Genomic DNA, 113,737 nt, shown 5'->3' with positions numbered 1-113,737 from the left:
CCGCGCCGACGGCAGCTCCACGATCAGCCGCGACGGCGAGACGCTGGGCGGCCACTTCTTCGGCCAGTCTTCCTTCGCCGAACGGGCGTTGGTGGACGAGCGCAGCCTCGTCAAGGTCGACCCCGAGGTGCCGCTGGCGTCGATCGCCCCGCTGGGCTGCGGGGTGCAGACCGGCGTCGGCGCCGTCTGGAACGTGCTCAAGCCCGGGACCGGCAGCACGATCGTCGTCCTCGGCGCCGGAGCCGTCGGCCTGTCCGCGGTCATGGCCGCCGCCCTCACCCCGGCCACCACGATCGTCGCCGTCGACCGGGTCGGCGAACGCCTCTCCCTGGCACGGGAGTTGGGCGCCACCCACACCGTCAACGCCGGCGAGGAGGACCTCGGCGAGGCCCTCGCCGCGATCACCGGCGGGCGGGGCGCGGACGGTGTCGTGGAGACCACCGGCAATGTCACCGTCCTGCGCCAGGGCGTCGACGCGCTCGGCGCCCGCGGCACCCTGGTCGTCGTCGGCGCCCCGCCGTTCGGCACCGAGGTCTCCCTCGACGTCAACGGACTGCTCGGCGGCAAGCGGATCGTCGGCCTCACCCTCGGCGACGCCGAGACCCAGGCCTTCATCCCCGCCCTGGTCGACCTGGTGAAGGCGGGACGGCTCCCGCTGCACCGCCTGATCAGCACCTATCCGTTCGCGGACATCGACCAGGCGGTGCGGGACATGGGCGCGGGCAAGGCGATCAAGCCCGTGCTGACCTTCTGAGCGCTGACGCTCCGGATCAGTCCATCGTCAGGACCAGCTTCCCCGCGGTCCGGCCGGTGTCGCCGAGCGCGTGTGCCTCGGCGGCATCGGCCAGCGGGAAGGTGCCGGCGATCGTGGCGCTCAGCTTCCCCGCCTCCACCAGCGCCGCGATCGCCGCCAGCCCGGAGTCGGAGGCGTCCACGAGCATGCGCAGCGCCCGCACACCGAGCCGCTCGGCCTCCTCGTAGAAGTCGTCCGAGCCCACCGGCAGGATCGAGACCACGATGCCGCCGGGCCGCAGCACGCGCAGCGAGCGCGTCGAGGTGTCGCCGCCGATCGTGTCCAGGACCACGTCCACGTCCTTCACGGCCTCCGCGAAGTCCGTCTCCCGGTAGTCGATCGCCTCGTCGACCCCGAGCTCGCGCAGGAAGCCGTGCTTGCCCGCACTCGCCGTGCCGATCACATACGCGCCGCGCGCCTTCGCGATCTGTACGGCCACATGCCCGACCCCGCCCGCCGCCGCGTGGATCAGTACCCGCTGTCCCGGCCGCACGTCGGCGTACTCCGTCAGGGCCTGCCAGGCGGTCAGCGAGACCAGCGGCAGCGCGCCCGCCTGCGTGTGGTCGAGCGCGGCCGGCTTGTGCGCGAACCAGCGTGCCGGGGCGGCGACGTACTCGGCGTGCGAGCCGTGCCCGTACGGGTACGACAGCATGCCGAAGACCTCGTCGCCGGGACGGAAGCGGACCACGCCGATGCCGACCGCCTCGACCACGCCGGAGACGTCCCACCCGAGGACGAAGGGCGGCCGGCCCAGGAGACCGCCGGTCGCGCGGTGCTTCCAGTCGGTCGGGTTGATGCCGGCGGCGCGGACCCGGATCAGGACCTCGTTCGTACGGGGCTCGGGGCGCGGCAGTTCGACGACCTTCAGGACCTCGGGACCGCCGAGGACGTCCTGGCTGATGGCGCGCATCGTGTTCACAGTGCTCATGGTGAACCAGCCTGCCGGGGGTCGCCCGGCAGGAAAATGGCACGATTGCCAAGCTTCGATAGGATCGTGCCATGAACGGTGAGCGGCATGTGGAACGGGTCGTGGTGCTGGCCCTCGACGGCGTCTACCCCTTCGAGCTGGGCATGCCCAGCCGGATCCTCGGCGCCGCCGACGGCCGCTACGAGGTGCTGACCTGCACGGTCGACGGCCGTCCGGTGCGCAGCAACGCCGACTTCGCGATCACCGTCGAGCACGGCCCGGAACTCCTCGCGACGGCGGACACCGTCGTGATCCCGCCCGTCGGCACCGACCGGATCAACGCCGAGCTGCCCGCCGAGGTCACCGCCGCGCTGGCGCTGATCCCGTCCGGCGCCCGGATCGTCTCCATCTGCACCGGCGCGTTCGTCCTCGCGTCGGCCGGATTCCTCGACGGCCGTACGGCGACCACCCACTGGCACCTCGCCGACCGGTTCCGGGCCCTGTTCCCGCACATCACCCTCGACCCGGACGTGCTCTTCGTCGACGACGGCACCGTGCTGACCTCGGCCGGCGCCGCCTCGGGCGTCGACGTGTGCCTGCACCTCGTGCGCAAGGACCACGGCAGCGAACTGGCCAACAAGGTGGCGCGCCGCTGTGTCGTACCGCCGTTCCGCGACGGCGGCCAGGCGCAGTACATCGAACAGCCGGTGCCGGTGCAGGGCGCCGCGAGCACGGCGGCGACCCGCGCCTGGGCCCTCGAACGCCTCGACGAGCCCCTCGCCCTGGCCGACCTCGCCGGCCACGCCCGGATGAGCCTGCGCACCTTCGCCCGCCGCTTCCACGGCGAGGTCGGCCTCAGCCCCGGCCGCTGGCTGATCCAGCAGCGCGTGGCCCGCGCCCGGCATCTGCTGGAGTCCAGCGACCTGTCGGTGGACCAGATCGCCGGCCGCGTCGGCTTCGCCACCGGCGCCTCCCTGCGCCAGCATCTGCACGCGGCGATCGGGGTGTCACCGCAGGCGTACCGGAAGACGTTCCAGACGTCCGCGCGCTGACCGAACGTTTCCCGTCCCTGCCGCGTCGGAGGATCGGGACACGGTCGGGGAGCAGGGGGCGGGGATGCGCGGAAGCGTCGTGGCACGGACAGCACTGACGGCACTCGTGGCGGTGGCCGCCGTCGGGTGCGGGAGCGAGATCCCGGGGGACCTGGTGGTCGAGGGCACAGCCCCGCCCACCCCCTACAGCGGCCCGCTCCACATCGCCGGCAAGCCCTGGGACGAGGAGAAGGACGACCGGTCTGAGCTCATCGACAGCGGCGCGGCAGCCCGTGCCCTGGAGTGCGACGGGGAGATCTACTCGGCCGGCGGCAGCGAACCGTGGAGCGAGGGCGACGGGGGAGAGACACCGGAGGAGGGGCTGAACGCGTACTTCGAGATCGAGCAGCCCGACGTACCGCACGAGGGCTACCGGGTGGAGCGCGAGGAGGGCGGCCGGGTCCTGTACTCCTACGACGTCGGCGGCCGGACCAAGGTGGCGGTGATCGTCGCCGAGAACGGCAAGAACCGGCCCGGTTGGGGCCCGGAGACCAGCGCCTCCTGCGACCCGGCCGAACTCCCGGCGAGCTTCACCGACGCCAAGGAGTACGAGATCTGGACCGACCGGAACGGCAAGCGGGTCTCGGTCAACGTCATCAGCAGCTCGGTCGGACCCGCCCACTGCGACTGGCAGGAGGCGCACTTCCTGGAGCTCGGCGAGGGCAAGGACCGCAGGCTCTACGCCCGCGATCCGCACGACGTGCTCGGCGAGGACATGCTCGAAGCCCCGTACCGCGAGGACGTCACCCCGCCGGCCGACGCCGAGGACACCGGATACCGCCTGGGGGACTGGCGGTTGTGGCTCACGGACGCCAAGGACACGGCGTACGTCCGCACGCCCGACGGCGTGGAGGCATGGCCGCGCGTGAAGCAGGGCATGGCCTGCGCGTGAGCCGTCACCGGCTGGCGTGCAGGGCGACCAGCAACTGCCAGACCTGGTCGGCGATGTCCGCCGGTCCGCCCTCCAGCAGGCCGTGCAGCCAGTCGGCCAGCACCCCCGCGAACGTGGCGGCGACCGCCGAGGCCACCAGCGGGGCGTCGGCGGCGCCCGCGAGTTCGCGCTCACGCAGGCTGTAGGCGCGCAGGTCCCGGTGCAGCACCCGGCCGAGCGGCCCGCCGCCGCCCGGGCTCAACAGCGCCCGGTACAGCGCGGCGTGCGGGGCGAGCGAGGCGAAGAACGCCGGCAGCGCGGGCGGCGCGTGCACCGGGTCGGGCCGTCCACGCCACGCGTGCAGCGCGTCCACGGCCTCGCGTACGACATCGGCGCAGGCGTCGACCGCCAGCGCCTCCAGGCCGTCGTAGTGGACGTAGAACGTGGCCCGTCCGACCCCCGCCCGCCGCGCCAGCGCGGCCACGCCGACCTCGGTGAGCGGGCGTTCGGCGCACTCCGCGAGCAGGGCCTCGCGCAGCCGTGCACGCGTGCGTGCCGCGCGCGGGTCCTCGGCCTCGGCGCGGGTCACCGCGCCAGCAGGACCGCGCCCAGGGCGAGCGCACCGGGCAGGGCCTGCGCGGCCAGGATGCGGATGTTGGCGGTGACCGCGCCGTACACGCCCGCGACGATCACGCAGGACAGGAAGAACACCTGGGCGCGGAAGCCGGTCGGGTCGGCGGCGATCAGACCCCACACCAGGCCCGCCGCGAGGAAGCCGTTGTAGAGCCCCTGGTTGGCGGCCATCGGGGCGGTGGCCTTCGCCATCTCGCGGTCGAAGCCGTGGAAGGACATCCCCGGCTTCTTCTGCCACAGGAACATCTCCATCACCAGGATGTACGCGTGCAGCACGGCCACCAGGGCCACCAGCACATTCGCCACGGCTTCCATGATTTTCCTCGGTCTCTGGTTTCTTGGACGGGTGTCCACTATAGCTGGACAGGTGTCCAGGATGTCACTGCCTCCCGCTAGCCTTCGGGCATGACTGATGAGGACGTGATCGTGCGGCGGGCCCGGGCCGAGGACATACCGGGGCTCGTCGACTCCAGTGCGGGGCTCTTCGCGGAGGACGGCGGGACGCGGGACGCGAGCATCAACGTGGACTGGCCGCGCGAGCACGGGGCGGAGTCGTTCGCGGTGGCACTGGAGGACCCCGCGCGGCTCGTGCTCGCCGTCGAGCACCAGGGGCGGGTCGTCGGGCATCTGATGGGATCCGTGACGGAGCCCACGGCCATGCGCCTGGTGAAGTCCGCGACGCTCGTCAGCATCTACGTCCGCCCCGAGCACCGGCGGGCCCGCGCCGGTGCCGACCTGGTGGCGGAGTTCTTCGCCTGGGCGCGCGAACAGGGCGCCGAACAGACGGAGGTGACCGCCTACGCCGCCAACACCGACGCCATCCGCTTCTACGAACGGGCCGGTTTCACGCCGCACACGCTCACTCTGCGCCGAGCCCTCTGACCCCGCCGCGCAGCGCGAGCGCCCGCAGCGCCAGCTGCATCTCGAACTGGGCCGCGGGGTCGTGGAGCCGGCCGCCGAACAGCTCGTCCAGCTGACGCATGCGGTAGCGGACCGTCTGCGGGTGCACCGCGAGCCGTACGGCGACCTCGCTCGCGTTGTGCCCGCAGCTCAGCCAGCTCAGCAACGTCTCCGCGAGCCGCTCGCGCTGCGGCGGCCGCACCTGCTCCAGCGGCCGCAGCCACCGCTCGGCGAGGGCGTCGACCAAGGCGTCGTCGCGCAGCAGCAGAAGCGTGGCCAAGTGGTCCTGACAGCGGACCAGCTCGCCGTCCGGGAGCACTCCCCGGCGCATCAGCTCCAACGCCTCACCCGCCCACCGCAACGACCGCGCCCCCTCGCGCAGTTCGACGGTCGGTCCCATGGCCGCCCGCAGCCCCTGCAACGCCGTGGCCACGGCCCGCCCCCGCCCGGGCCCTTCAGGATCGGGCACGACCAGCACCGCGGGCCGCACATCGAACCGGGCGAGAAACTCGGGCGGCACGATGGGCGCGCGCCCCGGCGGCCGGCTCCCCGACGGGGGTCCGACGTCCACCGCCACCACCGCCATGGCGCGCGGCACCGCCCAGCGGGCGCTGTGGGCCAGTTCGGCGATCGCCTCGGGTGAGGCCGGGGGGTCGGCCGTCAGGAGGTCGATCAGTCGGGTCCGGCGCTGCTGGATCTCGCCGGCGGCGTGCAGACGGGCCTCGGTGTAGCCGGCCGTCGTCGCCGCGGCCATCTCGTCCAGGTGGAGGAAGAGCGCCTCGCCGAACGCGCCGAGGACAGTGCGCGGCAGCAGGCCCGCGTCGACGAGGGCGTTCACCCGGCGCCATGTCACGCGCGCACCGAGTCTGAGCGCCGACTGGAAGGAGTCGAGGCTGCGCCCCTCCTCCGCCTCCCCGCGCCCGATGCGCTGATAGGTCGCCTGCACCGGCTCCCAGTCGGTGTCCGGCTGGGCCATGCGCTCCAGGAACCCCCGCAGCGCGTGGTCCACGCCCCGGTGCACGGCCTGCATGTAGGTGTCGTCGGCGGGACGGGCGTACTCGGGGATCTCGGTTCTGATCGCCCGTACGACCTCCTCGGTGAGGTCGGTGAAGAACGGTCTGAGGTCGTGGTGCAGACCCGGGGGCAAGGCCTGGAACGGACCGGCCCCGTCGTCGGTCACTATCGCGGCTCTCTTCGACACGGCCGCGACGATACCCGCCAGTAACACATCAGGGCTTATCAATCACGGACAGGGGCGGAAGGCCGGTTTGTCATCCGCTGACAACGTCCGTTTTCACAACTGTGCTGGTCAGTATGGGCATTTGTCGATTTACGTGTCCTGGCGGAGCGTGACGGAACCCTCACCTCCGTACCACCCCGATGTTGATCCTTTCGGGTTCAAACCCGATAAGCTCCCCTCCGGCGCTGCGAGTTGACTCGATCGCAATCGGTCGTTTCGCGATGCGCCCTGCTCAGTGCACTTCCCCCTTGCACACCCCCCTGTTCGATTGTGTTGCTTTCGAAGGATGCAGATGGAACTCGCCACTCCGCCGCCGGCGGCGCGGGCCCCTGTCGCCTGGTACAGCTGGTGGTTGATGCCACTGGCCTTAGGAGGCGGGACGGTTGCCGCCACGTTCATGAGCTCGGAGCGAATAACCACGGCCGTCGCCGGGGCCGCCGCGACGGCGGCGAGTTCCGTGTGCGTCCGGCTCCTGGTCCGTACGCGCAAGCAGTTGCAGCAGGCCGAGAGCGGCTTCCGCGCCTCGCAGGCCGAGCACTCCCAGCAGTGGCAGCAGCATGTGACGGTCCTGGAGCGGAAGTTCGCCGCCGAACACGCCGCCCAGGACGCGCGACTCGCCGAGCTGTCCGCCGGCTACGAGGACCGACTGGCCGAGCAGACCGCCGGCTACGAGGACCGCATCGCCGAGCAGGCCCGGGCCTACGAGGAGCGGCTGACCGACCAGGCCGCCTCCTACGAGGCCCAGCTCGCCGACCGTGCCGCGATCTGGGAGGAGCAGCTGACCCATCAGCTGTCCGCGGTCGCGCGCCTCGCCGACGAGCAACTCCCGGAGGCGCTGGAGCAGTTGCGCGCCGGTGACCCCATCGACGACCTGCTGCCGGCCGCCAACCAGTGCGCCAAGGTCAGCTCCGAACTCCAGGGTGAGCTGCGCAAGGTCCTCAGGACCTCGCTGATCGCCGTCGAGGAGGAGTTCGACCGGTCCACCTCGGCCGAACAGGCCGTCATCAGCATCGGCAACCGCATCCACGTGCTGACCAGCAAGCTCCGTGGCCGGCTCCACGAGATGCAGGGCGAGCACGGCCGGCTGCCGGCGGTGGCGCGCGGACTGATGGAGCTCGACCAGGAGATCGGCCCCGCCGACTGTCTCGCCGCCAGCATCGGCGTGCTGGGCGGCTCGGACCGGCCCGGCCGGCAGTGGCAGGAGCCGCAGCGACTGCTCAGCGTGGTCCGCGGCGGCATCGGCCGGATCAAGGACTTCCACCGGGTCGACGTACGCCATCTGCCCGAACTCGGCGTCGACGGCGGTCTGGTGGACCACCTCACGCTGATCTTCGCGCACCTCCTGGACAACGCGGCACGCTACTCGCCGCCCACCGAGCCGGTGGTCGTCTCCGGCAAGGAGGTGCCCAACGGCGTCGGCATCGAGATCCAGGACTCCGGCAAGGGCCTGAGCGAGGAGAAGAAGCGCGAGGCCGAGCTGGCGCTCACCGGCACCGGAGACGGACCGGGACTCGGCGGCATCACCGAGGACGCCACGATCGGACTCAGGGTCGTCGGAATCCTCGCCCGCCGCTACGGCATCCGCGTCACCTTCGCGGACTCGCCCTGGCTCGGTACCTCGGTGGTCGTCGTGGTCCCCCACAAGTACTTCAGCCCGCTGCCCACGGCCGCACCGGTGGTGCTGGACTCCGCCCCGGCTCCCGTCAGGGAGGAGACCCCGGCGGCACCGGCCGAGCCGGCCGAAGCGACCGAGACGACGGAGGCCGAGGACACCACGCCCGGCGGACTGCCCCGGCGCCGCAGCAGACGGCACGAGGAGGTCCGGCACACCACGGAGCGGACCGAGCCGGACGAGCGGGCGTCAGCCGTCGCCGCCGTCCCGCCGGACGCGTCCTTCGCCGGTCTGGCGGCCTTCGCCACGGCCGGCCGGGAGACCGGCGAGGAGTCCACCGAGGAGGAGACCGCACCTGCCGGACGCGGATCCACCGAGCACCACACTGAAGAGAGCGACTAGTCCCATGACGCAACAGGGAACCGACGTGAGCTGGGCGCTCCGTGATCTCGTGGAGTCCATCCCGGAGATCCGATTCGCCCTCGTGGCCTCCAGCGACGGCAAGGCCATCACCGCCTTCGGCGCCGAGGACCCCGACGACGTCGACCGGTTCGCGGCCGTGGTGGCCGGACTGCAGGCGCTGGCCCAGCCGGTCGCCGAGCAGTTCCCCAAGTACGCGGGGCAGCTCAGGCTGGCGATGATCGAGGTCGACGGCGGGCACCTCTTCGTCGTACGGGCCGGTGTGGAGACGTATCTCGGTGTGCTCGCCCGGGAAGGCCTCGACCAGGGGCTGCTCGGACACCAGATGAGGGATCTGGCCCGGAGGATGGGCGAGCTCCTCGGCACCACTCCGCGCCTGGAGGAGCACTCTGGATGAGTGCTCCCCGCCGGCCCACGGACCCGTCCGGTCTCGAGCGCTACTACGTCCTCACCGGGGGGCGCAGCGGACCGGGCGGTTCGGCGTCGAGTCTCGACGTGGCGACCCTCATCGTCTCCCTGGCCGCTCCCGTACCGGGCATGCAGCACGAGCACGAGGACATCCTCCGGCGCTGCCGCGATCCGCTGTCGGTGGCCGAACTCGGCGCCCATCTCGGATTGCCCTTCAACATTCTCGCGGTGCTGCTCACGGATCTGCTCGAGGCAGGCCGCGTCGAAGCCCGTGACCCCATCCCGGCGCACGGCGCCGGTCGCGGGCCCGACCTCGCGCTCCTTGAGGAGGTACTCAGTGGACTTCAAAGGCTTTGACCATCCGGGCCGGCCGGGTGGGTCCGGTCCCCGCTCGGTGAAGGTGATGATCGCCGGCGGCTTCGGCACCGGGAAGACCACCATGGTCCGCTCGGTCAGCGACATCAAGCCGCTGACCACCGAGGAGACGCTCACCCAGGCCAGTGCCGACGTCGACAAGCTCATCGGCGTCGCCGACAAGACGGAGACCACCGTCAGCCTGGACTTCGGCAAGATCAGCCTCAACGAGAGCCTGATGCTGTACCTGTTCGGCACGCCCGGGCAGGAGCGGTTCTGGTTCCTGTGGAACGGCCTGTTCAAGGGCGCGCTCGGCGCGATCGTCCTGGTGGACACCCGGAGGCTCGCCTCCAGCTTCCGGGCCATCGAGGAGATGGAGCGCCAGGACGTCCCGTTCGTCGTCGCGCTGAACGTCTTCCCCGACTCCAAGGACTATCCGGTCGAGGAGATCCGCGATGCCCTCGACATCCCCGAGCACATCCCGGTCGTGGCCTGCGACGCCCGCGACCGGGCCTCCAGCCGTGATGTGCTCGTCGCGCTGATACGTCACTTGCAGGACCGCTCCGCCGTCGCACTGGAGTCCCGATGAACGACCAGCCCTTAAACGGTCCCGACGCCCCGCGCGGCTGCCCCGTCGCGCACGGGGCCGACCTCACCCGGCTGTTCGGGCCGGAGGCGTCGACCGACCCGTACGGCATCTACGAGCGGCTGCGCAAGGAGCACGGGTCGGTGGCGCCGGTGCTGCTTGAGGGCGACGTGCCGGCCTGGCTGGTCCTCGGGTACCGCGACAACCGCCGGGTGCTGGACAATCCGCGCCAGTTCAGCCGGGACGCGCGGATCTGGCGGGACTGGCGGGAGGGGCACATCCCGGAGACGCACCCGCTGATCCCGATGGTCGGCTGGCGGCCCGACTGCATCTCCCAGGACGGCGAACCGCACCGCCGGCTGCGCGGCGCGGTCACCGACGGGCTGCTCGCGGCGTCCAGCCGTGGGGTGCGGCGGCATGCCACGTTCTTCGCGAACAAGCAGATCGACGCGTTCGCGGACACCGGGCGCGCCGATCTGGTGGCCGACTACGCCGAGTACCTGCCGATGCTCGTGCTCACTCGGATCCTGGGCCTGCCCACGGCGGAAGGGCGGCGCCTGGTCGAGTCGTGCGCCCAGGTCCTCAAGGGCGGTGAGGGCGCTCTGGAGCACAACGACCGGATCATGCAGATCCTCTCGGAGCTCACCGACCGCAAGCGGGCCGAGCCGGGCTCCGACTTCACCACGGCCCTGCTGGCGCACCCGGCCGGCCTCGACCACGACGAGGTCGTCAGCCATCTGCGTCTGGTGCTGATCGCCGCGCACACCACCACCAGCAACCTGCTGGCCCGGGTCCTGCAACTGGTCCTCACCGACGCCGCCCGGCTGTCCGGTCTGGTCAGTGGCCAGCTGAACGTCTCCTCCGTGGTGGAGGAGGTCATGTGGGACACCCCGCCGCTGTCCGTGCTGCCGGGCCGGTTCGCCGCCTCCGACCTGGAGCTGGGCGGCCATCACATCCAGGAGGGCGAAATGCTCATCCTGGGGCTAGCCGCCGGCAACCTCGACCCGGAGGTACGGCCCGACTCGGGCGTCGACGTGCAGGGCAACCAGTCGCATCTGGCGTTCAGCGCCGGACCGCACGAATGCCCGGGACAGAACATCGGCCAGTCCATCATCGAGATCGGCGTGGACGTGCTGCTGCACCGGCTGCCGGGCCTGCGCCTGGCCGTGCCCTCGGAGGAGCTCTCCTCGACGGCCTCCACGTGGGAGTTCCGGCTCGACACCCTGCCGGTCGAGTTCGCTGTGTGACGGCACCTCATCCACACCACCGCTGCCCGGCCGGAATTCCGGCCGGGCAGCGACGTTTCTTCACGGGATCTCCGTCACCGGACCGAGGCGTCAGCCGTCGAGCCAGTCGCCTTCGACGCGCGTAGCCCGGTAGCCCGTGGCGTTCCAGAGGAAGTGCGGGTGGGCGCCGGCGAACATGTAGGCGAGCAGCGCCGTGTCCTCCCGACCGGTCCGCGAGTCGTGCAGGGTGTGGAACTTCTCGGACCCGACCACGCCGGCGTCCTGCTGGATCTCACGCGCGCGGGCCGAGGGCGCCGAAACCCTGGACGCCTCCACGGCGGCGATGTAGGTGCGGCGCAGGATCTCCCAGGCGCTGTCGACGTTGCCCTGCCAGGGGCCGTGCAGCGCCTCGAAGGCGTGCAGTTCGGCGTCGAAGAGCGGCCAGGTCTCCGGGTGCCGGTCACGGCAGCGCGCGGACAGCTCGGCGGCCCGGGGGCTCAGTGCCGGGACGGTGGGCCGCTGGGCGAGGGTGAGCGTGGTGCCGTCGGTGAGGATGCCGGAGCACGAGTTGGGCTGGAGGTCGCACAAGGGGCAGTCGTCGGTCGGCGGGAGCCCCTGGGTGATGCCGTCGAACCACAGGGCGTGCCGGCCCGTGAGCCCCATCCAGGTGATCGTGGTCGTCATCAGCCAGGTGTTCCACATCGGGTCGTGCGCCTCGGGCATGCAGCCGTACTTCACGATGGCTATCGCGCACGCGGCGTAGAGGGCCTTGGTGTGGGTGGGCATCTCGGCGAGCCAGAAGTTGCTGATCTCGCCGGTGAGGGCGTCGGCCCGGACGTCGGTCATGTCGTCGATGGCCCGGCACAGCAGCAGGGAGGCGAGGTTCTCCTCCTGCCAGAGTTCGCCGTCGGGCGCGACGTGCCAGAACAGACAGTCCAGCATCTGAAGGATCGAGTAGGTGCTCTGGTTGAGCGGGTTGCTCTGGGGGAGCGTGACGGCGCCCGAGGCGTGCTGCCGGAGCCAGTACTCGTCGACGGCTCGCTTGTGGGCGGCGAAGAGTCCGCTGACCAGGGCGCGTGCGCTGTTGGTGCTGAAGTTCTCGGCCAGGCGGCCTTCGGCGACCTGGGTGAGGCGCGTGGTGTCGATGGTGTCGATCACGCGTTTGTACTCGTGGAAGACGAGTATGTCGTCCTCGAACCGGTGGCGGTGGCCTATGTCCCGCTCCAGGTCGTTCATCTGCCGGGTCCAGGACCAGCCACCGGTCAGGACGCTGTCGAGCTCCCGGCGGTAGGGCCAGGTCTTGACGGTGAGGGGACGGCCGGCGCTCTGCCGCCAGCCGTAGTCCGCCGGTGTCCGTGCGGGAGGCGTGGGCAGCCGACGGCACAACGGGCAGGCGCAGACGCCCGTCTGCGCCTCCTCGCGCGGCGGGGTCAGGGCCCGGCTCCGCCAAGCCCCTTCCAGCATCAGGCAGGTCAGCCGGCAGAGCTCGACATCGGTGCGGACCTCGGGGAAGGACGCCTCGATCAGGCTCAGGCTGGCGTCGAGGTGCCGCAGCCTTTCCCGGCCCTCCTCGTCGGGCGGCAGGTAAGCGGGCTGCGCCAGCCGCAGCGCCCCCTCCACCCGCAGCGTGGTGCCGACGGGGCGGGGTCCGAGCGCGTCCAGTCGCTGCCGGGCGGTGTTCTGGCTATTTCGGTACTCCTCGGTGCTCCCCTTGACGCGTTCCAGGAAGAGGCGGGCCAGGGCCTCTCCCGGCTCCGTCGGCTGGGGTCGATCGCTTGGCTGTACCGGGATGAAGGAGTTGGAGGACGCCGCCGGAACGGTGTGAGGCATGTGGTTCCTTTCGGGAAACGGTGCGCAGAAACCCCCCACCCCTGCGCGTGGGCGGTCCAGGGGAAAACCGCCCACGCACTCGAACTCGGCTTCGTGGTCCGAAAGTTGAACCTAGAAGCGGAACGAGGCTTCCCAGAGCGTAAATGATCTACACCGTGACCCGACCGTGATCTCCGTTACTGCTCAACCCCGTTGAGCTGCGTACACTCGCGCGCCTCCCACGTACGTGAGCGCCACCCGGGTCTCCGCGATCTCCGTAAGCGGACGATCGAACGGATCGCGGTCCAGCACCACCAGATCCGCCAGCGCCCCCGCCCGCACCACGCCGGCGTCGTCGAGGTGGTTCACATACGCCGAACCCGCCGTGTACGCCGTCAACGCCTCGGCGAGTCCGATGCGTTCGGCGGGCAGGAACACCGGCGCGTCGTGGCCGTCGGGCGTCACCCGGTTGACCGCGACATGGATCCCCTCCAGCGGATCGGGGCTGCTCACCGGCCAGTCGCTGCCCGCGGCGAGCCGGGCGCCGGACCGCAGCAGCGCGCCGAACGGGTACTGCCACGCGGCTCGTTCGGGACCCAGGAAGGGGATGGTGAGCTCGTCCATCTGGGGTTCGTGCGCGGCCCACAGCGGCTGGATGTTGGCGGTGGCGCCGAGCCGCGCGAAACGCGGTACGTCGTCGGGGTGCACGACCTGAAGATGTGCCAGGTGGGGCCGCGTGTCGCTTCGCCCGTTGGCGCCCCGCGCGGCCTCGATCGCGTCCAGCGCGTCGCGTACGGCCCGGTCGCCGAGGGCGTGGAAGTGGCACTGGAAGCCGAGCGCGTCCAACTCGGTGACGTACTTGGGGAGTTGGCCCGGGTCGATGAAGCTCGTGCCCCGATTGGCGGTGGCGCAGCCGCACTTGTCCAGATACGGGTCGAGCAGCGCGGCCGTCCCCGTCTCGGCGACCCCGTCCAGCATCAGCTTGACGGTCCCCGCCCGGAACCGTCCGTGGCTCAACGCGGCCCGCTTCTCCACGAGTTCGGGGATCTGCTCGGCCTCGCGCTCCCGGTCCCACCACAGCGAACCGACGACACGCGCGGTGAGCGAGCCGCCCCGGGCGGCCGTCAGATACGCCTCGGACGGGTCGTCCATGCCGAGGAAGGTCCCGACCAGAGCGTCCTGCCAGGCCGTGATGCCGAGCGAGTGCAGATGGCGCTGGGCGTGCAGCAGGGCGGCGAGCCGGTCGGCGGGCGTGGCCGGGGGAGTGAGCCGGCCGACGAGCTGCATCGCCCCTTCCTGGAGCGTGCCGCTCGGCACGCCCGCGCCGTCGCGGTCGATCCGTCCGTCGGCCGGGTCGGGCGTGTCGCGGGTGATGCCGGCGAGTTCGAGGGCGCGGCTGTTGACCCAGGCGCCGTGGTGGTCGCGGTTGGGCAGATAGACCGGCCGGTCGGGGACGACGGCGTCCAGCAGCTCCTTCGTCGGCGTGCCGCCCGCGAAGGCCTCCATCGACCAGCCGCCGCCGGTGATCCACTCCCGCTCCGGGTGCGCCTCCGCGTAGGCGCGCACGGCGGCGACGGTCTCGTCCGCCGTCCTCGTGCCGGTCAGATCGCACTGGGTGAGTTCGAGACCGGCCGGCACCGGGTGGATGTGCGCGTCCTGGAAGCCGGGGAGCAGCAACCGCCCCGCCAGGTCGACCACTTCGGTGCGCGGTCCCTTGAGGTCGAGGACCTCGTCGTGTCCCACCGCGGTGACGCGTTCGCCGGTGACGGCGACCGCGGTGGCGGTACGGCCCTCGGGGGTGAGGACGGGGCCGCCGGTGAAGAGGAGATCTGCGTACATGGTCCGTTTCCTTGCGGGGTCATCGGGAAGGGGCGAGGAGCTGGGGCGCGTCGGCGTCCGTGCCCTCGCCGGTGCGGAAGTACGGCGACCTGCGCACCCACCGGGCCCACGCGGCGGCCGCGAAGCCCGACGCGATCATCGCCAGGGGCGTGCTGAGCAGGAACCAGCCGTTGCCCGCGCTGAGTTCGAAGTGGTCGGTGGAGGTGTAGAAGGACCAGCCGAGATAGCCGCCGAGGCCGAGCAGGGCCAGCGCGCTCACCGTCGGCAGCACCACGGCCCGCACGCCCTGCCGCCAGTCCTCCCGCAGCAGCGACCGGAAGCGCACCGCCGCCGCGAGCGCCGTCAGCGCGTACGACAGGGCGACCACGATGCCGACCGCGCTCACCGTCGCCATGATCATGTCCGCCAGGCGCGGGATGACCAGGGCGAGCGCCGCGACCCCCGCCGCCAGCGCGCCGATCAGCACGGTGCCGGCGGCCGGAGTCCCGTACCGGGGGCTGACCTTGGACCACACCGGCCCGAGCGTACGGTCCCGGCTCATCGCGAACATCGACCGGGCCGTCGGGATCACCCCGGCCTGGAGCGAGGCGACCGCCGAGAACATCAGCGCGACGAGGGGGAGCGCGGCCAGCGGCTGCGAGGCGAGCCGGTCGCCGAAGTACGCCAGGCCCTCGGCCCCGTGCCCCGCCAATTCCCCCTCCGACAGCACACGTTGGAAGGCGACCGAACCGATGAGGAACAGCACCAGCATGGTGACCAGGGTCGTGAGCCCGGCCCGGGACGCGTCCCGGGGGTCGCGCACCTCCTCCGAGACGCTGAACGCGCTCTCGAAGCCCCAGTAACAGAAGACCGACAGCAGCATGCCCTGCGCCAGCGCGGTCGCCGACGGGATCGCGAACGGGTCGAACCAGCTCAGGCTGAAGGAGTGCGGGCCGGTGACGATGCCGTATCCGCAGAAGCCCAGCAGGACGACGTACTCGAAGACCAGCAGCCCGCCCTGGAGCCGGGCCGCGGTCCTCACCCCGGTGACGGCGGTGAGGGTGACCGCGACCAGGACGAAGATGCCGAGCGCCGTCGTCTGGGCCGTCGATCCCGGGTCCAGGGCGAGTCCGCCGAGCCGGTGCAGGCCCGCGTCCCCGGCCAGCTGGATCAGGGCGGAGCCGGTGACGGCCGTGGTGTAGGCGAGGAAGGCTACCGTCGCCACGATGTTCACCCAGCCGGTCATGAAACCGAGCCAGGGGCTGAGCGAACGGCCCACCCACACATAGCCGTTGCCCGCGTTCGGCTCCACGCGGTTGAGCCGGGAGTAGGCGCCGGCGATGCCCAGGACCGGCAGGAACGCCAGCAGCATGATCGCCGGCAGATGCAGGCCCACGACCCCGGCCGTGACACCGAGGCCGATGCCGATGCTGGTGGTCGCCGCCGTGCTCGACGCGGCGATGGCCACGCCGTCGAGGACACCGAGGGACTTGCGCAGGGTGGGCCCTGCGGAGGGGGCGTGGTCGGACATGGGCGGTTCTCCGCTCGCACCGGGGGGCCTGGTCGGCCCCGGTGAGGCGACATGAAACTGTCCCGGGGGTTAACAGGTCAACGGTGTTGTCATAAGGTGCGTCCACCGGCCCCAGGAGGCAGTCATGAGCGACCGCGTCGTACCGCCCGCAGACCGGCGGCGCAGACGCCCCACCAAACAGGGCGTCGTGCTGTCCGAGGAGCTGATCGTCGAGACGGCCCTCAGGCTGATCGAGGAGCACGGCGCCGACGCCCTCTCGGTGCGCCGGCTTGGCCGCGCCCTCGGCGCCGACCCCAGCTCGCTGTACCGCTACTTCCGGCACACCGACGACCTGATGCTGGCCGTCGCCGACGAACTCATCGGCCGCACCCTGCGGATCTGGCGGCCCACCGGCGACTGGCGCGCCGACCTGCGCGACCTCGGTCTGCGCATGCACGCGAGCGCCCTCGCCCATCCCCGGGCGGCGGTGCTCAGCTCGCACCGCGTCACCGGCCGCGGGCACGAGATCCAGGCCGTGGAGACCATCATCGGCGTGCTGCGCGACGCGGGCTTCCCCGACGCCGAGGCGGTGCGGATCTACCACGCCTTCGTCGACCAGGCCCTCGCCTTCGCCGCCCTCGACTCGGCGAGCACCGCGCTGCCCAAGTCCGCCCGGGACGCGGAACTGGGGGTGTGGCGGGCGACGTACGCCCGGCTGCCCGCCGACACCCACCCCCACATCGCCGCGACCGCCCGCCACCTCGTCACCGACATGCCGCGCAGCTCCTACCCGGCCGCCCTGGACATGCTGCTCAGCGCGGCCGCGGCACGACTTGCGGAGATCACTGCCTAGCCGGGCCGCCGGGGGCCAGACTGGGGGCGACCGTCGCACATCGCCCGGCGAGGAGGCCGTTCACCGATGACCCCAGCACCCGCACGCCCCGCCAAGCAGCGCAAGCAGGACACCCTGAACCGCCTGGAGCACGACGAGGACGTGTGGGTCGCCACCGCGAACGCCGACGGGGGAGTGCCCTTCCTCGTGCCGCTGTCCTTCTTCTGGGACGGCGCGACCCTGCTCCTGGCCACCCCCGCCGCCAGCCCCACCGGCCGCAACCTCAAGGAGACCGGCAGGACCCGGCTCGGCCTCGGACCCACCCGGGACGTCGTGATGATCGAGGGCACGGTCGACACGTACACCCCCGCCGAGCTGGGCACCGAGGAAGCCGACCGCTTCGCCGCCGCCACCGGCTTCGAGCCGCGGGAACTCGCCACGCCCTACCTGTACTTCAGGGTCCGGCCGACCCGGGTGCAGGCGTGGCGGGAGGCCAACGAGCTGGCCGGGCGGGAGCTGATGCGGGACGGGGAGTGGCTGATCGCGGACTGAAGCGGGCGGTTCGGGATATCCGGCAGGTACAGGGCGCGGGACAGCAACGTCCCGCGCCCCGGACCGTTCGGAGGAGACATGGCACTGGTGAAAGCGGGCCTCGTGGTGCTCGACTGCGCCGAGCCGGAGAAGCTCGCCGCGTTCTACAAGGAACTGCTGGAGGCGCAGGAGACCGGCGCGAGCGCCAACCGCGTCGAGATCCAGGGCGCCGGCGGGACCCGGCTGGCCTTCCGCCGGGACGTCAACGCCACCCCGCCCAGCTGGCCACGCCCCGAGAACTCCCTCCAGGCCCACCTCGACTTCGTCGTCGAGGACCTCGACGAGGCCGAGCGGCGCATCGTCGGACTCGGCGGGCGCCCGCTGGAGACCAAGGACGCCTCGGGCCCGTTCGAGGAACGCGGCTACGCCGACCCTGCGGGACACTCCTTCACCCTGCGGCGCGTCCCGCCGACGGCACCCAAACAAGGCTGAGGCGCCGGGAAACGCGCCGGCGCGTCAGTCCCGGCCGCCCTTGTCGTCGGTCGGCCAGACCCCGGTGGACCGCTCGATGGCCTTCGCGCCCGTGCGGTCCACCGCACTGCGCACGACCGCGAAGATGGCGCCCTGGACCGCCGCGGCCAGCAGGATCTCACCCCAGCCGCGGTCCCGGTCCAGCGCGTCGGGCGCATCGTCCTCGTGCCGGATCGCCTTCCACGTCTTCTGGAAGGCGAGCCCCGACAGCCACCCGCTGGACCAGCCCAGCACGAACCCGACGGGCTTGTACGCGAGGGGCAGCTTGAGCCTCTTCTTCTGCTTCTTGGCCATGTACGTCTCCTGCGTCCGTGTCGGTCAGAGCTGTTCCGGTGCCGGCCGCGGCGGTGTCCCGTCGCCGAACGGCCTGCCGCCCAGCTCCTCGCGGTGATGCGCGGTCAGCCAGCCGGACAGGTCGGGGCCGACCGGCACGACGCCGGTCGGGTTGATGCCGGAATGCACCTGGTAGTAGTGCCGCTTGATGTGGTCGAAGTCGACGGTGTCACCGAAGCCCGGCGTCTGGTAGAGGTCGCGGACATAAGCCCACAGCACCTGGTTCTCCGTCAGCTTCCAGCGGTTGCACTTGAAGTGGCCGTGGTAGACGGCGTCGAAGCGGACCAGCGTGGTGAACAGCCGGATGTCCGCCTCGGTGATCGTGTCGCCGACGAGATACCGCTGCCGGGCCAGCCGCGGGGTCAGCAGCTCCAGTCGTCGGAACACACCCGCGCACGCCTCCTCGTACTCCTGCTGCCCGGTCGCGAAGCCCGCCCGGTACACCCCGTTGTTGACGTCCTCGTAGACGTCCGCCATCACCGAGTCGATCTCGTCGCGCAGCGCCCTCGGGTACAGGTCGGGGGCGCCCTCCCGGTGCAGGGCCGTCCACTCGGTGGCGAGGTCCAGGGTGAGCTGCTGGTAGTCGTTGGTGACCAGCTTCCCGCTCGGCACGTCCACGATCGCGGGCACGCTCACCCCGCCCGGGTGACCGGGCTCGCGCCGGTCGTAGGCCTCGGCGAGGTAGCGGATGCCGAGGACCGGGTCACGGCCGCCCGGGTCGAGGGTGAAGCGCCAGCTGCGGTCGTCCTGGATGGGATCCGCGACGGCCAGCGACAGGGCCTCCTCCAGGCCGAGCAGCCGCCGGGACACCAGCGCCCGGCTCGCCCACGGACAGGCCCGGCTGACGACCAGCCGGTAGCGGCCGGACTCCACCGGCCAGCCGTCGCGGCCGTCCGCGGTGATCCGGTCCGTGAAATGGGCCTTGGACCGCTTGAACGTCTCGTTGCCGTACGCGCGATTGCCGGGCATGCCGCCTCCTTGCCACTCGGGGCCACTCGGAACCAGCCCCTGGACCGGGTTCCCTGATTTCGGCGTGTGAGCCGCCCCCGCCGGGGCAGTCGGCGTAGGTGAGCGGCACGCGGAAGGGTGAGCGGGCGGACCGGCGCACACGCGTCACGGTCCTGGTGGCGCTGGCGGCCAATCTGGTGATCGCCGTCGCCAAGGCGGTCGGGGGTCTCGTCGCGCACTCGCCGGCGCTGCTGTCGGAGGCCGCGCACTCCGTGGCCGACAGCCTCAACGAGGTCTTCCTCCTCGCCGCGCTGCGCCGCAGCCGCCGCCCCGCCGACCGGCGCCACCCCTTCGGCTACGGCAAGGAACGCTACTTCTGGTCGCTCCTCGCCGCGGTCGGCATCTTCGTCATGGGCGGCTGCTTCTCCTTCTTCCAGGGCTTCGAGGCGCTCCGCAACGGCGCCGAGGAGGAGCTCAGCGGATATGTCGCGGGTCTCGTCGTGCTGGGGGTCGCCTTCCTCGCCGAGGGCGCGTCCCTGGTGCGGGCGCTCCATCAGATGCACCGGCAGGGCGGCACCGACGGCGGCCTGCGCGACCCGGCCCTGCGCACGGTGGTCGCCGAGGACGGCACGGCGGTGCTCGGTGTCACCCTCGCCATGGCGGGCATGGCCCTGCACATGGTCACCGGGCAGGTCGTGTGGGAGGCGTCCGCCTCGCTGGCGATCGGGGCGCTGCTCGTCTACGTCGCCTACCGGCTGGGCCGCGACGCCCGCGACCAGCTGATCGGCGAGGCCGCCGACCCCGAGACCAGCGGCCGGATGCGGGAACTGCTGGAGGAACAGCCCGAGATCGACAGCGTGGAGGCGCTGTTCACGATGAAGACGGGACTGGAGACATGCCTGGTGGCCGCCCGGGTGGACCTGGTGCCCGGCATCGACAGCGAACGGGTCGAGGAGGTCGCCGTCCGCATCAAGCGGTCCCTCGCCGAGACCTTCGCCGAGGCCGACCAGATCTTCCTCGACATCACCGACCGGCCGGCGCGCGAGGCAGCGGAGAGCCCCGCCGCGACGGGGGAACGCGGCGGGGCCTGAGCCTCAGGTGCCCGGGGGACAGGGCTTCATGCGTCCTCGTACAAGATTTTTTGTTCGAGGCCGGGACACCCGCCCGGAAGGGCCCTTATCAGTCCTTGTCGGCCGGTTCGAGCACGAAGACGGGGATCTCCCGGTCCGTCTTCTCCTGGTAGTCGGCGTACGGCGGATAAGCCGCGACCGCGCGCTCCCACCACTCGGCCTTCTCCGCCCCCGTCACCTCACGGGCGGTCATGTCCTGCTTCTGGGGCCCGTCCTGGAGCTCCACCCGGGGATCGGCCTTGACGTTGTGGTACCAGACCGGATGCTTGGGCGCCCCGCCCAGGGAGGCGACCGCGGCGTACCGGCCGTCGTGCTCGACGCGCATCAGTGGCGTCTTGCGGATCTTGCCGCTCCTGACCCCCACGGTGGTCAGAAGGATGACGGGCATCCCCGTGCCCCGCAGCGTGGTCCCCTCGGTGCCGCCGGAGCGCTCGTACAGCTCCACCTGCTCCCGCACCCACCCCGTCGGACTCGGCTCGTACTCGCCCTCAAGAGGCATGACATCCGTCCCATCGTCGTCGTGTGTCCTACGGCTGACTGACACCGACCTTCAACACCGGACCCCTCAGGATTCATCCGTACCGCGAGCCCGGCCCCATGACCTCGGAGGTAATCGGGCGTCCGTATCGCGCCAGGTTCGCCCTGCGGCTGACCGTCGAGAACGGACTGATCGTCCGCCATCACGCGTACGAGGACAGCCTCGCCGTGGCCCGGGCTTTCCCGCCTCTCACCCCGGCAGCATCATCCGCACCGCCAGCCCCGTGATCACACCGCTCGACACCACCGCCGTCACCAGCCGTCCCCGGCGTCCGGTGAGCACCCTGCCGAGCAGCGCGCCTCCCCCGGCCAGCAGCAGCTGCCAGCTCGCGGAGGCGACGAAGGCCGCCAGGACGAACACGCCCTGTTCCAGCGGGCCGACGGTGTCCGTGGCGCGGGTGCCGAGGACCAGGGCGACGAAGTAGATGACGGTGGTGGGGTTGAGCAGGGTGATCCCGAGCAGCGCCAGAAAGGCCCGCGCGGGGCTCGGGGGAGGGGGGTCGGTGCGCAGGGCGGGCCGGCAGCCCCGGTACTGGCGTACGGCGGTGACCGCGCCGCGCGCCGCCAAGGCGAGCAGCAGCAGCGCGGAGGCCCAGCGCAGCGGACCGAGCACCGGACGCAGCGCATCGGCCAGGGCGGTGCCGCCGAGTGTGGCGAGGAGGGCGTAGAGCCCGTCCGCGAGGGCGACGCCCAGCGCGGCGCCGACGCCGATGCGGAGGGAGGTGCGGGCGGTGAGGGAGACGAGATAGGTCGCGACCGCGCCGACGGGCACGGCGATGCCGTACCCCGCGAGCAGTCCCGCGACGAGCGCGGCGATCACGACACGGGAAGTGTCGGCCCCCACGGTCGGCCGGACTGCTGCTGGAACCGCACCGGACGAACGGCGGCGGTCAGCGGCAGCGGGGCATCGAAGGTAGGCATGCCGGGATTCTGCGGGCGGGCCCGGGCGGACGACAACCGAATTACCGGGCACCGCTGCACGGGGAGATCTCCGTCAGGATCGCGCCAGATTGCGCATCCGGGGGATCTGGCCGAACTTGCTGTCCCGCAACTAGATGCCCGGGGCATCGAATGAGGTGCAAGCACGAGGCACCCTTCGTCTGCGAGGTCTTCCATGACGGAAACGGAACCCGTCGCCTTCCCCCAGGACCGGACCTGCCCCTACCACCCGCCCACCGGCTACGACCCCCTGCGCACCGCCCGCCCGCTGACCCGGATCCGGCTCTACGACGGCCGTCCCGCCTGGCTGGTGACCGGACACGCCCTCGCCCGCGAACTCCTCGCCGACCAGCGGCTGTCCACCGACCGCACCCGCCCCGGCTTCCCGGCCCCCACCGAGCGCTTCGCCGCGGTGCGGAACCGGAAGGTGGCGCTGCTCGGCGTCGACGAGCCGGAGCACCGCGTCCAGCGCCGGATGATGATCCCCAGCTTCACCCTCAAACGCGCCGCGGAACTGCGGCCGAGGATCCAGCGGATCGTGGACGAGCGCATCGACGCGATGATCGAGCAGGGCCCGCCCGCCGAGCTGGTGAGCGCCTTCGCGCTGCCGGTGCCCTCGATGGTGATCTGCGCCCTCCTCGGCGTCCCGTACGCCGACCACGACTTCTTCGAGGAGCAGTCCCGGCGGCTGCTGCGCGGGCCGAAGGCCGCCGACACCCAGGACGCCCGGGACCGGCTGGAGGCGTACTTCGAGGAGCTGATCACCCGCAAGCGCGAGGACCGCGAGCCCGGCGACGGCGTACTGGACGAACTCGTCCACGGGGCCGCCGACTTGGACCGGCAGGAGCTGATCTCCCTGGCGATCATCCTGCTGGTCGCCGGTCATGAGACCACCGCCAACATGATCTCCCTCGGCACCTACACCCTGCTGCAACACCCCGACCGGCTGGCCGAGTTGCGCGCCGACCCGGCCCTGCTGCCCGCCGCCGTCGAGGAGTTGATGAGGCTGCTGTCGATCGCGGAGGGGCTGCTGCGGCTGGCGGTCGAGGACATCGAGCTCGACGGGACGACGATCAGGGCGGGGGAGGGCGTCCTCTTCTCCACCTCGGTCATCAACCGCGACGAGAGCGTCTACCCCGCCCCCGACACCCTCGACTGGCACCGGTCCGCCCGCCACCACGTGGGATTCGGCTTCGGCATCCACCAGTGCCTCGGCCAGAACCTGGCCCGCGCCGAGATGGAGATCGCCCTGCGCACCCTCCTGGACCGGCTGCCCACGCTGCGCCTGGCGGCCCCGCCGGACGAGATCCCCTTCAAGCCGGGCGACACCATCCAGGGGATGCTGGAACTCCCCGTGACCTGGTAAGAGGCTGACGGTCATGCGCATCGACATCGACAAGGACATCTGCATCGGCGCCGGCCAGTGCGCCCTCGCGGCGCCCGGCGTGTTCACCCAGGACGACGACGGGTTCAGCGAGCTGCTGCCGGGCCGGGAGGACGGCGGCGGCGACCCGATGGTGCGCGAGGCGGCCCGGGCCTGCCCCGTCGGCGCCATCACGGCCTCGGACTGATCGTGTCCGGCGCGGGACCGGCGCGTCGTCGGGCGGGAAGGCGCGCCCCCTCAATGATGGGGGCGCGCCGACCGGCTACGGAGTGTCGCTCTCGTCGAACGTCCACACGGCGCGGCTGCCGGGCCCGACAGTGAGCGTCGAGTTGCCGATCCGCTCCACGTGCCGGTCCTTGACGGGCCGGTTGAGCGACATCGTGACCTGCTGATATCCCGCCTGTTCGCGCGGAACGACGTCGAACCGGATCTCGGTGCCGCCGCCGTCCGCGACGACCCCGCCGGGCACGGTCCGCACGCTGAACCCGCCCGCGCGCAGCAGCGGCACGGTGTCGGCGAGGTCGCCCTCGGTCACCGCGAGGCGGACGTAGGTCACGTCACGCATGAGGTGGGTGCGGTAGCCGTCGGAGAGGTAGCGCTCCCGGCCGACGTCCCCGGGGTAGCTCGCCGGCTCGGTGTTGCCGCGGGGATCGGCGAAGTACTCCGGCCGGTACTCCATCGCCCAGGCGCCGAAGGCGTCGTACTCGGTGGTGGTGAGGATCGCGTCGAACCACGGCACCGGCACCCCGTCACCGAAGTCCCGGGTCTGGAGGAACTCGACGGGTTCGGGGACCCCCTCGCTCTTGAGCCGCTCGGTGACCGTGGCCAGGTCTCCGTCCCGCTCGGTCGACAGGCCGAGCCCGGCGGAACCGAGGGTGCCGTCCTGGCCGGGGAGGTCGCCGACGCCGAACAGTTCCAGGTAGGTCTCGCGGCCCATCAGATAGCGGCCGGTCCAGGTCTGCCCGCCGGAACCGGTCGTGGTGCGGACCTGGAAGTCGGCGAACTCCCGCAGATAGTCGGAGTGTTCGATGGCGTCGGCGGTCTCCCGGTCGAGGACTCCGTAGGAGTGGTTGTAGAACAGCAGTTGCCGGTCGTACGAGGATCCGTTCCCCTCGGCCTGTGCCGTTCCCAGGCCACCCCCGATCCCTCCGGCGAGGGCCATCGCGAGCACGACGAACATGCGTAATGTGCGACGAATCAGCATGCGAGCGATAGTAGGCCGGGGTGGTTGGGGCCGCTGTTCCTCATGAGCGAGATCGAGACGCCCGGCTGGGGCGGTTTCAGGGCCGTCCGGCCGCCAGCAGTGCCCGGGCCGCCTCCCGTGCCTCCACCGCCGGCCGGGTGCTCCCGGTGATCCCCGCCGTCACCATCGCCCCCTCCGCGAGCAGGAACAACTGCCCGGCCAGCGCGCCCGGTAGCCCCGCCTCCGCCACCAGCCCGGCGAGGTAGTCCCTGAACGCCTGCTTGTGGGCCCGGACTTGGGCCGTGACGCGGGAAGAGGTCGCGCCGAGTTCGCCGTAGGAGTTGATCCACGCGCACCCCCGGAAGCCGTCCTCGCCGAACCACCCCTCCAGCCAGTCGAAGACGGCGAGGATCCGCTCCTCGGGGTCCGTGCCGCGCTCCACGTGCGCGGCCAGCCGCCCGCGCCAGCGCACGTCCCGGCGTTCCAGATATGCCTCCACCAACTGCTCCTTGGCGGGGAAGAGTTGGTACAGCCGCTTGAGTGAGACGCCGGACGCGCCGCGGATGTCGTCCATGCCGACGGACTGGATGCCCCGGCCGTAGAACAGCTCCTCCGCGGCGTCCAGGGCCTGCTCGCGGGCGGTCGCGCTGTCGATTCCGGCCACTCCCCGGCTCTCCCTCTGTCTCGCCTTGACGTGAGAACGTGCGTTCTCCTACGGTAGCAAAGCAGCCGGAGAACGCACGTTCTCCCTCGCCGGCCAAGGAGGACGAGATGACCGACCGCCCGCCCCTGCCCCCGTTCACCCGCGAGACCGCGGCCCGGAAGGTGCAGGCCGCCGAGGACGCCTGGAACACCCGCGACCCGTACAGGGTGGCGCTCGCCTACTCGGAGGACTCGGTGTGGCGCAACCGCGACACCTTCGTCACCGGCCGGGCCGGGATCGTCGAGTTCCTCACCGCGAAGTGGGTGCGCGAGCGGGAGTACGCGCTGCGCAAGGACCTGTGGGCCTTCGACGGCAACCGCATCGCCGTCCGCTTCCAGTACGAGTGCCAGGACGCCGACGGCCAGTGGTGGCGTGCGTAAGGCAACGAACTGTGGGAGTTCGACGAGCACGGCCTGATGACCCGGCGCGAGGCCAGCATCAACGACGTACCGATCGAGGAGAAGGAGCGCCGCATCCACGGCCCGCGGCCCGAGGCCGAACACGGGCGGACCTTCCCGCTTCAGTAGGGTCGCCGGATGACCGAACAGGCCGCGAAACCCTTCCTCTACGTCGTCGTCTGCGCCGCCGGGATCGCCGCCGACGTCGGTGAACTCGTCGACGCCGCCCAGGAACAGGGCTGGGAGGTCGGGGTCATCGCCACCCCGGTCGCGATGAACGGCTTCTTCGACACCGCCGCCGTCGAGGCCCGCACCGGCCGCCCCATCCGCTCCGCCTGGCGCACCCCCGGCGATCCGCGGCCCTTCCCGCCGCCGGACGCCGTGGTGGTCGCCCCCGCGACCTTCAACACCGTCAACAAATGGGCGGCCGGACTCGCCGACACCCTCGCCGTGGCCACCCTGTGCGAGGCGTTCGGCCTCGGCGTCCCGATCGCCGTACTCCCGTGTGTCGCCGACGCGTTGGCCGCCCACCCGGCGTACCAGGACAGTCTGATACGCCTGCGCGGGATGGGCGTCCGGTTCGGGCCGCCGTACGCGGGGGAGCCGGGGGAGGAGTTCGGGTGGAGGAGGGCGCTGGAGCTGCTCAGACGGTGAGCTGCCGCGGGGTGCCGAGGGGCAGCCACTCGACCCGGCCTGCCAGCGGCTTCTCGGCGGCCTCCCGGCCCTCCTGGAAGTGCGACCAGCCTTCGTAGTGGACGGGCAGCACGGTGTGCGGGCGCAGCAGCTCGCACAGTTCCACCGCCCGGGCCGCGGTCATGGTGTACCGGACCGGGCCGGTCACCGGGAACCGCACACCGCCCAGGTGCAGCAGGGCCGTTCCCACGTCCACCCGGCGCGCGACCTCGCGCACCCCGTCGTACAGGACCGTGTCGCCCGAGATCCACAGCGCGCCGTGCGCCTGCCCCTCCCAGCTCAGCGCGAACCCCGTCACCTCGCCGACGATCGGCCGGGAGAAGCGCGGGCCGTGCCGGGCCGGGGTGGCCGTGACCTCGATCGTCGGGCGGTCCGGGGCCCGCAGGCGCCAGGTCGTCCAGGGGGCGAGACCGCGGGCGTTGCCGCCCAGCCTGCGCGCGCCGGACGGTGTCGTCAGGACCACCTCGGCTCGCGGCAGCAGGGCGCGGCCGGCTGTGTCGAGGTTGTCGGCGTGATGGTCGTGGGTCAGCAACACCGCGTCCAGTGGCGGGAGTTCGGCCGCCGGGACGGCCGGGCCCGCGGTCTTGCGGGACGAGGTGCCCCAGCCGAAGGAGTAGCGGCGGCCGGGCGGATCGAACGTGGGGTCCGTCAGCAGCCGCCAGCCGGCGGCCTCGATGAGCGTGGTCGGACCGCCGATGTGCGTGATGCGGATCCCGGTCATACGACGGTCCCTTCCGGAAGTCCGGGGCGGCGGCGCGGCAACCGCCCCGGACGGTGGGCTACTTGGCGTGCGAGACGGCCCAGTCGAGGGCGACGTCCGCGACCTCCTCCCAGCCGGGCGCGGCGGGCAGCAGATGCGGCCGGCCCGCGAACTCCTTGACCTCGGTGACGGTGTCCGACTTGTAGTGCCGGGCGTTGGACTGCTGCACCTTGGGCGGCATCAGATGGTCCTGCTCACCCGAGACGAACAACAGGGGCGCGCGGTCGTCGTTGTGGTAGTTCACGTACGTGCTCTGGTGGCCGGGCCGCAGGGTCGCCAGGGCGCTGTCCCAGAAGATGCTCCCGGACGCGGGGACCGCGTACCGCTGGTACAGCGCGCGGGACTCCTCCTCCGGGAACGTGTTGGTGAAGGCGTAGTGCCACTGCTCGAAGGTCAGCCCGACCGCCCGGTGCCGGTTGGCCGGGTTCTTCAGCACCGGGAACGCCGCCTTGATCTGGGTCAGCGGCACCACCGCGACGCCTTCCGTGGGCGCCGAGTTGAGGGCGACCCCCGCCGCCCCGAGCCCCCGGTCGAGCAGGAGCTGGACGAAGACACCGCCCGCGGAGTGGCCGATGAGCAGGGGCGGCCGGTCCAGACCGCGCACCAGGGTCTCCAGGCTGTCGAGGATCTGCGGGACGGTGACCTTCTCGATCGGCGCCGGATCGGCGTTGAGCGACTCGACCTCCACCTCGAAACCGGGGTAGGCCGGGGTGAGGACGCGATAGCCGCGCTTCTCGTAGTGGGCGGTCCACTGCTCCCAACTCCGTGGGGTGACCCAGAAGCCGTGGATGAGGACGATGGTGTCCGGAGCGCTCATGGCCCCTCCTTCGGAGGTCAACGGGTGGCGCGGTGCGCGGCCTCGATCTGCCGGACGACCGCGCCCGGGTGCGACATCATCACGACGTGCGAGGCCCCCTTGACCTCGACGGCCCTGCTCCCGGCCCGCCCGGCCATGAACCGCTGCGCCGCGGGCGGGATGACCCGGTCGGCGCCGGCGACCACGTACCACGACGGCAGCGACTTCCAGGCCGGTACGCCGCTGGGAGAGCCCAACCCACCGAGGCTGCCCGGGCGTTGGGCCACCGCCATCACCCGGGTCAGCGAGCGGGGCAGGTCCTGGGCGAACACGTCGTGGAACTTCGCCGGGTCGATGTAGCCGTCGATGCCGGGGTCGGTGCTGCCGGGGACCGGATACGGCTTGGTCACCAGTGCGCCCGGCAACTGGCTGCCGGGGTACTTCCCGGCGAGGTCCAGCGCGGTCTCGCCCTGGTCGGGCGCGAACGCGGCTACGTACACCAGCGCCTTGACGTTCGGGTTGGCGAGCGCCGCGTTGGTGATGACCTCGCCGCCGTAGGAATGGCCGACCAGGATGACCGGGCCGGGGAACGTGGCGACGACACTGGAGACGTACGCCGCGTCCCCGGCGAGGTCGCGCAGCGGGTTGGCCGGGGCGATGACGTCGTAACCCGCCTTCAGAAGGCGGGAGTTGACCTCGTTCCAGCCGGACGCGTCCGCGAACACGCCGTGCACGAGGACGATCGTCGGTCTGGCGCCGGAGACGGCCGCGGCGGGCGTCGGCGTCGTGCCGAGGGCGAGCGCGCCGCCCGCCGCGGCGAGACCGCCCAGCACACGGCGGCGGGACTGGCTTTCGGAGACCATGCTCGAGGAGTTCCTTCCGGGGTCAGGAGTTGAGGAAGTCCAGCAGGTCGGCGTTCAGCTGGTCCTTGTGCGTGTCGGTGATGCCGTGCGGGGCGCCCGCGTAGACCTTCAGCGTGGCGTTCTTGACCCGCGCCGCCGACGCCTTGCCGCCCACATCGAAGGGCACCACCTGGTCGTCGTCGCCGTGGATCACCAGCGTCGGTACGTCGAAGGCGTCCAGGTCGGGGCGGAAGTCGGTGGCCGAGAAGGCCGCGACGCACTCGTAGGCGTTGCGGTGTCCGGCCTGGAGCCCCTGCCTCCAGAAGGCGTCCCGAGCGCCCTGGGAGACCTCGGCACCGGGCCGGTTGTTGCCGAAGAACGGCCCGTCGGCCAGATCCCGGTACAGCTGCGACCGGTCGGCGAGCGAACCCGCGCGGATCCCGTCGAACACCTCGATCGGCACACCGCCCGGGTTGTCCTCGGTCCTGAGCATGAACGGCGGCACGGCGGAGACCAGGACCAGCTGGGCGATCCGGCCGGTGCCGTGCCGGCCCACATAGCGGGCCACCTCGCCGCCGCCCGTGGAGAAGCCGATGAGGGTGACGTCCCGCAGGTCGAGCGTGTCGATCAGGGTGGCGAGGTCATCGGCGTAGGTGTTCATCTCGTTGCCGTGCCAGGTCTGGGTGGACCGGCCGTGGCCGCGCCGGTCGTGCGCGATGACACGGAAGCCGTGGGTGGCGAGGTACAGCTGCTGGGCCTCCCAGCTGTCGGAGCTCAGCGGCCAGCCGTGACTGAGCACGACCGGGCGGCCCTGGCCCCAGTCCTTGTAGAAGATCTCGGCTCCGTCGGCTGCGGTGACGTACGGCATGGAGCGCTCCCGTCTGCGAGACGTTGTCCGACCCGCCGATCCTCGTCCGGGGCGCCCGGCGCCCGAATCCCGTGGAACGCGTAGTCGTGACCGGGCTCAGAGTCCGGGCATCTCTCTGAGCTGCCGCCGGGACCGTACGTCGAGCTTCCGGAAGATCTTCCGGAGGTGGTAGTCGACGGTGCTCGCGCTGATGAACAGCTGCGCGGCGATCTCGGCGTTGGTCGCGCCGCCCCGGGCGAGCCGGGCGATGGCGAGCTCCTGCGGGGTGAGCGCGCTCGGCTCCCCGCCCGTCGTCCGGGCCGGGCTCTCCCCGGTCGCGGCCAGCTCCTGGGCCGCCCGGGCCGCGTACGCCGTGGCCCGCATCCCGTCGAACAACTCCCAGGCGCTGCGCAGCTGTTCGCGGGCGTCCTTGCGGCGTTTGCGGCGGCGCAGCCACTCGCCGTAGTGGAGATGGGCGACGGCGAGGTCGGCGCGGGCGCGGGTGCCGGAGAGCAGGGCGATCGCCTTGCGGTACAGGGGTTCCGCGTCGGCGGCGGTGGCGAGCAGGGCCTCGCAGCGCGCCAGCAGACCGAGGCTCCAAGGGGTGCCGGTGGCCGTGGCGCGGGAGCTGAGGGTGCGCAGGGTCGCCGTCGCCAGGACACGGTCGCCGCAGCGGACGGCCGCCTCGATCAGCGCGGGGAGCAGCCGGGAGTGCACGCCGAGCACGTCGTGCCCGGTGAGCTCGTGGGTGAGGGTGCGGGCCCGGGCGTAGTCGCTCCGCCCCAGGGCGAGGATCGCCATCCCGATCCGGGCGATCGACTCGACCGCGCCGATACCCAGCCAGGTACTGGCCTCCATCGACCCGTGCAGCACCGCCTCCAGGTCCTGGGCGTCGGCGTGCCAGCCGAGAAGCTCCGGATGCCGGTACAGCGCCCACATGTCGTCGGTGGCGCCGATCGCCGCGCGGATCTGGGTGCCCTGGGCGAGCGTGTCGTCCGCCACCGCGAGCTGGCCCAGGTTGGTCTCGTGCATGACCGTGCAGTACAGGGCGCTGTCCAGTTCGAACAGGGCGCCGGTGCGGCGGGCGATGTCCGTGGCGCGCGCCATGACCGCGCTCTGCGCCTGTTCGTCCCAGAGCATCATCGTCAGCGTGATGGTCGGCTGGTAGGTGCGCAGCACCTCCTCGTCAGGGACCCCGGGGTCGAGCACGTACGCGTGCGCGCGGCGCATGTGGGGCACGGCCGCCGTGTAACCGTCGGTGACCAGCACGGCGAACGCCCGCAGCACCAGGTCGCCGCCGGTGGCGGGACTCGCGCGGGGCAGCAGGTCGTCGATGGCCCGGGCGATCTCGGCCACGGTGGTGTCGCGGATCAGGTGCTCCGCGGTGACGGCCCGGTCGGCGGCCCGCAGCAGCGCCTCCCGGGCGAGCTCCGGTTCCCGCGCGGCGAGATACCGTGCGGCCCGCAGACACAGGGCCGGAGCCAGCGCGAACGAACCGGCGTCGCCCAGCGCGTACGTCGCGTGGGCGCGCACGAGCAGGGCCCGTCCGCGCTGGGTGTCGTCGAGGAAGGCGATGTCGATCGCGTCGAGGAGCGCCTCGGACTGAAGCGCCGCTCCCGCGGCCAGTGCGGCCTCGGCCGCCGCGAGCAGTCGCTCGGCGCGCGGGGCGCCCTCGGGGGTGAGTTCGGCCGCCCTGGTCAGAAAGGTGGCGCGGGCCGCGAAACCGCCCCGGGCGCCCGCCCGGTCGGCGGCGCGCTCCACCTCCGCGGCCACGGCGGCCGTCGGACCGATCGCGGCCGCGGCGAGGTGCCAGGCCCGCCGGTCGGAGTCCACCGGGCGGTCGGTGACAGCGGCCAGTGCCTCGTGCGCCCGCCCGCGCTCGACGCTGGTGGCCCCGCCGTACACCGCGGACCGCACCAGCGGATGCCGGAACTCCGCGGCGGAGCGCACCACCACGAGCCGGGCGGCCTCGGCGGGACCGGAGGCCGCGGGGCCGACACCGAGCCGGCGCGCGGCGGCCGTGACGTATCCGAGGTCGCCGCCCGGCTCGGCGGCGGCGAGCAGCAGCCAGGTCCGGGTATCGACCGGCAGCGCACGCACCTGACGCAGATAGTGCTCCTCCAACCGACCGCCCACGGGCAGCGGTTCGGGCAGCGCGAGCGAGCCGGAGAGCTGGTCGGCGGTCAGCTCCTGGCCGAGGTCGGCGAGGGCGAGCGGGTTGCCCGCGGTCGCCGCCACGATGCGTGCCGCGACCCGGGAGTCGAGCGGTCCCTCCACCGTCTCCCGGAGCAGCTCCAGCGCGAACGGCTCCTCCAGACCGGCGACTTCGGTGACCGGCAGACCCGCGGGCGCCTCGAACCCGGTCCGCGCCGCGAACAGCAGCCCGACGCCCTCCGCGTGCACCCGGCGGCCCACGAACGCGAGCACGGCGAGGGACTCCTCGTCGAGCCACTGCGCGTCGTCCACGCAGGCCAGCACGGGCCGCCGTTTCGCCGCCTCCGCGAGGAGGGTGAGGGTCGCGAGCCCCACCAGGAAGCGGTCAGGCGCCGGACCGTCGGCCAGCCCGCACGCCACCCGCAGCGCCGCGTGCTGGGCGTCGGGCAGCGCGCCCGGTTCCTTGAGCCCGTCCAGCACCGGCACCAGCAGCCGGTGCAGCGCGGCGAACGGGAAACCGGACTCCGACTCCACCCCCGCGACCCTGAGCACCCGCAGATCCGCTCCCTCCGCGGCCGCGTGGTCGAGCAGCGCCGTCTTCCCGATCCCGGCGTCACCGCGCACCATGACCACCCTGCTCAGCCCCTCCCGCAGGGCCGACACCAGGCCTTCGAGCTCTTTCCGTTCCCTGACCCGCCCCTTGAGGATCACGCGAACGCCCTTCAGGAAGGCCCGGATGTGCGGGCGGTCTGGAGTTTTGGTGAAGTCCGGTCATTCAACCAATTAGGGGCGAGTCGTGTCCCTGGAACGGCTCAGGCGTTCACAGCCGGGCAACAGAAAGCCCCGAGCGGTGGGAAGGTCGTACGCTCCCCTTCTGACCACCCGGAAAGGCAGGAGCAGCAACGATGCAGTACGTGAAGCTCGGTTCGACCGGCCTGGACGTGTCGCGGATCTGTCTGGGGTGCATGACCTACGGCCTGCCCGACCGCGGCGTGCACGAGTGGACCCTCGACGAGGAGGCGTCACGTCCGCTGATCCGGCAGGCGCTGGAGGCCGGCGTCAACTTCTTCGACACGGCGAACGTGTACTCCGACGGCACCAGCGAGGAGATCGTCGGCAGAGCGCTGCGGGAGTTCGCCCACCGCGACGAGATCGTCCTCGCGACCAAGGTGAACGGCCGGATGCGGACCGGACAGAACGCCGCCGGGCTCTCCCGCAAGGCGATCATGCAGGAGATCGACCACAGTCTGAGCCGGCTCGGCACCGACTACGTCGACCTCTACCAGATCCACCGCTACGACCCGCACACCCCCGTCGAGGAGACGATGGAGGCGCTGCACGACCTGGTGAAGGCGGGCAAGGTCCGCTATCTCGGGGCCAGTTCGATGTACGCCTGGCAGTTCTCCAAGATGCAGTACACGGCCGAGCGGCACGGCTGGACCAAGTTCGTCTCCATGCAGAACCACTACAACCTCCTCTACCGCGAGGAGGAGCGCGAGATGCTGCCCCTGTGCGCGGACCAGGGCGTGAGCGCGCTGCCCTGGAGCCCGCTGGCCCGTGGCCGCCTCACCCGCGACTGGGGCACCGTCACCGAGCGCAGCGCCAACGACAACTTCGGCGGCCGCCTCTACCTGGAGAGCGACCGCACCATCGTCGAGGCCGTCACGCGTATCGCCGACGACCGAGGCGTACCCCGTGCTCAGGTCGCCCTCGCCTGGCTGCTGCACCAGGACACGGTGGCGGCCCCGATCGTGGGCGCCGCCAAGCCGCATCACATCGAGGACGCGGTGGCGGCGGTGGAACTGGAGCTCAGCGAGAAGGAGATCGAGGAACTGGAGCAGCCCTATACGGCACACCCGATCGTGGGGCATTGATCGTTTCCAGTGCGGTCCGTTTCCAGTGCGGTCCGTTTCTAGTGGGGGTCCGTTTCTAGTGGGGTCCGTGCGGTGCGAACTCCGTACCGCACGGACCCGCGCCTTCGCTCTCCGCCAACGGAACGCGTTCCCCGCGCATGGTGAGCGTCCGGTAGTACTCCCCGATCCGCTCGGTGGAACTCCCCACGTAGTGGCCGATGAACGACCGCCGGAACCGCCCCGCGCTCGCGTTCGGCTGCGACCCGTGCACCAGACTCCCGTTGAAGAACAGAACGTCCCCCGGCGCCATGTCGACCGGCACCGTCGCGAGCCCCGCCGGCGGCGGCACGTACTCCCGCGCGAACGACACCCCTTCGTCCGCCTCCTCGGGGCAGAACAGGTCCATCCGATGCGTCCCGGGTACGACCTCCAGGCCGCCGTTCTCCCGGTCGATCGCCTCGCACGCCACCCACGCCGCCACACACGTGCCCGGCTCGACCCGCAGATAGAAGTTGTCCTGGTGCAGCGCCTGCCCCCGCGCCCCCGGCGGCTTGAAGTAGAACATGCTCTGCGCGGCCAGCACCTCCTCCCCGAACAGCGTCTCCAGCACATCCCGCAGCCGCGCGTCGAGCAGCACGTCCCGCGCCACCGGGTTGATCTCGTGCGGCTGCATCACCCGGGGATACACCCCCAGCGGATCGGCGCCCCCGCGCGGCTCGAAATGCCCCGGCACCGGCCCCGCCGCGTGCAGCGCCGCGAACTCGGCACACAGCCGGTCGATCTCGTCGTACCCGAACAACCCGCGGACGACGGTGAAGCCGTCCTCCTGGAACTGCCGCAGCCCGGCCTCGCTCAGGATCGGAGTACTGCCCGTGACTGTCATGCGTCGCCTCCTCGTACGAATGCCCTACGCATGCCACGCTAGGCAGCCGCACACCTCCGGAGGATGCCCGTGACCGCTGACGGACTGCCTGAGACTGCTGCACCCGGCGATCCCGCGCCGCCGCCGGGCCTCGTGGTGCTCGGACGCTTCGACGAAACGCCGGGCTATGCCGTCAACCGGCCCCAGGGCTCGGACAGTTGGCTGTTCACCTGGACCACGGGCGGCCGCGGACGCCTCCGTCAGGGCGCGACCACCACGAGTGCCGCCGCGGGGGACCTGGTCGTGCTCGCGCCCGGCGTCCCGCACGGCTACGGCGTCGAACCGGGCGCGGAACACTGGCGGTTCTGGTGGGTGCACTGCCAGGCCCGCCCCTCGTGGCTGCCCTGGCTGAGCCCGTACGGCACCGGCGACGGCATGTACGTCGTCCCCGCGACCCCGGCCGCGCTCCATGACCGGGTCGGGGCGGCGTTCCGGCGGATGCTCGCCGACGCCCGCAGGCCGAGCGCGGAGCGACCGTCGGCCGACCCGGACGAGCGGATCGCCGTGGCGCACGACAGCGCCGCCCGTGAACTCGCCCTGTGCGCACTGGAGGAGGTCGTGCTGCTGACCGCGGCCGGAGCGCGGGAGCGGCTGCCCCGGCCCGGCCTCGACCCGCGCGTCCGCCGGGTCCAGGAACTGCTGGACGCCGACCCCGGGGCCCCGCACACCGTGGACTCCCTTGCCGCGCATGTCGCGCTGTCGCCGTCCCGGCTGGCCCATCTGTTCACCCGGCAGCTCGGCCAGTCGCCCATGCGGGCCCTGCGCGAGACCCGGCTGCGGCACGCCGCCAGGCTGCTCGAAGGCACCGACCTGCCCGTGGAACGGGTCGCCGCGGCATCGGGGTTCGTGAGCCCCTTCCATTTCCACCGCGTCTTCCGGGAGCGATTCGGTATGACGCCCGGCGCGTACCGGGCGGGCGGCTCAATGGTTGGCGCGTGAGGGGTGCGGAGCGGTGTTGTGCGTGGTGGGGTGGCTGTTCAATGGTTTCGGCCGGGGCGTGCTGAAACTCGTTCCCAATAGCCGTGTCGATAAGGCGTCTTGGATTGGCTCCGGATATTGACGAGCCGTCAATAGGGTGTGCTGCGCACGCAATGCACAAAACCGAATGATCTCTTGTTACATCTCGCTGACCTGTGCAAAGGTTGCGCACAGTCTCCCCTGAACCGCATACCCCTTGGTATGTACTTTTGTTTTGTGCCTTGGAGGAATGCCGCCGTGAATGCCGACGCCACGGACGAACAACTCAGCGCCGAGCTGAAGAAGTGGACCGGAGCCACTCCCGCGCTCCACCCCGTCGGCGAACTCCTCGACCGGCACTGGGAAGCGGCCTTCGCCTACGCCCGGCTGTGCACCGACGGACCGCGCTCCGCCGGAATGCTCACCACCGCGGCCTTCACCCGGCTATTCGGGGAAACTCTGCGACAGAACGGACCGACGGCCGCCTGGCGCCCCCAACTCCTGGTCACCGTGCGCCGAGTCGCCGCCGAGTGGGACACCGACCGCAGACGTGAGCAGCTCCACCCCGAGCTGCGCTCCGGGGCCGCCGAGGGCGACCGGATCGCCGCCCGGCTGCTGCCGCCCTCCGACCGGCGCCTGCTGTCCGGCGCGTTCCAGCGGCTGCCCCAGTCGGCCCGCTGCCTCCTCTGGCACAACGAGGTCGAGGCCGAGCCGATCGAGATCCCGGCCGCCCTGTTGGGCCTGGACGGGGAGGACGCCCTCGTCGAACTCGGGCGCGCCCGCGAGCGGTTGCGCGAGGAGTGCCTCCACGTCCACCGCGAACTCGCCCCGGAACAGGAGTGCCGCACCTACGCGAGGATGCTCGACGTCACCTACCGCCGCGGCGGTGTCCACATCGACCCCGACCTCCGTGCCCACCTGGACCGCTGCCAGCACTGCCGGCACACCGCCGACCAGCTCCACCAGTTCAACGACAGCCTCGGCGTCGCCCTCGCCGAAGCGGTGCTCGGGTGGGGCGGCCGGGCCTACGCGGACACCCGGCGGTTCGCCCGGGAGCAGCTGCTGGCGGGGATACCGCCACAGCCCCGGTCCCGGCCCGCCGCCGTCGCGGGCGAGTCCTTCTTCGACGTGCCGCCGAGCGGGGCGCCCGACGTGCCCGCGAACGCGACGGCTCACATGGATGCGGGGGGCACGAAGTCCCCCATGCCTGCGGGCGCGACGTCCCCCATGCCTCCCGGCGCGATGCCCCCCACGCCTCCCGGCATGCCGCCTCACATACCCCCGGGCGTGGCGCCTCACATGTCCCCGAGCGGATCGGCGAACCAATCCCCGGGCACGCCCCCCACCGCCCCGCGCGCCGCCCGCCGCGCCTGCCCCTCGCGCACCGCCCGCAAGGCCGCCCGCCGCGCCGCCGCCCGGCGCCGCAACCTCGCCGCGGCCGTCGTCACCGTCAGCGCGCTGGTCGTCCTCCCGCTGGTCCTGTGGTCCGCCCTCGGCGACGGCGACGACACCCATGCCGACGGCACCCAGGCCTCCGAGACGCCCGGCACCGACACCGGCAGATCCGCCTCGTCCGACCCGTCCTGGGCCGGGGCCGGCGAACAGGGCGAGGGCACCCTGCACGGCCGGCTGCACAACGTCGACTCCGGTCTCTGCATCGGCGTCGTCGGAGGGAAGGCCGTCGCGGGCGCGGAGACCGAGCTCGCCAAGTGCTCCTCGAAGAGCGACCAGCAGTGGACGTACGACGACGAGGGAGTGCTGCGCAGCGCCGTGGACCCGGATCTGTGCCTGGACTCGCACCTCGGCTACTCGGTACGGCTGGCCCCGTGCACCGGCGGGACGACGGACGCGAAGTACGTCCGCTACGACTTCACCCTCCAGGGCAACCTCGTACCGCTCGCCGACCAGGACCTGGCCCTGACGCCCGCGGCCACCGACGGCACCGGCGCCCTGGTCCTCAAGACGCGCGATGACATCGCTGTCCAGCGCTGGGCGTTCGACACCTCGCGGACCGACCTCCAGATGGCGGTGGTCAACTGGGACGCGGAGAGCGACCCCACGCCCGAGAAGCCCGCCGCCCCACCAGCGCCGCAGCCGTCGACGAAGTCCGCACCGACGCCGTCACCGTCGCCCTCGGCGTCGACCGCACAGCCCACACCGACGAGCGCGTATCCCAGCGGCGTGCCCTGCTACTACTACTCGAACTGCTCGTGGGACGGCCAGAACGGCGGCGACTACGGCGGCGGGTACGGGTACGGCGGCGGCTACGGCTACGGATACGGGGGGTACGGCGGCTACGGGTACGGCGGCAACGGCGGTGGACGCTGACCGACCGCGCCGACCCGCCCTCACACCCCGATGACCTGGAGCGACGCCCAGAGCGCCAGCGTGGCCGGCACCAGCGCGGCCGGGACGGCGAGCAGCCCGAGGCGGGTGAACTCCCCGAGCTCGACCCGCTGCCCGTGGCGCTGCACGATCCGCCGCCACAGCAGCGTGGCGAGGGATCCGGCGTACGTCAGGTTGGGGCCGATGTTCACCCCGATCAGCACCGCGAGCACCGCCCCGGGACCGCCTGCGGCGGTGAGCGGCAGCAGGACCAGGACCGCGGGCAGATTGTTGATCAGGTTGGCCAGGACGGCGGCCAGCGCCGCGATCCCGAGCAGGGCGAGCAGTCCGGAGCCCTCGGGGAGGACGTGCCGCAGCGCGTCGGCGAGGCCGTTGTCCACGACCGCGCGCACGACGACGCCGAGCGCCAGCACGAACGCCAGGAATCCCGGCGCTGCCGACTGCACCACCGCGACCGGGGTGGCCTGACGGCGTACGAGCGCGCGACCCGCCATGACCAGCGCGCCCACGAGCGCGACCCACGCGGGTTCGACGCCGACCGCGGACGCCACGACGAACCCGGCGAGCGTGCAGCCCACGGTGACGAGCGCGAACACCGGCAGCTCGGGCGCCTCGCCGGTGTCGGGACCGGCGTCCACCGCCTTGAGGTCGTCCGCGAAGAAGCGCCGGAACAACAGGTACTCGGCACCGATCGCGACCAGCCACGGCAGCGCCATCAGCGCCGCGAACCGGGTGAAGCTCAGCCCGCTCGCCGCGAACGCCAGCAGGTTGGTCAGATTGGAGACCGGCAGCAGCAGGGACGCCGTGTTCGACAGATGGGCGCAGGCGTAGAGGTGCGGCTTGGCGCGGACGCCGCTACGGGCGGCGGTGGCCAGCACGACCGGCGTGAGCAGCACCACCGTGGCGTCCAGGCTGAGCACGGCCGTGATCGCCGAGGCCAGGACGAACACCGCCGTCAGCAGCCGCCCGGGGCGCCCCGCGGAGCGGCGGGCCATCCACGCCCCGCACGCCCGGAAGAGCCCCTCGACGTCACAGAAGTGGGCGAGCACCAGCACCGCGGCCAGGAAGCCGACCACCGGCCCGAGCCGCTCGATCTCCGCCCACGCGTGCTCCGGGGAGATCGCTCCGGTTGCGACGGCCAGCCCCGCCGCCGGGACCGCGAGCACCGCCTCGGGCAGCCCCTTGGGGCGGACGACGGCCCAGGCGAGTACGGCGACGAGCAGCGCTATGGACAGGGTTTCGGCGAGCGGGGTGTTCAGGGGGGTGGTCCTTCGAAGCGTGGTGGGGCCGTGCCTTTCAATGAAACCAGCCGAACGGGTGTGCTCGGTCCCCCGGGCCCCTGGCCGAACCCCGGCTCAGGCCCCGGGCCCCCGGTCGAACACCGTGATGAACACCGTGGACTCGTTGCCGGACACCGGCACCTCACCGGCCGACCACGAGATCTTCAGCGGGTCCCGCTCGTCCGGCGGGGTCACCAGCAGCGCGTCCGGGTTGGCGGTACGGGCGCCGCTGATCTCCGGGTTGGCGAAGGTGATCCCGGACCAGGTGTTCTGCCCCGGCGCCAGCTTCACGGTGGTCGCCGTGCCGGGCGTGCGCTTCGGGTCCGGGCCCAGCTGCTTGCCGGACGCGTCGACGAAGGCGGCGCCCGGATAGCCGTGCACGGTGCAGGTACGGGACGAGGTGTTCGTCAGGATCAGCGGGAAGTTCTCCTGCCCGGCCCCCGGGTCGTTGCGGCCGAGCGTGGCCTCCAGCTCGGAGGTGTGACAGCGGGTGCCGCCGTCGCCGGTGGCGGTGCCGGCGGCGGGGGAGGGCGTCGAGCTCGTGGGCGTGGGCGTGGGTTCGTCGGAGGGGGTGGCCGTCGTGCCGTCGCTGGTGGCGGGGGCCGCCGTGCCGGGCAGGGTCTCGGGGGCGGACGCCGAGTCCCCGCCGTCGCCGCAGGCGGTCAGCAGCCCCAGCAGCGCGAGCGCGCTCACCAGCGGAGCCCATCGGTAGGTGTTCGCCATGACTCTCCACACTCCTCGTACGACGCGGTGTGCCCCGTCATGAAGGTCCGATGCGGACCCGGCCGGAAAAGTTCGCGGGATCAGCCGCCCACCCGCACCGAGCCGAGGACACCCCGGACGTCCTCGGGCCCGCCGTCCTGCCGGATCTGCACGTACACCTGCGGCTGCCCGCCGCCGTCCGGGGGAGTCAGCCCGGCCTCCACGACGGAACCGCCGCCCGGGCAGTCGCTCCAGGTCCGCACCCGGCCGAACCACTCGTCCAGGGTGTGGTCACGAGCCCCGTCGTAGTGACAGCCGGGATGGGCGAGGGCGTTCACCAGGGCCGTGACATCGCCCTCCCCGACCAGGCCGACGAACACGCCGTTGACGTCGGCGCCCAGGTCCTGCCACTTCGCCAGGTCGTCCGCGACGACGAACCCCGGCCGGTGCCCGGCGGGCAGCCCGAGCGTCCCCGGATCCCAGCCCGAGTCGCGCAGCTGCCGACCCCACCCGACGGGCACCTCGGCGGTCACCCGGCCCGTCGCGTCCGCCACGCGCAGCTCGGCCGACGCCGACCCGCGGTCCATCAGCGCGAGGGTCACGCCGGCCACCGCCAGCCCCGAGACCAGGACCAGCACCCGGTGGCGCCGCCGGGGCCGCGGGCCCGACGCCAGCCGCTCCAGCTCCTCGGCGAGAGCCCGGGCGTCGGGCCAGCGCCGCTCCCGGTCCGGCCGCAGCGCCCGCGTCAGGGCCCGCCGGACGCCGGGATCCAGGCCGGGACGCAGCCGGTCGGGCCGTACGACCTTGCCCGGCGCCCCCGGCACCGCGCCGGTGACCAGGTGGTAGCCGACCGCGCCCAGGCTGTACACATCGGCCCGCGCGTCGATGCCCGCGCCCGGCTCGGCCTGTTCCGGCGGCCGGTACCCCGCCGAACCCGCGGCCAGCGTCAGCCCCGACGCCTCCGCGAGTGTCTTGGCCAGGCCGAGGTCGGCGAGCAGCACCTGCCGGGTGCCGTCCGGGCCGGTGCGCAGCAGCAGGTTGGACGGCTTGATGTCCCGGTGCACGATCCCCGCCTCGTGCAGCGCGTCCGCGCCGCGGGCCGCGAGAGCGGTGAGCCGCAGTGCCTCCGCGACGGGGAGCGGGCCGTCGTCGAGCAGGTCGGCGAGGGTGCCGCCGTCGGCATACTCCATCACGAAGTACGGTCTGCCGTCGGGCAGTTCACCGATGTCGTAGACCTGCACCACCCGCCGTGAACCGGCCCGGCGCAGCAACCGCGCCTCGGACAGGAACCGTTCGCGGACGTCGAGCCGGTGCGACCAGTTGTCGGCGAGGACCTTCACGGCCACCGGCGCGTCCAGTGTGTCGTCGTGCGCGAGCCAGACGGTCCCGAACGCGCCCGTGCCCAGGGGGCGTTCTATCCGGTAGCGGCCGATGCGCTCGACGGAGTGCATACGACTATCATGCCTGCCCTGCGATCCACAGCGAGGGGAGCGGTCCGTGCCGTCCTCGACCGAGGAGCTCGCCCCGCGTGCCGCGGCGGGGGACAAGGCCGCGCTGGACGAGCTGCTCGCGGCGATCCGGCCCGAAGTGGTCCGGCGCTGCGGGCGGTTCCTGCCCTGCCGTGAGGACGCGGAGGAGGCCGCACAGGACGTGCTGCTCCAAGTCGCCCGGAAGATCGGCACGTTCGAGGGGCGCAGCCGCTTCAGCACCTGGCTGTACACGGTCGTCGCCAACTGCGCCCGGCAGAAGTACCGCGAACTCAGACGCCGTTCGGCCGAGCAGCCCGCCCCGATCGACGCCGCGCAGCACGTCGACCCGCGCACCACCAGCGTCATCGCCGGTTCCCGTGTCGACCTGCTGGAGGCACTGGAGCGGCTGGAGCGCGAACACCCGCACCTGGTGGGCCCGTTGGTCTACCGCGACATCTGCCAGCTGGAGTACGCCGAGGCCGCCGAGCGGGTCGGGGTGCCGCTGGGCACGTTCAAGTCGCGGCTGCACGAGGCGCGCCGGCAGGTGCGGCCGTGGCTGGCCGGCCGGGACTGAGCGGGCGTGCTCAGTCGTCCTCCTCGATCAGGCCGATCTCGGCCCAGATCGTCTTGCCCTCGGTGGTGTGCCGGCTGCCCCACCGCTGGGTGAGCTGGGCGACCAGCAGCAGTCCACGGCCGCCCTCGTCCCAGGTCTTGGCGCGGCGCAGATGCGGGGCCGTGTGGCTGGTGTCGGAGACCTCGCAGATCAGCGTGGTCTCGTCGTGGATGAGCCGCAGCCGGATGGGGTGCGCGCCGTACCGGATGGCGTTGGTGACCAGCTCGCTCACCACCAGCTCCGCCGTGAAGGAGGCCTCCAGCAGATCCCAGGTGCCGAGCTGATCGACGACCTGCTTGCGGATCGGGGCGACCAGCGCCGGGTCGGCGGGGATGTGCCAGGTCGACACCTGGGAGGCGGGCAGCCCCCGGGTGCGGGCCAGCAGCAGCGCCACGTCGTCGGTGGAACCGCCCGCCGGGAGCAGGGTGTTGAGGACCCGGTCGCAGGTCTCCTCCAGCGAGTCCGCGTACGACGACAGGGCGTCGCACAGCTGTGCGCGACCGGCGTCCGCGTCCCGCTCACGCGACTCGATCAGACCGTCCGTGAAGAACGACAGGACCGTGCCCTCGCGCAGCTCCAGCTCGGCGGACTCGAAGGGCAGCCCGCCCACCCCCAGCGGCGGACCGGAGGGCAGCTCGACGGACTCGGGCGCGCCGCCGGGCGGGACCAGCACCGGCGCGGGATGCCCGGCGCGGGCCAGGGTGCAGCGCCGCGACACCGGGTCGTACACGGCGTACAGACACGTGGCCCCCACCTCACCGGGGCTGCCCTCGCCACCGGCCTCCGCGGACAGCCGTACGACGAGGTCGTCGAGGTGGGTGAGCAGCTCGTCCGGGGCGAGGTCGATGTCGGCGAGGGTGCGGACCGCGGTGCGCAGCCGGCCCATCGTGGCGGAGGCCTGGATGCCGTGCCCGACGACGTCCCCGACGACCATCGCGACCCGCATCCCGGACAGCGGGATGACATCGAACCAGTCGCCGCCCACCCCGGCCCGCGCCGCCGGCAGATAGCGCGAGGCCGCCGCCACGGCGGCGGTCCGCGGCAGCGAGCGGGGCAGCAGGCTGCGCTGAAGGGCGAGCGCGGTCTCCCGCTCACGGGAGAAGCGGCGGGCGTTGTCGATGCAGACGGCCGCGCGGGCCGTCACCTCCTCGGCCAGCAGTACGTCGTCCGGCGTGAAGGGGTCGGGCCGCCGGAACCGCGTCAGCACGGCCACGCCCAGGGTCAGACCGCGGGCCTGGATCGGCACGGACATCGTCGAGTGGATGCCGTACTCCTGGACCCGCTCGCTGCGCGCCTGGTCCCAGGACAGCCATTCGTCCAGCACACCGGAGGCCACGGTGGCGACGATGGTGCGCCCCGCGACCAGGGAGTCCGCCTGGGGCGAGCCGGCCGGGTACGGCTCCAGCTGGCCGGGCTTGACGACGGCCTCGGGGCTGCCGGGGTTGACCGACTGGTGCGCGGCGCGGCGCAGTCCGACCGGTGCGGTGAGCGCGGGTGGCGGGTCGCCGTTCTCGTGCGGGTCCAGCAGGTCGACGCTGACGAAGTCGGCCAGGGCGGGGACGCAGACCTCCGCGAGCTCCTGGGCCGTCCGGGTGACGTCGAGGGTGGTGCCGATGCGGACGCTCGCCTCGTTCACCAGCTGAAGCCGCTCGCGGGCCAGGTAGTTCTCGGTGAAGTCGTGCGCCGCCAGGCACACACCCCGCACCCGCCCCTCGGCGTCGGTCACCGGGGCCATCCGGGCCAGCCACGCGTGCGCCCGGTCCTCGCCGCCGGTGCGCGTGTACGTCTGGATGTCCTCGGCGCGGCCCGAGGCGAGCACCCGCAGCAGATGCCCCTCCAGTTCCGCGCTCTGCGGCCGGCCGCCGATCTCCGACAGGCGCAGGCCCCGGATGCGCTCCTCGGGCAGTCCGATGACCTCACCCATGGCGTCGTTGATCCGGCTCAGCCGCAGCCGCTCGTCGTAGACGGCGACGGCGCAGGGCGACTGCACGAGGGCTGCCGTGGCCAGCGGGTCCTCCGGGGACCGCGGCCCACCGCCCTCCAGCGGGGTGACGACGAGCCAGTCGCCCGGCGTGCCGTCCTGGGAGCGCCGGTGGTGGGCCAGCAGCCACACGGACAGCGCGCTGCCGTCGTGGTGGCGGAGCGTGACGACGCCGTCCCAGCGGGGTCCGTCGGGCGCGAAGACCGCGGCGGGCTCCTGGCCGACCAGCAGGTTCGCCGCCGGACGCCCCACGACGTCGGCGGCCGGACGCCCCAGCAGACGCTCGGCGCCGCGGTTCCACTCCCGGACCGTGCCGTGGTCGTCGATGACAGCCCGTGCCGTCGCGGCATCGTCGAACGGGTAGTCCGGGCTCATCGTCGCCACTCCATCGCGGACACTCACAGTGAACAGGCGCGTCACTTGAGTTCCAGCCTAGTCCGTCACGCACGCGCGCGGACGGGAACCCCCAGGGCCCCGGACGGCACGGCGGGGCAGCGACAACCGGCCGTCGTGACGCCTGGGGCGGCTGTCTCCCCCCGCACCCTTGACGGTCCTGTGTGGCACGGCGTCACACTCTGTGTGTTCACGATCAGTTGTGAGTACTTCTGGGCCCCGAGGAGCAGAACACAGTCCGGCTGGGAATCGGTCCTGTCCGGACCGTTGACGGGTGTCATGACTACAACAAACATGGGCCGTCGACCGTCTATTGGGAGCGCTCCCATGGAGAGCGCCGCCCGTAGCTCACCGAGGAGCCCGGACGTGAAAAGACGCACAACCGCCCTGTTGTCCCTGACGGCCCTGCTGGGTGCGGTGCTGGTTGCCGCACCCACCGCCCCGGCCGCGGCCGACGAGGTCGAGCAGCTCAAGAACGGCACCTTCGACACCACCACAGAGCCGTGGTGGACGACCAGCAATGTCACCGCGGGCCTGTCCGAGGGGCAGCTGTGCGCGGACGTGCCGGGGGGCACGGCCAACCGCTGGGACGCCGCTGTGGGTCAGAACGACGTCACCCTGGTGAAGGGGGAGTCGTACAAGTTCGGCTTCACCGCGAACGGTTCGCCCGCCGGACACGTCGTACGCGCGATCGTCGGCCTCCAAGTGGCCCCGTACGACACCTACTTCGAGGTCAGTCCGCAGCTCAGCGTCTCGGGCGACACCTACTCCTATACCTTCACCTCGCCCGTCGACACCACCCAGGCCCAGGTCGGCTTCCAGGTCGGCGGCAGTGCGGACGCCTGGCGGTTCTGCCTGGACAACGCCTCGCTGCTGGGCGGGGTGCCGCCCGAGGTGTACGAGCCGGACACCGGGCCCCGGGTCCGCGTCAACCAGGTCGCCTATCTGCCGGCCGGGCCCAAGAACGCCACCCTGGTGACGGACGCGACCACGAAACTGCCCTGGCAGCTCAAGAACGCCGCCGGAACCGTGGTCGCCCACGGCTCGACCCTGCCGCGCGGCACCGACGCCTCCTCCGCGCAGAACGTCCACTCGATCGACTTCGGCGCCTACAAGAAGCCGGGCAAGGACTTCACCCTGGTCGCCGACGGCGAGACCAGCCGCCCCTTCGACATCGGCACCAGCGCCTATGACCAGCTCCGCCTCGACGCGCTGAAGTACTACTACACACAGCGCAGCGGCATCGCGATACGCGACGACCTGCGCCCGGGCTACGGCCGCGCCGCCGGCCATGTCGACGTGGCGCCCAACCAGGGCGACGGCAACGTGCCCTGCCAGCCCGGCGTCTGCGACTACCGCCTCGATGTCACCGGCGGCTGGTACGACGCCGGCGACCACGGCAAGTACGTCGTCAACGGCGGCATCTCCACCTGGGAGCTGCTGAGCACGTACGAGCGCGCCCTGCACGCCCGCACCGGGCGGCCCTGGAAGCTCGGCGACGGCACGCTCGCCATCCCGGAGAGCGGTAACAAGGTGCCGGACATCCTCGACGAGGCGCGCTGGGAGCTGGAGTTCCTGCTGAAGATGCAGGTGCCGGACGGACAGCCGCTGGCCGGGATGGCCCATCACAAGATCCACGACGAGACGTGGACGGGCCTGCCGCTGCTGCCGAGCGACGACCCGCAGAAGCGCGAGCTGCACCCCGCGAACACCGCCGCGACCCTCAACCTGGCGGCGACGGCGGCCCAGGCGGCCCGTCTGTACCGGCCCTACGACAAGGAGTTCGCCACCCGGACCCTCGCCGCCGCCCGCAAGGCCTGGACCGCGGCCCTCGCCCACCCGGCCGTCTACGCCGACCCGAACGACGGCACCGGCGGCGGTGCCTACCCCGACAGCGACGTCACCGACGAGTTCTACTGGGCGGCGGCCGAGCTGTACCTCACCACGGGCGAGAAGGCCTTCGCCGACTACGTCCTGGCCTCGCCCGTGCACACCGCCGACATCTTCGGCCCCCTCGGCTACGACTGGGCCCGCACCGCGGCGGCGGCCCGCCTGGATCTGGCGACCGTCCCCAGCAAGCTGCCCGGCCGGGACAAGGTCCGCCAGTCGGTGGTCAAGGGCGCCGACGGCTACCTCGCGACCCTCAAGTCCGAGGCCTACGGCATGCCGTACGCCCCGACCGACAACCTCTACGACTGGGGCTCCAACCACCAGATCCTGCACAACGGCATCGTCATCGCCACCGCCTACGACATCACCGGCGGCACCAAGTACCGTGACGGCGCCCTCCAGGGCATCGACTACCTCTTCGGCCGCAACGCCCTGAACATGTCGTACGTCACCGGCTACGGCGAGGTGAACTCCCACAACCAGCACAGCCGTTGGTACGCCCACCAACTCGACCCCAGCCTCCCGGCACCCCCGAAGGGCACGCTGGCCGGCGGACCGAACTCGTCCATCCAGGACCCCTACGCACAGAGCAAACTCCAGGGCTGCACAGGCCAGTTCTGCTACATCGACGACATCCAGTCCTGGTCGACCAACGAACACACCATCAACTGGAACTCGGCCCTGACCCGGATGGCGTCCTTCGTGGCGGATCAAGGCTGACGCTCGCATGCTCCACCAGCTCACCGGGCCGCTCGTGCGCGGTGAGCGTGTGGAGCCGGGCCTGATCGAGCGGCTGGTGCACCTCCACGTACTCACCGTGCGGCAGCCGCTTGATCACCCCGGTCTCCCGTCCGTGCAACACCAGCTCCCGGTCCCGGAGTTGGAGCCCCAGGCAGATCCGCCGCGTCACCACGAAGACGACCGCCGGGACCACGAACACCCCGATCCGCACCGCCCAGGTCACCGCGTTGATCGACAGATGCAGGCGGGTCGCCACGAGGTCGTTGCCGCCGCCCGCCAGCAGGATCAGATAGACGCTGATCCAGGCCGCGCCGATCCCCGTGCGGACGGGACGGTTGCGGGGGCGGTCCAGGAGATGGTGCTCGTTCCGGTCGCCCGTGACCCTGGCCTCGATGAACGGGTACACCCCGATGAAGACCAGCAGCAGCGGGAACACCACGATCGGGATCAGCACACCGAGGACGAGAGTGTGGCCCCACACGTTGATCTCCCACCCCGGCATCACCCGCACCAGCCCCTCGGCGAAGCCCAGGTACCAGTCGGGCTGGGCGCCCGTGGAGACCTGGTCGGCGCGGTAAGGGCCGTACTGCCAGACGGGGTTGATGCTCGCCACGGCCGCGATCACCGTGAGCACCCCGAACACCAGGAAGAAGAAGCCGCCCGCCTTCGCCAGGTACACCGGGAAGAACGGCGACCCGACGACGTTGCGTTCGGTCCGCCCTGGCCCCGCGAACTGGGTGTGCTTGTGGTAGACGACCAGGATCAGATGGGCCACCACGAGCGCCGCCATGATGCCCGGGATCAGCAGGATGTGCAGCGAGTAGAAGCGGGCCACGATGTCATGCCCGGGGAACTCCCCGCCGAACAGGAAGAACGAGAGGTACGTCCCCACGATCGGCACCGACAGGATGGCCCCGTCCACGAACCGCATCCCGGTCCCCGACAGCAGGTCGTCCGGCAGCGAGTAGCCGAAGAGGCCCTCGAACAGGCCGAGCAGCAGCAGCGTCCAGCCGAACAGCCAGTTGACCTCGCGCGGCCTGCGGAACGAGCCGGTGAAGAAGTGCCGCATCATGTGCACGAGCATCGCGGCGATGAACACCAGCGCCGACCAGTGGTGCAACTGCCGGATCAGCAGCCCGCCGCGGACGTCGAAGCTGATCTCCAGCGTGGAGGCGTACGCCTCCGACATGCGCACCCCGTTGAGCGGGGTGTAACTGCCGTGGTACGTCACCTCGTTCATCGACGGATGGAAGAACAGCGTCAGCCACACACCGGTGAGGATCAGCACCACGAAGCTGTACAGGCAGATCTCGCCCAGCAGGAAGGACCAGTGGTCCGGGAAGACCTTGCGCAGATACTTCTTCCCGAACGAGTGGATGCCGAGCCGGCCGTCGAGCCAGTCGGCGACGCGTTCGCCGCTCACTGTTCCTCCTTGTGCACATGGGTGAGCTTCTCGGGGTTGGTGACGATGTAGACGTCGGACACCCGGTCGCCCTCGGGGGTGAGGTCCAGGACCATCACCGCGTACGGTTCGTCGCCCTCGAACAGCACCGCCGCGTCGTCGCCGTTGACGCGCCGGTAGCGCAGTTCGAGGTTCTTCCTCAGGCCCCGCTCCCGGAAACCGGAGATGAGACGGGCGACCTTGTCCCGGCCGTGCACCGGGCGCAGCCCCGCCGCCTTGCGGTTGCCGCCGCCGTCCGTCCACACCGTGACGTCCGGGGCGAGGATCTCCATCAGCGCGGCGATGTCCCCGCCGAGCGTGGCCTCCACGAAGCGTTCGGTCGCCTCCCGGCGGATCCGTGGATGGGCCCGGTACAGCGGCCGCCGGGCGTGCACATGGCCGCGGGCCCGGTGCGCGAGCTGCCGTACCGCCGCCGGGGTGCGCTCGATGATGTCCGCGATCTCGGTGTGGGCGTACCCGAACACCTCGTTCAGCACGAACACCGCGCGTTCCAGCGGGGTCAGCGACTCCAGGACCACCAGCATCGCCATCGACACGGTCTCGGCGCGGAGCGCGGGATCCTCGCCGCCGTCGTCGGCGACCAGCGGCTCGGGGAGCCACGGGCCGACGTACGTCTCACGGCGGCGGGTGATCGCGGCGCGGCGGCCGAGGGCGTGGTTGACGGCGATACGGACCAGGTACGCCCGGGGACTGGCGATCCCCGCCAGGGACGAGCCGGTGGTGCGGGCCGTCCAGGACAGCCAGGTCTCCTGGAGGACGTCCTCGGTGTCGGCGACGCTGCCCAGCATGTTGTAGACGAGGCCGAACAGCAGCTCGCGGTGGGCGACGAAGACTTCGGTCGCCCGGTCGGTGACGGGTGCGGAACTCTCGGTCATGCGTGGGCCTCCCCAGTGGCGCGTACACCACTGCGACAGCCGGCGAGGGCCCGAATGTGACATGGGGAGCCCTGAATGTGACCTATGCCTCACCGCGTCACACGCGTGGGCCGGTCCCTCCTCTTGAAGGGCAAGTCCCGTGACGAGGAGGGAAAATGATCGACCTCACCACCATGTACGCGTCCCACGACGCCTTCCGGCGCGATCTGGAGCGCCTCGCGACCGCCGTCGCCGAACGGCGCGCGGACACCGCCCCGGTCCGGGCCGGCTGGGAGAACTTCAAGCACCAGCTCCACATCCACCACACCGCCGAGGACAGCGACCTGTGGCCGCGCGTCCGTGAACGGGCCGCGGGCCGTCCGCGCGACCTCGCCCTGCTCGACGAGATGGAGGCCGAGCACGCCCGTATCGACCCGCTGCTGGATGCCGTGGATACCGCGCTCGGGGACCGGGCCGCGGAACTCCCGGACCTGGTCCGGGCGTTGGCCGCCACCCTGGACGACCATCTCAAGCACGAGGAGAACAGCGCCCTGCCGCTGATCCAGGACGTCCTGACCACCGCGGACTGGGGTGCCTTCACCGGCCGGATGCGTGAGGTGCAGGGGCTGCGCGGTGCCGCCGTGTTCGTGCCGTGGATCGTGGACGGCGCCCCGCCGGCGGACCGCGCGGCCTTCTTCGGTTCGATGCCGCCGCCGGTGCGGGTCCTCAACCGGCTGTTCTGGCAGGGGAGTTACCGGAAGAAGGGCCTGTGGGCCCAGGACCCGTCCTAGGAGGCGTCGTGGAAGACGATCCCCAGTGCGTGCCGACGGCCCGAGCGCACCGTGCTCACCCCGTGCCGCATCGCCCCCGCCGACCAGCCTCGCTTGGTGCGCACCGGGTGGTCCCTGGTCGTGAACACCAGGCCGTGGCCCTGCCGCAGCACGGTCGAGGTGCCGCGTGACTGGGCCCTGGGCCGCTGCTCGACCATCAGGAACTCACCGCCCGTGTAGTCGGTGCCGTACTCGTCGAGCCCGACCACCACCTGGAGCGGGAAGACCAGCTCGCCGAACACATCACGGTGCAGGGCGTTCCAGTCGCCCTCCCCGTAGCGCAGCAGGATCTGCGCGGAGCGGTCCTGCCCGGCCGCGTGACACCGCTCCAGCCACTCGTCCAGCGCGTCGGGCCAGGGGGCCGGGCGGCCGAGCCGGGCCGCCCAGTCCCGGGCGACCGACAGCAGACGCGGGTAGAGCGCGGCCCGCAGGGCGGCCACCGGGGCGGGCAGATCGTGGGTGAAGTACCGGTACTCGCCCGCCCCGAAGCGGTGCCGGGCGAGGTCGACGGTGGTGCGGAACAGCTCCGGCTTCTCGTACAGCGCCGCGAGGTCACGGCACTCGGCCGGCGTCAGGAGTTCCTCGGTGGGCGCGCTGCCGTGCGTGTCCAGTTCGGCGGCGAGCGCGTCCCAGTCGGTACCGGCGACACGCCGCCGGGCCTGGGTGAGGGTGAGCGTCATGTCGGTTCCTCCCGTCAGCCGAGCATCGGCTGCAGCGCGCCCTCGTGCGTGAGCAGCCGCACCTTCTGTTCCACACCGCCCGCGTACCCGCGCATCGAACCGTCGGCGCCGATCACCCGGTGGCAGGGCCGCACGATCAGTAACGGGTTGGCGCCGAGCGCGGCACCCACCGCCGGAGTGTCCGCCCGGGCCACGCCGAGCCGCGCCGCGAGCGCGCCGTACGTCGTCGTGGTGCCGTGGGGGACGGAGTCGAGGGCCTCCCACACCCCCCGCTGGAACTCGGTCCCGCGGACATCGAGCCGCAGGTCGAAGCGGGTGAGGCGGCCCGAGAAGTAGGCGGCGAGCTGGTCCACCGCCTCGGCGAAGGCCGCGTCGTCGCGCCGCCACTCCGGGCGGACGGTAGGTGCGCCCCGCTGCCCCGGCATGGACAGCGAGACGAGCCCCGACTCCCCGCCCACGAGGAGCAGTTCACCGAGCGGGCTCCCGGTCGTCGTGTAGGTGGTCGTAGAGGTCGTCGTGTGCGTCGTCGAGTGCGTCGTCATGGCTACGAGTCTGCTGCGCGGCCGCGAGCGATGCTGGCGGGAATCGGACATGGCCCTCACTCCTCGCGGTACCCCAATCCAGTGCCTCTGAGCTGCCGGTATTTACGAGTAAGTACCGCAGCGGTACCGTGAAGGGCATGCCAGCTCTCAACGTGGAGTTCAGTGACCGCGAACTAGAGGACCTGCGGCAGATCGCCAAGGAGCGCGGTACGTCGATGAAGGCCCTCGTGCGGGAGGCGGCCGCGGCCGACATCGCGCGGCACCGGGCGCTCCAGGAGGGCGCGGAGGCCTTCCGCAGGTTCTTCGCGTCCCACGCCGACGAGTTCGCCGCCGCGTTCCCCGACGACGAACCAGCGGTCAAGGGCGAGGGGCGGGTCGCCTGACCGATGGCTCCCGTCGTCCACATCGACGTGCCCTGGCTGCTCCAGCGTCACGAAGAGGTCCTGCCCGACCAGCCCACGATCAACGACTTCTCCGCCCTGGTGGCCGCCGTTGCCCGGCACCGCGTCGACCCGCCGCGCCTCGGCGTGGACTCCGACCCGGCCTGGCGTGCCGCCGCCCTCCTGCACACCCTCACCCTGCTCAAGCCGCTGCCCTCGGCCAACGCCCGCTTCGCCTGTGCGACGGCCGTGGCGTACATGTTCGTCAGCGGTGTCGGCATCGACCCGCCCTACGGCGCCCTCGTGGACCTCGCCCGTGATCTGATCTCGGGGAAGACGGACGTCTACGGCGCGGCGGACCGGCTGCGCTCCTGGCAGATATAGAGCAGCCGGCGGACACAGGGCCGGGCCGACCCCGTTCCCCCCTCGGGGCCGCCGACCGAGGGCGGGAGGATCGGGGTCGGCGGCCGTGGCGCGCGGGAGAGCCGCCGTTCCCGCGCGTGGCCTCCGAGGGGCCGATACCAGCGCACCACAGGGGCGTGCACGCCGGGAGCGTGCGCGTCGATCCGGCGCGTGCGCGTGTTTCACACGGGGCGCATGGATTCCCGAAAACCGGTGCGTGCGACCTGCGTTGCGACCGTTTCTGACTTTCCTTCAACGGTACGGATGTTGCTCAAGTGCCTTGTTGGTCATGACCTGCTTGTGCAAGGGTGAACTACTCGTGCGGGGGGTAATGGCCGGGTCTTCTTTCGTCCGGTGGGGAACCCGGGCGGACGGGTCGTTGGTGAATTCGTACTCCTCGCGCCTCGCCGAAAAGGTATGCACCATCCCCGAGCCTTTTGGGCGAGCAGAACTTCTCGTAAGTCACGTGCGCGTGCGCGTGGGAAGGAATCCGCTCAGTGCCCACCCCCCACCCCCCTCGCCCTCCTTACCCGCCGCCCGGCGGAGTTCCGGGAGAATCCGACGACGACCTCGCCTCCCTGCTCCGGGGCCGTCCGGACGGTGAGGCGGCCCAGTCGGCCGCGCTGCTGATGGCGCGGCACTGGCCGTCCGTCCACGAATACGCCGTCATCTGCCTCGCCGCCCGCTCCGACGTGGCGTCCATGGTGACCGCGGCCGCCTTCCACCAGGTCCTGGACCGGCTGGCGCTCGGCGAACAGGCCACCGCGCTGCGCCCCAGGCTGCTGGTGCGGGTGCGCGACACCGTCCTCGAGTGGTCGGCGGAGGACCGAATATCCGGTGCTCTGCCCGATCTCGGGAAACCGGCCGGCGGTCGCGGTATGCGCGCCGCGAAGTCCCTGACCCCCGAAAACCGGAAACTCGCCGAGCGCTCTTTCCAGCTGCTGCCCGGACTCGCCCGCTGTCTCCTCTGGCACACCGAGGTCGAGGCGGAGCCGATTGCCGTACCCGCCGCTCTGCTCGGCATGGATACCGACACCGCGTCGGCCGCTCTCGATCAGGCCCGGGAAAAATTCCGTGAGGGTTGTGTACATGCCCATCGCGAACTCGCGCCGACGAAGGATTGCCGGTTCTACAACCGTCTCCTCGATGTCCCGATTCGCCGGGGCGGAGCCCTGCTGCCGGATGTCCAGCAGCATCTGACGGAGTGCCCTTACTGCCGATTCGCCGCCGAGCAACTGAGCCATTTCGAGGGCGGGTTGGGCGTACTGCTCGCCGAGGCGGTGCTCGGCTGGGGCGCCCGCCGCTACCTCGACTCCCGGCCCGGCCGCGGCGAGTCGGGCCCGCGCGGTCGCGGTGGCGCCCGGCACGGCGGCGGACGCCGGCGCCTGCTGCCCCGTGTCCCAACGCCCGGCCGCCGTCCCCCGGAGGGGCCGAGACCCTCCCGCGTGCTGCTCACCGGAGTGGGCCTGGCCTCCGCCGGACTGCTCGCCAGTGTGCTGGCCGCCAGCCTGATGTCGGACGACGACGGCGCCCAGCCGATCGCCTCCGACAGCGCGACCGGCATCAGCGAGTCGCCCTCCGCCGGCGTCTCCACCTCACCGCCCGGCACCGCCCAACTCCCCATCATCCCCAGGCAGTCCAGGCTGCGGAACGTCGGCGCCGACCTCTGCCTCGACATCCGGGGCGAGGTGCGGAAGGGGGCCTCGACGGAGCTGGAGGCCTGCTCGGACGCCGCGAGCCAGAAGTGGACCTACGACGACGACGGACTGCTGCGCAGCGGCGCGAACCCCGCGCTCTGCCTCGACTCGCACGTGGACGCCGGGGTGGTCATCCTCGGCACCTGCGCGGACGAGAAGAGCGGGCGCGCCGACGACGTGCGCTACGACGTCACCGTGCAGGGCGAGTTCATCACCCGCTGGGACGAGCAGCTCGCCCTGACCTCGACCGCCGGGGCGGCGGACGACGACATCGTCGTCAAGGTACGGGACGGTTCCGCCGGCCAGCGCTGGGTGACGGACTCCGGGTCCCCGAGCGCCGGCGCGCTGTCGGTGCCCGAGACGAGCACCCCGTCCGCGCGGGCGGTCGGGGGGCCCGTATAGGCACGGTCCGGTGGGCCGGGTCACAAGGGGCCCGTGGACAGGCCTAGTTGACGACGTCCCGGGGCGGATCGCCCGCGAGATGGCCGGCCACGTTCTGGACGGCGGCGAGGGCGATCCGCACCAGCGTCTCCCGGGTGACGCCCCCGACGTGCGGCGACAGCACCACGTTGGGGGCGCGCAGCAACCGCAGGGCGGGGGTGGGCGGTTCGGGGTCGAAGACGTCGATGCCCGCCCCGGCCAGCGTGCCCTTCTCCAGGGCGTCGGCGAGGGCGTCCTGGTCGATCAGGGCGCCCCGCGCGGTGTTGACGACGAACGCGGTCGGCTTGAGGAGCGCGAGCCGTCCGGCGTCGAGGAGATGCCGGGTCTCGTCGGTCAGGGGCGTGTGCAGGGAGACGTAGTCCGCGGTGCGCAGCAGCTCGTCGAGCGGGACATGGCGGGCGCCGCCCAGCCGCGCCTCGGTCTCCTCGGGCAGCCGGCGCCGCCCCGCGTAGACGACGGTCATGTCGAACGCGACCGCGCGCCGGGCCACTTCGCGCCCGATCTGCCCCAGCCCCACGATGCCGAGCGTCTTCCCGGACAGTTCGGTCAGGGAGCGCTGGAGCCGGGGCAGCGCCCAGTCGGCCTCGACGAGCGCGGTGTGCGCCGGGACGAGTTGCTTGGCCAGCGCGAGCATGAGCGCGAAGGTCTGCTCGGCCACGTTCTGCGCCTCGGCCCCGCTGGACCCGATGGTGCACACCGCGGCGCCCCGGGCCCGCGCCGCCTCCGCATCGACGTAGTCGAAGCCGTGACTGGCGCACTGCACCAGCTCCAACTCCGAGGCGGCGGCGATGTGTTCGGCCGTGACCGGGGACAGGGCCGTGATGATCACATGCGCCGAGCGCAGCGCCACCGGGTCCTCGTCGGCCGTCTCGACGACGGTCACGTTCGCCTCGCCGGCGAGGAGCGTGGCGAGCCCGGCCCCGGCCGTGCGGCCGCCCACGTGGGGCGGGACGACCGCGAGCACGTTCTTCGTGGTGGTCATGCGGGGTCCTCGATGAGGTCGGCGGGTCCGACGGCGGTGGGGGTGGCGTGTCCGGACAGGGCGAGGGTGAGGTCCAGTTCGGCGAGCAGACAGCGGATGACGTGCTCGACGCCGGGCTGTCCGTCGAGGCCGAGCCCGTACACGTACGGCCGGCCCACGAGCACCGCCCGCGCGCCCAGCGCGAGCGCCTTGAAGATGTCGTCGCCGGTGCGGATCCCGCTGTCGAAGAGGACCGTCAGCCGGTCGCCGACCGCCTCGGCGACGCGGGGCAGCGCGTCGGCCGCCGCCACGGAACCGGCCACCTGACGCCCGCCGTGGTTGGACACCACCACCCCGTCCATCCCGGCGTCCGCCGCGGCCCGCGCGTCGTCCGGGTGCAGGACGCCCTTGAGGACGATCGGCCCGTCCCAGTGCTCCCGCAGGAACGCCAGGTCCGGCCAGGTCTTGCCCGGGTCAGCGAACATGCCGACGAAGTGCATCACGGCCGCGTTCGGATCCTCCGCCACCGGCTTGGCCAGACCCGCCTGGAACGCCGGGTCGGAGAAGTAGTTGGCGGTCCCCACCCCGTGCAGGAAGGGGAGGTACGCCTGGTCGAGGTCGCGCGGCCGCCACGCCAGCAGCGGGGTGTCGAGCGTGACGACGAGCGCGGTGAAGCCGGCCGCCTTGGCCCGGTGGAGGAAACTGAGCGCCACCTCGGGGTCCTTCGGCCAGTACAGCTGGAACCAGCGCTCGGCGTCCCCCATCGCCTGAGCGACCTGCTCCATCGGCGTGCTGGACGCCGAGGACAGGATGTACGGCACCCCCTGCGCGGCGGCGGCCCGGGCCGCGGCGGACTCGGCCTCCGGGTGCATGATCGACAGCACGCCGACCGGCGCCAGGGCCAGCGGAGCGGGCAGGGCACGGCCCAGCACCTCGACCGACAGATCCCGCTCGTGCACGTCCCGCAGCATCCGCGGCACGATCCGCCGCCGCCGGAGCGCCGCCCGGTTCGCCAGGGCGGTGCTCCCGTCACCCGCGCTGCCCGCCACGTACCCGACGGGGCCGGGGCCGAGCCGCTGCTCGGTGAGCTCCTCAAGGCGGGTCAGATCGGTGGGCAGGCGCGGTACGGCGCCCGACATGCCGTTCAGATAGATCTCGTACTGGAAGTCCGCCCAGTGCTTGGCCATGTCGTACGTCCCGCCTCTCGTCGCTGAGAACGCGTTGCGGTCCGACGATACTGGCGAGTAAGCGCCGGTCAGAACACCGGGGTCAGCCGCCGTTCGCGGCCCGCGCGGGCTCCGGCTCGCCGGACTCCGCACCCGGTCCGGTGATGGGCGGCACCGGCACGTCGACGGTACGGGCGAGGCGCGCGCCCTCCGGCCCGTACACGGCCCGGGGTTCGGGGAAGATCCGCAGCAGCGCCAGGAACAGCACCGCGGCCACGACCAGCGAGAGCGGCAGGCTGATGTCGACGCCGCCCGCGAGCTCGCCCAGCGGTCCGACGAACTGGCCCGGGATGTTGGTGAACAGCACACCGAGCAGCGCCGACACCCACCAGGCCGTCATGCCCCGCCAGTTCCAGCCGTGCGCGAACCAGTAACGGCCGCCGCGCTGGCGGCGGTTGAAGACCTGGAGCGCGTCGGGGTCGTACCAGCCGCGACGGGTCCAGAAGCCCAGCATCATCACGACCATCCACGGCGTGGTGCAGGTGATGATCATCGTGGCGAAGGTCGAGATCGACTGCACCAGGTTCAGACCGAAGCGGCCGATGAAGATGAACGCGATCGACAGCACGCCGACGAACAGCGTCGCCTGCACCCGGCTGAGGCGCGGGAACACCGACGAGAAGTCCAGGCCCGTCCCGTACAGCGCCGTCGTACCCGTCGACATGCCGCCGATGAGCGCGATCAGACACACCGGCAGGAAGAACCAGCCCGGCGAGATCGCCAGCAGGCCGCCCACGAAGTCGGGGGCCGCGGGGTCGACGTAGTCCGGTGCCTTGGCCGCGATGATGCTCGCCGTCGACAGGCCGAACAGGAACGGCAGCAGTGTCGCGATCTGCGACAGGAACGCGGCGCCGATCACCTTGCGGCGCGGGGTGCTCGCCGGGATGTAGCGCGACCAGTCACCGAGGAACGCGCCGAACGACACCGGGTTCGACAGCACGATGAGCGCCGCGCCGATGAAGGACGGCCAGAACAGCGACCGCGTGGCCGCGTCCGCCGTGTCCGTGAAGACGCCCGCGTACGACGGGTCGAAGTCACCGGCGAAGGCGATCGCGCCGAGCAGGAACAGCACGCTCGCGGCGGCCACCGCGACCTTGTTGACGAACAGCATGAACCGGAAGCCGTACACGCACACCGCGAGCACCAGGCCGGCGAACAGCGCGTACGCCACGACGTACGACAGGTCGCCGCGCGGGAGGCCGAAGAGCCGGTGCGCGCCGCCGACGAGGGCGTCGCCGGAGCTCCACACCGAGATGGAGAAGAAGGCGATCGCGGTGAGGAGGGAGAGGAAGGAGCCGACCACGCGGCCGTGCACACCGAGGTGCGCGGACGACGACACGGCGTTGTTGGTGCCGTTGACCGGGCCGAACACCGCCATCGGGCACAGGATCAGCGCGCCCACGACGACCCCGAGGAGGGTGGCCGCGAGGCCCTGCCAGAAGGAGAGGCCGAACAGGATCGGGAAGGCGCCCAGCACACAGGTGGAGAAGGTGTTGGCGCCGCCGAAGGCGAGCCGGAACAGGTCCAGCGGGGTCGCGGTGCGCTCGGCGTCGGGGATGCGGTCGACGCCGTGGGTCTCGACCTCGGTCAGAGACGGGGGCGCGGCGGTGAGGTCGGGCTGCGGGGACAAGGGAGGCTCCAGCGAGGGGACCGGCGGTGGAGCGCTTCGTGGCGCGGGGGAGTCAGGGGTGAGCGTACGGCGCTCGCCTGCGCGGGGGTGTGCGGCGCGAGTGGATGCCGTCCTCTCGGGGATCTGCCGAAGGTAAGGCCGCCGTCAAGAGCCGCACCAGAGGACGGTTCATCCATCTTTCGTGTCGTGGATGTATGGAACCTCCATCACTCGGTGTCCGTGGGCGTGTCCTCCGGTTCGGCGTCGGGGCCCTGGGCGCGCACCCGCTGGACGTGTTCGAGGGAGTCCCGCAGCTCGGCGAGCCAGTCGTCGGTGTGCCTCTGGACCAGGCGCACGCACCAGGCGAGGGCGTCACTGCGGCTGCGCGCCACCCCGCCGGCGATGAGCGTGTCGAGGACCTGGCGCTCCGGCTGGCGCAGCCGGGTCATGACGGGCGCGGCGACATGGGTGAACAGGGCGCGCTCCCCGTCGCACTCCACACCCCAGGAGACCTTCCGGCGGAACCGGTGCTCGGCCTCGCGGGCCACCTCGATCCGGGCCTCCCGGGTGCGCTCGCGGAACTCCTGGATCCGGCTCTGTACGGCGGCCTCCCGCTCGGTGGCCGAGACGTCCTCGGCGAGCCGGGGTGCGGGGATGCGGCCGATCACGGTGATCTCCTCGCGGTCGACCGTCAGTTCGGCCAGTTCCTCGAAGAGATCGTCGGGCAGGCGGCCGGCGAACCAGCCGCGCAGCTTCTCTCGCTGCTCTGTCGTAATCATGTAATGACGATTACTCCACTGGGACATGAACACAAGGGGATGTGGAGGAGTCCGCCGAGAGCTCAACCGGAATGTTTCAGGCCTATTGCGGAGGCGGGGTGAACCGGCCATTCGGTCGGCTGGAACGATCAAGAAGCCCATGAACTCGGCGTTGACGCGTTCGAATTATGTGACTTCACGCCACTGATTCAACACGCAAGGTTACTGAAACGCATGGGGTCGAGGTGAGATTCGGCGGCGGACTCGGCAGACTCGCGCTCGCCGCGTCCGGCACCGATCGCGCCGGACGCGGCGCCACCCTCATTTCGAGCGGAAGGATGCACACAATGCGTTACACCGCGCGCTGGGCAGCGACCCTCGCCCTGACGGCCACCGCCGTCTGCGGCCCCCTCACCGGGACCGCGCTCGCCGCCCCCGCCTCGCTCTACGCCCCCTCGGCCCTGGTGCTCACCGTGGGCCACGGGGAGAGCGCCGCCCTCGCCACCCCGGCCCGCGCCGTCACCCTGAACTGCGCCCCGACGGCCTCCGGCACCCACCCCGCGGCGCGCGCCGCCTGTGCGGAACTGCGCGCGGCAGGCGGGGACTTCGACGCGCTGGGCGTCCCGGTCGACGTGATGTGCACCAAGGAGTACGACCCGGTGGTCGTCACCGTCGACGGCGTCTGGCAGGGCAGACGCGTCGCCTATGAGCGCACCTTCGCCAACGAGTGCGTGAAGAGCTCCCAGGGCGCGAGCCTCTTCACCTTCTAGGGCCGGGGTCGCACGGTCCCCTTGAGCCGGACAGTGGCCCGCGGATGGGGAGTACGGGCGCTGTCGCGGGATCGTGCGATCTCGTACGGGGGCCGGTCGGGCGGAGTGGGGCCGCCCGGCCGGCCTTCCCGGTCAGCCGGCCTTCCCGGTCAAGGGGGATCTTCCCCGTTGCTTTCGGGAAGATCCGGCAGCGGCGGGAAGCGGCCCAGCAGACCCGAGGCGCGCAGCAGCCGCCGTATGCGCGGGCTCTCCGACACGATCCGCAGCCGGCCGCCGCGCTCCCGCGCCCGCGACTCCGCCCGGCACAGCACACGCAGACCGGAGCAGTCGAAGAAGTCCACCGCGCGCAGATCGACCAGGACGTCCGGGCCCGCCCCCTCGGTCGCGGCGTCCAGATGCTCGGCCAGGGCACCCGCCGTCGCCATGTCGATCTCGTCCGCGGCCTCGACGACCGTGAACGGACCGTGCCGGTAGGTGCGGGCATACGGGTTCGCGGCCGGCGGACCGGTTCCGGGATCCCGTGTCATATCGGCTCCACCTCGGCAGGGCGCGCATTCGATCTCGGTAGTTACCCCGGAGCCGTGCGACGCATCCCTGAGAGCGGGCAGCGCAAGATCTAGTTCACTCGACCTAGTGAATTGCGGTGCAAATTCTTGACTTTAAGTCGGTGATTCTGCACCTCGACGCCCTGTTCAACCGCTCATCGGCGTCGTACAGTCACCGTGTCGCCCTGGCCCCCGGCTGCAAACCCTGTACACAGCAGGAGGGTTGGCCGTGGGTACGCCGGTGCACACTTCCTCCGACGAGCCTCCGCTGCTCACCCAGTTCGGGCTGCTGGCGCCCGCGTTGGAGATGGAGTTCACAGCACACTTCGCCCGCCGGGGCGGCGAGGCCGCGGCGGGTGCCGCCACGGCCGCGGTCATCCAGGTCATCGAGGCACCGGCCTCGTTCATGTCCTCCGTGCTCGACGCCGGCCGCCGGGTCAGCCGCTGTCTGCTGGCCCGTACGACGGCCGACATCTGCCGGGTCGTCCTGACGGCGGACCGCGGCGGCATCATGGTGGCGGGCACGGACGACGCGCTGATCACCCTGGACCTCGGCAACGACAGCCGGGCGACCGAGCTGCCCCTGCTGGCCGTTGTGGACGGACTGCGGATCCACCGCGACTCCGGGGGACATGTGTGGGTGGTGTGGCAGGGGCAGTGGTGTCAGTCCCCTCCTCTACCGTGTGCGCATGACTCCTGAGATGCGGGACCGGTTAAGTCCCTTTCGTGACAAGGCGATCGCGGAAGGCATACCGGCCGAGGACATAGAGCGCTGGCTGACCACCGCACGCCCGTGCGCGACGCTGACGCGGGACGGGGACGGGCCGCTCGTGGGCCGGTTCGGCGGTCCGCTGCTGCTTCCGGCCGACGCCCCGGACCCCGAGCACCCCTACGTCGCCACCGTCGACCTCGCGGCCCTGCCCGCCGGCCTGACGGACCTGCCGCTGCCGCGCGACGGCCAGTTGGTGTTCTTCGCCTTCCCCGAGAGCGACGGATACGAGTCCAAGGGCAGTGTCGTGTACGTCCCCGCCGGCACGGCCGTCGTGGAGCGGGACAAGCTCGCCTGGGACTCCTTCGGCTGGGACGAGAACGAGGAGATGCTCGACGAGTTCCCGCAGGGCCCGCTGCGGGCGACGGCCAATGTGTCGCTGCCCTTCCACCACACGGTCGAACAGGCCCACGAGCCGAGGTTCGTGTCGCTTCCCGGGCATCCCCGTTCCGAGGAACTCGTCGCCGTCTGGGAGAGCACCCGGGCCGACATAGCGCCCGAGGGGTCCCTCCAGATCGGCGGATACGCCGACGAGGAGGCCGTCGAACTCGACCCCGTCGCCGTCGCCGTGTCCAGGGCCGTGGACGCCGTGGCGGCGGGCGAGTGGGACGGACCGGTCTCGGCCGACGCCACGGACTGGGTGCTGCTGGCCGACTGGGTGGCCGGCCTGGACGTGGAGGGCTGGGAGAGCTCCACCGTCCACTGGGTGATCCAGCGCGAGGACCTCGCCGGGCGGCGCTTCGACCGCACGTTCACCAGCGTCTTCTGGAACCCCTGAGCAGAACCCCCTGAATGCGTCCCTCGTCAGCTTCCCGCCGCGGCGATGCGCAGCGGTACCAACTCCCGGTCGGGTTTCTCCTCGTCCGCGTGGTCGATGGCTTCCCACCAGGACGCGCCGTCCTCTATGTGGCGCAGCAGGACTCCCTCGCGGATCGCCCAGGGGCAGACGGTGACGGTCTTGATGCCGGTCAGCTTCAGCGCGGTGTGCCCGACCACCGCGCCGGCCAGGCTCTGGGCGGCGCGCGGCGCGGAGATGCCGGGCAGCAGGGCGCGTTCGGCGGCGGGCAGTTCGATGAGGAGGGCGATCGCCTCCCGCAGGTCCGAGCGGCGCAACCGCCGCTCCACGAACGGCCCGCGCCGCCCCGGCGCGGCCCCGCACAACCGGCCCAGCTGCTGGAACGTGCGGGAGGTGACCACCGCCGTGCGCGGTCCCTCCCAGCGGATCCGGGCCGCGACGTCCCGCAGCTGATGCCGGACCCGCCGGCGCAGCTCCCGCACCAGCTCCGACGGCGGCGGATCCTGCCCCTCGAAGAACTCATGGGTCAGCCGTGCCGCGCCCAGCGGCAGCGAGGCCACGAAGTCGGGCACCCGGCCGCGCCCGAAGGCGACCTCCAGCGAGCCGCCGCCGATGTCGAGGAGCGCCAGCGGCCCCGCCCGCCATCCCATCCAGCGCCGCGCCCCGAGAAACGTGAGTTCGGCCTCCAGCTCGCCCGGCAGCGTGCACAGCCCGACGCCGGTGCGCGAGCGGACCGCGTGCAGCACCTCGGCGCGGTTCGGGGCGCCGCGCACCACGGCGGTCGCGAAGGCCAGGGGCGCCGACGCACCCCACTTCGCCGCCGTTCTGCTCGCTTCGGCCACCGCCTCGACGAGCCGTTCCACCGCCGCCTCGGGCAGCGGTCCGCCCGGCTCGACCTCCTCGGAGAGCCGCAGCCGCCACTTCGCGGTGTGCACCGGCAGCGGCACGCCGCCCTCGGCATCCGCCACCACCAGCCGGACCGTGTTCGAGCCCACATCCACCACGCTGATTCGCATGGCTCCGTGAGTACCCGTCAACGGGCCCTCACTCACCGCGCCAGGGCGAGAGCCTCGGGAACCAGCCAGGCACGGCACGCCGGATAACGGGCGTACTCCGCCCCGAACCGGTCGGCGAGCGCGGGCTCCTCGTACCACCTGGCGAACGCCCACATCACCGCCCACGCGAACGCGCCGTAGCCGAACAGGACCGGCCGGGCGAGCAGCAGCCCCTGCCCGCCGATCGCCGCGACCACGGCCACGTACATCGGATTGCGCACATGCCGGTACAGCCCGCCCACCACCAGGTGCTCGGTCGGCGCGACCGGTGCCGGGGTGCCGAGGCCCTCGCGGACGAACCGCGCGAAGGCGGCGAGCAGGACGGCCGCGCCCGCCAGGAGCGGGAGCAGACCGAGCAGACGCAGGGGCGGCCACCAGTCGCCGGACTCCCACCCGGTCAGCCACCACGGCAGCAGCCCGGCCACCGTGCCGGGCGCGAGCGCGAAGAAGACGGTGCTGCCGAGTGCCGCCGCCGGGGTGCGCATACGGCCACCATGACAGCGTGGAGGGGCCGCCGTCTCCCTGCGGACGGCGGCCCCTCGGTTCACGCGGTGATCACATGTGGACGACGGGTGCGGCGTCCGGGTCCTGCTCCGGGACTCCGCGCCGGTAGAGCAGGAAGGCGATCACGGCACCGGCGGCGAAGAAGCCCGCCGACCACCAGAAGGCGGTGGTGTAGCTCTCGATCGTGGCCTGCGCCTGGACCAGCTTGTTGCTCGGGTCCTTGCCCACCAGGTAGTCGGTCGCGGCACTCGCGGCCAGCGTGTTCAGCAGCGCCGTACCGATCGAACCGCCCACCTGCTGCATGGCGTTGACCGTGGCGGAGGCGACGCCCGCGTCCTCGGCCGCGACCCCGCCGGTGGCCAGCTGCATGGCGGCCGGCATGACCAGGCCCAGACCGGCACCGATGATGATCAGCTGGGGCAGCACCGCGGTCAGGTAGGCGGAGTCGGTGCCGATCCCGGTCAGCCAGGCCATGCCCGCCACGGAGACGGCGAAGCCGAACGGCACGACGGCCTTCGGGCCGATGCGGGGCACCAGGACGGTCGTGCCGAGCTGGGCCATCACCATCAGCGCGGCGACCATCGGCAGGAAGGCGACACCGGTCTTGGTCGGGCTGAAGCCGAGGTTGAGCTGGAGGTAGTAGGTGAGGAAGAGGAAGACGCCGAACATGCCCGCGCCGGAGATCAGCACCGCGAAGAACGAGGCCGCGCGGTTGCGGTCGGTCAGGATGCGCAGCGGCAGCAGCGGGTGCGCGGCCTTGGTCTGCCACCAGGTGAAGGCGGCCAGCAGCACACCGCCGGCGATCAGGAAGCCCCAGGTGGCGGGCGAGCTCCAGTCGTGCGTCTCGGCGTTGGAGAAGCCGTAGACCACGGCGAACAGACCGGAGGCGACCAGGACCGTGCCGGGCACGTCCAGCTTGGAGTTGGCGGCGTCACGGTGGTTGTTCAGCAGGAACCAGCCGCCGGCGAAGGCGAGCACGGCGATGACGACGTTGACGTAGAGGGTCCAGCGCCAGTCGAGGGCGTCGGTCAGGATGCCGCCGAGCAGCAGACCCACCGCGCCGCCGGCGCCGGCGATGGCGCCGTAGACGCTGAACGCCTTGGCGCGCTCCTTGGCGTCGGTGAACGTCGTGTTCAGAAGGGACAGCGCGGCGGGCGCGAGCAGTGCGCCGAAGGCACCCTGGAGGGCACGGGCGGTGACCAGCATCTCGAAGTTGGTGGCGGCGCCGCCGAGCGCGGAGACCGCGGCGAAGCCGACGACTCCGATGAGGAAGGCGGGCTTGCGGCCGAAGAGGTCGGCGATCCGGCCGCCGAGCAGCAGGAGGGAGGCGAAGGCCAGCGCGTAGGCGGTGACGATCCACTGCCGGTTGCCGTCGGAGAATCCGAGGTCGGCCTGGGCCGAGGGGAGGGCGATGTTCACGATGGTGGCGTCGAGGACGACCATCAGCTGGGCGAGGGCGATGACGGCGAGGATCCACCACCGCTTGTTCGAGGAGGCCTCGGGCGGCGCCTCGACCGCGCCCGTCTGGGCGCCGTCGGTAAGGGTCTTCTGGGACATGGAAGAACCACTCCAGGGAAGTCGTCCGGATTTTACGAACTCGTAAACGAAACTGTTTCGTACACATCGAGGCTAGAGCACTTTTAGCGAAACGGCAAAGTTTCGATGGGGAGAGAGGCTGAGTGTGACCAGCGGCACATTCGAGGTCGACGGCGCGGACCTGTACTACGAGCGACGGGGGAGCGGCCCGGCACTGCTGATGATCAGCGGCGCGGGCGGCGACGCGGGCTACTACACGCAGGTCGCGGCGGACCTCGCCGACATGTTCACGGTGATCACCTACGACCGGCGCGGCAACTCCCGCAGCACCGGCCGGACCGGCACGCCGATGGACCTCGCCGAGCAGGCGGCCGACGCCCGCACCCTCATCGACGGCCTGGCCGGGGGCAGGGCGCTGGTGTTCGGCAACAGCGGGGGCGCGATCATCGGGCTGACGCTCGCCGCGCTCCACCCCGGCTCCCTGGCGGGCCTGATCGCCCACGAGCCGCCCGCCGTGAACGTCCTGCCCGACGACGACCCGGGCCGGGGCTTCTTCGCCGACCTGGCCGACCGGTATGCGCGGGGCGGAGCGCCGGCGGCGGGTCGCCGGTTCGCGGAGACGGTGCGCGGCGAGGGGACGTACCGCTGGCCGGACGACCTGTGGCGGCGCTTCCTCGGCAACCAGGACCACCTCTTCGGCGCCGAGTGGCCCGGCTTCGCCGGCTTCCGGCCCGACGAGGCCGCGCTGAAAGCGGCGCCCTTCCCGATCGTCCTGGGCGCGGGCGCCGAGGACCGCGACACGTACTACGCCCGGCCCTCGGTCGAGATCGCCCGCGCGATCGGCGCGCCCTGGGTGGAGTTCCCCGGCATCCACATGGAGTTCCTGCGCCACCCGGACCGGTTCGCGGCGGCGCTGCGGGCGCTGGCGGCCTGGGCTCATGACGAGGAAAGGGCGCCCGATCCTCGTATGCCTTGACTGGAATATAACCGCAGGGGCATATTGGAGGCATGTCCGACGCCGCGCTCTGGACCGCCCTCGCCGATCCCCACCGGCGGGCCATCGTCGCGCTGCTCCTGGAGCGGCCGAGGCCCGTCGGGGAGATCGTGGAGGCATGCGGTCTGAGCCAGCCGAGCACCTCGAAGCATCTGAAGGTGCTCCGGGAGGCGGGCCTGGTGCGGGTACGACAGGACGCCCAGCGCCGTGTCTACGCCCTCGACCCGGCCCCGATCGCCGAGCTCGACGCCTGGCTCGCGCCGTATCGCCGACTGTGGAACAGCAGCCTGGACGCGCTGGGCCGCCGTCTCGACGAGACCGCGCCGGACGACCCCGAGGAACCCACTCCGAAGGACTGATCCACCATGTCCGCAGATCTCACCGGCACCTATCTGACCCTGGACGACGGCCGCCCGGCCGTCCGCTTCAGCCGCACCTACGAGCATCCGGTCGAGCGCGTCTGGCAGTTCGTGACCGACGCCGACGAACTCGCCCACTGGTTCCCCTCCCGCGCCGAGATCGACCTGCGCCCCGGCGGGGCGATCGAGTTCAGTGGCGACCCGAACATGGAGAACTCCACCGGCCGGGTCATCGCCGTCGACGCGCCCCGGCATCTGTCCTTCGAGTGGGGCGGCGACGAACTCCGCTTCGACCTGGAGGCGGTCGACGACAAGAGCACCCGCTTCACGCTCACGAACGTGCTGAGCGAGGAGAACGCCGCCGCCCGCAACGGCGCCGGCTGGGAGGTCTGCCTGGCCGCCCTCGACGCGCACGCGCGCGGTGCGGACTTCGGCGGCCCGCACGCCGGGGCCGGGGCTCCGTGGAAGGGGTTCTACGACGGTTATGTCGCCGCCGGTGTCCCCTCCGGGGCGCCCGTCCCCGGCCTGGACTGATCAGGCCTCTCCTGGACTGATCAGGCCATCTGCCGTCGCACCAGTTCGTGCAGCCGCCCGCCCGTGTCCGCGAGCAGCTGTGCGGGCGGGCCCTGCTGGGCGACCTTGCCGTCCTCCATCACGATCACGCGGTCCGCGTCGAGGACGGTCGAGAGGCGGTGCGCGATGACGATCCGGGTGGCGTTGAGGGCCTTGGTGGACTCGATCACCCTGCGCTGGGTCTCGTTGTCCAGGGCGCTGGTCGCCTCGTCGAAGAAGAGGATCCGCGGCCGGCGGATCAACGCCTGGGCGATCATGAGCCGTTGGCGCTGACCGCCGGAGACCGCGCCGCTGCCCGAGACGATCGTGTGCAGGCCCATCGGCATCCGCTTGATGTCCTCCGCGAGCCCCGCCATCTCGGCCGCCGCCATCACCTCCTCCGGCGTGAACGGCTCGGTCCCGCAGATGACGTCCATGATCGAGCCGTTGAACGGCTGCGCGTGCTGGAGCACCACCCCGCACTGCCGCCGCACCGCCGACTGGTCCAGCGCCGCCAGGTCCTGACCGTCGTACAGCACACTGCCCGAGACCGGCGGGTCGAAGCCGATGAGCAACCGGAGCAGCGTCGACTTGCCGCAGCCGCTGGGGCCGACGATCGCCACGAACTCGCCAGGCCGGATGTCGAACGACACGTCGTCCAGGACGAGAGGACCGTCGTCCGAGTAGCGGAAGGCGAGCCTGCGCGCCTCGATGCCGCCGGACAGCGGACCCGGGCGGGTGTTGGCCGTGCGCACCTCGGGGGTGGCGTCGAGGACCGGCTTGATCTCCTCGAACAGCGGCAGCGCGCCCACCGCCGAGACGAAGGAACCGGTCAGCTGGGTCACGGAGGTCAGCACCATCGTCACCGAGGTGTTGAAGGTGAGGAACGCCGCCGCCGACATCGACCCGCGCGCCGGGCCCGCCAGCAGCATGAACATCAGCAGGGTGCAGACGGGCAGATACACCGCGCCCATCACCGTGGTGAGGTTCTTGATCCGCCCCACCCGCTGCTGGAGCTCCCGGCTGCGCGCGAACTGCGAGGCCCAGGCCGCGTACGCGTAGTTCTCGGCCGCCGCGACCCGCAGTTTGGGCAGTCCGCGCAGGGTCTGGAAGGCCTGGTTGTTCAGCTTGTTGCCGAGCACCACCAGGCGCCGCTGCCAGCGCACCTGCCACAGCCCGAGCCCCAGGAACATCCCGGCGATGACCACGAGCATGCCGATCGCGGCGAAGGCCATCGGCACGCTGTACCAGAACAGCAGCCCCAGATTCATCGCGCCGACCGTCACCGACTGGGCGACGACCGGGCCGACTCCCGCCAGCAGCCGGCGGATCGCGCTGATGCCCATCGCGGCGCTGGCCAGTTCGCCGGTGGACCGTTCGGTGAAGAACTTCGTCGGCAGTCTCAACAGCCGGTCCCAGACCGCCGGTTGGAGGGTCGCCTCGATACGGCCCTCCAGGCGCAGGATGGTCAGTCCCTGGAGCAGCATGAACACCGCCGCGACCAGGCTGCTGATCATCACCGCGAGACACACCTGCGCGATCAGGTTCGTCTGCGCCTTCGGCACGAACTCGCCGAGCACCTTGCCCGTCGCGATCGGCACGATCGCACCGATCGCGACGGTGACGAGCCCGCTCAGGAGCAGGTTCGTCAGATCGCCGCCCATCCCCTGCATGCTGAACCGCAGCAGCCCCAGCGGACTGAGCCGCCGTTCGGGCAGCGGCCGGTAGAACATCACGGCACGCGGCTCGAACTCCTCCGCGTTCGCCTTCTCGATCGGCGTCTCCCGGCCCGTCGCCGGATGCACCGCCACATAGCCGCCGCGCCGCCACAGCAGTGCGACCGGCGCCCCGGACAGGGCGCGGTGACCGACGAGCGGCCCCACGTTGTCCCGCCACCAGCTGCCGTCGAGACGCACGGCCCGCGCCCGTATGCGGGAGGCGAGCGCGATCTGCTCGACCGGGTCGAGCCGGTCGCTGCCGGTACCGCTCTGCGCCGGATCGGCGAGCGTGATCCCGGCGGCCTGCGCGACCAGCTTGCACGCCGCGTACGAGGCGTCCGCGTCCGCGGCCGTCGCACGCTTGCCCGAGGACTTGCCGATCGACGCGAGCAACGTCCGGTCGGCCTGGACACGGACCGCCTCACCGGCCTTGATGCCCTCCGCGGTGCGGGTCTCGTGGGTCCGCTCCAGCTGCTCGATCCAGCGGTCCAACGTGGTCAGCAGCCGGTACTGCTGGTCGACCATGGACTGCCAGACCGCCGGGTCCATCAGCAGATCGGCGGCCGCCTCCGCGCCGTACAGCGATCCGTACTGCACGCTGCCCGGCGGCACCTGCATCCAGAAGACGTCGTCGTCGGTGACCTCGGCGGCGCGTTCGTTCGCCATCGGCGCCTGGAAGAGGATCGAGAGGCTGCGGCCGACGCCGAGCGCGAGGGCGTACTCCAGGGGGCTGGTCGTCGGCGGTACGTACTGGGGGTTGCCGTACTCGTCGTAGGACCAGGTCTGGGTGTTCGCGGGCTGGTACAGCTCACGCAGTCCGATGCGGTGCACCACGCAGTCCCGCAACGGGCGGGCGACCAGGGTGTGCTGGGGCCCGAGGACCGGGCCGAGGATCAGGGAGCCCGCCTCCAGGCGGCCCAAGTGGTGCCAGTGGCCCTGCTGTTCGGCGTCCACCGCGAACAGGTCCACCGCCCCCGACGCCACCAGCCACAGCACCTGCGGACCTTCGAGGTCGAGGCGGTTGAACTGCGCGCAGTCGATCGGCGTGCCCATGCCGCCGAGCGCGCCCAGGACGAGGTCACCCTCGTGTGCCGTCGTCATCTCACCGCTCCCTGACCAGCGCCGCGTACGCACCGCCGTGCGCCACCAGCTCCTCGTGCCGCCCGCGTTCCACGATCGTGCCGTGCTCGAGTACGACGATCTCGTCGCTGTCGCGCACGGTGCTCAGCCGGTGCGCGATCACCACACACGCACAGCCGCGCCGGCGCAGGTTGTCCATCACGGTCTGCTCGGTCTCCGCGTCCAGCGCGCTCGTCACCTCGTCGAGGACGAGGATGCTCGGGCGGCGGACCAACGCCCGCGCGATCTCCAGGCGTTGGCGCTGACCGCCGGAGAAGTTGCGGCCGTCCTGCTCGACCCGGCTCTGGATACCGCCGGGCCGCCGCATCACGACGTCGTACAGGGCCGCGTCCTTGAGCGCGTCCACCACCGCCTCGTCCGGGATCGACGGGTCCCACAGCGCCACGTTGTCGCGGACCGAGCCCTCGAAGAGGAAGACGTCCTGGTCGACGAAGGAGACGGAGGAGGCGAGCGCCCCGCGCGGGATGTCCTCCAGGCGCTGTCCGTCGATACGGATGACGCCCTCCCAGGGCGCGTACAGGCCCGAGATCAGCCGGGAGACCGTGGACTTGCCGCTGCCCGAGCCGCCGACCAGGGCGACCTGCCGGCCGGGGCCGACGGTCAGGTCGAAGCCGGTCAACAGGGGCTTGTCCAGCGGGTTGTAGCCGAAGCTGATGTTCTGGAGCTCCACATGACCGTGAAGGCGGCGCGTCGAGTCCCCGGAGCCATGGCGGCCGTAGAGCGGGTCGGCCTGGAAGTTCTCCACGTCCTTGAGGCGGGCCACGTCCGCCGCGAAGTCCTGGATGCGCCCGGCGACTCCGTTGAGCCGGGTGATCGGCGCGGTGAAGCGGGTGACCAGGGACTGGAAGGCGACCAGCAGCCCGACCGAGATACCGCCCTCGACCGCCCGCATGCCGCCGATCCACAGGATCACCGCGCTGTTCAGCGAGGCCAGCGTCGGCGCGACCACGCCCAGCCAGGCGGACGGCACCCCGAGCCGCTGCTGCTCCTCCAGGGTGGTGGCATGCTGTCCGGCCCACTTGCGGAAGTAGCCGTCCTCGCCGCCCGTCGCCTTCATCGTCTCGATCAACTGGAGGCCGGTGTAAGCGGTGTTGGTCAACCGGGCGCTGTCCGCGCGGAGTTTGGCCGTACGGGTCGCGCGGAGCCGGATGACCACCCGCATGGCGACGATGTTCAGCAGCGCGACACCGATGCCGACGAAGGTGAGCTGCGGGTCGTAGGTGTAGAGGAGGACGGCGTACAGGACGACCACCACCGCATCCACGCCCGCAGCCGCGAGGTCGCGGGCCAGCGTCTCGGCCACCGCGTCGTTCGACTGGAGGCGCTGCACCAGGTCGGCCGGGCTGCGCTGGGAGAAGAACGTCACCGGCAGCCGAAGCAGATGGCGCAGGAAGCGGGCGCTGGAGAGGGTCGAGGAGATGATGCGGCCGCGCAGCAGGTTCGCCTGTTGCAGCCACGTCAGCACCAGGGTGAGCAGGACGCACGTCCCCATCGAGGCGAACAGCACGCCGAGCAGGGAGGTCTGGCCGCCGATCAGGAACATGTCGATGTAGGTGCGGCTGAGCGCGGGTACCGCCGCGCCCACCAGCACCAGCAGGAGGCTCGCGAGGACCGCGGCGGGCATCGTGCCCGCGGTGCCGCGCAGGCGGGCCGGCATTGCGCCGAGCACGCCCGGCTTGCGGCCGCCCTTCGTGAAGCCGTCGCCCGGCTCCATGATCAGCACGACACCGGTGAAGCTGGAGTCGAAGTCCTCCATGGGCACGAACCGGCGGCCCTTGCCGGGGTCGTTGATGTACACCCCGCGGCGGCCGAAGCGGCGGCCCATGCCGTCGTAGACGACGTAGTGGTTGAACTCCCAGAACAGCACGGCCGGTGTCTTCACCTCGGCGAGGGCGGCCGTGTCCATCTGCATGCCCTTGGCGGTCAGCCCGTAACTGCGGGCCGCCTTGAGGAGGTTGCTCGCCCGGGAGCCGTCACGCGAGACACCGCACGCGATGCGCAGCTCCTCCAGCGGGACGTGCTTGCCGAAGTGCCCCAGGACCATGGCGAGGGAGGCGGCGCCGCACTCCACGGCCTCCATCTGGAGGACGGTGGGCGTGCGGACCGTCTTCGCCTTCCCCTTGGGGACCGGGCGCTTGGGCGGGGCGGCGCGGCGTCTGCTGCGGGTGTCCTGTGCGGTGCTCACGGCAGCAGCCAATCGACGGGGCGCTGGTCGGCCAGCCGGATCGAGCCCGTGGCCGCGGTCATGGAGGTGAGGGTGAAGGGCGGTCCGTCCTTGGACGACCACTTGTAGCCGCTCTTCGTGGTGGACGAGGTGTCCAGCTTCACCAGGACGGCCACCGGCCTGCCGTCCTTGGTGAACTGCTCGCCGAGCTGGCTGTCCCCGAGGAACGCGGCGATCTGCTGCGCCGACTGGGCGGAGCGGTCCACCGCCTTCACATGGCCGCGCAGCACTCCGTACTCCTGGGTGGGTACCGAGGAGACGGTGAGGTCGACGGCGGCGTGCTCGGGGATGGACGCCGCGTTCTCGGCGGGCACGTACACGGTGGCGTACAAGGGGTCCTTGGTGTGCGCGACCTTCTCGACGGCGGCCACATTGGCGCCGGTCTGGATGATCTGCCCGATGGTCGCGGCCAGCGCGGTGACCCGGCCCGCGGCGACCGTGCGGACGACGGAGTCGCCCTCGGCGGTACGGACCTTCAGCACGGGGGAGTTGGCCGGCAGCAGCTGGCCCTGCTCCGCGAGGACCGCCGTGACCTGGCCGGCGACCGGGCTCTGGAGGATGTAACTGCCCTGACCGTGGGTGAGGATCGCGGACGCGCTCACCGTGGAGGCGACCGAACCGGTCACCGCCCACACGGACGCGGCGGCCATGACGACCACCGTGACGGAGAGGGCGAGCCAGCCCTGGGGGCGGGCGAAACGCACCGGAAGGTCGAGATCCTCCGGCGACTGGAGCTTGGCGAGGGCCTGTTGGCGGAACTGCACGGAACTTTCCCTCACCTGAAAACGACAATGGACCGGCCCGAGGGAGCCGGTTGATTCATGACAGCCGTCCGTTCCACGGCATCCGAGAGTCCCGGAGCCGGGAAACGGCTCCGGGACTCACGGCACAAGCTGCGATCAGAGACCGGCAACCAGGTTCGTGACCGGGGCCACGGAGAGGCCGGTGACACCCTCGACGGTGCCGACGACCGTGTCGACCAGGCCGGAAACCGGGGCGATGCCGTCCACCAGGCCGGTGACGGTGCCCAGGGCGTTCAGCTGCAGGCCGCCGGAGACGTTGTCGAGCTCGGCGTCGGAGATCTCGACGGTCTCAACCTGGGGGGTGGAGTTCATGATGGAACTTCCCTTCATATGGATATTTCACAAGGGGGAGCGGTGACCCCTCTGGGGACGGCCGCGACCGCAGGCGCCAGGCGCCGTTTCCGGAGCCCGACGGCCCCTGCGGTGCGATGGATCAAAGCACGCGGCGGGCCCGGGCTTCCAATCAACCAACCGCCTCACCAGGGCACTTGAGCCCCACAAGCCCCGAACCGTGCAGGCTTGCGCACGGGTTACCGGCTGGTTCTTCACAGTCGGCACGTCTTCCGTTCATACGCGCTCTTGCGGCCTCGGAGGCGAAAGCGACACTCCCGCCCCAATGGCATGAGCGACCGCTCGGGCATGTGCAGAACTCCCGCACCCGGTGACTTCGTTGAGTATTGGATGTGCAGATTCCCTGAAGCCAGGATTCCGGAGCGTGTTCGGTACGGACCGTTACTGATCGCTGGCGGACCGTGTCAGCCCAGAAGGGCATAGACCGTGGTCGCATGGGCCGCGAGTTCGCCCGACCCGGCGTCGGTCATCGTGATGTCGGCGAACGCCATGCGCCGGCCCAGCTTGGTGACGACCGCCTCGATCAGGACATCCGAACCGGCCACCGCGCGCTGGAACGACGTCGACTGCTGCACGGTCGTCATCGGCCCGTAGGCGCCGCGCGCCCCCGAGACCGCGATCACGGTGGCGGTGTCCGCGGCGGCCATCAGCGCCTGCCCCGACAGCGCTCCGCCCTCCCGCGACAGCCGGTCCGACCAGGGCAGACGCAGCGTGGCGCGGCGCTCGCCCAGGGCCTCGACCGACAGGTCCAGAGCGAGCACCCAGGGGGCGAAGTTGTCGGCGAGGATCTTGTCGGCTTCGGCGATGCTCATCGTCATATGGGCGATTGTTCCCGCTCCCGGCCCGCTCGACGCGGACCCTGGCCGATTCGGTGGTGCGCAAAGAGATTGCCAGGAAACGGAATTGAACACCCCACGTGACTCCTGCGTACCTCCTGCCATCCAGGCGCCCCGACGAGCTGCCGACGACCGGCGGCACTGACCCCGTCCTTCAGGAGGTCGAGTAGTTTGAGTCACAAGCGAATTCCGAAGCGCAAGGCCGCGATCGCAGCGGGCGGCGTGGTGGCGCTCGGAGCAGCCGCAATTCTCCTTCCGCAGGCGAACGCCGGTCAGGACGGTGCCTCTTCCGGCCAGGCCGCCGCCCCCAAGACCCTGAAGGCGTCGGACGCCTCGGATCTCGCCTCGCAGCTCGCCGACCTCCTCGGCGAGGCCTTCGCCGGTTCGTACTACGACGCGGAGCAGCAGCAGCTCGTCGTCAACGTCATCTCGGGCGACAACAACAACGTGATCGTGCAGGCGAAGAAGGCCGGCGCGGAGATACGCGAGGTCGACAACAGTCTCGCCGAACTCGCGGCCGGCGCGCAGACGCTGAAGGCCGACGCGACCATCCCGGGCACGGCCTGGGCCGTCGACCCCCGCACCAACAAGATCCTGGTCACCGCCGACAGCACGGTCACCGGCGCCAAGTGGGACCAGCTGGAGTCGACCGTCCAGACCCTCGGCTCGGGCATGGCGACGATCAAGAAGTCGGCCGGCACCTTCAAGACCTTCCTCTCCGGCGGCGACGCGATCTTCGCCGAGGGCGCGCGCTGCTCGGCCGGCTTCAACGTCGTCGCGGGCGACGGCAGTCCCGCGTTCCTGACCGCGGGCCACTGCGGGGTCGCGTTCGAGCAGTGGTCGGACGCGGACGGCGGCGCCCCGATCGCCACCGTCGACCAGGCCACGTTCCCCGGGGACGGCGACTTCGCGCTGGTCAAGTACGACGACCCGGCGACGGTCGCACCGAGCGAGGTCAACGTCGGCGACCAGACCGTCGCGATCTCCCAGGCCGCGGACGCCGAGGTCGGCCTCCAGGTCTTCCGCATGGGCAGCACCACCGGGCTCGCCGACGGGCAGGTCCTGGGCCTCGACGCCACCGTGAACTACCCCGAGGGCACCGTCACCGGTCTCATCCAGACCAACGTCTGCGCCGAGCCCGGCGACAGCGGCGGCTCATTGTTCACCCAGGACGGCCTGGCCATCGGCCTGACCTCCGGCGGCAGCGGCGACTGCACGGTCGGCGGCGAGACCTTCTTCCAGCCCGTCACCACCGCCCTGGAAGCGGTCGGCGCGACGCTGGGCGCGGGCGACGCGGCGGGCGGCGGCGAGGAGGCCGGCGCGGGTGACGAAGCGGGCGCCGGTGACGAGGCGGGTGCCGGTGCCGGTGCCGGCGACGAGGCCGGGGCCGGTCAGGAGGCCGGAGCGGGCGAGGAGGCCGGCGCCGGTGAAGAGGTCGGCGGCGAGGCTGTGGGCGGCGAAGAGGCCGGCGGCCAGGACACCGGTGCGGGCGCGGACGACGGCTCCTCCGGTCTGAGTTCTACCCACTGACCCACTGACCCGCCGACACACACCGCACGACCGCACCACGGACACGGTCCGGCTCTCCGGCGGGAGAGCCGGACCGTTCGTGCTGCGGGCGGACGGCGACCGTCAGGGCCGGGCGGGTCCGCGATAGGGGAGCGTCCGGCTGTAGACGACATTCGTGGTCGTGCTGCCGAACCCGGCCAGTTCGTCCATGAGGGTCTCCAGGTGCTCCATGGACGTGGCGGCCACCTTCAGGGTGTAGCAGTCGTCGCCGGTGGTGCGCAGACACTCCAGGATCTCCCGCCGCTCGGCGAGCAGCCGACGCAACGGCTGGTGGCGGTTGCCCGGGTACTTCAGCCGGACGACGGCGAGCACGGGATAGCCGACCTTGGTCAGGTCCACCACCGCGTGGTACCCGGAGAGGACCCCGGACGTCTCCAGGTTCCGTACCCGTTCCGTGGTGGCCGACGAGCTGAGATTCACCCGCCGCCCGAGCTCGCTGAGGGAGATACGGGCGTCCTGCTGCAACTGCTCGATGATCGCCCAGTCGATGTCGTCGAGATTCACGGCCATCGCACGATTCTATCGGCAGCTTCATGGTGAAAGCCTTGATGTGCCGGGAGAATTGGGTTCAGCCCGTCATGGTCGCGGGGATAGCCTCGACCCATGCGACTTGGCGTCAACCTACCGAATTTCGGTCCGGGAACCGACCCGGGCGTGCTGCGCGAGTGGGCCCGGACGGTGGAGGGCCTGGGCTACGACCTCCTCATGGTCTCGGACCACGTGGCCGTCACACCGGACGTGGCCGAGCGGTATCCGGAACCCTTCTACGAACCGTTCACCACCCTCTCGTGGCTGGCGGGCATGACCAGCAGAGTGCGTCTGGGCACGACCGTGCTCGTAGTGCCCTACCGGCATCCGCTGGTGGTCGCGCGCATGACCGCCAACCTCCAGCAGCTCAGCGGCGGTCGCCTGGTGCTGGGGGTCGGGGTCGGCTGGTCCAGGCAGGAATTCGAGGTGCTGGGTGTGCCCTTCGCCCAGCGCGGGAGACTGACCGACGACCATCTGGCGACCTTGCGCGATGCGTGGGGCGACGAGACCGCGGTGCCCGTCTGGGTGGGCGGCAACAGTGAGGCGGCGATCCGGCGCGCGAAGAGGTTCGGCGACGCCTGGCACCCGTTGCGGGGCACTCTCCCCTGGTTGCGCTCGACGCGGAGGGCCCACCCGGACCTGCCGTTCGCCCCTCGCATCGCCCTCCGCCTGACCACCACCCCGGTCGACGACCCCGACCGGCTCGCCGGCACCGGCACCCTCGACCAGATCCTCGACGACCTCGACCAACTCCACGGCCTCGGCGCCGACACCGTACTGCTGGACCCCTACCACGGAGACCCGGAGGAGACCCGCAGGCCGCACACGGCCTGGCGGGCGCTCACCGCCGTGGCGACGAACTGGAGCACCCCATCGTGATCACCCCCGCCGACGAGACCCTCCTGCGCCAGGCCATCGCCCTGGCCGCCCGCGCCGTGGACCTGGGCGACGCACCGTACGGGTCCCTGCTGGCCGCACCCGACGGCACGGTCCTCGCCGAGGCCCACAACACGGTCCGCCGCGACAACGACATCACGGCCCACCCGGAACTGAAACTGGCCCGCTGGGCAGCCGCCGAACTGCCCCCGGACACCGCCGCGAACACCACGATGTACACCAGCTGCCAGCCCTGCGGCATGTGCACCGGCGCGATCGTCCGCTCGGGCCTCGGCCGGGTCGTCTACGCCCTCTCCACCGACCGGCTCATCGAACTCAACCCGTCGGGGGCCTGGCCGACGGTGCCGCAGGACGGCCCCGCCCTGTTCGAGGAGGCGCGCCTGCCGATCGACGCGTACTACCGGCCGAAGCAGTCGCCGGCGGACTGAGCGGTCAGCCGGTCTCCCGCGCTCTGAGGAGCAGCAACGCCACGTCGTCCAAGCGGTCCTGGGTGCCCGGGCCGTGCTCCACCAGATGGTCGGCGAGGGCGTCGAGGGGCAGGTCGCCGGAGGCGGCGAGACGGTGGCCCAGGTCGGCGAGCGCGTCCTCGATGTCGACGCCGGGTGATTCGATGAGACCGTCCGTGTAGAGGACGAGAACGCTGCCGGGGGCCAGGTCGACCTCCGTCGTGGGGTAGGTCGCCGTGTCGTCGATGCCGAGGAGGGGGCCGCCGGCCAGGTCCAGGACGCGTACCTTGCCGTCGGGGCGGCGCAGGAGCGGGGGCGGATGGCCCGCGCGGGCCATCACGGCTCTGCCGTGCGCCGGGTCGAGGCGCAGATACAGGCAGCTGGCGAAGAGGTCCGAACCCAGGTCGATGAGGAGGCGGTTGGTGCTGCGCATGACCTCCTCCGGGGGCTGCCCGACGGTGGTGTACGCGCGGACCGCGGTGCGGATCTGGCCCATCAGGCCCGCCGCCGTGACGTTGTGCCCCTGCACGTCCCCGATCACCGCCGCCGCCACCCCGTGCGAGGGCACCAGGTCGTAGAAGTCGCCGCCGATGTCCATGCCCTGGGTGGCCGGCAGATAGCGGGCCGCCGCGTCCACGCCGGGCAGCCGGGGCAGGGAGTGCGGGAGCAGCGCCTCCTGGAGGCCGTGGGCGAGGCGGTGCTTGGCGTCGTACAGCATGGCCCGCTCCAGGGCCTGCGCGATCAGGCTGCCCAGACTCGTCAGCACGGCCCGCTCGTCGGCGGGGAAGGAGTGCGGTTCGGCGTAGGCCAGCACACAGGTGCCCACCGGGCGGCCGGAGGCGATCAGGGGGAGATACGCCCAGGCCGCGAAGCCGTCGGGGGTCGCGTGCCGCGCCGGATACAGATGCTCCAGCTGCCGGCGCGAGTCGAAGAACGCCGGGACACCGCTGGTCAGGGCGCGTGTCCCCGGGGTCGGCTCGGTCAGCGGCAGTCCGTCGAACCGCTCCACGACCCGCGGGTCCTGATAGCCGCGGTGCCCCAGCACATGCAGCCGCCCCGCCCGCGAGCCGAGGACCACCAGGGCCTGCGCGCCCACCGCCGGGACGACCTCGTCCGCGACCAGCTGCACCACGTCCTCGACGCCCGCCGCCTCGGTGAGCGCACCGGCCAGGCTCAGCACTTGCGAGATGGTCACCAGCCGGGCCGGCGTCCCGTCGCCCGCCCGCGGCGCGGTGCGGCTCATCTCCGCCACCGCCCGCGCCCGGGTCACCCGCACGCTCAGCCCGGTCGTGCTCGGGTACAGCCGGAACGACAGCCAGTCGCCCGGCGGCCGCAGCGCCACGAACGACGTCGTGTGCTGACTGAGCAGCGCGGCCCGGTAACGGTCCTCGTACACCGGGTCGTTGAGCCAGGGGACGGACGCCCACAGCTGTGTGCCCAGCAGTCTGCTCACCGGCACCCCGATCAGCTCGGCCGCCGCCGCGTTGGCGAACGAGATCCGCCCGTGCAGATCGAGCGAGCACAGCCCGTACGGCAGCCGTGCCACCAGCCGCGCCGCCTCCACCGTGCCCAGCGTGCCCGCCACGCTGCCCACCGGGGACCCGGCCAGCAGATCCGCCTCCGGGAACACCGGACGGCTCTCCTCGGCGGCCCGCTCCAGGCGTACCGCGAGCCGGTCGCAGGCCGCCGTCAGATGGTCCCGCTCCCGGTCGGACAGCTCCGGCGGATGCGAACCGGGCCAGGTCACGAACACCGCGCCGTACGCCGTGCTCCCCGTCGCCACCGGCAGCGCGGCCAGCGCGAACGGGTACGGCAGCACCACCGCGATGCGCGGATAGCGGCGCGCCATGTCCTCCTCGCCGCCCACCCACACCAGCCGCCGCTCCCGGACCGCCTCGGCGACCGGGATCGGGGCACTGAGCCCCACCCGCTCCCACGGCGCCGCGAACGCCCTCGGCAGCCCGGCCATCACCGCCATCTCCAGCACCGGCTCCTCGGCGGCCCGCAGATACACCGCACCGGAGTGCGCGTGCACCTCGTCCATCATCGAGGCCAGCGCCAGGGACAGCAGCGGCCGGCCGACCCGGGTCCGGGCCGTCGCGGGTGCCTGGGCGGACCTCTGCCCGTCGGACACGCCGACCACCTCCTCGCACGGCCGCCGGGATCCAATCTCCCCCTTGGCGGTCCGTCGCGCACGGCGAGCGCGAACGACCCTCAGGCGCGCGTGCGGCCCAGGCGTACCCCCTGCGGCGCGGGCCATGCCCCCACAGTCGAAGCGCGGCACGGCGTACGGGCGCCCGGTGTGCGCCCCCGCGCACCCTGATGGCCGGTTCTTCGCGCCCCGGAACGGTGCCGGGCGCGAACAATGGGGCACGCGCTTCTCACCCATGGAACCGGCGAACGCGAATCGAAGGGACGGGCAGTGATCCGGGTGCTTCTGGTGCACGACGAGTGTCTGGTCAGAAAGGTGCTGGCGGAGTGGCTGCGCCGGGAACCGGACCTGGGGGTTTTCGACGCCCCGTGGCACAGCGCACCGAGCCGTCTGCGAACCGTGGCACCGGACGTCTGCGCCGCCGACCTGGAGTGCTCGGACTCCTACGGCATCCCCCCGCTGCGCGAGCTGTACGCCTGCGACCCCGGCGGGACACCGCCCCGGCTTCTCGTCCTTGCCAGTGCGAACCGGCCGGGGCTGCTGAAACGGGCCGTCGAGGCGGGGGCGCTCGGCTACGTCGACAAGGAGGGCGCGCCGGAGAACCTCGTCCATGGGATCCGCAGCGTCGCCTCAGGGAAACGTTTCGTCGACGACTCCCTCGGCTTCGGATTCCTCAAGGCCGCCGAGATGCCGCTGACCGGACGGGAACTGAGCGTGTTGTCCCTGGCCGCCGAGGGGGCCTCCGTCGCGGAGATCGCCGGGAGCCTGCACCTGTCCCACGGGACCGTGCGCAACTACATGGCGGCCATCACCCGCAAGACCGGGGCCCGCAACCGCATCGACGCGATCCGGATCTCCCAGGGCGAGGGCTGGCTCTGAGCCCCCCGGCGCCCAGCTCCCCACGAGATCCCGGTACAGCGCCGAGGACCCCAGCAGCTCCTCGTGCGTCCCGTACGCCGTCTCCCGGCCGTCCATGACCAGGACCCGGTCGGCGCGCCGGGCCGAGCTGATGCGATGCGCGACGACCACGAGCGTGCCGCCCGGCCGCGCCGCGAACGCCCGCTCCGCGCGCTCCTCGGACCGCGCGTCCAGATGACAGGTGGCCTCGTCCAGCAGCGCGAGCGGCGCGTACGACAGATAGGCCCGGGTCAGCGCCACGAGTTGCCGCTCACCGCCCGACAGGGCCCCCGGCTCGACGGTCCCGGCGAGTCCGCCGAGCCGGTCGAGCAACGCCGACAGCCCCACCGCCTCGGCCGCCGCCAGCAGCTCCGCCTCGGGCACGGGATCCGGCCGCAGATGCCCGAGGTTCTCGGCGAGCGTGCCGCTGAAGACGTACGCCTCCTGCGGGATCAACACCCGCCGCGCGGCGGCCTCCGGCCCCGGTACGGGGTGCCCGCAGACCCCGACCGTGCCCGTCGAGGGGCTCAGCAGCCCGGCGATCAGCGCGGTGAGCGTGGACTTCCCGATCCCGCTCGGTCCTACGACGGCCAGGTGGGCGCCGGTCGGGAGGGTGAGGTCGAGGCCGTCGACGACGGGGGCCGCGGCGGGGCCGTAGGCGAAGGTGACGGAGGTGAGGGAGAGGGCGGGGGAGCCGGGGTGGGCGCGGGGTCGCTCTTCGGGCGGGGCGCTGTGCGGCTGGGGCAGTTCCCCGAAGGTGCCGCTCGTCGTCGGCGCCGCCTTCCGGACCAGCCGCCGCAGGACCACCACCAGGCGTGAGCCGCTCGTGCCCAGGCCGTGGACGAGGTCGCGGAGGGCGGGGAGGAGGGACTGGGTGACGTAGGCGAGGGCGCCGACCAGGGCGCCTGTGGTGACGCCGTGGGACAGGAGCCAGGGGGCGGTGACCAGGAGCAGCACGATCGGCAGCTGGCCGCCGAGCGCGAGGGCGGCCACACGCAGGACGCTCCAGTGGGTGAGGGCGTACGCGGCCCGGCGTTCGGCGTCGATACGGATCCCCGTGTCCGCGGCGACCCGTTCCTCCGCGCCGGCCGCCGTGATGTCCCGCAGGCCCGGGCAGACGGCGCCGTACCGCTCGGCCAGCCGCTCGTCGGCGACGAGGAACGCCTCCTGCCGGCGGGCCAGCGGCCGCAGCGTCGCCGCGAACAGCGCCACCCCGGCCAGCAGCGGCGGACCGACGACCAGGAGGAGCAGCGGGGCGAGCGAGAACAGGCCGACCAGCGCGCCGACGGCGGTGAACACGAACGACCGCGACACCATGACCAGCCCGGCGAACGTGTCCCGGGCGATCTCGGCCTGCTGGGTGAGCCCGGACAGTGCCCCGGCGTCCCCCTCCCGCACTCCGCGCGCGACGACCCGCCGCACCAGCCGGTCCCTGAGCGGTTCCACCAGCGCGGCGACCGCGGCGTACACCCGCACCGTCCCGACCGCCCCCGCGAGCACCCCGAGCCCGGCCACCCCGAGCCACACGAGCCCCGCGCCCGGCCGACCCGCCAGGAACCCCTCGTCCAGGGCGCGGGCGGGCGCGTACCCGGTGAGGAACGTCTGCCCGGTCTCCAGCACGGACCAGCCGACGAGGCGTACGACGACCCGCCAACGTTCCCGGAGGAAGCGGAGTCCGTGCCGGTGGAGCCTGTCGGTCATGACCACTCCCCGTCCCCGCCCCCGTCCGCGTCTGTCTCCACATCCCCATCCCCGAACACCGCCCGATACCCCGGCAGTCGCCACAACTCCTCGTGCCGCCCCACCGCCCGCACCCGCCCCCCGTCCAGCCATGCCACCGCGTCCGCCCGTGCCGCCGTGGCCGCTCGGTGGGCGATCAGGAGGCGGGTGCCGGGCGTGCCCGTGCCCGGGCGTGGGCCCACCAGGGTCCTGGTGATCTGTTCCTCCGTCACCGTGTCGAGGCTGGACAGGGCGTCGTCGAGGACGAGGAGCCGGCCGCCGTGGGCGAAGGCCCGGGCGAGGCCCAGGCGTTGGGACTCGCCGCCGGAGCGGGGGGCGTCGGCGCAGAGGGTGGCGTATCCGGCGGGGAGGCGGGTCACGAAGTCGTCGGCGTGGGCGGTGCGGGCCGCTTCCCGGAGCCGGGCGGGGGAGGGGGATGTCAGGCCGAGGCCGATCTCCTCCTCCAGGGTGCCGCCGAGCAGCGCGGGCCGTGAGAAGGCGTGGGCCGTCGCCCCGCGCAGTTCGTCATGGGTCAGCTCCCGCAGCGGCTCCCCGTCGAGCAGCACCTCCCCGGCGTCCGGATCGGCGAGGCGCCCGGCGATGGCGGCGAGCAGTGACTTGCCCGCGCCCGACCGGCCGACCACGGCGAGGGTCGTACCGCCGGGCACGACGAGATCGACCCCGTCGAGCACGACCCGACCGCCGCGCCGGGCCGTCACCCCGCGCAACTCCAACCGGCCGGGACCCGGCGGGAGGTGACCTCCCCCGTAAGCCATGGCGGGTTCCGTGAGGACCTCGTCCAGACGTGCGACGGACGCCCGGGCGCGGGCCAGCCCCGACAGGTACCCCACCAGTACGCCGACCCCGGTGGCGAGCACCGCGTACCGCGAGGCGGCGAGCAACTCTCCCACCGTCAGCCGGTGTCGGGCGAGCAGGAGTCCGGCGACGGCGACGACGCCGAGCTGGAGCAGCGGGGCCACGGCCACCGACTGTCCCGCGGCGCGTCCCTGCACCCGCCACATGCGGTGGCCGAGCCGGGACAGTTCGGGCAGCGGTCGCAGGATCCGGGCCGTCTCCCGGTCCGCCGTACCGGCCGCCTCGATGGTGCGATGCCCGCCCACGGCCTCCGAGAGCGCCGCGGCGATCCGGCCCTGCACCTCCTGATAGCGCGTCACGCACTCGGTGGTGTCACGGGTGAAGGCCCGCAGCAGCAGCGCGAGGACCGGCGCCCCGGCCAGGAACACCGCCGCGAGCCACGGGTCGATGAGGGCCAGCGCGACCATGCCGCCGACCGGTCCGACGAACGCGGCGGGCAGCGCGGCGCGGGCGGTCGGGGCCGTCCCGGCCTGCGCGGCGTTGCCGACGAGGCGGGCGACGAGGTCCCCGGGTCCGAAACGGGCCGTGGCGCGCGGGCCGACGGCCAGGACGTGCCCGGTCAGCCGGCGGCGCAGCCAGGCGGTGGTGCCGGCGTCGACCGTGCCCGCGAGCACGGTCTGGCCCGCGTCGAGCAGCGCGAGCAGCAGGACGAGCCCGGCGCAGTACAGCACCCAGCGGGTCGCCGGGGCCTGCGCGAGCAGCAGATCGAGGACGCGGCCCAGCGCGGCGGGCAGCAGCAGACCCGCGCCGCTCGCGGCCGTGCTCACCAGGCAGAGCGCCGCGCCACGGGCGGGGGCGGGCCCGAACGGTCCGTGAAGTGCCCCGGAGTTCTCGGCCATCCCCACCCCTCGGTGTACGGGACTCCGGGCGGCCCCTCCCCTGAGGGAGCGGGACCGCCCGGAGCCTATGGACGCACGGTGTCCGTCAGAGACAGAGCAGAACGCTCGCCGTGCTGACACAGGACAGCAGGCTGACCGTGCTGGCGCCGCCGCCGTCGGTGTGCTCTTCGGACTCCATCGTCTGCAGGTCGAGAAGTGCCATCTCGTCTTCCTTTCCTCGGTGTCGTCCACCCGTGGGGACGGGGTTGGTTCACGGCTCCGTCAATGCGCGCAGCCGTGCTGTGGGGGCCGCCGGAGAGGCGGCAGGAAGGGCAGGTGCGTACCCGCCCGGGGATCGAGGGCCGCGCCGAGCGCGAGCAGGCACCCGGCCGTCCCGGTGCCCAGGTCCATCGAGAGCCGCATCATCTGGTGCCCGGGGAAGGCGAGTTGGCCCTCGTAGTCCATCGCCAGCCAGCCCATCGCGGCGACCTGCTCGGCGAGCCGTTCCCGCTCGCCGGTCCGGGCGAGATGCAGGACCATCCCGGCGCGGCCCAGGAACAGACCGGGCTGCGCGTAGAAGCGGCAGGTGGCGGCCTTCAGGACACCCGCCCTGACCGGCTCCAACTCCTCGGCCACGTCCGGGACATGGGTGAGACAGTCGTCCAGGATCATGCCGATGCCCGCGCTGCCGTCGCCGAGATAGGGCAGCGTCCGCCAGCCCTCGTCGACCTCCAGCTCACCGCCCTCGCGCGTCACACAGCATTCCAGGTCCCGCCGCAGCGCCGCCCCGGCCGCCGCCAACAGCCCCGGCTCACCGGTCCGTTCGTACTGCCGCAGCAGGAACAGCGCCTGCCCGGACGCGCCGCGCAGCAGCCCGGCCCGCCGTCGCCGAGGGGTGTCGGGCACCGCCTCCGCGAGACGCCGTACGACGATGTCGGCGGCCTCCGCGGCCCGCTCGGCCAGCTCCGGCTCCCCGGCCCGGTCGGCCAACTCGCCCAGCACCAGGCCGAGTCCGGCCAGTCCGCCGCGCAGGTCGGAGGAGAGGTTCCGCCACCGCTCCTTCAGGACACGGTCGATGAGGTCCAGGGCCCGCTGCCGGTGACCGAGCCGGTCCAGGACATGGGCGACGCCGGCGAGACCGTCGTACAGCCCGAGCGGGGTGCCCGCCGGCGGCGGTGCGGTACGGGCCAGGAGCCAGCGCTCGCCCTCCTCGTACCGCTCGGCGCCGACCGCGTCGAGCGCGTACAGCACCCCGGCCGCCCCGTGCGCGAGACCGAGCCCGCCGCCGTCGGAGAACTGCGCGATGTCGCCCGGGAAGAGCCGGTCCTCGCGCTCCGGGGTGGCCGAGGCGAGGAGCGCCTTGACCATGGAGTCGCGGCTGTACGGCCAGTCGGCCGGCTCGACGAAGGACGGTGCCGGCGTCGGCGTGTCCCGGGTGATCTCCGCGACCGCCTCGTCGAGGAACTCCCGTGGCACGTCCGGGAACTGACGGGCGATCACCTCGGCCAGATGGGCCGCCTTGCCCCGGTCGACCACGAACAGCGTGGTGACCGGCAGGAACAGGGCGAGCCGCAGACAGGCCAGCGCGTAGCGGTCGACGTCGACGCCCGTACGGTCCGGCGGGGCGAAGAAGCCGGGGTGGGCGACGGTCTGGCGGCCCCGCTCCGACACCGGGGCCGCCGCCTCGAAGTCGATCAGGGACACCGACTCCTCGTCGGGCCCGACCATGATGTTGAAGACATGCAGGTCGTTGAAGACGATCCCGCGCTCGTGCACCGCCGCCACGGCCCGCTCCACCGCGCCATGGATCCGCACCGCCCACTCCGCGTAGTCCGCCACCGCCTTCGGTTCGGGATCCGGTGTGAGCAGGGGGTGCCGCTCGGCGAAGTACGAGTTCAGCGGCCGCCCCTCGACGAAGTCCATGACCAGGAAGCGGTGGTCGCCGAGCGTGAACCAGTCCCGCACCTCCGGTACGACACCCGTCCCCGCCACCTGCTCCAGCGCGGCCTTCTCCCGCTCCAGGCGCGCGACCGCGTCCGCCCCGTCCGAGGCAAGCCCCGCGTGCGGCCGCCCCTCCTTGAGGACGACCTTGCGCCCGTCCCGGGTGTCGGTGCCCGCGTACACCCCGCCGCCGTTGGAGAAGTGCAGCGCCTTCTCGATCCGGTACGGCAGCTCGCCCACCGTCGTGGTGTTGCGCGCCGCGAGATGCGGTGCGAGGAAGGCCGGCAGCGTCACCCACTCCGGCACCTGGAACGACGGCGCCCGCCGGTCCGGCACCAGCCTGCCCTCGGCGTCCCGCACCGCCAGCACCAGCGAGCCCCGCTCGTCGACGACGAAGGCACGCGCGAAGGCGCCGTAGCGGACGTACAGCGGACCGTCGTACCAGCGCAGATCCGTGAGGATGTACGGCCCCTCGAAGCCCTCCAGGAGCTTGCCCAGCTCGCGCAGGACGACGTGCAGCTGCTCCTCGTCGGCCGGGTAGACGGTGACGAACTTGCCACTGGCGTCGCGGCCCGCGTACTTGGTGTTGCGCAGATGCAGCAGATGCGGTCCCGGTACGAACTTGAACGGGATGCGGCGCGGCACGCAGTAGTCCCACACCATCGCCGCGATCCGCTCGGCGTTCGCCCGGGTGGCCGACGCATGGATCTTCCAGCCCTGGGCCGGACCGGGCACCGGGGCGCCGTCTGGGCCCAGCGGCGTCAGCGCCAGCCAGTCCCCGGTGCGCGCCGACTCCCAGCCGTCCGGCACCTCCCGCCGGGCCGTCCCGTACAAGGGTGCCGCCGCACGCGCTCCCGCGGACAGCCGGTCGGGCGTCTCGTAGAAATGCCGGTCGGCCAGCGCGTACACCTCGTACCGCTTGTCCATGCGTCCCCCTCCGTGGCCCGGCAACGAGCTTCCAGCCGCGGCGACGGGCACGGACAGTCACGGCTGTCACGAGATCACCGTGCGGAACGCATGCGTAAAGAATTGTTCGGCGGGTTTCGATCCCGGCCCCCGCAGACACTCCACGGAATGCTCACAGGGGCTGCGCACGTGCCCTATTAGCGCTGTAATGGCGGACGTGGTCAGTGAGGGCGCTGCGGGACGCAGAACGAGAACGCTGCGTGCCGAAGTTGCCCTGAAAGCGCTCACGGACGGTCCCGAGTCACCCGAACGGCTGCGCCGGGTGCTGGAGCAGGTGCTCGTCTTCACCGGGGCGACCCTCGCCGCCGTGTACGCGCCGGCCGACGACGGCGACCTGCTGTGCCTCGTCGAGTCCGCCGGCGTCCCCCGGACGGTGTACGGGCTGCGCGACGGCTATCCGCGCTCCGGCAGCTCCCCGCTCGCCGACGCCCAGCGCACCGGACGCCCGCTCTACCTCGGCCCCGAGGAACTCGCCGGCTGCGCCGAGACCCGCCGCGCGCCGGCCCGGGACTTCCACCTCGCGGTGCTGCCCGCGCACGGCGACGACGGCCGGGCCAGTCTCCTGGCCGTCGGCGAGGACCCGGGCGGCTTCGACGACGAGGACCGCAAGTGTCTGGAACTGATCGCCGACGCCGTGGCCTGCCCCGTTCCGGACCGCCCCGCCGAGGACGAGGAGCTCCCGGCCAACGCCTTCAGCCTCGCCATGGACACCGGCCGCGTCGAGGTCGGCGCCGACATCCTGGAACTGTTCCGGATGGGCCGGGAGGACTTCGACGGCCGCGTCGAGACCCTGCTGGCCCGCACGGTGCCCGAGGACCTGCCGTCCCTGATGTCCGTCGTCGAGGCCGACCACATGTCCATCGGCGACCGCGAGCTGGAGTTCCGCGTCCTCCAGCCCACCGGGCCGCCCAAGTGGCTCCGGCTGCGCGGCCGCCTCCTGCCCGGCGGCGAGGGCCGCCCCGCCCGCCTCGTCGGCACCGTCGCCGACGCCGCCGGACTGCGCTCCGACGTCACCGACGTGGCCCGCGTCCAGCGCCTCGCCGCCGCCCTCGCCACCGCGGGCACCGTCCGCGACGTCAGCCAGGCCGTGGTCGCCGCCCTGCGCAAGCCGCTCCTCGCCGACCGCATCGCCCTCGCCGAGCTGGAGGGCGACCGGCTCGTCGTCACCGTCCTCGACCCGCCCGAACCCGAGTCCTGGCCCGAGCTGTGGCGCCTGGAGTGGCGCACCGAGTGGCCCGACGCCCCCGTCCGCGCCATGCCCACCCTCGCCGCCGCCCTGAGCGAGGGCCGCGCCCGGATCTGGCCCGCCGGCACCGCCCTGGAACCCGCCCTCGCCGAGGTCGGCCCCGGCGGCCTCGCCGTCCTGCCGCTGCCCGGCGCGGGCCGCATGGCCGGGGCCTGTCTCATCGGCTGGGACACCCCGCACGACTTCGGCCCCGACGAACGCGCCCTCCTCACCGCCTCCGCGGGCCTCGCCGGACAGGCCCTCACCCGCGCCCACGCCTTCGACGCCGAGCACGAACTCGTCGGCATGCTCCAGCGCCAGCTGCTGCCCCGCCGCCTGCCCAAACTCCCCGGCGCGGTCGCCGTCGCCCGCTACCTCCCGAGCACCGCGGGCCTGGAGCTCGGCGGCGACTGGTACGACGTGATCCCGCTGCCCGACAACCACGTCGCCCTCGTCATCGGCGACGTCCAGGGCCACAGCGCGGGCGCCGCCACCCTCATGGGCCAGATGCGCACCGCGCTGCGCGCCTACGCCGTCGAGGGACACCCCCCGGACGTCGTCGTCTCGCACGCCAACCGCCTCCTCATGGACATGGAGACCGACCTCTTCGCCACCTGCGCCTACGTCGACGTCGACATGGAGGAGGGCTCCGCCTGGTGCGTGCGCGCGGGACACCTGCCGCCGGTGCTGCGCCACCCGGACGGGGCAACCGAGATCGCCGAGGACGAGGGCGGCCCGCCGCTCGGCGTAGTGCTCCAGGCGGACTTCCCGATGACCCCGCTGCGGCTCCAGCCCGGCACCCTGATCGCCCTCACCACCGACGGCCTCGTCGAGTCCGCCGACTCCGACATCGACGAGGGCATGGACCGCTTCGCCCACGAACTGGCCGCCTCCGACCCCGCCCACCTCGGCCTCGTCGCCGACGCCCTGCTCGGCAACGCCCGCCGCAGCGACGACGTCGCCCTGCTCCTCATGCGCTACGACGGCATGGCCACCCGCCCGCAGCGCGAGAGCTGGACGGTGTGGCGCGTCCCCCAGGCCGTCGGCCACGCCCGCCGCTTCACCCGCCGCACCCTGCGCACCTGGGGAGTCTCCGCCGACGCCGCGGACACCGTGCTGCTCATCGTCTCCGAGCTCGTCACCAACGCCCTCGTGCACACCGACGGCCGGGTCCGCCTCGACCTCACCCTCGTCAACCACCGCCTGCGCGTCGCCGTCGCCGACGCCTCGCCCCGCACCCCCGCCAAGGCGACCAACATCGGCTGGGAGGCCACCGGCGGACGCGGCATCCTCCTCGTCGAGGCCATGTCGGACGCCTGGGGCACGCTGCCGGTCAGCGGCGGCAAGCAGGTGTGGAGCGAGGTCACCCTGGAGGGATGACCGGGCGCGGCGCGGGTACCCGGCGGTCGGACACAAAGACAGCGCAGACGCAGCGCGGATGCAGCGCGGATGCAGCGCGGATTCCGTATCGCAGAAGGAAGATGAACCGTCGTGACCGCACACACCACGGAGAAACCCGTCCGTCGAGCCGAGACCGGCTGGGCCAGGGCCCGCCGCCTGCGGGGCAGGGGTGTGCTGCGGACGTACGTCCCCGCCGTCGCGGAGACCGGCACCACCCCCGAAGCGGCCCCGGGCTCCGAGGGCAACATCGTGCGGGGCGAGGACTGACCACTCGTACGAGTGCACCCTGAACCGATCGGCTCGGTTTGCGCCGGACGGACGGGACTAAGGTGAACCAGATGAAGGCTCTCGTCCTGTCCGGCGGTGCCGGCACGCGGTTACGGCCGATCACCCACACCTCCGCCAAACAACTCGTCCCCGTCGCCAACAAGCCCGTGCTCTTCTACGGCCTGGAGTCGATCGCGGCCGCCGGGATCACCGAGGTCGGAGTGGTCGTCGGCGACACCGCCGCCGAGATCGAGGAAGCGGTCGGCGACGGCTCCAAGTTCGGCCTGGAGATCACCTACATCCCGCAGGAACGTCCCCTGGGACTCGCCCACGCGGTTCTGATCGCACGGGACTTCCTCGGTGACGACGACTTCGTGATGTACCTCGGCGACAACTTCATCGTCGGCGGAATCGCCTCCCTCGTCGACGAGTTCCGCGCCCACCGGCCGGACGCCCAGATCCTCCTCACCCACGTCCCCGACCCGCGCTCCTTCGGCGTCGCCGAACTCGACCCGGCGGGGCAGGTGACCGGCCTGGAGGAGAAGCCCGAGAAGCCCAAGAGCGATCTCGCCCTGGTCGGCGTCTATCTGTTCACGCCCGTGATCCACGACGCGGTGCGCGCCATCGAACCGTCCTGGCGGGGCGAGTTGGAGATCACCCACGCCCTCCAGCACCTCATCGATGTCCGCGCCGACGTCCGTTCCACGGTCATCGAGGGCTACTGGAAGGACACCGGGAACGTCACCGACATGCTGGAGGTCAACCGCACGGTCCTGGAGACCGTCGGCCACCGCATCGACGGCGAGGTCGACGAAGCCTCCGAGCTCGTCGGCCGGGTGGTCGTCGAGGAGGGCGCGCGGATCGTCGCCTCCCGCGTCGTCGGCCCCGTGGTCATCGGCGCCGGAACCCAGGTCAGCGACTCCTACATCGGCCCGTTCACGTCCGTCGCGGAGAACTGCCGTATCACGGACAGTGAATTGGAGTTTTCCATCGTCTTGCGAGACTCCTTGATCCAGGGCGTGGGGCGTATAGAGTCCTCCCTCATCGGCCGTCACGTCGAGGTGACCCCGACGACCGGTGTACCCAGTGCCCATCGCCTAGTGCTCGGAGACCACAGCAAGGTGCAGATCCGTTCATGAACCTCCTCGTCACCGGTGCCGCGGGCTTCATCGGCTCCCAGTACGTGCGCAGGCTCCTCGCCTCGGAGTCCTCCGACGCGCCGCGGATCACCGTGCTGGACAAGCTCACCTACGCCGGCACCCTCGACAACCTCGAACTCGACGACCCCCGCCTCGAGTTCGTGCAGGGCGACATCCGGGACGCCGAGCTGGTCGACAAGCTGGTCGCCGACGCCGACCAGATCGTGCACTTCGCCGCCGAGTCCCATGTGGACCGCTCCATCAGCGGGGCGACCGACTTCGTGATGACCAACGTGGTCGGCACCCAGACCCTCCTCGACGCGGCCCTCCGCCACGGCACCGGCCCGTTCGTGCACGTCTCCACCGACGAGGTCTACGGCTCCATCGACGAGGGCTCTTGGCCCGAGACCCACCCCCTCGCGCCGAACTCGCCGTACTCCGCCTCCAAGGCCTCCTCCGACCTGCTCGCCCTCGCCTACCACCGCACCCACGGCCTGGATGTGCGGGTGACGCGCTGCTCGAACAACTACGGGCCCCACCAGTTCCCCGAAAAGGTGATCCCGCTCTTCGTCACCAACCTCCTCGACGGCCGCAAGGTCCCGCTCTACGGCGACGGCCGCAACGTCCGCGACTGGCTGCACGTCGACGACCACTGCCAGGGCGTCGACCTCGTGCGCACCGGCGGCCGGCCCGGCGAGGTCTACAACATCGGCGGCGGCACCGAGCTGAGCAACCGGGAACTGACCGGACTGCTCCTGGAGGCGAGCGGCGCCGGCTGGGACAGGGTCGAGCACGTCGAGGACCGCAAGGGGCACGACCTGCGCTACTCCGTCGACTGGACCAAGATCCGCACCGAGCTCGGCTACCGGCCGCGCCACGACTTCACCGAGGGCCTCGCCGAGACCGTCGCCTGGTACCGGGACCACCGCGCCTGGTGGGAGCCGCTGAAGCGGCGCGTCGCCCGGGAGCACGGATGAGACGGCCGCAGCGGCCCGGCCGGCACCCCGCGAGCAGCAAGATCACACCCATCCGGAGCGCGGACGTGGCGAACCGTATCGCCGCCCCCGGCCCTGGCGCCGGCCGGGGTACGAAGGGTATGTTCCACGCCACCAGCTCCGGCGAGACCACCTGGTACGAACCGGCCCGCGAGATGCTCCGGCACCCCGCGGCCGACCCCGACCGGGTGCGGCCGGTGGGCAGCGCGGCCTCCCCGAGGCCCGCGCCCCGCCCCGCATACAGCGCCCGCGCGCACGACAGACGGCGACAGCCCGCTCTGCCGCCGCTGCGTGACCGGCGCACCGCCCTGAACGAGGCACTGCCCGAGATCCGCAAGGAGTCCCTGTGAAACGCCATGAGTTCCTTCGGGAACTGCACAAGGTCAGCGCGAACCGCAACTACCTGGAGATCGGCGTCAACGACGGCCGCAGTCTCACGTTGTCGCGGGTGCCCAGCATCGCGATCGACCCCGCGTTCAAGGTCGTCAGCGAGATCCGGACCGACGTCCACCTGGTCAAGGCCACCAGTGACGACTTCTTCGCCCGCGCCAACCCGCTGGCCCACCTCAAGGGCGGCCGCCACCCGCTGCGCAACCTGCGCCGCGGCCGCAGCCCCATCGGCTACTGGCGCCGCACCACCCTCGACCTGTCGTTCATCGACGGCATGCACCTCTTCGAGTACGCGCTGCGCGACTTCATCAACGTGGAGAAGTACTCGGACTGGGGCAGCGTCATCGTCCTCGACGACATGCTGCCGCGCAGCATCGACGAGGCCGCCCGGGACCGGCACACCAACGCCTGGACCGGTGACGTCTACAAGATGATCGAGGTCCTCAACCGGTTCCGGCCCGACCTGGTGACCGTCCTGGTCGACACCCAGCCGACCGGCCAGCTGATCGTCTTCGGCGCCGACCCGAACAACACGGTCCTGAAGGACAAGTACGACGAGATCATCGCCGAGTACGTGGTGCCCGACCCGCAGAAGGTGCCCGAGGCGGTCCTGGAGCGCGTCAAGGCGGTCAAGCCCGAGGAACTCGTGGGCGCCGGCTTCTGGGGCGCGCTGACCAAGTCCCGCAACCTCGGTGTGGGCCGCTCCCGCGGCTGGGCGCCGCTGCGCAAGGCGCTGGAGCCGCTCGCGACCAGCCGCTGAGGGGTCGGCCGCCGGGCAGCCGTACAGCCGTACGCAAAGGCGGAGCGGTCCGGGTATCAGAAGGTACCCGGACCGCTCCGCCTTTGACGTGCCGCTACTTCCCGCGCTGCGGGATCCGGGCCTTCGCCGCCCGCAGCACCCTGCCCAGCCCGCGCCGGACCCGACGGGCCAGCCGTCGCGTACCGCCGGGGTTGGGCGCGCGCACCGCACGGACCGAGTCCGCGCGGGCCCGCAGCGCGAACGGCAGCACGAGAAAGCGCGGCTCGCCGGCGTCCGGGAACGGGCTCAGCGCCACCCGCCAGGTCGCGCCCCGCAGCTCGGCGAGAGGCAGCTCGGCGTCGAGGACCGAGGCCTGTCCGTCCGGCGCGGCGGACAGGGTGGCGGGTACGTCGAGGATCGTCGTGGAGCCGAGCCGCAGCAGCACCTTGGTGTCATCGGCCACGTGCAGCGGTACGCCGGCACGCAGCCGCCCGTCGCTGACGGTGACGGCGTCGGGCGTGACCCGGTCCAGGCCCAGCCGCTCGGGCGCCCGGTCCACCGCGAGGGCGAGGTTGCCCTGCGGCCGGGTCCAGTACGGCAGGACCGTCCGGCCGCCCGCGAGAGCGGCCTGCGGGGCGGGCCGGTCGTCGAGCGGGGCCGGGCCCAGCCGGCACTCCTTGGTCCAGGCACCCAGCCTGACCCGTACGAGCGCGTCCCACAGACCGGCGTCCGGAGCGGCCCCGCCCGCCAGCGTGGCGGCGGCGACCGACGCCGTCACCCGCAGCACCAGCCGCACCCCGTCCCCGTCCTGGACCGTGTCGCGGGTGACCGTCACGGGCTGGAAGTGATGGGCGGCGCTGGCGCGGTCGCGCAGCATCAGATCACCGGAGGCCGTGCCGAACCGCGTCACGGAGTCGGCCGCGACCCAGGCGATGGCCTCGGCGGCGTCGAGGGGCGGCTCACCGGTCGCCGGGGCGCCCTCGGCGGGGAACACCAGGGGCTCGCCGCCCGAAGTGAACTCGGCGCGCAGACCGACCCGCAGGGTGCCGTCCTCCCAGACGACGCCTTCCGGTACGGCCCTGAGCCCGATACCGGCCTCCCACTCGGCGAACGCGAGGATGTCGTCGTACCGGTTCGCGGCGATCAGCGCGGCCACGACCCGCTGGGCGGGCGGGAGTCCGGCCGCCACACCCGGGCCGAACCGCTCGACGGCGACCGCGTGGATCTCCGCGAACAGGGAACGGCGGTAGTCGTCCGGCCACTTGGAGAACCGCTTGCCGCGCATCCGCTCGACCATCTCGACCCGCAGCCAGCGCCGGAACAGCCGGTCGCGCACCTCGCCGGGCTCGGTGTACTTCTCGACGACGTCGAGGGCCTCGCGCAGGTTCCTGAAGTACCCGACCGGCTCGAACTGCTGGAAACCGGCGTTGGAGGCGTCGTCGCGGCTCAGGTGGTAGTAGCAGACGTAGTCGCTGAGCACGGAGACGTTCTTCGCGCGCAGGTACGCCTCCGCGATGAAGACGTGGTCCTCCAGGCGCCGACGGCCCTCGGGGAAGCGCAGCCCGATGTCGTCGAGGAAGGCGCGGCGGATCATCTTGTGCGGGGTGAGACTGTCGATCAGCGGCGCGTTCTCCACCGACGCCTGCGGCCGGTTGCGGCGGAACAGCTCGATGGGCACACCGCGCCCCTTGCCCGCCATCTTCCCGACGATCACATCGGCGTCGTTGGCGACGCCGTAGTCGTACATCCGCTCCAGCGCCTCGTCGCCGAGGTAGTCGTCGTTGTCGACGAACATGATGAACTCGCCCTGGGCGGCGGCGATCCCGACGTTGCGGGGCTTGCCGGACCAGCCGGAGTTCTCCTGGTGGATGACGCGGACGCGCGCGTCGTCTTCCGCGAGCTCGTCGAGCCGGGCGGGTGTTCCGTCGGTGGAACCGTCGTCGACGAAGATCACTTCGTACTCGTCGGGAGGCAGCGACTGCCTCCTCAGAGACGCGATGCAGTCCTCGATGTAGACCCCGGGGTTGTACACGGGGACGACGACGCTGACCTTGACCGGCATGAGCTCGGTCCCCCTTGGGTCGCTTGTCGTTTGTGTCATGGTGCGGTGCTTGAGGGGCGATGCTAACCCGAGGGGAGACGGTTCTTGTTCAGAGGTTCACATGGATCGCATACCGATCAGGTGAACGTTGACGATGTCCGGCGTACGGTCCGAGCGCGACGCGACCGAGGAGACGTCAAGGGAAGGGCAGGGGGCTCGACGAGTTCGAGCCGCTCCGGCACGCGTACGCCGCCTGCGGGCACCCCGGTTCCCCCAACGGACCGACCTCCAGGGGCACTCGGGCCTAACGGCGCCGCACCAGCCGCCGTACCGCCAGCACCAGCGCGACGACCAGGACGCCCGCGACCGCCGCACGCTTGGCGACAGGCACCCCGGCGGCACGGAACAGGTCGAGCGGCTCCTCCACCGGCGGCGTCTCCTCGCGCGTCCCCTCCAGCGCCTCCTCCCGCGGTTTCTCACCCAGCTGTTCGGCGAGGTTCCGCGCGAACTGCCCGATGATCCGGTCACCGACCTCGGCCATCACCCCGCGCCCGAACTGCGCCGGACGCCCGGTCACCGTCAGATCGGTGCGCACCGAGACCGCCGTACCGCCGTCCTGTTCCGTGAGCGTGCCGGTCACGGTGGCGCGGGCGGTGCCCTGGCCGCGGGTCTCCCGGCCGCTGGCGATGAGGACCATGCGGTGGGCCGACTCGTCCTGCTCCTCGAAGACCGCGGTGCCCTTGTACGTCACGGTGATCGGACCGACCTTGACCTTCACCGAGCCGTTCACGGTCTTGCCGTCGTAGTCCGCCACCGTCGCCCCCGGCATGCACGGAGCGACCCGCTCGATGTCGAGGAGCGCCCGCCAGGCGTCGTCGACCGGGACCGGCACGGTGAACTCGTGGTGCAGTTCCATGATTTCCTCCGTCAATGGGGGTGGATGGCTCCTGCGGTGGCGGTCAGCGGGGTGCCCGTGCCGCCCCACCTCAGTGCGACGATCTCGGCGGCGACGGACACGGCCACCTCCTCCGGCGTACGGGCCCCGAGGTCGAGCCCGACCGGGGAGCACAGCCGGGCCAGTTCACGGTCCGTGAGCCCGGCGTCGACCAGGCGCTTCATCCGCTCGTCGTGGGTACGGCGGCTGCCCATCGCCCCGATGTACGCGGCGGGCCGGCGCAGTGCCTCCTCAAGGAGCGGGACGTCGAACTTGGGGTCGTGGGTGAGGACGCAGATCACCGTGCGCTCGTCGGTGCCGGTGCCCTTCAGATAGCGGTGCGGCCAGTCCACGACCACCTCCACGCCGGGCGGGAAGCGTTTGGGGGTGGCGAAGACCGGGCGGGCGTCGCACACGGTGACCCGGTAGCCGAGGAAGTCACCGATCCGGGCGACCGCGGCGGCGTAGTCGATGGCGCCGAACACCAGCATGCGCGGGGGAGGGGCGAAGGAGTGCAGGAAGACCGTGACGGAGTCGTCGCGGCGCTCGCCGTGCGGCCCGTAGTGCCGCAACCCCGTTGCCCCGAGGGCGAGTTCGCCCCGTGCGTCGGCGGTGACCGCCACGTCCAGCCCCTCGGTGCCGAGCGTCCCCGCGACCCGGTCCGGCCACACGGCGAGGGTCGCCCCGCGCACCGCCGGACCGTCGGTCACCGTCGCCACGGTCACCGGCCGTCCGGCCCCCACCGACTCGGCCACCTCGCCGAAGACAGGGTCGGTCGCGGATGTGACAGGCCGTACCAGAAGCGTGATCTCGCCACCACAGGTCAGCCCGACCGCGAACGCGTCCTCGTCGCTGTACCCGAACGTCTGCAACCGCGCCTCGCCGCTCGCCACCACCTCCTGCGCGAGCTCGAACACCGCCCCCTCCACACACCCCCCGGACACACTCCCGACGACCTCGTCACCGGGCCCCACGGCCATCGCCGCGCCCGGATCGCGCGGCGCACTGCGGCTCACCCCGACGACGGTCGCCAGGCCGAACGGCACGCCCGCCGCGTACCAGGCGCCCAGCGCCGGGAGAATCTCACGCACGATCCGCTCCTCTCACGACCGCCGCCAGCCTCTCCAGCGCGGCCAGACTGTGCCCGTCGACGAACGCGTCCACACTCGGCAGCGCCGCCGCCATCCCGGCCGCGACCGGCGCATAACCGGGCCGAGCCTTGCGGGGATTGGCCCAGATGACCCGATGGGCCAACCGCCGCAGGCGTCGCATCTGCCCCGCCAGCACCTCCGGATCCCCCCGCTCCCACCCGTCCGACAACACGACCACGACCGAGCCCCGCGCCATCCCGCGCTGCCCCCACCGGTCCAGGAACTCCCGCAGCAGCACCCCGAGCCGGGTACCCCCACGCCAGTCGGGCACCGCGGCCGCGACCGCGCGCATCGCGAGATCCGGATCGCGGTGCGCGAGCTCACGCGTCACCCGGGTCAGCCGGGTGCTGACGGTGAACACCTCGGTGCGTGGCCCGCGCGCGGCCGCGTGCGCGAACCGCAGCAGCGCGTCGGCGTACGGCGCCATGGACCCGCTGACATCGACGAGCAGGACGACTCGGCGAGGCCGCTGGATGCGCGCGTGGCGCCGCAGCAGCCCGGGTTCCCCGCCGCGCCGGAGCATCTCGCGCACGGTCCGGTGCGCATCGACCTCCCCACACCGGCCCGGCCGCCGCCGGACACTGCGCCGGGACTCGCCGTGCAACGCGAACGCGGCGAGCAGACGCCGCAGTTGCTCACGATCGGCGTCCGCCAGCTCGGCGATGTCCCGGTGGCGCAGCACCTCGGCGGAGCTGGCGAGTGAGGTTGTGGGCGGTCCCGCGTCGTAGCCGGGAGATGTCGTACGAGGTTCAGCGGCGTCCCGAATGGCCAGGCGTAGCGGGGGCCGTGGAGGCATGGAGGTCGGACGCCCCGCTCGTTCCCCGGTACCGAAGTAAGCGGCGAACACCCGGTCATAGCGCTCCAGATCGTCCCGGTCCCCGCACAGGGTCAGCCGCCCGGCCCAGTACAGCTCCGCCCCCAGCTCGTCCACGGCCCGCAGAAACGCGTGCAGCCGCTCGGCCCCGGCGTCGACGCCCGCCGCACGCAGGGCACGACCAAAACCAACGAGCACAGCATCGCCCCTAAGGGGCGCGGGGAACTGCGCGACCAGCCACAACGCACCCGCAGACAACACACAACCCCTCACGGCACATCCACCGACAGCACCGCCCCGAAATCCAGCCCCCGAGCCCGCTCCACATCCTCCCGATACTTCAGCACCGCCCCCAGCGTCGCCACCGCCAACTCCGCATCCACCTCACTCGCCCCCAACGCATCCAGCGCCTCGACCCAGTCGATCGTCTCGGCGACACCGGGCGGTTTCACCAGCTCCTCCGTCCGCAACGCCTGCGCCAGCGCCGTCACCTGCTCCGCCAGCCGCGCCGCCACACCGGGCAACCGCCGCCGCACAATGGCGAGTTCACGGGCGAACCCGGGATGGTCGAACCAGTGATAGAGACACCGCCGCTTCAACGCGTCATGCACCTCACGCGTGCGGTTGGAGGTCAGCACCACCACGGGCGGGGTCTCGGCCCGCAGCGTGCCCAGCTCCGGAACAGTCACCGAGTATTCCGAGAGCAGCTCAAGGAGAAACGCCTCGAACTCGTCGTCCGCGCGGTCGATCTCGTCGACCAGCAGCACCGACGGCTGCGTCTCCAGCGCCCGCAGCAACGGCCGGGCGACCAGGAAACGCCGGTCGTACAGTTCCCCCTCCAGCCGCTCCGCGTCGGCGACCCCGGCCGCCTCGGCGGCCCGCAGATGCAGCAGCTGGCGGGGGAAGTCCCAGTCGTACAGCGCCTGCGAGGCGTCGATGCCCTCGTGGCACTGCAACCGGATCAGCGGAGCGTCGAGCGCCTCGGCGAGGGCGGCGGCGAGGGCGGTCTTGCCGACGCCCGCGTCGCCCTCGCAGAAGATCGGCCGGGCCAGCCGGAGGGCGAGGAAGCAGGCGACGGCAAGACCGTCGTCGACGAGGTACCCCGTCTCCTCCAGGCGTGCCCGCACCTGTTCCGGGCCGTCGAACGGGCCCTTGGAGGGGCCCTTGGGCGGGCCGCCGGACTCCGTGATCGCCGCTCACCCCATCCCGGCGGCGGCCAGCACCGCCCGCTTGGTGAGCACCCGGGCCAGATGCGCCCGGTACTCCGGCGACGCCGAGACGTCCCGGGACGGCTGGGTCCCGACCGCCGCCGACTCGGCGGCCCGCGCCACCGCGTCCGTGTCCCCGGCGCCGGTGAGCGCCTCCTCGGTCGCCGTCGCCCGCAGCGGGGTCGTGCCCATGTTGGTCAGCCCGACCCGCGCCTCGGCGATGTGCCCGTCGTCGCGCCGCACCAGCGCGGCCACGCCGACCATCGCCCAGGACTGGGCGACCCGGTGGAACTTCTCGTAGTGGAAGCCCCAGCCGTCCGCCTTCGGCACCCGCACCTCCACGAGCAACTCGTCCGGTTCCAGGGCGGATTGGAGGTAGTCGACGAAGAACTGCCGGGCAGGGACGGTCCGTCGCCCGCGCGGCCCCTGCGTCACCAGCTCGGCGTCGAGCGCCAGCACCACGGCGGGCAGGTCCCCGGCCGGGTCGGCGTGCGCCAACGAGCCGCCGAGGGTGCCCCGATGACGTACGGCGGGGTCCGCGACGGTCGCCGTCGCGGCGGCGAGCAGGCCCGCGTGGCGGCGTACGAGGGGGTCCCGGATGACCTCGTGGTGGGTGGTGAGCGCGCCGATGACGAGGGTGTTCCCGTCCTCGCGCACCCCGCGCAGCTCGGGGATCCGGCCGACGTCCACGACCAGTTCGGGGAAGGCGAGACGGAGCCTGAGCAGCGGCAGCAGGCTCTGTCCGCCGGCCAGCACCTTGGCGTCCTCGCCGGCTCCGGCGAGCGCGCGCACCGCCTCGTCGACATCGGCCGGACGGGCGTACTCGAATGCCGGGGGAATCATGCCGAGGCCTCCTCGATGGCTCGCCACACCCGCTCCGGGGTGCAGGGCATCCCTACCTCCGTCACGCCCAGCGGCCGCAGTGCGTCCACGATGGCGTTGACGACGGCGGGCGTGGACGCGATGGTCCCCGCTTCGCCGACTCCCTTGACGCCCAGGGGGTTTGTGGTCGCCGGAGTCTCCGTGCGGTCGGTCACGAAGTCGGGCAGGTCGGCCGCCGACGGCACGAGATAGTCGGCCATGGTGCCGGAGACGAGGTTGCCCTGGTCGTCGTAGACCGCCTCCTCGTAGAGCGCCTGCGCGATGCCCTGCGCGAGTCCGCCGTGCACCTGGCCCTCGACGATCATCGGGTTGACGACCTTGCCGACGTCGTCGACACAGACGTACGAGCGGATACGGGTCCGTCCCGTCTCGGTGTCGACCTCGACCGCGCACAGGTGAGTGCCGTGCGGATAGGAGAAGTTGTCGGGGTCGGTGACGTGTCCGGCGTTGATGGTGGGTTCCATGCCGTCGGGCAGGTCGTGGGAGGAGAACGTCTCGAAGGCGAGTTCCTGGATGGTCCTGCGGGCGTCGGGGGAGCCCTTGACGGAGAAGACGCCGTTCGTGAACTCCAGGTCCCGCTCGCTGGCTTCGAGCAGATGCGCGGCCACCTTGCGGGCCTTCTCCACCACCTTCACCGCCGCGTGGTGAACGGCGGTGCCGCCCACGACCAGGGAGCGCGAGCCGTAGGTGTCCATGCCCTGCGGGGCCGCCCTGGTGTCGCCGTGCACCACCTGGACGTCCTCGAACGGCACGCCCAGCACATCGGCGGCGATCTGGCTCCAGCAGGTCACATGCCCCTGCCCGTGCGGACTGGTCCCGGTGACCACCTCGACCTTGCCGGTGGGCAGCACCCGGATGCTCGCCGCCTCCCAGCCACCGGCCGCGTACCGCAGATCCCGCAGCACCCGGCTCGGCGCGAGCCCGCACATCTCGGTGTACGTCGACACCCCGATGCCGAGGCGTACGGAGTCCCCGCGGTGATTGCGGTCCGCCTGCTCGGCACGGAGCTTGTCGTAGTCGAAGAGCGCGAGGGCCTTCTCCGTCGCCGCCTCGTAGTTGCCGCTGTCGTAGGTCAGGCCCGCGATCGTCGTGTACGGGAACTCCTCGTGCCCGATCCAGTTCCGACGCCGCAACTCCACCGGATCCAGGCCGAGTTCGACCGCCAGCTCGTCCATGATCCGCTCGATGGCGTACGTCGCCTCGGGGCGTCCGGCGCCCCGGTAGGCGTCGGTCGGGGTCCTGGTGGTGAAGACGCCGGTGACGCCCAGCTCGTAGGAGTCCATCTTGTAGATCCCCGGGTACATGAACGCGCCGAGGATCGGGATGCCGGGCGTGACCAGCATCAGATAGGCGCCCATGTCGACCAGCAGGTCCGCCTTGAGGCCCAGCAGCTTGCCGTCGCGGTGCGCGGCGATCTCGATGTCCTGGATCATGCCGCGCCCGTGGTGGGTGGCCAGGTAGCCCTCGCTGCGCGACTCGGTCCACTTGACGGGGCGTCCGAGGCGGCGGGCGACCGTGAGGGCGATGGCCTCCTCGCCGTACACCTGGAGTTTGGAGCCGAAGCCGCCGCCGACGTCCGGGGCGATCACCCGCAGTTTGTGCTCGGGGACGCCGGTGACCACGGCGAGCATGATCCGCAGGATGTGCGGGATCTGGGTGGAGGAGTAGAGGGTGTACTCGCCGGAGGCGGCGAGCGGGGTGACCACGACTCCGCGCGGTTCCATGGCGTTGGGGATCAGCCGTTGGTGGACATAGCGGCGCTTGAGGGTGACCTCGGCGCGCTGTCGTACGGACTCGAAGTCCTCGCCGGTCTTCAGGGGCCAGAGGTAGCTGCGGTTGGTGCCCTTGTCGGAGTGGACCAAGGGGGAGTTCTCGGTGAGCGCGGCCTCCAGGTCGAGGACGGGTGGCAGGGGCGTGTAGTCGACCTCGATCGCTTCGAGGGCGTCGGCGGCCGTGTACCGGTCGCGGGCCACGACGACCGCCACCGGGTCGCCCGCGTAGCGCACCTCGTCGACGGCGATCGGCGGGTGGTCGGGCAGCACGATGTCCTCGGTCACCGGCCAGGCGCAGGGCAGCGATCCCAGTCCGTCCGCGAGGTCGGCGCCGCTGAACGCGGCGATCACGCCGGGGCGTTCGAGCGCGGGCGTCACGTCGACGCGGTCGATGCGGGCGTGGGCCATCGGGCTGCGCAGGATCGCCAGGTGGAGCAGTCCGTTGACGCTGATGTTGTCGGTCCAATTGGTCTGCCCGGTCAGGAGCCGGGCGTCCTCCTTGCGGGGGCGGGAGCGGCCGACCTCGCGTTCGACGGTGTCGCTCATGTCCGTACCTCCTGCGGGGAGGCGGTTTCGGATTCCGCGGCGTCCAGGACCGCGCGCACGATGTTCTGGTAGCCCGTACAGCGGCACAGGTTGCCCTCCAGGGCGTGCCGTACCTCGTCCGACGTGGGGTGGGGGTTGTCCCGCAGCAGATCGCGGGCCGCCATGATCATGCCCGGTGTGCAGTAGCCGCACTGGAGGGCGTGCCGCTCGTGGAAGGCTCGTTGCAGCCCTGTCAGCTCCCCGTTCGACGTCAGCCCCTGGACGGTGGTCACTTCGCTGCCGTCCGCCTGGACGGCGAGGACCGAGCAGCTCTTGACGCTCGCACCGTCCAGGTCGACCGTGCAGGCCCCGCAGTTGGAGGTGTCACAGCCCACGGGGGTGCCGGTCAGGCCCAGTCGGTCACGCAGGTAGTGGATCAGCAGCAGACGGGGTTCGACCTCGTCCTGGTAGTGCGTGCCGTCCACCTTCACCGAGATACGGGTCATGTGCCCTCCCAGGGAACCGTGCGAGGGGATAGCAGGGGGCTGGCGGGGAAAATCGGCCACCTGACGTGATGGGCGTCACTCTAGGACCGGCCAGGGGAGGGGGCGAGGGCTGGGACGCGGCTTTGTTGAGCGTTAATTCGTTGGCACCCCGGTGCGCGGATCTGCTGCACTTCAAAGGTCCGGCCGGCGGCAAGGGACCGGTCGGCGATCGACGAAGGAGAGCAGTAGTGCGCACTGCACGCATGTCCACCCAAGAAGGAATGACCCCCTCTTCGAAGGACATGACGCTTCGTGCACTTGCTCAACCTCGGAATTCTCGCCCACGTCGACGCCGGTAAGACCAGCCTCACCGAGCGGCTGCTGCACTCCGTCGGAGTCATCGACGAGATCGGCAGCGTGGACGCCGGCAACACGCAGACCGACTCCCTTGCGCTGGAGCGGCAGCGCGGTATCACCATCAAGTCGGCCGTCGTCTCCTTCGCGGTCGACGACGTCACCGTCAACCTCCTCGACACCCCCGGCCACCCGGACTTCATCGCCGAGGTGGAGCGGGTGCTCGGCGTGCTCGACGGCGCCGTGCTGGTCGTGTCGGCCGTCGAGGGCGTCCAGGCGCAGACCCGTGTCCTGATGCGCACACTCCAGCGGCTGCGGATCCCCACGCTGGTCTTCGTCAACAAGATCGACCGACGTGGGGCGCGGTACGACGACCTCCTGCGGGCGCTCTCCGAACGGCTCACGCCCGCCGTCGTCCCGATGGGGCGGGCCGTCGGACTCGGCACCCGGGACGCCGCGTTCGTGCCCGGGCCGGTCCCCGTGGACGTCCTGGCCGACCATGACGACGACCTGCTGGCCGCCTATGTCGACGGCTCGCTTGGTCAGGACCGGGTGCGGACGGCCCTCGTCGCCCAGACCCGCCAGGCCCTTGTCCACCCGGTGTTCTTCGGCTCGGCCGTCACCGGTGCGGGCGTGCCCGAACTCATCGACGGGATCAAGGAGTTGCTGCCCCGCGCTGACGGCGACCCCGACGGGCCGGTCTCCGGGACCGTCTTCAAGGTCGAGCGGGGTCCGGCGGGGGAGAAGATCGCCTACGCGCGGATGTTCTCCGGGACCCTGCGCACCCGCGACCGCGTTCCCTTCGGCGAGGCCCGCGAGGAGGGCCTGGTCACCGGGGTCAGCGTCTTCGACCACGGCACCGATGTGCGGCGGGACGCGGTACCGGCGGGCCGGATCGCCCGCCTGTGGGGCCTCGGCGACATCCGGATCGGCGACGCGCTCGGCGAACCCCGCAAGGCGCACGGCCACTTCTTCGCCCCGCCCACCCTGGAGACCGTGGTGGTCCCCGGCCCGGACACCGACCGCAGGGCCCTGCACCGCGCGCTCACCCGGCTCGCCGAACAGGACCCGCTGATCGGCCTGCGCCACGACGAGGTGCGCCAGGAGACCTCGGTCTCCCTCTACGGGGAGGTGCAGAAGGAGGTCATTCAAGCCACTCTGTGCGAGGAGTTCGGGCTCGCCGTCGGCTTCCGGGAGACCACACCGCTGTGCGTCGAGCGGCCCGCCGGTTCGGGGGCGGCCGCCGAGTTCATCAAGAAGGACGCCAACCCCTTCCTCGCGACGGTCGGCCTGCGCGTCGACCCCGCGCCGCCCGGGTCCGGGATCGCCTTCCGCCTTGAGGTGGAGCTCGGCGCCATGCCGTACGCCTTCTTCAAGGCCGTCGAGGACACCGTCCGCGAGACCCTCGGCCAGGGCCTCAACGGCTGGCAGGTCACCGACTGCACGGTCACCATGACGCACTCCGGCTACTGGCCCCGCCAGAGCCACTCCCACCAGGGCTTCGACAAGAGCATGTCCAGCACCGGAGCCGACTTCCGCGGCCTGACCCCGCTGGTCCTGGCCGAGGCGCTGCGGCGGGCGGGCACCCAGGTGTACGAGCCGATGCACCGCTTCCGCGTCGAGGCCCCGGCGGACACCCTGGGCGCGCTGCTCCCGGTGCTCGCGGCGCTCCAGGCCGTGCCGCGGACCACCGAGACACGCGGTGACAGCTGTGTCCTGGAGGGCGCGGTGCCCGCCGCCCGCGTACACGCGGTGGAGCAGCGGCTGCCCGGACTCACGCGTGGCGAGGGCGAGTGGGAGAGCGGCTTCGACCACTACGCGCCGGTCCTGCGCGGTGCGGTGCCGTGCCGCCCGCGCACCGACCACAACCCGCTCAACCGCAAGGAGTACCTGTTGAACGTGACGCGCAGAGTGGGGAGTTGAGGTGGCTGAGAAAGAACGTGTGAACAAAACCTGAGACTTACTCATGAGTCAGAAGTGTTGACGGTGTCCGGAAATCGCCCGACTGTAGTGGACATGCCGAATATCCGGGTGCGCCTGCTGGTTGTTCTGGTTGTCCTCTTCGGATCCCTGACGGTGGCGGGAGCCGGGCCCGCCACCGCCGCCGTCCCCAACTCCCTCTGGTTCGACGGCACGGCGCTCACCGTGTCGAACGGCCGCTTCCTCGACGCCCAGGGCCGCGAGGTCGTCCTGCGCGGCTACAACGTCTCCGGCGAGACCAAGCTCGACGAGAACCATGGCCTCCCCTTCGCCTCCGTCGCCGACGCCAAGAAGTCGGCCACCGCGCTGAGAGCCCTCGGTGGCGGCAACGCGGTCCGCTTCCTGCTGTCCTGGGCATACGCCGAGCCGGTGCGCGGCCAGCTCGACACCGCCTACCTCGCCGCCGCCACCGCACAGATGGGCGCCTTCCTGGACGCGGGCGTCCGCGTCTACCCCGACTTCCACCAGGACCTCTACTCCCGCCACCTGTTCAACTCCGGCAGCTGGTACACCGGCGACGGTGCCCCGGCGTGGGCCGTGGAACTGGGCGACTACCCCACCGAGTCCTGCGGCATCTGCCTCCTGTGGGGCCAGAACATCACCCAGAACTCGGCGGTGACGGAGGCCCAGTACGACTTCTGGCACAACAACTACGGCCTCCAGGACTCCTTCCTGACGACCGCTCAGAAGACCATGGCCTACCTCAAGGCGAACCTCACCACCGAGCAGTTCACCGGCGTCGTGGGCTTCGACCCCTACAACGAGCCGTACGCCGGCACCTATGACTCGGGCCAGGCCAGCCGCACCTGGGAACGCGATCTGCTGTGGCCGTTCTACGTGAAGTTCCGCGCCCGGATGGACGCCGCCGGCTGGACGGACAAGCCCGCCTTCGTCGAGCCCAACCTCTTCTGGAACGGCAACGTCAGCAAGCAGGAGGGCGGCCTCCTCGACGCGGGCACCATCGGCTCCCGCTATGTCTTCAACACCCACTTCTACGACCAGAAGGCCATCTCCGGCATCCTCATGTGGGGCAACGCCTCCGACGGCCAGTACGTGAGCGACTTCGGCGCGGTCCGCGACCGGGCCACGGCGCTCGGCACCACGGCGATCGTGAGCGAGTACGGGCATCCGCTCAACGGCTCCACCGCCGGGAAGGCGCCGACCGTCCTCAAGGCCATGTACCAGGCCCTGGACTCCCGGGTGAAGGGCGCCAACTGGTGGACCACACCGGCCACTTCGGGTCCGGTGCTGTCCGGCTCGCAGTGGCAGTGGGACATCTACAACGGCCGCCACCACGAGCTCATGAACGGCAACCCCGACAAGGTGCAGACCACCGGCGACGCCTGGAACGACGAGGACCTGTCCGCCGTACGCCTCGACGACTCCGGCACGGCCGTACTGCGGCAGGACGCCCGGCTCCTCGACCGGATCTACCCGAGCGCCACTTCGGGTTCGACGGTCGCCTTCACCTATGAGGACCGCTCCCGCGACGGCTCCACGACCCTGACGTGGAACCCGGTCCCGAGCTCGCTGCCCAACGTCTCCAGTCTCGTGGGTTCGGGCCAGTACTCGCTGCTGGTGTGGCGCTCCAACAGCGGCACGGCGCCGACCGAACTGCACCTCCCGGCGTCCTTCCCGACCGCCTCCACCACCGTGGTCTCCGACCTCGGCACGGTGTACGCCCCGCCGGCGTACACCTCGTCCACCCCGATCGGCGCGGCCGCCGAGCCGGGCGGCACGGGAAGCCGCCGTCTGCTGATCACCGACTCCGACAGCGGCGTCCTGCACTACGCGCTCGTGACGAACGGCGCGACCTCGCCCTCCGCGACCCTGCTCGCCGCGGCCAAGTCCGAACTGGCCGCGTGGGCGGCGGCGAGATTCAGCTGACCGGTGTCGCCCCTTCCCTTTCGTCGGGGCCCGGGCCGGGCCCCGACGAAAGGACTCTCAGGAGGCCGGACTCGTCCAGTTCGACGCGACATGGCCGAGCCGTACCCGCTGGGGGTGGTCGCCGACCGGGACGGACACCGTCTTCTGGCCGGTGGCGAAGTCGATCGCCGTGACCTGGTCGGTGCCGCTCTCGGAGATCACACAGAGCTTGCCGTCGCCGCTGACCGTGGCCCAGTAGGGCTTGGAGGCGGTGACCAGCGGGCCCTCCTGGAGCGTCGTACGGTCGACGACGGTCGCGTAGTCGTCCATGGTCCCGGCGACGCACAGTTTGGTGCCCGCGGGGTTCATCGAAATCCCGTGGTGGCGTGAGTCGTTGACGAACGTCGTGCGGTCGTCGCTGGTCGCCGGGTTCTTCGGCAGGGTCTTCGTCCGGGTGATCTTGTCGGTGGCGAGGTCGTACTCGAAGAAGCCGTTGAAGAACGACACCTGGAAGTACAGCTTGGACTCGTCCGGCGAGAACACGGCCGGGCGGACCGCGTCCGAGTAGTCGGTGAGACCGATCGCGTCCAGCTTCGGCCGCATGTCGATCGTCCTGACCTGCTGGTACGTCGTCGCGTCGACGACCGTGATGTGCCGGTCGCCCTTCGTCCAGTCCAGCCACGGGGCGTCGGTGCTGGTGTTCACGTCACCGATTGCCATGTTGTAGATGTACTTGCCGTCCTTGGTGAAGATGTTCTCGTGCGGCTTGTCGCCCGTCGTGAACTTGCCCAGCTGCTTACCGGTGTCGATGTCCAGCACATGCACGGTGTTCGCGGTCGAGGCGGACACCGCGACCCGCGTGCCGTCGGGGGAGACCGCCATGTGGTCCGAGCGGTAACCCGACACGGGGAAACGCCAGTTGATGGCCCCGGTGGCCAGGTTGATCGACACGACGTCGGCGAAACTCGGCCGGGACACGACGACCGACGCGCCGTCCGGCGTGGTGTACATGTCGTCGGCGAACTGGTCGTGGCCCTCGCCGACGCCGTTGCGGATCGCCATGAAGTAGATCCACTTGATCGGATCGGCGTTGATCTCCGTGATCCGCGCGTCCTTGTCGGGGATGACGTTGATCCGGCCGATCTTGGCCAGGTCGCCGGTGGACTTCAGGACGTCGGCGGTGCCGTCCCAGTTGTTGCCGACGAACAGCACCTCGCGCAGGGCGGCGGCGTCCGCGGCGGAGGCGGCGGTGGCCGGAGCGGTGACGGTCAGGACGACCGCGGCGGCCAGGGCACACAGGTGCCGGGGTCTGAAGGCAGGCATGACGGCTCTCTCCTCTGAGTGGGGTTCATGAGTAGGACATGCCAAGACGTGGGTGATGAATGTGAACACAGGCGCTTTCAGAGTGAACTTACTGAAAAGTAAGGAAGAGGCGCCCTGTCCACAAGACTGCGTGCACGACAAAATTGGCGAGCCAGTGGACGATCAACGGAGGTGACCGTGGCGGGCAGGCTCAAGGCGCCGACCGGCCGCTACGGCGGCAAGACCGCCGAGGAACGGCAAGCGGAACGGCGTCGGCGTTTCCTGGACGCCGCGCTCCAGCTGTTCGGCGACAGCCCCGGCTACCGCAACACGACGGTCGCCGCGCTCAGCGAGGCCGCGGGACTGTCCACGCGGCAGTTCTACGAGGAGTTCCGGACTCTGGAGGATGTCCTCGCCGCGCTGCATCTCCAGGTCAACGGGTGGGCGGAGGAGGCGGTGCTCGCGGCGGTGGCCGACGCGGATGCGCTGCCGCTGGCTGAGCGGGTGTCGGCGATTTTCCGGGCGTACGCGGCGAATGTCACCGGGGATCCGCGGCGGGTTCGCATCACCTTCGTCGAGATCATCGGGGTCAGTCCGCGGTTGGAGGAGCAGCGGCTTGCCCGGCGGGCTCGGTGGATCAATCTGTTGTGTGCGGAGGCGCGGGCCGCGGTGGCTCGGGGGGAGGCGGCGCCTCGGGACTATCGGATTGCGGCGACGGCGTTCATCGGGGCGGTGAACGGGTTGTTGCACGACTGGAGTGCGGGGTGGGTGTCCGCTTCGCTGGATGAGGCGGTGGAGGAGCTGGTTCGGCAGTTGCTTTCGATCTTGCGGCCGGTCGGGTGGGAGTGCGAGGGGTAGTGCCGCGATGGGTTGAGGGGCGGGTGCGGGTTTGTTGTGGCTGGTCGCGCCCACGCGGCGGAGCCGCATATTGATACAGCCCCGCGCCCCTGAAGGGGCGCTGTTTGCTCAGCCTGTTAGGTGGTTCAGCGTCTTCAGTACCGGGGTGATTCCGTTCTCCTCGCGGATTTGGACTCCCAGCTGCTGTGCCCGCTCCCGGTAGCCGGTGTCGCGCGTGACCTGTGTCAATGCCGAGGTCAGGGCGTCGGTCGTCAGGCGCCTCAGGGGGACCGGTGTCGGTGCCACGCCCAGGGTGGTCAGTCTTGTTGACCAGAAGCCCGCGTCGAACTGGATCGGTACCGGGATCGCTGGGACGCCGGCCCGGAGGGCTGCCGCGGTGGTGCCCGCTCCTGCGTGGTGGATGATCGCGGCCATGTGGGGGAAGAGCGCGGAGTGGGCGATCTCGCCGACCGTCAGCATGTCGTCGCCCTCGGCGGACAGGCCTGCCCAGCCGCGCTGGAAGATGCCTCGTACTCCGGCCTGGCGAAGGGCGCGGACGATGAGTGTGCTGAGGTGCTCCGGGTTCGGGACGGTTGCGCTGCCCAAGCCTACGAAGACCGGGGGTGGGCCCTCGGCGAGGAACGTCTCCACCTCGGGCGGGAGTTGGGTGGTGACGTCGTACGGCCACCAGTAGCCCGCCACGTCGAGGCCTGGGCGCCAGTCGCGGGGGCGGGGTACCACTCGGGGGCTGAAGCCGTGCAGGACGGGCCAGTTGCGGCGGTCGCGGTCCCGTCGGGCTGTGGTGCGGCGTCCGTGGGGGAGGCCCAGGCGGGTGCGGGCGTTCGGGACGGCCTTGGCGAAGACGTGCTCGATGGCCAGGCCGACGCCGTGCCCGGCCATCCGGTTGCCCAGGGTGCCCCAGGAGCCGCCGCCGAGCATGGGCGGGGCGAACTCCCTTGTGGGGGCGACCGGTTGCAGGTTCAGGCCGAGGCTCGGCAGGCGCAGGCCCTCGGCGATCGCGTAGCCGAGGGGGGCGACCGAGGCCGAGAGGAGCAGGGCGTCGCTGGTTCGGGCGGCCGTCAGCAGGTCGTCGGTCATGGAGTCGGCCACCGTTCGTGCCATGGTGACGGCTCGCCAGAGTTTGCCGGGGCCGGTGGTGCTGCGGTGGAGTCCCAGACCCTGTTCGGACTCCAGCACGGTGCGTGGATCCACCGGGAGGGGGTGGAAGGCGACCCCGGATCCTGCCACCAAGGGTGCGAAGGAACCGTGCGTGACCAGGGTGACCTCGTGTCCCGCCTGGGCGAGGCCGTACGCCAGTCCGGTGAACGGGGCGACGTCGCCCCGGGATCCCGCCGTCATGATCGCTACACGCACGTCCGTCAGTATGGCCCGGCGGTGCGCTCCGGTGGGCGAACGACCCGTGGGGAACGGCTGCTTCACGCCTGTCACATCCGTTGACTTCGCTCTCGCGTGGCTCTACTTTCGGCGCGCGACGCGTTCGGTTAATCGATCCTTGTTCGATATATCGACAGTCTTGATGTGTTCCTCACCCGCACGAAGGAGCCGCATGTACCCCCCACCGCGTTTCGTACGCCGTGTCAGAGCCGCCGCCGTACGCGCTCTCGTCCTCGCCCTGGCCGCCACGGCCGCCCTGCTGTTCGCGCAGCCGACCCCGGCGCAGGCCGCCACCGGTCGGCAGATAGCGGTGCCGGCCGCCCCGATGGGCTGGGCGTCCTGGAACAGCTTCGCCGCCGTCATCGACTACGACGTGATCAAGCAGCAGGTCGACGCGTTCGTCGCGGCGGGGCTGCCCGCGGCGGGGTATCAGTACATCAACATCGACGAGGGCTGGTGGCAGGGCACCCGGGACAGCGCGGGGAACATCACCGTCGACGAGTCCGAGTGGCCCGGCGGGATGAAGGCCATCGCCGACTACATCCACAGCAAGGGCCTCAAGGCCGGGATCTACACCGACGCGGGCAAGGACGGCTGCGGCTACTACTACCCGACCGGCCGCCCCGCCGCCCCCGGCTCCGGCAGCGAGGGCCACTACGAGCAGGACATGCTCCAGTTCTCGCAGTGGGGCTTCGACTTCGTGAAGGTCGACTGGTGCGGCGGTGACGCGGAGGGACTCGACGCGCCGACGGCGTACAAGGCGATCAGTGACGCGGTCGCGAAGGCGACGGCCACCACCGGGCGTCCGCTGACCCTCTCCATCTGCAACTGGGGCAAGCAGAACCCCTGGAACTGGGCCCCGGGTATGGCGCCCCTCTACCGGACCAGCACCGACATCATCTTCTGGGGCAACAGCCCGTCCCAGGCGAACATGCTGTCCAACTTCGACCAGGGCCTGCACCCGCTCGCCCAGCACACCGGCTACTACAACGACCCGGACATGCTGATGGTCGGCATGGACGGCTTCACCGCCGCCCAGAACCGCACCCACATGAACCTCTGGGCCATTTCAGGCGCCCCGCTGCTGGCCGGCAACAACCTCGCCACCATGACCACCGAGACCGCGAACATCCTCAAGAACCCCGAGGTCATCGCCGTCGACCAGGACGCGCGCGGCCTCCAGGGCGTCAAGGTCGCCGAGGACACCACAGGGCTCCAGGTCTACGGCAAGGTGCTGTCCGGCAGCGGCAACCGTGCCGTCGTCCTCCTGAACCGCACCTCCGCCGCCCAGAACATCACCGTCCGCTGGTCCGACCTGGGCCTGACCAACGCCAACGCGACAGTCCGTGACCTGTGGTCCCGCTCCAACGTCGGTTCCTTCGGCACCAGTTACACCACCAGCGTCCCGGCGGGCGGCTCGGTGATGCTCACCGTGACCGGCGGGACCGAGCAGTCGGCCACCACGTACACGGGCACGGCCGGCTTCTCCGGGGTGGCCGCCGGCAGCACCGGCATCAAGACCGTCGACGTGGCGTACACCAACAACACCGGCGGCGCGGTCAGCGGGTCCCTGAAGGTGAACGGCCAGGGCTCGACCACGGTCTCCTTCCCGCCCACCGGCTCCTCGCAGGGCACGATCTCGGTCCAGGTCGGCCTGTCCAAGGGCTCCGCGAACATCCTGACCTTCTCCGGCGCCCCCACGCTGGCCGACATCACCGTGCGCCCGCTGCCCGGCGCCAACAGCACCCTGGTCGTCGGCACCGGCTCCAGCCGCTGCCTCGACGTCTACAACAACACCATCACCAACGGCACCCAGGCCGAGCTCTGGGACTGCAACGGCGGCCAGAACCAGCAGTGGACGTACACCTCCCGCAAGGAACTCGTGGTGTACGGCAACAAGTGCCTGGACGCCTACAACCTCGGCACCACCAACGGCACCAAGGTCGTGATCTGGGACTGCAACGGCCAGAACAACCAGAAGTGGAACGTCAACAGCGACGGCACGATCACCAACGTCAACGCCGGGCTCTGCCTGGACGCGAACGGCGCGGGCACGGCCAACGGCACGCTGACGGTGCTGTGGACGTGCAACGGCCAGAGCAACCAGAAGTGGACGCAGAGCTAGTCCGTTACCGGGCGAGACACAGCACGACACCACCGAGAGCTACGGCGCTGCCGAGCAGCCATCCGGCCAGCAGCCGGCGCCGCAGCCCTCGGTAGGCCGTCTCGTACTCGTCCCGCAGCCTCCTGGCCCGCGCCGCCGTGCGCTGCCAGGAGCCGCGGGCGAGTGCGAGGTACTCCGCCTCGAACCGGCGCTCCACCTCGGCGCGTTGGGCGTCCGTGAGCCAGTCGAGTGGGGCGGTGAAGCGCTCGGCGGCCGTACGCCCCTCCTCGCGGGTGGCGGCGAGCAGCAGATGACCCTCGATGTCGTTGAGGAAACCGCTCACAGCGTCGTCAACTCCCGCTCCGGAACGTCGGCGTGGTGCAGGTCGAAGGCCGGCGACTCGCTGCGGATCCGGGGCAGGGAGGTGAAGTTGTGCCGCGGGGGCGGGCACGATGTCGCCCACTCCAGGGAACGGCCGTAGCCCCACGGGTCGTCGACCTCGATCTTCCTGCCGTACTTCGCCGTCCTCCAGACGTTGTAGAAGAACGGCAGGAGCGACAGACCGAGCACGAACGAGAAGACGCTCGACAGGGTGTTGAGCGGGGTGAGTCCCTCGACCGCCAGATAGTCCGGGATCCGCCGCTGCATGCCGTTGACGCCCAGCCAGTGCTGGACGAGGAACGTGCCGTGGAAGCCGATGAACAGCGTCCAGAAGGTGATCTTGCCGAGGCGTTCGTCGAGCATCCTGCCGGTCATCTTCGGCCACCAGAAGTGGAAGCCGGAGAACATCGCGAAGACGACCGTCCCGAAGATGACGTAGTGGAAGTGGGCGACCACGAAGTACGTGTCGGAGGTCGGGAAGTCGAGCGGCGGCGAGGCGAGCATCACGCCGGTCAGACCACCGAAGACGAAGGTGACCAGGAAGCCCGTTGCCCAGAGCATGGGCGTCTCGAAGCTCAGTGAGCCCTTCCACATCGTGCCGATCCAGTTGAAGAACTTCACTCCGGTCGGGACCGCGATCAGGAAGGTCATGAAGGAGAAGAACGGGAGGAGCACACCGCCGGTGACGTACATGTGGTGGGCCCACACCGTGACCGACAGGCCCGCGATCGCGATGGTCGCGCCGATCAGGCCCATGTAGCCGAACATCGGCTTGCGGGAGAAGACCGGGATGACCTCGGAGATGATGCCGAAGAACGGCAGCGCGATGATGTACACCTCCGGGTGGCCGAAGAACCAGAACAGGTGCTGCCAGAGCAGTGCTCCGCCGTTCGCCGCGTCGAAGACATGGGCGCCGAACTCGCGGTCCGCCTCCAGCGCGAACAGTGCCGCGGCCAGCACCGGGAAGGCCAGGAGCACGAGGACGCCGGTCAGCAGCACGTTCCACACGAAGATCGGCATGCGGAACATGGTCATGCCGGGCGCGCGCATGCAGATGATCGTGGTGATGAAGTTGACCGAG

At 71.7% G+C, this 113,737-nt stretch carries 102 protein-coding genes and 2 pseudogenes (1 of these 104 cut by a window edge); 46 read left to right on the top strand and 58 right to left on the bottom strand.

All coding sequences use genetic code 11. The features are described 5' to 3' along the window. Positions 1-754 carry the 3' portion of an NAD(P)-dependent alcohol dehydrogenase gene (locus tag ABZ928_RS04630; protein WP_361515026.1) on the top strand. 353 nt of this gene lie to the left of the window's left edge, so the window shows 754 of its 1,107 coding nt (coding positions 354-1,107); its start codon lies off the left edge, out of view; its stop codon occupies positions 752-754. Between the two features lie 16 nt (positions 755-770). Here the strand turns inward: ABZ928_RS04630 and ABZ928_RS04625 are convergent, their stop codons facing one another. Then, the gene (locus ABZ928_RS04625; protein WP_361515025.1) at positions 771-1,721 is read right to left on the bottom strand and encodes an NADP-dependent oxidoreductase; all 951 of its coding nucleotides are present in this window, start codon (positions 1,719-1,721) and stop codon (positions 771-773) included. 71 nt (positions 1,722-1,792) lie between these two features. Between ABZ928_RS04625 and ABZ928_RS04620 the strand changes: the two genes are divergently transcribed. Further along, positions 1,793-2,752, top strand: a complete 960-nt coding sequence (locus tag ABZ928_RS04620) for a helix-turn-helix domain-containing protein (protein WP_361515024.1) — start codon at positions 1,793-1,795, stop codon at positions 2,750-2,752. A 64-nt stretch (positions 2,753-2,816) separates the two neighbouring features. Further along, on the top strand, positions 2,817-3,683 hold the full coding sequence (locus tag ABZ928_RS04615; protein WP_361515023.1) for a hypothetical protein: 867 nt from the start codon (positions 2,817-2,819) through the stop codon (positions 3,681-3,683). 4 nt (positions 3,684-3,687) lie between these two features. On the opposite strand, the gene ABZ928_RS04610 is transcribed toward ABZ928_RS04615, so the two are convergent. After that, positions 3,688-4,251 (bottom strand): TetR/AcrR family transcriptional regulator, encoded by a 564-nt coding sequence (locus tag ABZ928_RS04610; protein WP_361515022.1) that lies wholly within the window; start codon positions 4,249-4,251, stop codon positions 3,688-3,690. Continuing rightward, positions 4,248-4,610, bottom strand: coding sequence for a DUF1304 domain-containing protein (locus ABZ928_RS04605; protein WP_361515021.1), 363 nt, complete (start codon positions 4,608-4,610; stop codon positions 4,248-4,250). The genes ABZ928_RS04610 and ABZ928_RS04605 overlap by 4 nt, the downstream gene beginning before the upstream one ends. A gap of 90 nt (positions 4,611-4,700) precedes the next feature. Between ABZ928_RS04605 and ABZ928_RS04600 the strand changes: the two genes are divergently transcribed. Continuing rightward, entirely contained in the window at positions 4,701-5,177 is a 477-nt protein-coding gene (locus ABZ928_RS04600) for a GNAT family N-acetyltransferase (RefSeq protein ID WP_361515020.1), read from the top strand. On the opposite strand, the gene ABZ928_RS04595 is transcribed toward ABZ928_RS04600, so the two are convergent. Next, complete coding sequence (locus tag ABZ928_RS04595; RefSeq protein WP_361515019.1) at positions 5,155-6,396, bottom strand: helix-turn-helix domain-containing protein; 1,242 nt, start codon at positions 6,394-6,396, stop codon at positions 5,155-5,157. The genes ABZ928_RS04600 and ABZ928_RS04595 overlap by 23 nt on opposite strands. A gap of 331 nt (positions 6,397-6,727) precedes the next feature. Here ABZ928_RS04595 and ABZ928_RS04590 point away from each other — a divergent pair, with 331 nt between their 5' ends. The 5 genes from ABZ928_RS04590 to ABZ928_RS04570 are packed head-to-tail and all read left to right on the top strand — an operon-like array spanning position 6,728 to position 11,062. Further along, positions 6,728-8,449, top strand: a complete 1,722-nt coding sequence (locus tag ABZ928_RS04590; RefSeq protein ID WP_361515018.1) for an ATP-binding protein — start codon at positions 6,728-6,730, stop codon at positions 8,447-8,449. Positions 8,450-8,453: 4 nt separating this feature from the next. Beyond that, positions 8,454-8,864 (top strand): roadblock/LC7 domain-containing protein, encoded by a 411-nt coding sequence (locus ABZ928_RS04585; RefSeq protein ID WP_360962141.1) that lies wholly within the window; start codon positions 8,454-8,456, stop codon positions 8,862-8,864. After that, positions 8,861-9,232 (top strand): DUF742 domain-containing protein, encoded by a 372-nt coding sequence (locus ABZ928_RS04580; RefSeq protein ID WP_361515017.1) that lies wholly within the window; start codon positions 8,861-8,863, stop codon positions 9,230-9,232. The genes ABZ928_RS04585 and ABZ928_RS04580 overlap by 4 nt, the downstream gene beginning before the upstream one ends. Next, entirely contained in the window at positions 9,213-9,818 is a 606-nt protein-coding gene (locus ABZ928_RS04575) for an ATP/GTP-binding protein (protein ID WP_361515016.1), read from the top strand. The genes ABZ928_RS04580 and ABZ928_RS04575 overlap by 20 nt, the downstream gene beginning before the upstream one ends. Then, positions 9,815-11,062 (top strand): cytochrome P450, encoded by a 1,248-nt coding sequence (locus tag ABZ928_RS04570; RefSeq protein WP_361515015.1) that lies wholly within the window; start codon positions 9,815-9,817, stop codon positions 11,060-11,062. The genes ABZ928_RS04575 and ABZ928_RS04570 overlap by 4 nt, the downstream gene beginning before the upstream one ends. Positions 11,063-11,152: 90 nt before the next feature. Here the strand turns inward: ABZ928_RS04570 and ABZ928_RS04565 are convergent, their stop codons facing one another. The 3 genes from ABZ928_RS04565 to ABZ928_RS04555 form a co-directional block, all read right to left on the bottom strand. Further along, the gene (locus ABZ928_RS04565; RefSeq protein WP_361515014.1) at positions 11,153-12,871 is read right to left on the bottom strand and encodes a hypothetical protein; all 1,719 of its coding nucleotides are present in this window, start codon (positions 12,869-12,871) and stop codon (positions 11,153-11,155) included. Positions 12,872-13,054: 183 nt separating this feature from the next. Beyond that, the gene (locus tag ABZ928_RS04560) at positions 13,055-14,689 is read right to left on the bottom strand and encodes an amidohydrolase (protein WP_361515013.1); all 1,635 of its coding nucleotides are present in this window, start codon (positions 14,687-14,689) and stop codon (positions 13,055-13,057) included. Between the two features lie 19 nt (positions 14,690-14,708). After that, positions 14,709-16,199 carry an APC family permease gene (locus tag ABZ928_RS04555; protein ID WP_361515012.1) on the bottom strand — a complete coding sequence of 497 codons (1,491 nt, stop codon included), beginning with the start codon at positions 16,197-16,199 and terminating at the stop codon, positions 14,709-14,711. Between the two features lie 124 nt (positions 16,200-16,323). Here ABZ928_RS04555 and ABZ928_RS04550 point away from each other — a divergent pair, with 124 nt between their 5' ends. The 3 genes from ABZ928_RS04550 (at position 16,324) to ABZ928_RS04540 (ending at position 18,033) form a co-directional block, all read left to right on the top strand. Further along, positions 16,324-17,031, top strand: coding sequence for a TetR/AcrR family transcriptional regulator (locus ABZ928_RS04550; protein ID WP_361515011.1), 708 nt, complete (start codon positions 16,324-16,326; stop codon positions 17,029-17,031). Between the two features lie 66 nt (positions 17,032-17,097). Then, positions 17,098-17,562, top strand: coding sequence for a pyridoxamine 5'-phosphate oxidase family protein (locus tag ABZ928_RS04545; protein ID WP_361515010.1), 465 nt, complete (start codon positions 17,098-17,100; stop codon positions 17,560-17,562). Between the two features lie 78 nt (positions 17,563-17,640). After that, on the top strand, positions 17,641-18,033 hold the full coding sequence (locus ABZ928_RS04540; RefSeq protein ID WP_361515009.1) for a VOC family protein: 393 nt from the start codon (positions 17,641-17,643) through the stop codon (positions 18,031-18,033). A gap of 24 nt (positions 18,034-18,057) precedes the next feature. Here ABZ928_RS04540 and ABZ928_RS04535 read toward each other — a convergent pair whose 3' ends face one another. Further along, positions 18,058-18,366, bottom strand: a complete 309-nt coding sequence (locus ABZ928_RS04535; protein WP_361515008.1) for a DUF4235 domain-containing protein — start codon at positions 18,364-18,366, stop codon at positions 18,058-18,060. Positions 18,367-18,390: 24 nt separating this feature from the next. Then, positions 18,391-19,374 carry a glutathione S-transferase C-terminal domain-containing protein gene (locus ABZ928_RS04530; RefSeq protein ID WP_361515007.1) on the bottom strand — a complete coding sequence of 328 codons (984 nt, stop codon included), beginning with the start codon at positions 19,372-19,374 and terminating at the stop codon, positions 18,391-18,393. Between the two features lie 98 nt (positions 19,375-19,472). Here ABZ928_RS04530 and ABZ928_RS04525 point away from each other — a divergent pair, with 98 nt between their 5' ends. Beyond that, positions 19,473-20,444, top strand: coding sequence for a cation diffusion facilitator family transporter (locus tag ABZ928_RS04525; RefSeq protein ID WP_361515006.1), 972 nt, complete (start codon positions 19,473-19,475; stop codon positions 20,442-20,444). A gap of 88 nt (positions 20,445-20,532) precedes the next feature. Here the strand turns inward: ABZ928_RS04525 and ABZ928_RS04520 are convergent, their stop codons facing one another. After that, positions 20,533-20,982 carry a nitroreductase family deazaflavin-dependent oxidoreductase gene (locus tag ABZ928_RS04520; RefSeq protein WP_361515005.1) on the bottom strand — a complete coding sequence of 150 codons (450 nt, stop codon included), beginning with the start codon at positions 20,980-20,982 and terminating at the stop codon, positions 20,533-20,535. 228 nt (positions 20,983-21,210) lie between these two features. Continuing rightward, positions 21,211-21,840 (bottom strand): LysE family transporter, encoded by a 630-nt coding sequence (locus ABZ928_RS04515; protein WP_361515004.1) that lies wholly within the window; start codon positions 21,838-21,840, stop codon positions 21,211-21,213. 294 nt (positions 21,841-22,134) lie between these two features. On the opposite strand from ABZ928_RS04515, the gene ABZ928_RS04510 reads away from it, so the two are divergent. Next, positions 22,135-23,325: a cytochrome P450 gene (locus tag ABZ928_RS04510; RefSeq protein WP_361515003.1), complete on the top strand. Its 1,191-nt coding sequence runs from the start codon at positions 22,135-22,137 to the stop codon at positions 23,323-23,325. A 13-nt stretch (positions 23,326-23,338) separates the two neighbouring features. Beyond that, on the top strand, positions 23,339-23,530 hold the full coding sequence (locus ABZ928_RS04505; protein ID WP_361515002.1) for a ferredoxin: 192 nt from the start codon (positions 23,339-23,341) through the stop codon (positions 23,528-23,530). Between the two features lie 75 nt (positions 23,531-23,605). Here the strand turns inward: ABZ928_RS04505 and ABZ928_RS04500 are convergent, their stop codons facing one another. Further along, positions 23,606-24,523, bottom strand: a complete 918-nt coding sequence (locus ABZ928_RS04500; protein ID WP_361515001.1) for a DUF5829 family protein — start codon at positions 24,521-24,523, stop codon at positions 23,606-23,608. A gap of 100 nt (positions 24,524-24,623) precedes the next feature. Further along, positions 24,624-25,181 (bottom strand): TetR/AcrR family transcriptional regulator, encoded by a 558-nt coding sequence (locus tag ABZ928_RS04495; RefSeq protein ID WP_361516122.1) that lies wholly within the window; start codon positions 25,179-25,181, stop codon positions 24,624-24,626. A gap of 116 nt (positions 25,182-25,297) precedes the next feature. Between ABZ928_RS04495 and ABZ928_RS04490 the strand changes: the two are divergent. Both ABZ928_RS04490 and ABZ928_RS04485 read left to right on the top strand, forming a co-directional pair. Further along, a pseudogene (locus ABZ928_RS04490) lies at positions 25,298-25,756 on the top strand (nuclear transport factor 2 family protein). Between the two features lie 9 nt (positions 25,757-25,765). After that, positions 25,766-26,281: a flavoprotein gene (locus ABZ928_RS04485; RefSeq protein ID WP_361515000.1), complete on the top strand. Its 516-nt coding sequence runs from the start codon at positions 25,766-25,768 to the stop codon at positions 26,279-26,281. Here ABZ928_RS04485 and ABZ928_RS04480 read toward each other — a convergent pair. The 5 genes from ABZ928_RS04480 to ABZ928_RS04460 form a co-directional block, all read right to left on the bottom strand. Next, positions 26,271-27,041: an MBL fold metallo-hydrolase gene (locus tag ABZ928_RS04480; RefSeq protein ID WP_361514999.1), complete on the bottom strand. Its 771-nt coding sequence runs from the start codon at positions 27,039-27,041 to the stop codon at positions 26,271-26,273. The genes ABZ928_RS04485 and ABZ928_RS04480 overlap by 11 nt on opposite strands. 58 nt (positions 27,042-27,099) lie before the next feature. Next, positions 27,100-27,897 (bottom strand): alpha/beta hydrolase, encoded by a 798-nt coding sequence (locus tag ABZ928_RS04475; protein ID WP_361514998.1) that lies wholly within the window; start codon positions 27,895-27,897, stop codon positions 27,100-27,102. A 17-nt stretch (positions 27,898-27,914) separates the two neighbouring features. Further along, positions 27,915-28,739, bottom strand: coding sequence for an alpha/beta hydrolase (locus ABZ928_RS04470; RefSeq protein WP_361514997.1), 825 nt, complete (start codon positions 28,737-28,739; stop codon positions 27,915-27,917). Positions 28,740-28,761: 22 nt separating this feature from the next. Further along, the gene (locus ABZ928_RS04465) at positions 28,762-29,586 is read right to left on the bottom strand and encodes an alpha/beta hydrolase (RefSeq protein WP_361514996.1); all 825 of its coding nucleotides are present in this window, start codon (positions 29,584-29,586) and stop codon (positions 28,762-28,764) included. A 96-nt stretch (positions 29,587-29,682) separates the two neighbouring features. Continuing rightward, complete coding sequence (locus tag ABZ928_RS04460; protein WP_361514995.1) at positions 29,683-32,430, bottom strand: AAA family ATPase; 2,748 nt, start codon at positions 32,428-32,430, stop codon at positions 29,683-29,685. Between the two features lie 194 nt (positions 32,431-32,624). Between ABZ928_RS04460 and ABZ928_RS04455 the strand changes: the two genes are divergently transcribed. Next, positions 32,625-33,593 carry an aldo/keto reductase gene (locus tag ABZ928_RS04455; protein WP_361514994.1) on the top strand — a complete coding sequence of 323 codons (969 nt, stop codon included), beginning with the start codon at positions 32,625-32,627 and terminating at the stop codon, positions 33,591-33,593. 55 nt (positions 33,594-33,648) lie between these two features. Here the strand turns inward: ABZ928_RS04455 and ABZ928_RS04450 are convergent, their stop codons facing one another. Continuing rightward, positions 33,649-34,455: a phytanoyl-CoA dioxygenase family protein gene (locus ABZ928_RS04450; protein WP_361514993.1), complete on the bottom strand. Its 807-nt coding sequence runs from the start codon at positions 34,453-34,455 to the stop codon at positions 33,649-33,651. Positions 34,456-34,518: 63 nt separating this feature from the next. On the opposite strand from ABZ928_RS04450, the gene ABZ928_RS04445 reads away from it, so the two are divergent. Beyond that, on the top strand, positions 34,519-35,433 hold the full coding sequence (locus tag ABZ928_RS04445; protein WP_361514992.1) for a helix-turn-helix domain-containing protein: 915 nt from the start codon (positions 34,519-34,521) through the stop codon (positions 35,431-35,433). A gap of 240 nt (positions 35,434-35,673) precedes the next feature. After that, positions 35,674-37,779: an RICIN domain-containing protein gene (locus ABZ928_RS04440; RefSeq protein WP_361514991.1), complete on the top strand. Its 2,106-nt coding sequence runs from the start codon at positions 35,674-35,676 to the stop codon at positions 37,777-37,779. A 20-nt stretch (positions 37,780-37,799) separates the two neighbouring features. Here ABZ928_RS04440 and ABZ928_RS04435 read toward each other — a convergent pair whose 3' ends face one another. The 3 genes from ABZ928_RS04435 to ABZ928_RS04425 form a co-directional block, all read right to left on the bottom strand. Then, the gene (locus ABZ928_RS04435) at positions 37,800-39,056 is read right to left on the bottom strand and encodes an arsenic transporter (protein ID WP_361516120.1); all 1,257 of its coding nucleotides are present in this window, start codon (positions 39,054-39,056) and stop codon (positions 37,800-37,802) included. 96 nt (positions 39,057-39,152) lie between these two features. Further along, positions 39,153-39,800 (bottom strand): DUF4232 domain-containing protein, encoded by a 648-nt coding sequence (locus ABZ928_RS04430; protein WP_361514990.1) that lies wholly within the window; start codon positions 39,798-39,800, stop codon positions 39,153-39,155. Positions 39,801-39,880: 80 nt separating this feature from the next. After that, positions 39,881-41,230 (bottom strand): serine/threonine-protein kinase, encoded by a 1,350-nt coding sequence (locus ABZ928_RS04425; protein ID WP_361514989.1) that lies wholly within the window; start codon positions 41,228-41,230, stop codon positions 39,881-39,883. A 46-nt stretch (positions 41,231-41,276) separates the two neighbouring features. Between ABZ928_RS04425 and ABZ928_RS04420 the strand changes: the two genes are divergently transcribed. Further along, positions 41,277-41,822: an RNA polymerase sigma factor gene (locus ABZ928_RS04420; protein WP_361514988.1), complete on the top strand. Its 546-nt coding sequence runs from the start codon at positions 41,277-41,279 to the stop codon at positions 41,820-41,822. Positions 41,823-41,832: 10 nt separating this feature from the next. Here ABZ928_RS04420 and ABZ928_RS04415 read toward each other — a convergent pair whose 3' ends face one another. Then, entirely contained in the window at positions 41,833-44,217 is a 2,385-nt protein-coding gene (locus tag ABZ928_RS04415; RefSeq protein WP_361514987.1) for a SpoIIE family protein phosphatase, read from the bottom strand. Positions 44,218-44,601: 384 nt separating this feature from the next. Here ABZ928_RS04415 and ABZ928_RS04410 point away from each other — a divergent pair, with 384 nt between their 5' ends. Further along, complete coding sequence (locus tag ABZ928_RS04410) at positions 44,602-46,845, top strand: glycoside hydrolase family 9 protein (RefSeq protein WP_361514986.1); 2,244 nt, start codon at positions 44,602-44,604, stop codon at positions 46,843-46,845. On the opposite strand, the gene ABZ928_RS04405 is transcribed toward ABZ928_RS04410, so the two are convergent. Together ABZ928_RS04405 and sigJ are read right to left on the bottom strand one after the other, a co-directional pair. After that, the gene (locus ABZ928_RS04405) at positions 46,790-48,289 is read right to left on the bottom strand and encodes a cytochrome bc complex cytochrome b subunit (protein ID WP_361514985.1); all 1,500 of its coding nucleotides are present in this window, start codon (positions 48,287-48,289) and stop codon (positions 46,790-46,792) included. The two genes, ABZ928_RS04410 and ABZ928_RS04405, sit on opposite strands and share 56 nt — an antisense overlap. Continuing rightward, positions 48,286-49,203, bottom strand: coding sequence for an RNA polymerase sigma factor SigJ (gene sigJ, locus ABZ928_RS04400; RefSeq protein WP_361514984.1), 918 nt, complete (start codon positions 49,201-49,203; stop codon positions 48,286-48,288). Before sigJ ends, ABZ928_RS04405 begins: the two co-directional genes overlap by 4 nt. 155 nt (positions 49,204-49,358) lie before the next feature. On the opposite strand from sigJ, the gene ABZ928_RS04395 reads away from it, so the two are divergent. Beyond that, entirely contained in the window at positions 49,359-49,973 is a 615-nt protein-coding gene (locus tag ABZ928_RS04395) for a hemerythrin domain-containing protein (RefSeq protein ID WP_361514983.1), read from the top strand. Here the strand turns inward: ABZ928_RS04395 and ABZ928_RS04390 are convergent. Then, on the bottom strand, positions 49,970-50,692 hold the full coding sequence (locus tag ABZ928_RS04390) for a 2OG-Fe(II) oxygenase (RefSeq protein WP_361514982.1): 723 nt from the start codon (positions 50,690-50,692) through the stop codon (positions 49,970-49,972). The genes ABZ928_RS04395 and ABZ928_RS04390 overlap by 4 nt on opposite strands. Positions 50,693-50,706: 14 nt before the next feature. After that, entirely contained in the window at positions 50,707-51,234 is a 528-nt protein-coding gene (locus tag ABZ928_RS04385) for a methylated-DNA--[protein]-cysteine S-methyltransferase (RefSeq protein WP_361514981.1), read from the bottom strand. A gap of 137 nt (positions 51,235-51,371) precedes the next feature. Here ABZ928_RS04385 and ABZ928_RS04380 point away from each other — a divergent pair, with 137 nt between their 5' ends. The 3 genes from ABZ928_RS04380 to ABZ928_RS04370 all read left to right on the top strand — a co-directional run bounded on the left by ABZ928_RS04380 (position 51,372) and on the right by ABZ928_RS04370 (position 54,115). Next, positions 51,372-51,617 (top strand): hypothetical protein, encoded by a 246-nt coding sequence (locus ABZ928_RS04380; protein ID WP_361514980.1) that lies wholly within the window; start codon positions 51,372-51,374, stop codon positions 51,615-51,617. 3 nt (positions 51,618-51,620) lie between these two features. Continuing rightward, on the top strand, positions 51,621-51,998 hold the full coding sequence (locus ABZ928_RS04375; protein ID WP_361514979.1) for a toxin Doc: 378 nt from the start codon (positions 51,621-51,623) through the stop codon (positions 51,996-51,998). 515 nt (positions 51,999-52,513) lie between these two features. Continuing rightward, positions 52,514-54,115 (top strand): RICIN domain-containing protein, encoded by a 1,602-nt coding sequence (locus ABZ928_RS04370; protein WP_361514978.1) that lies wholly within the window; start codon positions 52,514-52,516, stop codon positions 54,113-54,115. A gap of 43 nt (positions 54,116-54,158) precedes the next feature. Here the strand turns inward: ABZ928_RS04370 and ABZ928_RS04365 are convergent, their stop codons facing one another. The 4 genes from ABZ928_RS04365 to ABZ928_RS04350 form a co-directional block, all read right to left on the bottom strand. Then, positions 54,159-55,136, bottom strand: a complete 978-nt coding sequence (locus ABZ928_RS04365; RefSeq protein WP_361514977.1) for an NAD(P)-dependent oxidoreductase — start codon at positions 55,134-55,136, stop codon at positions 54,159-54,161. Continuing rightward, positions 55,133-56,302 (bottom strand): alpha-hydroxy-acid oxidizing protein, encoded by a 1,170-nt coding sequence (locus ABZ928_RS04360; protein WP_361514976.1) that lies wholly within the window; start codon positions 56,300-56,302, stop codon positions 55,133-55,135. Before ABZ928_RS04360 ends, ABZ928_RS04365 begins: the two co-directional genes overlap by 4 nt. Before the next feature lie 82 nt (positions 56,303-56,384). Beyond that, complete coding sequence (locus ABZ928_RS04355) at positions 56,385-57,971, bottom strand: cytosine permease (RefSeq protein WP_361514975.1); 1,587 nt, start codon at positions 57,969-57,971, stop codon at positions 56,385-56,387. A gap of 206 nt (positions 57,972-58,177) precedes the next feature. Continuing rightward, positions 58,178-58,729, bottom strand: coding sequence for a hypothetical protein (locus ABZ928_RS04350; RefSeq protein WP_361514974.1), 552 nt, complete (start codon positions 58,727-58,729; stop codon positions 58,178-58,180). 326 nt (positions 58,730-59,055) lie between these two features. Here ABZ928_RS04350 and ABZ928_RS04345 point away from each other — a divergent pair, with 326 nt between their 5' ends. Beyond that, positions 59,056-59,478 carry a protease inhibitor gene (locus ABZ928_RS04345; RefSeq protein WP_361514973.1) on the top strand — a complete coding sequence of 141 codons (423 nt, stop codon included), beginning with the start codon at positions 59,056-59,058 and terminating at the stop codon, positions 59,476-59,478. A gap of 149 nt (positions 59,479-59,627) precedes the next feature. Here the strand turns inward: ABZ928_RS04345 and ABZ928_RS04340 are convergent, their stop codons facing one another. Then, positions 59,628-60,005 (bottom strand): STAS domain-containing protein, encoded by a 378-nt coding sequence (locus ABZ928_RS04340; protein ID WP_361514972.1) that lies wholly within the window; start codon positions 60,003-60,005, stop codon positions 59,628-59,630. A 247-nt stretch (positions 60,006-60,252) separates the two neighbouring features. Between ABZ928_RS04340 and ABZ928_RS04335 the strand changes: the two genes are divergently transcribed. Both ABZ928_RS04335 and ABZ928_RS04330 read left to right on the top strand, forming a co-directional pair. After that, a complete protein-coding gene (locus ABZ928_RS04335) occupies positions 60,253-60,723 on the top strand; it encodes a hypothetical protein (protein WP_361514971.1) in 471 nt (156 codons plus the stop codon). Then, the gene (locus tag ABZ928_RS04330) at positions 60,713-61,570 is read left to right on the top strand and encodes a DUF1963 domain-containing protein (protein ID WP_361514970.1); all 858 of its coding nucleotides are present in this window, start codon (positions 60,713-60,715) and stop codon (positions 61,568-61,570) included. Before ABZ928_RS04335 ends, ABZ928_RS04330 begins: the two co-directional genes overlap by 11 nt. A 26-nt stretch (positions 61,571-61,596) precedes the next feature. Here the strand turns inward: ABZ928_RS04330 and ABZ928_RS04325 are convergent, their stop codons facing one another. From ABZ928_RS04325 to ABZ928_RS04315, 3 genes are all read right to left on the bottom strand, one after another. Continuing rightward, positions 61,597-62,604 (bottom strand): Ppx/GppA family phosphatase, encoded by a 1,008-nt coding sequence (locus ABZ928_RS04325; RefSeq protein WP_361514969.1) that lies wholly within the window; start codon positions 62,602-62,604, stop codon positions 61,597-61,599. Positions 62,605-62,636: 32 nt separating this feature from the next. Then, positions 62,637-63,128, bottom strand: a complete 492-nt coding sequence (locus ABZ928_RS04320) for a methyltransferase (RefSeq protein WP_361514968.1) — start codon at positions 63,126-63,128, stop codon at positions 62,637-62,639. Between the two features lie 70 nt (positions 63,129-63,198). After that, positions 63,199-64,704, bottom strand: coding sequence for an MFS transporter (locus ABZ928_RS04315; RefSeq protein WP_361514967.1), 1,506 nt, complete (start codon positions 64,702-64,704; stop codon positions 63,199-63,201). Positions 64,705-64,828: 124 nt separating this feature from the next. Between ABZ928_RS04315 and ABZ928_RS04310 the strand changes: the two genes are divergently transcribed. Genes ABZ928_RS04310 through ABZ928_RS04300 form a run of 3 tightly spaced genes read left to right on the top strand, consistent with a single transcriptional unit; the run spans position 64,829 to position 66,570 of the window. Further along, on the top strand, positions 64,829-65,659 hold the full coding sequence (locus ABZ928_RS04310) for an alpha/beta fold hydrolase (RefSeq protein WP_361514966.1): 831 nt from the start codon (positions 64,829-64,831) through the stop codon (positions 65,657-65,659). Between the two features lie 32 nt (positions 65,660-65,691). Beyond that, positions 65,692-66,036, top strand: a complete 345-nt coding sequence (locus ABZ928_RS04305) for a metalloregulator ArsR/SmtB family transcription factor (RefSeq protein ID WP_361514965.1) — start codon at positions 65,692-65,694, stop codon at positions 66,034-66,036. A 6-nt stretch (positions 66,037-66,042) separates the two neighbouring features. Further along, on the top strand, positions 66,043-66,570 hold the full coding sequence (locus ABZ928_RS04300) for an SRPBCC family protein (RefSeq protein WP_361514964.1): 528 nt from the start codon (positions 66,043-66,045) through the stop codon (positions 66,568-66,570). Between the two features lie 20 nt (positions 66,571-66,590). Here the strand turns inward: ABZ928_RS04300 and ABZ928_RS04295 are convergent, their stop codons facing one another. The 5 genes from ABZ928_RS04295 to ABZ928_RS04275 all read right to left on the bottom strand — a co-directional run bounded on the left by ABZ928_RS04295 (position 66,591) and on the right by ABZ928_RS04275 (position 73,642). Further along, complete coding sequence (locus ABZ928_RS04295; protein WP_361514963.1) at positions 66,591-69,407, bottom strand: NHLP bacteriocin export ABC transporter permease/ATPase subunit; 2,817 nt, start codon at positions 69,405-69,407, stop codon at positions 66,591-66,593. A gap of 1 nt (position 69,408) precedes the next feature. Then, positions 69,409-71,631 carry an NHLP family bacteriocin export ABC transporter peptidase/permease/ATPase subunit gene (locus ABZ928_RS04290; RefSeq protein WP_361514962.1) on the bottom strand — a complete coding sequence of 741 codons (2,223 nt, stop codon included), beginning with the start codon at positions 71,629-71,631 and terminating at the stop codon, positions 69,409-69,411. Beyond that, positions 71,628-72,434, bottom strand: a complete 807-nt coding sequence (locus ABZ928_RS04285; protein ID WP_361514961.1) for an HlyD family efflux transporter periplasmic adaptor subunit — start codon at positions 72,432-72,434, stop codon at positions 71,628-71,630. Before ABZ928_RS04285 ends, ABZ928_RS04290 begins: the two co-directional genes overlap by 4 nt. Before the next feature lie 135 nt (positions 72,435-72,569). Then, positions 72,570-72,785, bottom strand: coding sequence for a type A2 lantipeptide (locus ABZ928_RS04280; protein WP_361514960.1), 216 nt, complete (start codon positions 72,783-72,785; stop codon positions 72,570-72,572). 443 nt (positions 72,786-73,228) lie between these two features. Next, positions 73,229-73,642: a PaaI family thioesterase gene (locus ABZ928_RS04275; protein WP_361514959.1), complete on the bottom strand. Its 414-nt coding sequence runs from the start codon at positions 73,640-73,642 to the stop codon at positions 73,229-73,231. A 189-nt stretch (positions 73,643-73,831) separates the two neighbouring features. On the opposite strand from ABZ928_RS04275, the gene ABZ928_RS04270 reads away from it, so the two are divergent. Further along, a complete protein-coding gene (locus ABZ928_RS04270; protein ID WP_361514958.1) occupies positions 73,832-75,190 on the top strand; it encodes a S1 family peptidase in 1,359 nt (452 codons plus the stop codon). Positions 75,191-75,292: 102 nt separating this feature from the next. Here ABZ928_RS04270 and ABZ928_RS04265 read toward each other — a convergent pair whose 3' ends face one another. Beyond that, positions 75,293-75,739: an Lrp/AsnC family transcriptional regulator gene (locus ABZ928_RS04265; RefSeq protein WP_361514957.1), complete on the bottom strand. Its 447-nt coding sequence runs from the start codon at positions 75,737-75,739 to the stop codon at positions 75,293-75,295. A gap of 93 nt (positions 75,740-75,832) precedes the next feature. Here ABZ928_RS04265 and ABZ928_RS04260 point away from each other — a divergent pair, with 93 nt between their 5' ends. After that, on the top strand, positions 75,833-76,636 hold the full coding sequence (locus ABZ928_RS04260) for an LLM class flavin-dependent oxidoreductase (protein WP_361514956.1): 804 nt from the start codon (positions 75,833-75,835) through the stop codon (positions 76,634-76,636). Then, positions 76,633-77,082 (top strand): nucleoside deaminase, encoded by a 450-nt coding sequence (locus ABZ928_RS04255; protein WP_361514955.1) that lies wholly within the window; start codon positions 76,633-76,635, stop codon positions 77,080-77,082. The genes ABZ928_RS04260 and ABZ928_RS04255 overlap by 4 nt, the downstream gene beginning before the upstream one ends. A 4-nt stretch (positions 77,083-77,086) precedes the next feature. Here the strand turns inward: ABZ928_RS04255 and ABZ928_RS04250 are convergent, their stop codons facing one another. Beyond that, positions 77,087-79,243, bottom strand: coding sequence for a SpoIIE family protein phosphatase (locus ABZ928_RS04250; protein ID WP_361514954.1), 2,157 nt, complete (start codon positions 79,241-79,243; stop codon positions 77,087-77,089). A 279-nt stretch (positions 79,244-79,522) separates the two neighbouring features. Here ABZ928_RS04250 and ABZ928_RS04245 point away from each other — a divergent pair, with 279 nt between their 5' ends. Beyond that, entirely contained in the window at positions 79,523-80,131 is a 609-nt protein-coding gene (locus ABZ928_RS04245; protein ID WP_361514953.1) for a response regulator transcription factor, read from the top strand. A 231-nt stretch (positions 80,132-80,362) separates the two neighbouring features. On the opposite strand, the pseudogene ABZ928_RS04240 reads toward ABZ928_RS04245, so the two are convergent. From ABZ928_RS04240 to lanKC, 4 genes and pseudogenes are all read right to left on the bottom strand, one after another. After that, positions 80,363-81,466, bottom strand: a pseudogene (locus ABZ928_RS04240) (ATP-binding cassette domain-containing protein); the annotation flags it as partial. A gap of 380 nt (positions 81,467-81,846) precedes the next feature. Next, on the bottom strand, positions 81,847-83,583 hold the full coding sequence (locus ABZ928_RS04235) for an ABC transporter ATP-binding protein (RefSeq protein ID WP_361514952.1): 1,737 nt from the start codon (positions 83,581-83,583) through the stop codon (positions 81,847-81,849). Positions 83,584-83,668: 85 nt separating this feature from the next. Then, positions 83,669-83,785 carry a SapB/AmfS family lanthipeptide gene (locus ABZ928_RS04230; protein WP_361514951.1) on the bottom strand — a complete coding sequence of 39 codons (117 nt, stop codon included), beginning with the start codon at positions 83,783-83,785 and terminating at the stop codon, positions 83,669-83,671. Positions 83,786-83,844: 59 nt separating this feature from the next. Next, complete coding sequence (gene lanKC, locus ABZ928_RS04225; protein WP_361514950.1) at positions 83,845-86,430, bottom strand: class III lanthionine synthetase LanKC; 2,586 nt, start codon at positions 86,428-86,430, stop codon at positions 83,845-83,847. 196 nt (positions 86,431-86,626) lie between these two features. On the opposite strand from lanKC, the gene ABZ928_RS04220 reads away from it, so the two are divergent. From ABZ928_RS04220 to ABZ928_RS04195, 6 genes are all read left to right on the top strand, one after another. Further along, the gene (locus ABZ928_RS04220; protein ID WP_361516118.1) at positions 86,627-89,074 is read left to right on the top strand and encodes a SpoIIE family protein phosphatase; all 2,448 of its coding nucleotides are present in this window, start codon (positions 86,627-86,629) and stop codon (positions 89,072-89,074) included. Between the two features lie 111 nt (positions 89,075-89,185). Further along, a complete protein-coding gene (locus tag ABZ928_RS04215; RefSeq protein WP_361514949.1) occupies positions 89,186-89,362 on the top strand; it encodes a hypothetical protein in 177 nt (58 codons plus the stop codon). A gap of 71 nt (positions 89,363-89,433) precedes the next feature. After that, a complete protein-coding gene (locus ABZ928_RS04210; RefSeq protein ID WP_361514948.1) occupies positions 89,434-90,501 on the top strand; it encodes a glucose-1-phosphate thymidylyltransferase in 1,068 nt (355 codons plus the stop codon). Next, positions 90,498-91,478: a dTDP-glucose 4,6-dehydratase gene (gene rfbB / locus ABZ928_RS04205; protein WP_361514947.1), complete on the top strand. Its 981-nt coding sequence runs from the start codon at positions 90,498-90,500 to the stop codon at positions 91,476-91,478. The genes ABZ928_RS04210 and rfbB overlap by 4 nt, the downstream gene beginning before the upstream one ends. Continuing rightward, positions 91,475-91,846 (top strand): sugar nucleotide-binding protein, encoded by a 372-nt coding sequence (locus ABZ928_RS04200; protein WP_361514946.1) that lies wholly within the window; start codon positions 91,475-91,477, stop codon positions 91,844-91,846. Before rfbB ends, ABZ928_RS04200 begins: the two co-directional genes overlap by 4 nt. Continuing rightward, positions 91,843-92,646 (top strand): class I SAM-dependent methyltransferase, encoded by an 804-nt coding sequence (locus ABZ928_RS04195; RefSeq protein ID WP_361514945.1) that lies wholly within the window; start codon positions 91,843-91,845, stop codon positions 92,644-92,646. Before ABZ928_RS04200 ends, ABZ928_RS04195 begins: the two co-directional genes overlap by 4 nt. Before the next feature lie 94 nt (positions 92,647-92,740). Here ABZ928_RS04195 and ABZ928_RS04190 read toward each other — a convergent pair whose 3' ends face one another. From ABZ928_RS04190 to ABZ928_RS04155, 8 genes are all read right to left on the bottom strand, one after another. Continuing rightward, the gene (locus ABZ928_RS04190) at positions 92,741-94,687 is read right to left on the bottom strand and encodes a glycosyltransferase family A protein (protein ID WP_361514944.1); all 1,947 of its coding nucleotides are present in this window, start codon (positions 94,685-94,687) and stop codon (positions 92,741-92,743) included. Positions 94,688-94,970: 283 nt separating this feature from the next. After that, entirely contained in the window at positions 94,971-95,582 is a 612-nt protein-coding gene (locus ABZ928_RS04185) for an SRPBCC family protein (protein ID WP_361514943.1), read from the bottom strand. An 11-nt stretch (positions 95,583-95,593) separates the two neighbouring features. Continuing rightward, positions 95,594-96,691: an XdhC/CoxI family protein gene (locus ABZ928_RS04180; protein WP_361514942.1), complete on the bottom strand. Its 1,098-nt coding sequence runs from the start codon at positions 96,689-96,691 to the stop codon at positions 95,594-95,596. Beyond that, entirely contained in the window at positions 96,684-97,802 is a 1,119-nt protein-coding gene (locus ABZ928_RS04175; protein WP_361516116.1) for a VWA domain-containing protein, read from the bottom strand. The genes ABZ928_RS04180 and ABZ928_RS04175 overlap by 8 nt, the downstream gene beginning before the upstream one ends. A 32-nt stretch (positions 97,803-97,834) precedes the next feature. Then, entirely contained in the window at positions 97,835-98,755 is a 921-nt protein-coding gene (locus ABZ928_RS04170; RefSeq protein WP_361516114.1) for a MoxR family ATPase, read from the bottom strand. 6 nt (positions 98,756-98,761) lie between these two features. Continuing rightward, positions 98,762-99,616: a xanthine dehydrogenase family protein subunit M gene (locus ABZ928_RS04165; protein ID WP_361514941.1), complete on the bottom strand. Its 855-nt coding sequence runs from the start codon at positions 99,614-99,616 to the stop codon at positions 98,762-98,764. After that, entirely contained in the window at positions 99,613-101,973 is a 2,361-nt protein-coding gene (locus ABZ928_RS04160) for a molybdopterin cofactor-binding domain-containing protein (protein WP_361514940.1), read from the bottom strand. The genes ABZ928_RS04165 and ABZ928_RS04160 overlap by 4 nt, the downstream gene beginning before the upstream one ends. After that, positions 101,970-102,458 carry a (2Fe-2S)-binding protein gene (locus tag ABZ928_RS04155; protein ID WP_361514939.1) on the bottom strand — a complete coding sequence of 163 codons (489 nt, stop codon included), beginning with the start codon at positions 102,456-102,458 and terminating at the stop codon, positions 101,970-101,972. The genes ABZ928_RS04160 and ABZ928_RS04155 overlap by 4 nt, the downstream gene beginning before the upstream one ends. A 291-nt stretch (positions 102,459-102,749) precedes the next feature. Between ABZ928_RS04155 and ABZ928_RS04150 the strand changes: the two genes are divergently transcribed. Continuing rightward, a complete protein-coding gene (locus tag ABZ928_RS04150; RefSeq protein WP_361514938.1) occupies positions 102,750-104,714 on the top strand; it encodes a translation factor GTPase family protein in 1,965 nt (654 codons plus the stop codon). A 93-nt stretch (positions 104,715-104,807) separates the two neighbouring features. Next, positions 104,808-106,658 carry an endoglycosylceramidase gene (locus tag ABZ928_RS04145; RefSeq protein WP_361514937.1) on the top strand — a complete coding sequence of 617 codons (1,851 nt, stop codon included), beginning with the start codon at positions 104,808-104,810 and terminating at the stop codon, positions 106,656-106,658. 57 nt (positions 106,659-106,715) lie between these two features. On the opposite strand, the gene ABZ928_RS04140 is transcribed toward ABZ928_RS04145, so the two are convergent. Next, positions 106,716-107,960, bottom strand: coding sequence for a YncE family protein (locus ABZ928_RS04140; RefSeq protein ID WP_361514936.1), 1,245 nt, complete (start codon positions 107,958-107,960; stop codon positions 106,716-106,718). A gap of 177 nt (positions 107,961-108,137) precedes the next feature. On the opposite strand from ABZ928_RS04140, the gene ABZ928_RS04135 reads away from it, so the two are divergent. Then, complete coding sequence (locus ABZ928_RS04135) at positions 108,138-108,797, top strand: TetR/AcrR family transcriptional regulator (RefSeq protein ID WP_361514935.1); 660 nt, start codon at positions 108,138-108,140, stop codon at positions 108,795-108,797. Between the two features lie 108 nt (positions 108,798-108,905). On the opposite strand, the gene ABZ928_RS04130 is transcribed toward ABZ928_RS04135, so the two are convergent. Beyond that, on the bottom strand, positions 108,906-110,135 hold the full coding sequence (locus tag ABZ928_RS04130) for a glycosyltransferase (protein WP_361516113.1): 1,230 nt from the start codon (positions 110,133-110,135) through the stop codon (positions 108,906-108,908). Positions 110,136-110,343: 208 nt separating this feature from the next. Here ABZ928_RS04130 and ABZ928_RS04125 point away from each other — a divergent pair, with 208 nt between their 5' ends. Next, positions 110,344-112,296 (top strand): ricin-type beta-trefoil lectin domain protein, encoded by a 1,953-nt coding sequence (locus ABZ928_RS04125; RefSeq protein ID WP_361514934.1) that lies wholly within the window; start codon positions 110,344-110,346, stop codon positions 112,294-112,296. A 4-nt stretch (positions 112,297-112,300) separates the two neighbouring features. Here the strand turns inward: ABZ928_RS04125 and ABZ928_RS04120 are convergent, their stop codons facing one another. After that, complete coding sequence (locus tag ABZ928_RS04120) at positions 112,301-112,618, bottom strand: hypothetical protein (protein ID WP_361514933.1); 318 nt, start codon at positions 112,616-112,618, stop codon at positions 112,301-112,303. Next, positions 112,615-113,737 (bottom strand): cbb3-type cytochrome c oxidase subunit I (locus ABZ928_RS04115; RefSeq protein WP_361514932.1); only part of this gene is annotated, 1,123 nt, incomplete at its 5' end. The genes ABZ928_RS04120 and ABZ928_RS04115, both read right to left, overlap by 4 nt.

This window comes from Streptomyces sp. NPDC046909 (genome assembly GCF_040644695.1).
Taxonomy (GTDB): domain Bacteria; phylum Actinomycetota; class Actinomycetes; order Streptomycetales; family Streptomycetaceae; genus Streptomyces.
The sequence above is the reverse complement of the archived record's forward strand: the minus strand, read 5'-3'. Positions and strand labels throughout refer to the sequence as shown.

Excerpts from the sequence above, each read along its gene's own strand:
- ABZ928_RS04625 (WP_361515025.1), bottom strand. The coding sequence starts at position 1,721 with ATGAGCACTGTGAACACGATGCGCGCCATCAGCCAGGACGTCCTCGGC.
- ABZ928_RS04620 (WP_361515024.1), top strand. The coding sequence starts at position 1,793 with ATGAACGGTGAGCGGCATGTGGAACGGGTCGTGGTGCTGGCCCTCGAC.
- ABZ928_RS04615 (WP_361515023.1), top strand. The coding sequence starts at position 2,817 with ATGCGCGGAAGCGTCGTGGCACGGACAGCACTGACGGCACTCGTGGCG.
- ABZ928_RS04605 (WP_361515021.1), bottom strand. The coding sequence starts at position 4,610 with ATGGAAGCCGTGGCGAATGTGCTGGTGGCCCTGGTGGCCGTGCTGCAC.
- ABZ928_RS04600 (WP_361515020.1), top strand. The coding sequence starts at position 4,701 with ATGACTGATGAGGACGTGATCGTGCGGCGGGCCCGGGCCGAGGACATA.
- ABZ928_RS04590 (WP_361515018.1), top strand. The coding sequence starts at position 6,728 with ATGGAACTCGCCACTCCGCCGCCGGCGGCGCGGGCCCCTGTCGCCTGG.
- ABZ928_RS04585 (WP_360962141.1), top strand. The coding sequence starts at position 8,454 with ATGACGCAACAGGGAACCGACGTGAGCTGGGCGCTCCGTGATCTCGTG.
- ABZ928_RS04580 (WP_361515017.1), top strand. The coding sequence starts at position 8,861 with ATGAGTGCTCCCCGCCGGCCCACGGACCCGTCCGGTCTCGAGCGCTAC.
- ABZ928_RS04570 (WP_361515015.1), top strand. The coding sequence starts at position 9,815 with ATGAACGACCAGCCCTTAAACGGTCCCGACGCCCCGCGCGGCTGCCCC.
- ABZ928_RS04565 (WP_361515014.1), bottom strand. The coding sequence starts at position 12,871 with ATGCCTCACACCGTTCCGGCGGCGTCCTCCAACTCCTTCATCCCGGTA.
- ABZ928_RS04560 (WP_361515013.1), bottom strand. The coding sequence starts at position 14,689 with ATGTACGCAGATCTCCTCTTCACCGGCGGCCCCGTCCTCACCCCCGAG.
- ABZ928_RS04555 (WP_361515012.1), bottom strand. The coding sequence starts at position 16,199 with ATGTCCGACCACGCCCCCTCCGCAGGGCCCACCCTGCGCAAGTCCCTC.
- ABZ928_RS04550 (WP_361515011.1), top strand. The coding sequence starts at position 16,324 with ATGAGCGACCGCGTCGTACCGCCCGCAGACCGGCGGCGCAGACGCCCC.
- ABZ928_RS04545 (WP_361515010.1), top strand. The coding sequence starts at position 17,098 with ATGACCCCAGCACCCGCACGCCCCGCCAAGCAGCGCAAGCAGGACACC.
- ABZ928_RS04540 (WP_361515009.1), top strand. The coding sequence starts at position 17,641 with ATGGCACTGGTGAAAGCGGGCCTCGTGGTGCTCGACTGCGCCGAGCCG.
- ABZ928_RS04535 (WP_361515008.1), bottom strand. The coding sequence starts at position 18,366 with ATGGCCAAGAAGCAGAAGAAGAGGCTCAAGCTGCCCCTCGCGTACAAG.
- ABZ928_RS04530 (WP_361515007.1), bottom strand. The coding sequence starts at position 19,374 with ATGCCCGGCAATCGCGCGTACGGCAACGAGACGTTCAAGCGGTCCAAG.
- ABZ928_RS04520 (WP_361515005.1), bottom strand. The coding sequence starts at position 20,982 with ATGCCTCTTGAGGGCGAGTACGAGCCGAGTCCGACGGGGTGGGTGCGG.
- ABZ928_RS04510 (WP_361515003.1), top strand. The coding sequence starts at position 22,135 with ATGACGGAAACGGAACCCGTCGCCTTCCCCCAGGACCGGACCTGCCCC.
- ABZ928_RS04505 (WP_361515002.1), top strand. The coding sequence starts at position 23,339 with ATGCGCATCGACATCGACAAGGACATCTGCATCGGCGCCGGCCAGTGC.
- ABZ928_RS04500 (WP_361515001.1), bottom strand. The coding sequence starts at position 24,523 with ATGTTCGTCGTGCTCGCGATGGCCCTCGCCGGAGGGATCGGGGGTGGC.
- ABZ928_RS04485 (WP_361515000.1), top strand. The coding sequence starts at position 25,766 with ATGACCGAACAGGCCGCGAAACCCTTCCTCTACGTCGTCGTCTGCGCC.
- ABZ928_RS04480 (WP_361514999.1), bottom strand. The coding sequence starts at position 27,041 with ATGACCGGGATCCGCATCACGCACATCGGCGGTCCGACCACGCTCATC.
- ABZ928_RS04475 (WP_361514998.1), bottom strand. The coding sequence starts at position 27,897 with ATGAGCGCTCCGGACACCATCGTCCTCATCCACGGCTTCTGGGTCACC.
- ABZ928_RS04470 (WP_361514997.1), bottom strand. The coding sequence starts at position 28,739 with ATGGTCTCCGAAAGCCAGTCCCGCCGCCGTGTGCTGGGCGGTCTCGCC.
- ABZ928_RS04465 (WP_361514996.1), bottom strand. The coding sequence starts at position 29,586 with ATGCCGTACGTCACCGCAGCCGACGGAGCCGAGATCTTCTACAAGGAC.
- ABZ928_RS04455 (WP_361514994.1), top strand. The coding sequence starts at position 32,625 with ATGCAGTACGTGAAGCTCGGTTCGACCGGCCTGGACGTGTCGCGGATC.
- ABZ928_RS04450 (WP_361514993.1), bottom strand. The coding sequence starts at position 34,455 with ATGACAGTCACGGGCAGTACTCCGATCCTGAGCGAGGCCGGGCTGCGG.
- ABZ928_RS04445 (WP_361514992.1), top strand. The coding sequence starts at position 34,519 with ATGCCCGTGACCGCTGACGGACTGCCTGAGACTGCTGCACCCGGCGAT.
- ABZ928_RS04440 (WP_361514991.1), top strand. The coding sequence starts at position 35,674 with ATGTACTTTTGTTTTGTGCCTTGGAGGAATGCCGCCGTGAATGCCGAC.
- ABZ928_RS04430 (WP_361514990.1), bottom strand. The coding sequence starts at position 39,800 with ATGGCGAACACCTACCGATGGGCTCCGCTGGTGAGCGCGCTCGCGCTG.
- ABZ928_RS04425 (WP_361514989.1), bottom strand. The coding sequence starts at position 41,230 with ATGCACTCCGTCGAGCGCATCGGCCGCTACCGGATAGAACGCCCCCTG.
- ABZ928_RS04415 (WP_361514987.1), bottom strand. The coding sequence starts at position 44,217 with ATGAGCCCGGACTACCCGTTCGACGATGCCGCGACGGCACGGGCTGTC.
- sigJ (WP_361514984.1), bottom strand. The coding sequence starts at position 49,203 with ATGACCGAGAGTTCCGCACCCGTCACCGACCGGGCGACCGAAGTCTTC.
- ABZ928_RS04395 (WP_361514983.1), top strand. The coding sequence starts at position 49,359 with ATGATCGACCTCACCACCATGTACGCGTCCCACGACGCCTTCCGGCGC.
- ABZ928_RS04390 (WP_361514982.1), bottom strand. The coding sequence starts at position 50,692 with ATGACGCTCACCCTCACCCAGGCCCGGCGGCGTGTCGCCGGTACCGAC.
- ABZ928_RS04385 (WP_361514981.1), bottom strand. The coding sequence starts at position 51,234 with ATGACGACGCACTCGACGACGCACACGACGACCTCTACGACCACCTAC.
- ABZ928_RS04380 (WP_361514980.1), top strand. The coding sequence starts at position 51,372 with ATGCCAGCTCTCAACGTGGAGTTCAGTGACCGCGAACTAGAGGACCTG.
- ABZ928_RS04375 (WP_361514979.1), top strand. The coding sequence starts at position 51,621 with ATGGCTCCCGTCGTCCACATCGACGTGCCCTGGCTGCTCCAGCGTCAC.
- ABZ928_RS04365 (WP_361514977.1), bottom strand. The coding sequence starts at position 55,136 with ATGACCACCACGAAGAACGTGCTCGCGGTCGTCCCGCCCCACGTGGGC.
- ABZ928_RS04360 (WP_361514976.1), bottom strand. The coding sequence starts at position 56,302 with ATGGCCAAGCACTGGGCGGACTTCCAGTACGAGATCTATCTGAACGGC.
- ABZ928_RS04350 (WP_361514974.1), bottom strand. The coding sequence starts at position 58,729 with ATGATTACGACAGAGCAGCGAGAGAAGCTGCGCGGCTGGTTCGCCGGC.
- ABZ928_RS04345 (WP_361514973.1), top strand. The coding sequence starts at position 59,056 with ATGCGTTACACCGCGCGCTGGGCAGCGACCCTCGCCCTGACGGCCACC.
- ABZ928_RS04340 (WP_361514972.1), bottom strand. The coding sequence starts at position 60,005 with ATGACACGGGATCCCGGAACCGGTCCGCCGGCCGCGAACCCGTATGCC.
- ABZ928_RS04330 (WP_361514970.1), top strand. The coding sequence starts at position 60,713 with ATGACTCCTGAGATGCGGGACCGGTTAAGTCCCTTTCGTGACAAGGCG.
- ABZ928_RS04325 (WP_361514969.1), bottom strand. The coding sequence starts at position 62,604 with ATGCGAATCAGCGTGGTGGATGTGGGCTCGAACACGGTCCGGCTGGTG.
- ABZ928_RS04320 (WP_361514968.1), bottom strand. The coding sequence starts at position 63,128 with ATGCGCACCCCGGCGGCGGCACTCGGCAGCACCGTCTTCTTCGCGCTC.
- ABZ928_RS04315 (WP_361514967.1), bottom strand. The coding sequence starts at position 64,704 with ATGTCCCAGAAGACCCTTACCGACGGCGCCCAGACGGGCGCGGTCGAG.
- ABZ928_RS04305 (WP_361514965.1), top strand. The coding sequence starts at position 65,692 with ATGTCCGACGCCGCGCTCTGGACCGCCCTCGCCGATCCCCACCGGCGG.
- ABZ928_RS04300 (WP_361514964.1), top strand. The coding sequence starts at position 66,043 with ATGTCCGCAGATCTCACCGGCACCTATCTGACCCTGGACGACGGCCGC.
- ABZ928_RS04295 (WP_361514963.1), bottom strand. The coding sequence starts at position 69,407 with ATGACGACGGCACACGAGGGTGACCTCGTCCTGGGCGCGCTCGGCGGC.
- ABZ928_RS04280 (WP_361514960.1), bottom strand. The coding sequence starts at position 72,785 with ATGAACTCCACCCCCCAGGTTGAGACCGTCGAGATCTCCGACGCCGAG.
- ABZ928_RS04275 (WP_361514959.1), bottom strand. The coding sequence starts at position 73,642 with ATGACGATGAGCATCGCCGAAGCCGACAAGATCCTCGCCGACAACTTC.
- ABZ928_RS04265 (WP_361514957.1), bottom strand. The coding sequence starts at position 75,739 with ATGGCCGTGAATCTCGACGACATCGACTGGGCGATCATCGAGCAGTTG.
- ABZ928_RS04260 (WP_361514956.1), top strand. The coding sequence starts at position 75,833 with ATGCGACTTGGCGTCAACCTACCGAATTTCGGTCCGGGAACCGACCCG.
- ABZ928_RS04235 (WP_361514952.1), bottom strand. The coding sequence starts at position 83,583 with ATGGCCGAGAACTCCGGGGCACTTCACGGACCGTTCGGGCCCGCCCCC.
- ABZ928_RS04230 (WP_361514951.1), bottom strand. The coding sequence starts at position 83,785 with ATGGCACTTCTCGACCTGCAGACGATGGAGTCCGAAGAGCACACCGAC.
- lanKC (WP_361514950.1), bottom strand. The coding sequence starts at position 86,430 with ATGGACAAGCGGTACGAGGTGTACGCGCTGGCCGACCGGCATTTCTAC.
- ABZ928_RS04210 (WP_361514948.1), top strand. The coding sequence starts at position 89,434 with ATGAAGGCTCTCGTCCTGTCCGGCGGTGCCGGCACGCGGTTACGGCCG.
- rfbB (WP_361514947.1), top strand. The coding sequence starts at position 90,498 with ATGAACCTCCTCGTCACCGGTGCCGCGGGCTTCATCGGCTCCCAGTAC.
- ABZ928_RS04200 (WP_361514946.1), top strand. The coding sequence starts at position 91,475 with ATGAGACGGCCGCAGCGGCCCGGCCGGCACCCCGCGAGCAGCAAGATC.
- ABZ928_RS04190 (WP_361514944.1), bottom strand. The coding sequence starts at position 94,687 with ATGCCGGTCAAGGTCAGCGTCGTCGTCCCCGTGTACAACCCCGGGGTC.
- ABZ928_RS04185 (WP_361514943.1), bottom strand. The coding sequence starts at position 95,582 with ATGGAACTGCACCACGAGTTCACCGTGCCGGTCCCGGTCGACGACGCC.
- ABZ928_RS04165 (WP_361514941.1), bottom strand. The coding sequence starts at position 99,616 with ATGATTCCCCCGGCATTCGAGTACGCCCGTCCGGCCGATGTCGACGAG.
- ABZ928_RS04160 (WP_361514940.1), bottom strand. The coding sequence starts at position 101,973 with ATGAGCGACACCGTCGAACGCGAGGTCGGCCGCTCCCGCCCCCGCAAG.
- ABZ928_RS04155 (WP_361514939.1), bottom strand. The coding sequence starts at position 102,458 with ATGACCCGTATCTCGGTGAAGGTGGACGGCACGCACTACCAGGACGAG.
- ABZ928_RS04145 (WP_361514937.1), top strand. The coding sequence starts at position 104,808 with ATGCCGAATATCCGGGTGCGCCTGCTGGTTGTTCTGGTTGTCCTCTTC.
- ABZ928_RS04140 (WP_361514936.1), bottom strand. The coding sequence starts at position 107,960 with ATGCCTGCCTTCAGACCCCGGCACCTGTGTGCCCTGGCCGCCGCGGTC.
- ABZ928_RS04130 (WP_361516113.1), bottom strand. The coding sequence starts at position 110,135 with ATGACGGCGGGATCCCGGGGCGACGTCGCCCCGTTCACCGGACTGGCG.
- ABZ928_RS04125 (WP_361514934.1), top strand. The coding sequence starts at position 110,344 with ATGTACCCCCCACCGCGTTTCGTACGCCGTGTCAGAGCCGCCGCCGTA.